The 112505-nt window shown below is 71.6% G+C and carries 109 protein-coding genes, 2 tRNA genes and 1 riboswitch (1 of these 112 only partly in view); of the genes, 67 read left to right on the top strand and 44 right to left on the bottom strand.

The window, feature by feature from the left end; all coding sequences use genetic code 11:
* The 3 genes from IE272_RS06815 to nudC all read left to right on the top strand — a co-directional run.
* Window positions 1-936, top strand: partial view of an ATP-dependent helicase gene (locus IE272_RS06815; protein ID WP_190006454.1) — the end only. Its footprint begins 2688 nt before the window's first position; only the last 936 of its 3624 coding nucleotides appear in the window; its start codon lies off the left edge, out of view; the stop codon is at window positions 934-936.
* Between the two features lie 10 nt (window positions 937-946).
* Entirely contained in the window at window positions 947-2341 is a 1395-nt protein-coding gene (locus IE272_RS06810; protein ID WP_190006453.1) for a dipeptidase, read from the top strand.
* 101 nt (window positions 2342-2442) lie between these two features.
* Window positions 2443-3399, top strand: coding sequence for an NAD(+) diphosphatase (gene nudC / locus IE272_RS06805; RefSeq protein WP_050360531.1), 957 nt, complete (start codon window positions 2443-2445; stop codon window positions 3397-3399).
* 119 nt (window positions 3400-3518) lie between these two features.
* Here the strand turns inward: nudC and IE272_RS06800 are convergent, their stop codons facing one another.
* Window positions 3519-3773 (bottom strand): glutaredoxin domain-containing protein, encoded by a 255-nt coding sequence (locus IE272_RS06800; protein ID WP_006127421.1) that lies wholly within the window; start codon window positions 3771-3773, stop codon window positions 3519-3521.
* Between the two features lie 263 nt (window positions 3774-4036).
* Between IE272_RS06800 and IE272_RS06795 the strand changes: the two genes are divergently transcribed.
* The 5 genes from IE272_RS06795 (at window position 4037) to IE272_RS06775 (ending at window position 7956) form a co-directional block, all read left to right on the top strand.
* Complete coding sequence (locus tag IE272_RS06795) at window positions 4037-6256, top strand: ATP-dependent DNA helicase UvrD2 (RefSeq protein ID WP_050360530.1); 2220 nt, start codon at window positions 4037-4039, stop codon at window positions 6254-6256.
* A 167-nt stretch (window positions 6257-6423) separates the two neighbouring features.
* On the top strand, window positions 6424-6753 hold the full coding sequence (locus tag IE272_RS06790) for a hypothetical protein (RefSeq protein WP_056700704.1): 330 nt from the start codon (window positions 6424-6426) through the stop codon (window positions 6751-6753).
* Between the two features lie 176 nt (window positions 6754-6929).
* Window positions 6930-7298, top strand: coding sequence for a WhiB family transcriptional regulator (locus tag IE272_RS06785; protein WP_007460056.1), 369 nt, complete (start codon window positions 6930-6932; stop codon window positions 7296-7298).
* Complete coding sequence (locus IE272_RS06780) at window positions 7295-7654, top strand: putative WhiB-interacting protein (RefSeq protein WP_176739540.1); 360 nt, start codon at window positions 7295-7297, stop codon at window positions 7652-7654. Before IE272_RS06785 ends, IE272_RS06780 begins: the two co-directional genes overlap by 4 nt.
* Before the next feature lie 98 nt (window positions 7655-7752).
* Entirely contained in the window at window positions 7753-7956 is a 204-nt protein-coding gene (locus tag IE272_RS06775; protein ID WP_073740062.1) for a hypothetical protein, read from the top strand.
* A gap of 19 nt (window positions 7957-7975) precedes the next feature.
* On the opposite strand, the gene IE272_RS06770 is transcribed toward IE272_RS06775, so the two are convergent.
* Together IE272_RS06770 and IE272_RS06765 are read right to left on the bottom strand one after the other, a co-directional pair.
* The gene (locus tag IE272_RS06770) at window positions 7976-9445 is read right to left on the bottom strand and encodes an ABC1 kinase family protein (protein ID WP_190006452.1); all 1470 of its coding nucleotides are present in this window, start codon (window positions 9443-9445) and stop codon (window positions 7976-7978) included.
* A gap of 64 nt (window positions 9446-9509) precedes the next feature.
* A complete protein-coding gene (locus IE272_RS06765; protein ID WP_190006451.1) occupies window positions 9510-10670 on the bottom strand; it encodes a ThiF family adenylyltransferase in 1161 nt (386 codons plus the stop codon).
* 246 nt (window positions 10671-10916) lie between these two features.
* On the opposite strand from IE272_RS06765, the gene IE272_RS06760 reads away from it, so the two are divergent.
* From IE272_RS06760 to IE272_RS06745, 4 genes are all read left to right on the top strand, one after another.
* A complete protein-coding gene (locus IE272_RS06760; protein WP_050360525.1) occupies window positions 10917-11540 on the top strand; it encodes a M48 metallopeptidase family protein in 624 nt (207 codons plus the stop codon).
* Between the two features lie 120 nt (window positions 11541-11660).
* Window positions 11661-13292, top strand: a complete 1632-nt coding sequence (locus tag IE272_RS06755) for a TerD family protein (protein WP_190006450.1) — start codon at window positions 11661-11663, stop codon at window positions 13290-13292.
* An 11-nt stretch (window positions 13293-13303) separates the two neighbouring features.
* Window positions 13304-13984, top strand: coding sequence for an AIM24 family protein (locus IE272_RS06750; protein ID WP_007460071.1), 681 nt, complete (start codon window positions 13304-13306; stop codon window positions 13982-13984).
* A 19-nt stretch (window positions 13985-14003) separates the two neighbouring features.
* Entirely contained in the window at window positions 14004-14759 is a 756-nt protein-coding gene (locus IE272_RS06745; RefSeq protein ID WP_050360523.1) for an AIM24 family protein, read from the top strand.
* 77 nt (window positions 14760-14836) lie between these two features.
* Here IE272_RS06745 and IE272_RS06740 read toward each other — a convergent pair whose 3' ends face one another.
* A complete protein-coding gene (locus tag IE272_RS06740) occupies window positions 14837-15376 on the bottom strand; it encodes an NUDIX hydrolase (RefSeq protein WP_050360522.1) in 540 nt (179 codons plus the stop codon).
* A complete protein-coding gene (locus IE272_RS06735) occupies window positions 15373-16797 on the bottom strand; it encodes a zinc-dependent metalloprotease (protein WP_050360521.1) in 1425 nt (474 codons plus the stop codon). Before IE272_RS06735 ends, IE272_RS06740 begins: the two co-directional genes overlap by 4 nt.
* Before the next feature lie 190 nt (window positions 16798-16987).
* On the opposite strand from IE272_RS06735, the gene IE272_RS06730 reads away from it, so the two are divergent.
* The 3 genes from IE272_RS06730 to IE272_RS06720 all read left to right on the top strand — a co-directional run bounded on the left by IE272_RS06730 (window position 16988) and on the right by IE272_RS06720 (window position 20220).
* Window positions 16988-18139, top strand: coding sequence for an SDR family oxidoreductase (locus tag IE272_RS06730; RefSeq protein WP_032794687.1), 1152 nt, complete (start codon window positions 16988-16990; stop codon window positions 18137-18139).
* A 104-nt stretch (window positions 18140-18243) separates the two neighbouring features.
* Complete coding sequence (locus IE272_RS06725; RefSeq protein ID WP_007460082.1) at window positions 18244-18705, top strand: molybdenum cofactor biosynthesis protein MoaE; 462 nt, start codon at window positions 18244-18246, stop codon at window positions 18703-18705.
* Window positions 18706-19104: 399 nt separating this feature from the next.
* Window positions 19105-20220, top strand: coding sequence for a YlbL family protein (locus IE272_RS06720; protein WP_050360519.1), 1116 nt, complete (start codon window positions 19105-19107; stop codon window positions 20218-20220).
* Between the two features lie 48 nt (window positions 20221-20268).
* On the opposite strand, the gene IE272_RS06715 is transcribed toward IE272_RS06720, so the two are convergent.
* Window positions 20269-20829 carry a PPA1309 family protein gene (locus tag IE272_RS06715; RefSeq protein ID WP_032794690.1) on the bottom strand — a complete coding sequence of 187 codons (561 nt, stop codon included), beginning with the start codon at window positions 20827-20829 and terminating at the stop codon, window positions 20269-20271.
* 135 nt (window positions 20830-20964) lie between these two features.
* Here IE272_RS06715 and IE272_RS06710 point away from each other — a divergent pair, with 135 nt between their 5' ends.
* From IE272_RS06710 to IE272_RS06695, 4 genes are all read left to right on the top strand, one after another.
* On the top strand, window positions 20965-24000 hold the full coding sequence (locus tag IE272_RS06710; RefSeq protein WP_050360518.1) for a UPF0182 family protein: 3036 nt from the start codon (window positions 20965-20967) through the stop codon (window positions 23998-24000).
* Window positions 24001-24042: 42 nt separating this feature from the next.
* A tRNA-Met gene (locus IE272_RS06705) sits at window positions 24043-24116 on the top strand.
* A gap of 225 nt (window positions 24117-24341) precedes the next feature.
* Window positions 24342-26414, top strand: a complete 2073-nt coding sequence (locus tag IE272_RS06700; protein WP_056700685.1) for a tetratricopeptide repeat protein — start codon at window positions 24342-24344, stop codon at window positions 26412-26414.
* A gap of 73 nt (window positions 26415-26487) precedes the next feature.
* Window positions 26488-26561 (top strand) — tRNA-Met (locus tag IE272_RS06695).
* A gap of 102 nt (window positions 26562-26663) precedes the next feature.
* Here the strand turns inward: IE272_RS06695 and IE272_RS06690 are convergent.
* Window positions 26664-27083 (bottom strand): Fur family transcriptional regulator, encoded by a 420-nt coding sequence (locus IE272_RS06690; protein WP_073740051.1) that lies wholly within the window; start codon window positions 27081-27083, stop codon window positions 26664-26666.
* Window positions 27084-27270: 187 nt separating this feature from the next.
* On the opposite strand from IE272_RS06690, the gene IE272_RS06685 reads away from it, so the two are divergent.
* Window positions 27271-28740 carry a catalase gene (locus IE272_RS06685; RefSeq protein ID WP_190006449.1) on the top strand — a complete coding sequence of 490 codons (1470 nt, stop codon included), beginning with the start codon at window positions 27271-27273 and terminating at the stop codon, window positions 28738-28740.
* Between the two features lie 78 nt (window positions 28741-28818).
* Here IE272_RS06685 and IE272_RS06680 read toward each other — a convergent pair whose 3' ends face one another.
* Window positions 28819-29217, bottom strand: a complete 399-nt coding sequence (locus IE272_RS06680; protein WP_032794084.1) for a CBS domain-containing protein — start codon at window positions 29215-29217, stop codon at window positions 28819-28821.
* Between the two features lie 200 nt (window positions 29218-29417).
* The gene (hisN, locus tag IE272_RS06675) at window positions 29418-30218 is read right to left on the bottom strand and encodes a histidinol-phosphatase (protein WP_050360514.1); all 801 of its coding nucleotides are present in this window, start codon (window positions 30216-30218) and stop codon (window positions 29418-29420) included.
* 123 nt (window positions 30219-30341) lie between these two features.
* Here hisN and IE272_RS06670 point away from each other — a divergent pair, with 123 nt between their 5' ends.
* On the top strand, window positions 30342-30995 hold the full coding sequence (locus tag IE272_RS06670) for a TetR/AcrR family transcriptional regulator (RefSeq protein WP_190006448.1): 654 nt from the start codon (window positions 30342-30344) through the stop codon (window positions 30993-30995).
* On the opposite strand, the gene IE272_RS06665 is transcribed toward IE272_RS06670, so the two are convergent.
* The 4 genes from IE272_RS06665 to IE272_RS06650 form a co-directional block, all read right to left on the bottom strand.
* The gene (locus IE272_RS06665; RefSeq protein WP_030087230.1) at window positions 30952-31275 is read right to left on the bottom strand and encodes a DMT family transporter; all 324 of its coding nucleotides are present in this window, start codon (window positions 31273-31275) and stop codon (window positions 30952-30954) included. The genes IE272_RS06670 and IE272_RS06665 overlap by 44 nt on opposite strands.
* A 121-nt stretch (window positions 31276-31396) precedes the next feature.
* Window positions 31397-32413: a ribosome small subunit-dependent GTPase A gene (gene rsgA, locus IE272_RS06660; protein WP_007458143.1), complete on the bottom strand. Its 1017-nt coding sequence runs from the start codon at window positions 32411-32413 to the stop codon at window positions 31397-31399.
* A 3-nt stretch (window positions 32414-32416) separates the two neighbouring features.
* Window positions 32417-33769 carry a 3-phosphoshikimate 1-carboxyvinyltransferase gene (aroA, locus tag IE272_RS06655; protein WP_050360512.1) on the bottom strand — a complete coding sequence of 451 codons (1353 nt, stop codon included), beginning with the start codon at window positions 33767-33769 and terminating at the stop codon, window positions 32417-32419.
* A gap of 104 nt (window positions 33770-33873) precedes the next feature.
* Window positions 33874-34587: a M50 family metallopeptidase gene (locus tag IE272_RS06650; protein ID WP_057665688.1), complete on the bottom strand. Its 714-nt coding sequence runs from the start codon at window positions 34585-34587 to the stop codon at window positions 33874-33876.
* A gap of 53 nt (window positions 34588-34640) precedes the next feature.
* Here IE272_RS06650 and IE272_RS06645 point away from each other — a divergent pair, with 53 nt between their 5' ends.
* The 7 genes from IE272_RS06645 (at window position 34641) to IE272_RS06615 (ending at window position 40390) form a co-directional block, all read left to right on the top strand.
* A complete protein-coding gene (locus IE272_RS06645) occupies window positions 34641-35456 on the top strand; it encodes an SOS response-associated peptidase (protein ID WP_050360510.1) in 816 nt (271 codons plus the stop codon).
* Between the two features lie 43 nt (window positions 35457-35499).
* Complete coding sequence (locus IE272_RS06640) at window positions 35500-36141, top strand: alpha/beta hydrolase family protein (protein ID WP_056700679.1); 642 nt, start codon at window positions 35500-35502, stop codon at window positions 36139-36141.
* A gap of 323 nt (window positions 36142-36464) precedes the next feature.
* Window positions 36465-37121 (top strand): sigma-70 family RNA polymerase sigma factor, encoded by a 657-nt coding sequence (locus IE272_RS06635; protein ID WP_007458152.1) that lies wholly within the window; start codon window positions 36465-36467, stop codon window positions 37119-37121.
* Window positions 37118-37438 (top strand): mycothiol system anti-sigma-R factor, encoded by a 321-nt coding sequence (gene rsrA, locus IE272_RS06630; RefSeq protein WP_007458154.1) that lies wholly within the window; start codon window positions 37118-37120, stop codon window positions 37436-37438. Before IE272_RS06635 ends, rsrA begins: the two co-directional genes overlap by 4 nt.
* Window positions 37439-37735: 297 nt before the next feature.
* Window positions 37736-38731 (top strand): tetratricopeptide repeat protein, encoded by a 996-nt coding sequence (locus IE272_RS06625; RefSeq protein WP_018959149.1) that lies wholly within the window; start codon window positions 37736-37738, stop codon window positions 38729-38731.
* Between the two features lie 115 nt (window positions 38732-38846).
* The gene (gene def, locus IE272_RS06620; protein WP_018959148.1) at window positions 38847-39485 is read left to right on the top strand and encodes a peptide deformylase; all 639 of its coding nucleotides are present in this window, start codon (window positions 38847-38849) and stop codon (window positions 39483-39485) included.
* A gap of 167 nt (window positions 39486-39652) precedes the next feature.
* The gene (locus IE272_RS06615) at window positions 39653-40390 is read left to right on the top strand and encodes a D-Ala-D-Ala carboxypeptidase family metallohydrolase (protein WP_190006447.1); all 738 of its coding nucleotides are present in this window, start codon (window positions 39653-39655) and stop codon (window positions 40388-40390) included.
* Between the two features lie 78 nt (window positions 40391-40468).
* Here the strand turns inward: IE272_RS06615 and IE272_RS06610 are convergent, their stop codons facing one another.
* Complete coding sequence (locus IE272_RS06610; RefSeq protein WP_190006446.1) at window positions 40469-41449, bottom strand: GlxA family transcriptional regulator; 981 nt, start codon at window positions 41447-41449, stop codon at window positions 40469-40471.
* 81 nt (window positions 41450-41530) lie between these two features.
* Between IE272_RS06610 and IE272_RS06605 the strand changes: the two genes are divergently transcribed.
* The gene (locus tag IE272_RS06605) at window positions 41531-41746 is read left to right on the top strand and encodes a hypothetical protein (RefSeq protein ID WP_098892480.1); all 216 of its coding nucleotides are present in this window, start codon (window positions 41531-41533) and stop codon (window positions 41744-41746) included.
* A 23-nt stretch (window positions 41747-41769) separates the two neighbouring features.
* Here IE272_RS06605 and IE272_RS06600 read toward each other — a convergent pair whose 3' ends face one another.
* The 7 genes from IE272_RS06600 to IE272_RS06570 all read right to left on the bottom strand — a co-directional run bounded on the left by IE272_RS06600 (window position 41770) and on the right by IE272_RS06570 (window position 50512).
* Complete coding sequence (locus IE272_RS06600; RefSeq protein WP_056700676.1) at window positions 41770-42786, bottom strand: ribonucleotide-diphosphate reductase subunit beta; 1017 nt, start codon at window positions 42784-42786, stop codon at window positions 41770-41772.
* The gene (locus IE272_RS06595; RefSeq protein WP_056700674.1) at window positions 42786-45200 is read right to left on the bottom strand and encodes a ribonucleoside-diphosphate reductase subunit alpha; all 2415 of its coding nucleotides are present in this window, start codon (window positions 45198-45200) and stop codon (window positions 42786-42788) included. Before IE272_RS06595 ends, IE272_RS06600 begins: the two co-directional genes overlap by 1 nt.
* Before the next feature lie 136 nt (window positions 45201-45336).
* A riboswitch (cobalamin riboswitch) is annotated at window positions 45337-45460 on the bottom strand.
* 64 nt (window positions 45461-45524) lie between these two features.
* Complete coding sequence (locus IE272_RS06590; protein WP_050360505.1) at window positions 45525-46034, bottom strand: GNAT family N-acetyltransferase; 510 nt, start codon at window positions 46032-46034, stop codon at window positions 45525-45527.
* Window positions 46034-46711, bottom strand: a complete 678-nt coding sequence (locus IE272_RS06585) for a hypothetical protein (RefSeq protein WP_190006445.1) — start codon at window positions 46709-46711, stop codon at window positions 46034-46036. Before IE272_RS06585 ends, IE272_RS06590 begins: the two co-directional genes overlap by 1 nt.
* Window positions 46712-46848: 137 nt before the next feature.
* A complete protein-coding gene (locus tag IE272_RS06580; protein WP_190006444.1) occupies window positions 46849-47052 on the bottom strand; it encodes a YbdD/YjiX family protein in 204 nt (67 codons plus the stop codon).
* Window positions 47049-49274 (bottom strand): carbon starvation CstA family protein, encoded by a 2226-nt coding sequence (locus IE272_RS06575; protein WP_274535439.1) that lies wholly within the window; start codon window positions 49272-49274, stop codon window positions 47049-47051. The genes IE272_RS06580 and IE272_RS06575 overlap by 4 nt, the downstream gene beginning before the upstream one ends.
* Before the next feature lie 245 nt (window positions 49275-49519).
* Complete coding sequence (locus IE272_RS06570; RefSeq protein ID WP_050360501.1) at window positions 49520-50512, bottom strand: helix-turn-helix transcriptional regulator; 993 nt, start codon at window positions 50510-50512, stop codon at window positions 49520-49522.
* 531 nt (window positions 50513-51043) lie between these two features.
* Here IE272_RS06570 and IE272_RS06565 point away from each other — a divergent pair.
* The 11 genes from IE272_RS06565 (at window position 51044) to IE272_RS06515 (ending at window position 62803) form a co-directional block, all read left to right on the top strand.
* Window positions 51044-51439, top strand: a complete 396-nt coding sequence (locus tag IE272_RS06565; RefSeq protein WP_073957709.1) for a hypothetical protein — start codon at window positions 51044-51046, stop codon at window positions 51437-51439.
* On the top strand, window positions 51436-52437 hold the full coding sequence (locus tag IE272_RS06560) for a glycosyltransferase family A protein (protein WP_007458196.1): 1002 nt from the start codon (window positions 51436-51438) through the stop codon (window positions 52435-52437). Before IE272_RS06565 ends, IE272_RS06560 begins: the two co-directional genes overlap by 4 nt.
* A gap of 209 nt (window positions 52438-52646) precedes the next feature.
* Window positions 52647-53621: a lysylphosphatidylglycerol synthase domain-containing protein gene (locus IE272_RS06555; RefSeq protein ID WP_229897222.1), complete on the top strand. Its 975-nt coding sequence runs from the start codon at window positions 52647-52649 to the stop codon at window positions 53619-53621.
* Complete coding sequence (locus IE272_RS06550) at window positions 53618-55066, top strand: aspartate aminotransferase family protein (RefSeq protein ID WP_050360498.1); 1449 nt, start codon at window positions 53618-53620, stop codon at window positions 55064-55066. The genes IE272_RS06555 and IE272_RS06550 overlap by 4 nt, the downstream gene beginning before the upstream one ends.
* A complete protein-coding gene (locus tag IE272_RS06545) occupies window positions 55054-56100 on the top strand; it encodes an NAD-dependent epimerase/dehydratase family protein (protein WP_190006442.1) in 1047 nt (348 codons plus the stop codon). Before IE272_RS06550 ends, IE272_RS06545 begins: the two co-directional genes overlap by 13 nt.
* Window positions 56101-56117: 17 nt before the next feature.
* Window positions 56118-57254: a UbiA prenyltransferase family protein gene (locus IE272_RS06540; protein WP_190006441.1), complete on the top strand. Its 1137-nt coding sequence runs from the start codon at window positions 56118-56120 to the stop codon at window positions 57252-57254.
* Window positions 57255-57279: 25 nt separating this feature from the next.
* Window positions 57280-58311: a glycosyltransferase family 2 protein gene (locus IE272_RS06535; protein ID WP_056700667.1), complete on the top strand. Its 1032-nt coding sequence runs from the start codon at window positions 57280-57282 to the stop codon at window positions 58309-58311.
* The gene (locus tag IE272_RS06530) at window positions 58308-59507 is read left to right on the top strand and encodes an endonuclease/exonuclease/phosphatase family protein (RefSeq protein ID WP_190006440.1); all 1200 of its coding nucleotides are present in this window, start codon (window positions 58308-58310) and stop codon (window positions 59505-59507) included. The genes IE272_RS06535 and IE272_RS06530 overlap by 4 nt, the downstream gene beginning before the upstream one ends.
* On the top strand, window positions 59504-60661 hold the full coding sequence (locus IE272_RS06525; RefSeq protein WP_190006439.1) for a glycosyltransferase family 4 protein: 1158 nt from the start codon (window positions 59504-59506) through the stop codon (window positions 60659-60661). Before IE272_RS06530 ends, IE272_RS06525 begins: the two co-directional genes overlap by 4 nt.
* Window positions 60658-61836: an endonuclease/exonuclease/phosphatase family protein gene (locus IE272_RS06520; protein ID WP_229897221.1), complete on the top strand. Its 1179-nt coding sequence runs from the start codon at window positions 60658-60660 to the stop codon at window positions 61834-61836. Before IE272_RS06525 ends, IE272_RS06520 begins: the two co-directional genes overlap by 4 nt.
* On the top strand, window positions 61793-62803 hold the full coding sequence (locus IE272_RS06515) for an aldo/keto reductase (protein ID WP_056700661.1): 1011 nt from the start codon (window positions 61793-61795) through the stop codon (window positions 62801-62803). The genes IE272_RS06520 and IE272_RS06515 overlap by 44 nt, the downstream gene beginning before the upstream one ends.
* A gap of 90 nt (window positions 62804-62893) precedes the next feature.
* On the opposite strand, the gene IE272_RS06510 is transcribed toward IE272_RS06515, so the two are convergent.
* Window positions 62894-63658: a GntR family transcriptional regulator gene (locus IE272_RS06510; protein ID WP_007458216.1), complete on the bottom strand. Its 765-nt coding sequence runs from the start codon at window positions 63656-63658 to the stop codon at window positions 62894-62896.
* Between the two features lie 279 nt (window positions 63659-63937).
* On the opposite strand from IE272_RS06510, the gene IE272_RS06505 reads away from it, so the two are divergent.
* From IE272_RS06505 to IE272_RS06490, 4 genes are all read left to right on the top strand, one after another.
* Window positions 63938-65236 carry a sugar ABC transporter substrate-binding protein gene (locus tag IE272_RS06505; protein WP_056712159.1) on the top strand — a complete coding sequence of 433 codons (1299 nt, stop codon included), beginning with the start codon at window positions 63938-63940 and terminating at the stop codon, window positions 65234-65236.
* A gap of 115 nt (window positions 65237-65351) precedes the next feature.
* Window positions 65352-66359 carry a carbohydrate ABC transporter permease gene (locus IE272_RS06500; RefSeq protein ID WP_050360489.1) on the top strand — a complete coding sequence of 336 codons (1008 nt, stop codon included), beginning with the start codon at window positions 65352-65354 and terminating at the stop codon, window positions 66357-66359.
* Window positions 66356-67216 carry a carbohydrate ABC transporter permease gene (locus IE272_RS06495; protein WP_032794097.1) on the top strand — a complete coding sequence of 287 codons (861 nt, stop codon included), beginning with the start codon at window positions 66356-66358 and terminating at the stop codon, window positions 67214-67216. Before IE272_RS06500 ends, IE272_RS06495 begins: the two co-directional genes overlap by 4 nt.
* Window positions 67217-67225: 9 nt before the next feature.
* Complete coding sequence (locus IE272_RS06490) at window positions 67226-68755, top strand: glycoside hydrolase family 3 protein (protein WP_056700659.1); 1530 nt, start codon at window positions 67226-67228, stop codon at window positions 68753-68755.
* A 411-nt stretch (window positions 68756-69166) separates the two neighbouring features.
* Here the strand turns inward: IE272_RS06490 and nagB are convergent, their stop codons facing one another.
* Window positions 69167-69952, bottom strand: a complete 786-nt coding sequence (gene nagB, locus IE272_RS06485) for a glucosamine-6-phosphate deaminase (protein WP_050360487.1) — start codon at window positions 69950-69952, stop codon at window positions 69167-69169.
* Between the two features lie 229 nt (window positions 69953-70181).
* On the opposite strand from nagB, the gene IE272_RS06480 reads away from it, so the two are divergent.
* Both IE272_RS06480 and IE272_RS06475 read left to right on the top strand, forming a co-directional pair.
* Window positions 70182-71264: an SIS domain-containing protein gene (locus IE272_RS06480; RefSeq protein ID WP_190006438.1), complete on the top strand. Its 1083-nt coding sequence runs from the start codon at window positions 70182-70184 to the stop codon at window positions 71262-71264.
* Window positions 71265-71651: 387 nt separating this feature from the next.
* The gene (locus tag IE272_RS06475; RefSeq protein ID WP_050360485.1) at window positions 71652-73118 is read left to right on the top strand and encodes a sensor histidine kinase; all 1467 of its coding nucleotides are present in this window, start codon (window positions 71652-71654) and stop codon (window positions 73116-73118) included.
* Window positions 73119-73289: 171 nt separating this feature from the next.
* Here IE272_RS06475 and IE272_RS06470 read toward each other — a convergent pair whose 3' ends face one another.
* Window positions 73290-73547, bottom strand: coding sequence for a WhiB family transcriptional regulator (locus tag IE272_RS06470; RefSeq protein ID WP_003953983.1), 258 nt, complete (start codon window positions 73545-73547; stop codon window positions 73290-73292).
* Window positions 73548-73866: 319 nt separating this feature from the next.
* Entirely contained in the window at window positions 73867-74835 is a 969-nt protein-coding gene (locus IE272_RS06465; protein ID WP_050360482.1) for a diacylglycerol/lipid kinase family protein, read from the bottom strand.
* A gap of 164 nt (window positions 74836-74999) precedes the next feature.
* On the opposite strand from IE272_RS06465, the gene IE272_RS06460 reads away from it, so the two are divergent.
* Window positions 75000-75449: a hypothetical protein gene (locus IE272_RS06460; RefSeq protein WP_190006437.1), complete on the top strand. Its 450-nt coding sequence runs from the start codon at window positions 75000-75002 to the stop codon at window positions 75447-75449.
* 45 nt (window positions 75450-75494) lie between these two features.
* Here IE272_RS06460 and IE272_RS06455 read toward each other — a convergent pair whose 3' ends face one another.
* From IE272_RS06455 to IE272_RS06445, 3 genes are all read right to left on the bottom strand, one after another.
* A complete protein-coding gene (locus IE272_RS06455) occupies window positions 75495-76424 on the bottom strand; it encodes an RNA polymerase sigma factor SigF (protein ID WP_026290743.1) in 930 nt (309 codons plus the stop codon).
* Window positions 76425-76447: 23 nt separating this feature from the next.
* Window positions 76448-76861, bottom strand: coding sequence for an ATP-binding protein (locus IE272_RS06450; protein ID WP_003966375.1), 414 nt, complete (start codon window positions 76859-76861; stop codon window positions 76448-76450).
* 232 nt (window positions 76862-77093) lie between these two features.
* On the bottom strand, window positions 77094-77354 hold the full coding sequence (locus IE272_RS06445; protein ID WP_032794099.1) for a UBP-type zinc finger domain-containing protein: 261 nt from the start codon (window positions 77352-77354) through the stop codon (window positions 77094-77096).
* 35 nt (window positions 77355-77389) lie between these two features.
* Here IE272_RS06445 and IE272_RS06440 point away from each other — a divergent pair, with 35 nt between their 5' ends.
* The gene (locus tag IE272_RS06440; protein WP_056700653.1) at window positions 77390-78991 is read left to right on the top strand and encodes a Na+/H+ antiporter; all 1602 of its coding nucleotides are present in this window, start codon (window positions 77390-77392) and stop codon (window positions 78989-78991) included.
* Here the strand turns inward: IE272_RS06440 and IE272_RS06435 are convergent.
* The 3 genes from IE272_RS06435 to IE272_RS06425 form a co-directional block, all read right to left on the bottom strand.
* Entirely contained in the window at window positions 78967-79896 is a 930-nt protein-coding gene (locus IE272_RS06435) for a 1-aminocyclopropane-1-carboxylate deaminase/D-cysteine desulfhydrase (protein WP_056700650.1), read from the bottom strand. The two genes, IE272_RS06440 and IE272_RS06435, sit on opposite strands and share 25 nt — an antisense overlap.
* Before the next feature lie 26 nt (window positions 79897-79922).
* A complete protein-coding gene (locus IE272_RS06430) occupies window positions 79923-81119 on the bottom strand; it encodes a globin domain-containing protein (protein ID WP_050360478.1) in 1197 nt (398 codons plus the stop codon).
* A 93-nt stretch (window positions 81120-81212) separates the two neighbouring features.
* A complete protein-coding gene (locus tag IE272_RS06425; RefSeq protein WP_050360476.1) occupies window positions 81213-81659 on the bottom strand; it encodes an RrF2 family transcriptional regulator in 447 nt (148 codons plus the stop codon).
* A gap of 176 nt (window positions 81660-81835) precedes the next feature.
* Here IE272_RS06425 and IE272_RS06420 point away from each other — a divergent pair, with 176 nt between their 5' ends.
* The 6 genes from IE272_RS06420 to IE272_RS06395 all read left to right on the top strand — a co-directional run bounded on the left by IE272_RS06420 (window position 81836) and on the right by IE272_RS06395 (window position 87269).
* Entirely contained in the window at window positions 81836-83242 is a 1407-nt protein-coding gene (locus tag IE272_RS06420; RefSeq protein WP_050360475.1) for a family 2B encapsulin nanocompartment shell protein, read from the top strand.
* 91 nt (window positions 83243-83333) lie between these two features.
* Window positions 83334-84377, top strand: a complete 1044-nt coding sequence (locus IE272_RS06415) for a family 2 encapsulin nanocompartment cargo protein polyprenyl transferase (RefSeq protein ID WP_050360474.1) — start codon at window positions 83334-83336, stop codon at window positions 84375-84377.
* 89 nt (window positions 84378-84466) lie between these two features.
* On the top strand, window positions 84467-85063 hold the full coding sequence (locus IE272_RS06410) for a GNAT family N-acetyltransferase (protein WP_190006560.1): 597 nt from the start codon (window positions 84467-84469) through the stop codon (window positions 85061-85063).
* Window positions 85064-85119: 56 nt separating this feature from the next.
* On the top strand, window positions 85120-85788 hold the full coding sequence (locus IE272_RS06405; RefSeq protein WP_050360473.1) for a DUF6304 family protein: 669 nt from the start codon (window positions 85120-85122) through the stop codon (window positions 85786-85788).
* Between the two features lie 153 nt (window positions 85789-85941).
* Window positions 85942-86910 carry an SdpI family protein gene (locus IE272_RS06400; protein WP_190006436.1) on the top strand — a complete coding sequence of 323 codons (969 nt, stop codon included), beginning with the start codon at window positions 85942-85944 and terminating at the stop codon, window positions 86908-86910.
* Between the two features lie 2 nt (window positions 86911-86912).
* Window positions 86913-87269, top strand: a complete 357-nt coding sequence (locus tag IE272_RS06395; RefSeq protein ID WP_050360471.1) for a GntR family transcriptional regulator — start codon at window positions 86913-86915, stop codon at window positions 87267-87269.
* A 130-nt stretch (window positions 87270-87399) separates the two neighbouring features.
* On the opposite strand, the gene snpA is transcribed toward IE272_RS06395, so the two are convergent.
* Entirely contained in the window at window positions 87400-88053 is a 654-nt protein-coding gene (snpA, locus tag IE272_RS06390) for a snapalysin (RefSeq protein ID WP_007458280.1), read from the bottom strand.
* Between the two features lie 315 nt (window positions 88054-88368).
* Between snpA and IE272_RS06385 the strand changes: the two genes are divergently transcribed.
* From IE272_RS06385 to IE272_RS06365, 5 genes are all read left to right on the top strand, one after another.
* Window positions 88369-89322 carry a LysR family transcriptional regulator gene (locus IE272_RS06385; RefSeq protein ID WP_190006435.1) on the top strand — a complete coding sequence of 318 codons (954 nt, stop codon included), beginning with the start codon at window positions 88369-88371 and terminating at the stop codon, window positions 89320-89322.
* 116 nt (window positions 89323-89438) lie between these two features.
* On the top strand, window positions 89439-90437 hold the full coding sequence (locus IE272_RS06380; protein WP_229897220.1) for an NAD-dependent epimerase/dehydratase family protein: 999 nt from the start codon (window positions 89439-89441) through the stop codon (window positions 90435-90437).
* A gap of 115 nt (window positions 90438-90552) precedes the next feature.
* Window positions 90553-92118 (top strand): choice-of-anchor A family protein, encoded by a 1566-nt coding sequence (locus IE272_RS06375; protein WP_229897219.1) that lies wholly within the window; start codon window positions 90553-90555, stop codon window positions 92116-92118.
* A gap of 34 nt (window positions 92119-92152) precedes the next feature.
* The gene (locus IE272_RS06370) at window positions 92153-92503 is read left to right on the top strand and encodes a DUF952 domain-containing protein (protein ID WP_190006434.1); all 351 of its coding nucleotides are present in this window, start codon (window positions 92153-92155) and stop codon (window positions 92501-92503) included.
* Window positions 92500-93381 carry an SDR family oxidoreductase gene (locus IE272_RS06365; protein ID WP_190006433.1) on the top strand — a complete coding sequence of 294 codons (882 nt, stop codon included), beginning with the start codon at window positions 92500-92502 and terminating at the stop codon, window positions 93379-93381. The genes IE272_RS06370 and IE272_RS06365 overlap by 4 nt, the downstream gene beginning before the upstream one ends.
* A gap of 32 nt (window positions 93382-93413) precedes the next feature.
* Here the strand turns inward: IE272_RS06365 and IE272_RS06360 are convergent, their stop codons facing one another.
* The 7 genes from IE272_RS06360 to IE272_RS06330 form a co-directional block, all read right to left on the bottom strand.
* Window positions 93414-94598 carry a DUF1266 domain-containing protein gene (locus IE272_RS06360; protein ID WP_190006432.1) on the bottom strand — a complete coding sequence of 395 codons (1185 nt, stop codon included), beginning with the start codon at window positions 94596-94598 and terminating at the stop codon, window positions 93414-93416.
* Window positions 94595-95773 carry a DUF1266 domain-containing protein gene (locus IE272_RS06355; RefSeq protein ID WP_190006431.1) on the bottom strand — a complete coding sequence of 393 codons (1179 nt, stop codon included), beginning with the start codon at window positions 95771-95773 and terminating at the stop codon, window positions 94595-94597. The genes IE272_RS06360 and IE272_RS06355 overlap by 4 nt, the downstream gene beginning before the upstream one ends.
* A gap of 43 nt (window positions 95774-95816) precedes the next feature.
* Window positions 95817-96491, bottom strand: coding sequence for a response regulator (locus tag IE272_RS06350; RefSeq protein WP_050360462.1), 675 nt, complete (start codon window positions 96489-96491; stop codon window positions 95817-95819).
* A complete protein-coding gene (locus IE272_RS06345; protein ID WP_190006558.1) occupies window positions 96488-97816 on the bottom strand; it encodes a sensor histidine kinase in 1329 nt (442 codons plus the stop codon). The genes IE272_RS06350 and IE272_RS06345 overlap by 4 nt, the downstream gene beginning before the upstream one ends.
* Before the next feature lie 28 nt (window positions 97817-97844).
* Window positions 97845-99017, bottom strand: a complete 1173-nt coding sequence (locus tag IE272_RS06340; protein ID WP_190006430.1) for an acyltransferase family protein — start codon at window positions 99015-99017, stop codon at window positions 97845-97847.
* A complete protein-coding gene (locus IE272_RS06335) occupies window positions 99014-99979 on the bottom strand; it encodes an alpha/beta hydrolase (protein ID WP_190006429.1) in 966 nt (321 codons plus the stop codon). Before IE272_RS06335 ends, IE272_RS06340 begins: the two co-directional genes overlap by 4 nt.
* A gap of 213 nt (window positions 99980-100192) precedes the next feature.
* Window positions 100193-101065, bottom strand: a complete 873-nt coding sequence (locus tag IE272_RS06330) for an alpha/beta fold hydrolase (RefSeq protein WP_190006428.1) — start codon at window positions 101063-101065, stop codon at window positions 100193-100195.
* Window positions 101066-101324: 259 nt separating this feature from the next.
* Between IE272_RS06330 and IE272_RS06325 the strand changes: the two genes are divergently transcribed.
* From IE272_RS06325 to IE272_RS06315, 3 genes are all read left to right on the top strand, one after another.
* Window positions 101325-101666 carry a PadR family transcriptional regulator gene (locus tag IE272_RS06325; RefSeq protein WP_056700628.1) on the top strand — a complete coding sequence of 114 codons (342 nt, stop codon included), beginning with the start codon at window positions 101325-101327 and terminating at the stop codon, window positions 101664-101666.
* Window positions 101663-102619, top strand: a complete 957-nt coding sequence (locus IE272_RS06320; protein WP_190006427.1) for a hypothetical protein — start codon at window positions 101663-101665, stop codon at window positions 102617-102619. Before IE272_RS06325 ends, IE272_RS06320 begins: the two co-directional genes overlap by 4 nt.
* 97 nt (window positions 102620-102716) lie before the next feature.
* On the top strand, window positions 102717-103616 hold the full coding sequence (locus IE272_RS06315; RefSeq protein ID WP_190006426.1) for a phosphatase PAP2 family protein: 900 nt from the start codon (window positions 102717-102719) through the stop codon (window positions 103614-103616).
* 195 nt (window positions 103617-103811) lie between these two features.
* Here the strand turns inward: IE272_RS06315 and sodN are convergent, their stop codons facing one another.
* Complete coding sequence (gene sodN, locus IE272_RS06310; RefSeq protein WP_032794992.1) at window positions 103812-104207, bottom strand: superoxide dismutase, Ni; 396 nt, start codon at window positions 104205-104207, stop codon at window positions 103812-103814.
* A gap of 188 nt (window positions 104208-104395) precedes the next feature.
* Between sodN and sodX the strand changes: the two genes are divergently transcribed.
* Window positions 104396-104824: a nickel-type superoxide dismutase maturation protease gene (gene sodX, locus IE272_RS06305; protein ID WP_003966341.1), complete on the top strand. Its 429-nt coding sequence runs from the start codon at window positions 104396-104398 to the stop codon at window positions 104822-104824.
* Here the strand turns inward: sodX and IE272_RS06300 are convergent.
* The gene (locus IE272_RS06300) at window positions 104737-105357 is read right to left on the bottom strand and encodes a CGNR zinc finger domain-containing protein (RefSeq protein WP_056700620.1); all 621 of its coding nucleotides are present in this window, start codon (window positions 105355-105357) and stop codon (window positions 104737-104739) included. The two genes, sodX and IE272_RS06300, sit on opposite strands and share 88 nt — an antisense overlap.
* 88 nt (window positions 105358-105445) lie before the next feature.
* On the opposite strand from IE272_RS06300, the gene IE272_RS06295 reads away from it, so the two are divergent.
* From IE272_RS06295 to IE272_RS06285, 3 genes are all read left to right on the top strand, one after another.
* Window positions 105446-106207, top strand: coding sequence for a class I SAM-dependent methyltransferase (locus IE272_RS06295; protein WP_050360456.1), 762 nt, complete (start codon window positions 105446-105448; stop codon window positions 106205-106207).
* 200 nt (window positions 106208-106407) lie between these two features.
* Window positions 106408-106896, top strand: a complete 489-nt coding sequence (locus IE272_RS06290) for a SigE family RNA polymerase sigma factor (RefSeq protein ID WP_007460846.1) — start codon at window positions 106408-106410, stop codon at window positions 106894-106896.
* A complete protein-coding gene (locus tag IE272_RS06285) occupies window positions 106893-107693 on the top strand; it encodes a hypothetical protein (protein ID WP_190006425.1) in 801 nt (266 codons plus the stop codon). Before IE272_RS06290 ends, IE272_RS06285 begins: the two co-directional genes overlap by 4 nt.
* An 85-nt stretch (window positions 107694-107778) precedes the next feature.
* Here the strand turns inward: IE272_RS06285 and IE272_RS06280 are convergent, their stop codons facing one another.
* Genes IE272_RS06280 through IE272_RS06270 form a run of 3 tightly spaced genes read right to left on the bottom strand, consistent with a single transcriptional unit; the run spans window position 107779 to window position 110499 of the window.
* Complete coding sequence (locus IE272_RS06280; RefSeq protein WP_079044261.1) at window positions 107779-108543, bottom strand: amino acid ABC transporter ATP-binding protein; 765 nt, start codon at window positions 108541-108543, stop codon at window positions 107779-107781.
* Window positions 108540-109508 (bottom strand): amino acid ABC transporter permease, encoded by a 969-nt coding sequence (locus IE272_RS06275; protein ID WP_050360452.1) that lies wholly within the window; start codon window positions 109506-109508, stop codon window positions 108540-108542. Before IE272_RS06275 ends, IE272_RS06280 begins: the two co-directional genes overlap by 4 nt.
* Window positions 109509-109536: 28 nt before the next feature.
* Window positions 109537-110499 (bottom strand): ABC transporter substrate-binding protein, encoded by a 963-nt coding sequence (locus IE272_RS06270; RefSeq protein ID WP_056700615.1) that lies wholly within the window; start codon window positions 110497-110499, stop codon window positions 109537-109539.
* A 524-nt stretch (window positions 110500-111023) separates the two neighbouring features.
* Between IE272_RS06270 and IE272_RS06265 the strand changes: the two genes are divergently transcribed.
* Window positions 111024-112265, top strand: a complete 1242-nt coding sequence (locus tag IE272_RS06265; protein WP_050360450.1) for an NAD(P)-dependent malic enzyme — start codon at window positions 111024-111026, stop codon at window positions 112263-112265.
* The last annotated feature ends 240 nt before the right edge of the window (window positions 112266-112505 follow it).

The raw sequence follows: 112505 nt of genomic DNA, 5'->3' as shown, positions 1-112505 counted from the left end.
CGCCCCCCGGGCGCACCGGACACGGCACCGGGAACCGCACCGGACACGGCACCGGGAACCGCACCGGACACGGCCCCGGACACCGTGCCGGACACGGCACCGGACACCGCACCGCCCCCGTCCCCGCACATCCCGGCCGCACGTCAGCCGGAGGAGGAACCGGCCGCACGTCACCCGCAGGAGGACCAGGCCGACCAGGCCGCCCGTCCTCCGCGGGAAGACCCGGCGGAAAGGCTGACCCCCGAGGAGGCCCGCACCCTCGCCTCCTGGGACCGGGACCTGGACTCCCTGGCCGGGGAGCTGCGGCGTGCCCGTGCCACCGTGCGCGAGGTCCTCGTGCCCGCCGCGCTCTCCGCCACCCAGCTGCTGCGCCTGGCCGAGGACCCCGACGCCTTCGCCCGGGAGCTGGCCCGGCCCATGCCCCGCCCGCCCCAGCCCGCCGCCCGCCGGGGCACCCGGTTCCACGCCTGGGTGGAGTCGCGGTACGAGGAACTGCCGCTGCCCATGCTCGGCCCCGACGAACTGCCCGGGGGAGACGGGAGCGACGCGGAGATCGCCGACGAGCGGGACCTCGCCGAACTGAAGGAGGCGTTCGAGCGCACCGCGTACGCCCGGCGCACGCCGTACCGGGTGGAGACCCCGTTCCAGATCACCCTGGCGGGCCGGGTGATCCGGGGACGTATCGACGCCGTCTACCGCACCGGCGACCGGTACGAGATCGTCGACTGGAAGACCACCCGCCACCGCACCGCCGACCCGCTCCAGCTCGCCGTCTACCGGCTGGCCTGGGCCGAACTGCACGATCTGCCGCCCGAAGAGGTCACCGCCACCTTCCTCTACGTACGCAGCGGGGAGACCGTCCAACCGCGGGGACTGCCCGGCCGGGCCGAGCTGGAGCGGATCCTGCTGGACGAGCCGGCCCCCGAGGACGGATAGGCTCAAGAGCATGAGCGAGACCCCGGACAGCGCCGTCCGTACGTACACCGAACAGCACCGCGCAGCCTTCCTCGACGACCTCGCGGAGTGGCTGCGCATCCCGTCCGTGTCCGCGCAGCCGGAGCACGACGGGGACGTACGGCGCAGCGCGGAGTGGCTGAGCGCCAAGCTCGGGGAGACCGGGTTCCCGGTCACCGAGGTCTGGGAGACCCCCGGAGCCCCGGCGGTGTTCGCCGAGTGGCCCAGCGAGGACCCGGACGCCCCGACGGTCCTGGTCTACGGCCACCACGACGTGCAGCCCGCCGCCCGCGAGGACGGCTGGGCGACCGACCCGTTCGAGCCGGTGATCCGGGACGGCCGGATGTACGGCCGCGGCGCGGCCGACGACAAGGGCCAGGTGTTCTTCCACACCCTCGGGGTCCGCGCCCACCTCGCCGCGACCGGCCGCACCACCCCCGCCGTCCACCTCAAACTGCTGATCGAGGGCGAGGAGGAGTCGGGCTCCCCGAACTTCCGCGCCCTCGCCGAGAAGCACGCGGACCGGCTCGCCGCCGACGCGGTGATCGTCTCGGACACCGGCATGTGGGACGAGGACACCCCGACCGTCTGCACCGGCATGCGCGGCCTCGCGGAGTGCGAGATCGAGCTGTACGGCCCCGCCCAGGACATCCACTCCGGATCGTTCGGCGGTGCCGTCCCCAACCCGGCCACCGAGATCGCCCGCCTCGTCGCCGCCCTCCACGACGAGGACGGCCGGGTCGCGATCCCCGGCTTCTACGACGGGGTCACCGACCTCACCGACACCGAGCGGGCCCTCTTCGCCGAGCTGCCCTTCGACGAGGCCACCTGGCTGCGCACCGCGAAGTCGGGGGCCGCCACCGGAGAGACCGGGTACTCCACGCTGGAGCGCGTCTGGGCCCGCCCCACCGCCGAGGTCAACGGCATCGGCGGCGGCTACCAGGGCGCCGGCAGCAAGACGATCATCCCCTCCTCCGCCCTGGTGAAGATCAGCTTCCGGCTGGTCGACGGCCAGGACCCCGACCGCGTGCAGCAGGCCGTTCAGGCCTGGGCCGAGTCCCGCGTACCGGCGGGCGTCCGTCACCGGATCGCCTTCCAGCCCGCCACCCGCCCCTGTCTGACCCCGCTGGACCACCCCGCCCTCCAGGCGGTGGCCCGCGCGATGGGCCGGGCCTTCGGAAGGAAGATCCTCTTCACCCGGGAAGGAGGCTCGGGCCCCGCCGCCGACCTCAGGGACGTGCTCGGCGCCCCCGTCCTCTTCCTCGGCATCTCCGTACCCTCCGACGGCTGGCACGCCCCCGACGAGAAGGTCGAGCTGGACCTGCTGCTCAAGGGCGTGGAGACGACCGCCCACCTGTGGGGCGAGCTGGCCACGGCACTCCGCTGAACGCCCACCACTCCGCTGAGCGCCCGGACTCCGCTGAATCCTCTGCGCACTTCCACGTACCTGTGCACACCCGATCCACCCAGGGGGAGTAGGAAGCACCTGTGAGCACCTTCGACAACGCCACCGCAGACCGCCCGATCGGCCTCACCGCGCCGAGCGGCATCGACCGCGCGGCACACCACCGCCTCGACGAGGCCTGGCTGGCCGTGGCGTGGAGCCACCCGACGACCCGCGTCTTCGTCGTCTCCGGCGGGCAGGTGCTGATCGACGACACCCCCGACGGGGGCACCGAGATCGTCATGACCCAGGCCTTCGAGGCCCCGGTCACCGAGACCCACCGGTATTTCCTCGGCACCGACGAGGACGGCGTCAGCTACTTCGCGCTCCAGAAGGACTCGCTGCCCGGCCGCATGGACCAGTCGGCCCGGCCCGCGGGACTCCGCGAAGCGGGGCTCCTCCTCGGCCCCCGCGACGCGGGTCTGATGGTGCACGCGGTCGCCCTGGAGAACTGGCAGCGGCTGCACCGCTTCTGCTCCCGCTGCGGCGAGCGCACCGTCATCGCGGCGGCCGGCCACATCCGCCGCTGCCAGGCCTGCGGCGCCGAGCACTACCCGCGTACCGACCCTGCGGTCATCATGCTGGTCACCGACGACCAGGACCGGGCCCTGCTGGGCCGCCAGGTGCACTGGCCGGAGGGCCGCTTCTCCACGCTCGCCGGGTTCGTCGAGCCGGGGGAGTCGATCGAGCAGTCCGTGGCCCGAGAGGTCTACGAGGAGGCCGGGGTCACCGTCGGCGAGGTCGAGTACATCGCCAGCCAGCCCTGGCCGTTCCCCTCCAGCCTGATGCTCGGCTTCATGGCGCGGGCGACCTCCTTCGACATCAACGTCGACGGCGAGGAGATCGAGGAGGCCCGCTGGTTCTCCCGCGAGGACCTCACCGCCGCCTTCGAGTCCGGCGAGGTCATGCCCCCGTTCGGCATCTCGATCGCGGCCCGTCTGATCGAACTCTGGTACGGCAAGCCGCTCCCGAAGCCGGGCGCCGTGAAGCGGACCGGCTGACGTCTGCCCCGGACAGACGACTGCCCCCGGCGGTGCCGGGGGCAGTGGTACGCGCGACGGGCAGTGGTACGCACAACGGGCAAGCAGTACGCACGACGGGCAGTCGTCGATCGGCCGGATCAGGCGGCGAGCGCCTGCTTCACCTGGGCGAGAGACGGGTTCGTCATGACCGACTCGGTGCCCGAGGGGGCCACGATCAGCAGGGTGGGGACCGTCTGGTTTCCGCCATTCGCCTTCTCGACGAACGCGGCCGACTCCGGGTCGTGCTCGATGTTGACCTCGTTGTACGCGATGCCCTCGCGGTCCATCTGGCTCTTCAGCCGACGGCAGTAGCCGCACCAGGTGGTGCTGTACATCGTCACAGTGCCCGCCATGTCGCTGGCGCTCCTTCGTCTCGTCCGAACGCTGCGCGGCCGGCAGCGTCACTCGCGGTCCGGCCGCTGTCCGCGGCCGTCCCACAATCTTGAGGAACGTACGGGACACGGTCACCATTCCCACCACGCCCCGTGTACCCGGCCCGACCACGCCCCGTACCTAGTCCCGCACCGGTCCCGCGCCGCACGGGCCGGTACGACGAATACCTCACCCCTGTGGACAACCGCCGCATCCGCCCCTTGGGACCTGGCAGCATGGCGGGGTGACAGCAGCAACGCACTCCACCCTCTTCCCCCAGGTTCCCGAGACCCCGGACGCCGTGCTCGACGGGCTCGACCCCGAGCAGCGCGAGGTGGCTCTGGCCCTGCACGGACCGGTGTGCGTGCTGGCCGGAGCCGGTACGGGCAAGACCCGCGCGATCACCCACCGCATCGCGTACGGGGTGCGGGCGGGCATCCTCCAGCCGGCCACCGTGCTCGCCGTCACCTTCACCAACCGGGCCGCCGGAGAGATGCGCGGCCGCCTGAGGCAGCTCGGCGCGACCGGCGTCCAGGCGCGGACCTTCCACTCCGCCGCCCTCCGACAGCTCCAGTACTTCTGGCCGAAAGCAGTCGGTGGCGAGCTGCCCCGGCTGCTGGAGCGGAAGGTGCAGCTGGTCGCCGAGGCCGCCGCCCGCTGCGAGCTCCGGCTCGACCGCAACGAGCTGCGGGACGTCACCAGCGAGATCGAGTGGGCCAAGGTCACCCAGACCGTCCCCGCCGACTACCCGGCCGCCGTCGCCAAGACCCAGCGGGACGCCCCCCGCGATCCGGCGGTCCTCTCCCAGATCTACTCCACGTACGAACAGCTCAAGCGCGACCGCTCGGTGATCGACTTCGAGGACGTCCTGCTGCTCACGGTCGGCATCCTCCAGGACCGGAGCGACATCGCGGAGCACGTGCGCGGCCAGTACCAGCACTTCGTCGTCGACGAGTACCAGGACGTGAGCCCGCTCCAGCAGCGGCTGCTCGACCTCTGGGTCGGGGACCGGGACGATCTCTGCGTCGTCGGCGACGCCAGCCAGACGATCTACTCCTTCACCGGGGCCACCCCCGACCATCTGCTGAACTTCCGCACCCGCCACCCCGGGGCGACCGTGGTCAAGCTGGTGCGGGACTACCGCTCCACCCCCCAGGTCGTCCACCTCGCCAACGGCCTGCTGAGCCAGGCCCACGGCAAGGCCGCCGACCACCGGCTGGAGCTGGTCTCGCAGCGCGAGAAGGGCCCCGAGCCGGTCTACACGGAGTATTCCGACGAGCCCACCGAGGCCGAGTCCACCGCCCGGCGCATCCGCGATCTCATCGCCGCCGGCGTGCCGGCCGGCGAGATCGCCGTGCTCTACCGCGTCAACTCCCAGTCCGAGGTCTACGAGCAGGCCCTCGCGGACGCCGGGGTGCCCTACCAGCTGCGCGGCGCCGAGCGGTTCTTCGAGCGGGCCGAGGTCCGCGAGGCGGGCACCGCCCTGCGCGGCGCGGCCCGCGCCGGGCGCAACGACTCCCTGCTCGACGAGGCGGAGGGGCTGCCGTCCCAGGTGAGGGCGGTGCTCTCCACCAAGGGCTGGACCAGCAGGCCGCCCGCCGGGTCGGGGGCCGTGCGCGACCGCTGGGAGTCGCTGGCCGCGCTGGTGCGCCTCGCGGAGGACTTCGAGACGGCGAAACCCGGGGCGACCCTGACCGACCTGGTCCGCGAGCTGGACGAGCGGGCGGCCGCCCAGCACGCCCCGACGGTCCAGGGGGTGACGCTGGCCTCGCTGCACTCGGCGAAGGGCCTGGAATGGGACGCCGTGTTCCTGGTCGGCCTGACCGAGGGCATGATGCCGATCGCCTACGCCAAGACCGACGAGCAGGTCGAGGAGGAGAGGCGCCTGATGTACGTCGGGATCACCCGCGCCCGCGTCCACCTCTCGCTCTCCTGGGCCCTGTCCCGGTCGCCGGGCGGCCGGGCGAGCCGGAGGCCGACCCGCTTCCTGAACGGGCTGCGGCCGGGCTCGGCGTCCTCGGGCGCGCGGAGCGGGGCCGGCGGCGGCGGAGGCATCGACCGGGGCACCGGCCGGGCAGCGGCGGCGAGCCGGACCCCGGCGGTCGAGCGGAAGCACCGGGGACCGGTGCGGTGCCGGGTCTGCGGACGCACGCTCACCGACGCGGGCGAGATGAAGCTGATGCGCTGCGAGGAGTGCCCCTCGGACATGGACGAGGCGCTGTACGGGCGGCTGTACGACTGGCGTGCCGCCCAGGCGACGCTGCTGGGCCAGCCGGACTTCTGCGTGTTCACCGAGAAGACCCTCATGGCGATCGCCGAGGCCGTGCCGTCGACCGAGGGCGAGCTGGTTGTCATCGCCGGCGTCGGCAACCGGAAGTTGAGCCGCTTCGGCACCGATGTTCTGGCTATCTGCGCAGGTGAGGCCGTTGATGGCGAGCCCGAGGGCGGCGTCGACGAGACCTGAGGAAAACTCGTCCAGAAAATAGTTTGCGCCCGCCCCAGTCGTCACCATAGGTTCTTAACCACGGGAACAGCGACTTCTCTGAAGCCCTGATTCCGTGCTGTACTTATCCGAATACGCAGGATCGGCCCCGGCCGGTCCCCCTGAGACGCCGAGAGGAGGCGATTGAAGTGATCAGCATCATCGAAACCCAGAAAATGACCGATCTCTCGGTCGTCTCCGCCTGCTCGCTCGGCCTCACCCGCTCCTCGGTTGCCTCGCTTCGCGCCACCGGTCTGTCCGGCATCTCTGCCGTCCGTCCGCTGTCCCTGGTGAGCCTCCCCGTGACGCGGGAGCGCAATGAGCGACCGATCGAGGCACCGGCAGCAGCAGTAGCGAAGGCAGCACAGGCTCAGGCCTATGCCTTTGCGGCAGCCGGTGCCGGAGCCAAGAAGCAGACGCAGCAGCACCACACGATGTGGGCCTTCCGTGGGCCTGAACCCTGGAGCGATCCAGCCTGATCCAGCATCAGGCCGGCGCCTTCAGGGCCGCGGAACCCCACTCGGGATCCGCGGCCCTTTTGTTTTGTCCGAACGGACGAGACGGAACGAAGGAGCCTCGGGACAAGCAGGACCTGGTACCAGCAGCCGCCAACCGGCCAACAGGCCGGCACGACCAGACGAGGACACCACCCACCGTGCACATCGAAACGCACGCCCCGTCAGTACCGCTTTCCACCCCGATCTCGCCGCCCGGCTCCACGGAGGACTCCGCCTTGACCCCGCTCACCACGCTCACCGCGCTCGACGACGCCATCGAGAACCTCGGCGTACCCGTCCCCTGCCGTTCCTACGACCCGGAGGTCTTCTTCGCCGAGTCGCCCGCCGACGTCGAGTACGCCAAGTCCCTCTGCCGCACCTGCCCGCTCGTCGAGGCCTGCCTCGCCGGCGCGAAGGACCGCCGCGAGCCGTGGGGTGTCTGGGGCGGCGAGCTCTTCGTCCAGGGCGTCGTCGTGGCCCGCAAGCGTCCGCGTGGCCGTCCGCGCAAGAACCCGGTCGCAGCGTGACCGCGACCTGTGGGGTCCCCGCCCCCACACGCAGGCTCCGCCTCGGAACGATCGACCGTCCCCAGACCCATGACCCCCGGAATCAGGCACCAATGATCACCCCCACGAAGGAGCCCGTCGGCTCCGCCACCCCCGACGTCACCATCATCGGCGCGAACGACTCGCGTCAGAACAGGACCCGCGAAATGCAACTCATCCCAGAAGCCCTGGCGCGTGCGCATATGCACGACCGCCTGCGGGAGGCCCAGGAGGACCGACAGTCGGCCCGCCTGATCACCGCCCGCCGGATGCAGCGCCGAGCGGAGCGCGCCTCGCTGCGCGCCCGCCGCGCGCTGGCCATGGCGGTCATGCACTGACCGTGCACCCATCACCTCACCGCGGGGCCGTCCGGACACGGACGGCCCCGCGGTGCGTTGTGCCGTCGGCCGTCCGGTCACGGGGATATCGTCAGGAGGTGGACGAGGAGACCCATTCCCCCGAGCAGTCCGCCGACGGAAGCGTGGTGTGCGCCCGCTGCGGCACCGCCGCCGAAGGCGGGACAGCCCCTCCGACCTGGCTCTGCTCCGTGGAGGACGGGCGCCGTCTCCTGTTCTGCGAGAGCTGCGCCCGCCTCCATATCCGCGCGATCGAGAGCCGCCTCGACTCACTCTGGTGGTGACCGCGGCCCCGGGTCCTTCCTACGCCTGGACGGGCTCCCCTTCCGGCTCGCCCTCCTCCTCGGCGTACTCCGTGCCCTCGGCTTCCGCGTCCACCGTCTCCGTGTCCTCCGTCTCCGGGTCCTCCGCGAGGAACCCCGGCAGCCACGCTTCCAACTCGTCGCGCAGCCGGACCGTCGCGCCGAGCTGGCACAACACCCCGATGGTGCTGAGCGTGACCCGGTGTATCAGGACGTAGGACGGGGGGAGATTCAGCTGCCTGCCGAGCTGATGGGCGGGGGAACGCGGATCGGCTATCCGGGCCGCCTGTTCACGGATCCAGCCCCGGCTGAAGGTGAACTCCTCCACCTGGGTGGGCTCGATGATCGGGAGCAGGTAGTCGAGCACCGCGTCCGGGTCCAGATCTATCGACTCCTTCACGAAGCCCTCTTCGCGCAGCAGCCCGTACACCCCCGCCGCGTCGCCCTCCAGCGCCAGCCGCAGCGAGTCGCCGATGTTCCGCGGCAGCCCGCCCGGGAGCCGGTCGACCGTGCCGAAGTCCAACACCCCCAGCCGCCACGACCCGACCGGACCGCCGTCCTCCTCCGTCTGCCCCGCCTCCTTCTCCGCCGCCGCCGGGGGCAGCAGCCGGAAGTTGCCCGGATGCGGGTCGGCGTGCAGCAGGCCGGTGCGCGCCGGACCGGAGAAGAGGAAGCGGGCCAGCAACTGCCCCGCACGGTCCCGCTGCTCCGCCGTCCCCTCCGCGATGACCTCGGACAGCGGGATCCCGTCGATCCACTCCGTCACCAGCACCTGGTCGGACTGGTGCACCACCTGAGGGATCACCACATCCGGGTCGTCCTCGAACTCCGCCGCGTGCTCCTGTTGCGCCTGCGCCTCCAGCTCGTAGTCCAGCTCCTCCGAGACCCGGTCCCGCAACTCCTTGATCAGCGGCTTGATGTCCATCCCCGGAACCAGCGGGCCGAGCAGCCGCGCGAAACGGCTGAGCTGGGCGAGGTCGGAGAGCAGCGCCTCGCCCGCCCCGGGATACTGCACCTTCACGGCGACCTCGCGGCCGTCGTGCCACACCGCGCGGTGCACCTGCCCGATCGAGGCGGCAGCCGCCGGCGTGTCCTCGAACTCCAGGAAATACTCCCGCCAGTCCTCCCCGATGCGTTCGGTGAGGACCCCGTGGACCGTGCGCGCGGGCAGCGGCGGCGCGGCCTCCTGGAGCTTGGTCAGCGCGGCCCGATAGGGGCCGGCGATCTCCTCGGGCAGCGCCGACTCGAAGACCGAGAGGGCCTGGCCCAGCTTCATGGCCCCGCCCTTCAGCTCGCCCAGGGTCTTGAACAACTGGTCCGCCGTGCGCTGCTGCACCTCACGGGCGACCAGCTCGGCCGACTTTCCGCCGATCCGCTTGCCCAGACCCCATGTGGCACGGCCGGCGAAGCCGAGCGGAAGCGCGGCCAGCTTGGCCGTACGCGTAACCGCCTTCCGGGGAAGATCAGACATGTGCCCCTCCAGTTCCCAGACTGCCGTGCCGCTCGTGCCTCCGGTGTCTCTCCGGCGTCGGCGGTCACCCCGCCATTGTGTCCTGCGCCGGAAGACCACCGGAGGCCCGATCCCTCATAGCGCCCCCGGCCGCCCCGCAGGAGCAGTCCGCATGCGGGCCGATCGGCTCGGAACGCCAGTCCAGCAACGGGAGAGCGGCCTCCCAGCGAGCTCCGGTACAGGCAGGGAGGTCCCCGTCCAGGAACGCCAGGGCATGCGCCGAGGCGAGACCGGCGACCGCCGTCGCGAGCCCCAGGTCGCAGGCGGGCACCGCTCCCCGCCGCCCGGAACGCCACTGCGCCAGCATCCGGGGCCACTGCGGATCCTGGTCCGCACGGTGCAGTTCCAGGCAGCCCGCACAGCCGGTGCCCCCGGGCAGGACGAGAGGCCCGACCACCCCTGTGGCCTCGATCACTCCCGCATAGAGATGAGGAGTGCCCGACGCGATCCAGGGACCGGCCGTGTCCGCGACGGGTGCGTACACCGCGAGGCCGTCCCGGGGAGCGACGACGATCAGGGACAGGCCGGGTTGTCCGGCGCTCCCCGGCAGGTCGGCCCCGGCTCCGTCCGTCCTCGCCCGCCGGGGAGCGGGCCCGGGTGCGGACCGGCGGACGAGCCGGCGGGCCGCCACGTCGCGCCGTTCCCCGACGGATGCCGGGGCGAGACCCGCGGGCGCCACGTCCCAGGGCTCGACCCGGCCCCCGTCGAGCACTTCCACATGCCCCACCCCCGCACCCGACAGCACCGAGGCGATGGACGCCCCGACCCTGCCCGCTCCCCGCACCTGGACCCGCATCGCTCGCCGGGCCGCCATCCGCCGCGTACTGCCGCCCGGCTCGGGACGGACGACCGACAGGGATGCCACATCGGGACGCTGGCGGTCCATCATCTCGGCCCGGCGGCACAGGACATCGGCTCCCGGACCCGCCGACCTCGGGTCGTCCAGGAGCCCGGCCTCCGCCAACCGTGCCAGAAGGGTGTCCACATGACGTTCCGACAGGTCCAGAGCGCGTGCCTCCTCGTGCAGGAGCGGCAGCCCGCGCGTGCCGTCGAGCAGCTCCAGGAAGCTCCCCGTGGCGAGGTCCACAGGTCCGAGCGTCACGGCATGAGCGGGTGTCACACCGAATTGCACGGTGTTCCGGCCGCGCCATGCGCGACGCAGTGCGGGCTTCAGCATCGGATGCATGATTTCTCCCCCCGAGCGGTGTCGCGGGCACGGGTGTGCTCGCAGACCGGTGGATCCACGGGTCTTTCCGCAGGACCTCCGCCAGAATGCGGGCCCGCGCCGAACCGTGCGCGGAGTTGTCCACAGGCACGGGGTATTAGTCGTTCAAGCCCTTAGTCGTTCAAATGGTGCACGCGGTGGCGCGGATCGCCGCGGAACCGTTCCCGGGGCGGGACTTCCCCCACGGACAGCGGGTAACGTCGTGGCGTGCCCGCCGACCCGTCGTCCGGCTTCGCCGGGGAGACCCCCGCGCCCAGCGCCGGAAGCCATCAGCGCAGCGCGGCAGCCCATCCGGCCCGCGCTTCGGCGACGAGCGCGGTCGAGGTCCGCAGGAGCACCCGGCGCAGGAGAACGGTCTCCGCCTACCGCGAGGGCGACCGCACGATCGTGCTCATCCCCGCCCGGATGTCGGAGGCGGAGGAGCGGCGCTGGGTGGGCGTGATGCTGGACAAGCTCGCCGCCCAGGAGAACAAGCGCGTCCTGGGCGACACCGAACTCGCTGAGCGTGCCGTGCGGCTGTCCGCCCAGTATTTCGACGGTCGCGCCAGGCCCGTCTCGGTGCGCTGGGTGACCAACCAGAACACCCGCTGGGGCTCGTGCACCCCTGCCGAGGGCAGCATCAGGCTCTCGCACCGCCTGCAGGGCATGCCGGAGTACGTGGTCGACTACGTACTCCTCCACGAGCTGGCACATCTGCTCGTTCCCGGACACGGTCCGGGGTTCTGGCGGCTGCTGGAGGCCTACCCCCGCACCGAGCGCGCCCGTGGGTATCTGGAGGGCGTGGTGGCGGCCGACCGGCTGCCCCACCTGCCCGCCGCCCGCGAGGAGTGACCGGGGCCGGTCACGTTCGCCGATTCTGTACCGGGTCTGTACCGGCTTGGTCCGATGTCGTCGTTTGCGGTTAGCCTGACGCGACGCATTTACCTTCTGGATGGGGGACGGTCGTTACGCATGGCCAGGGAATTCCAACGCGGCCACAAGGCCAAGATCAGTGATCTCACGCCAGGGACGGATCTGTACGTAGGCGTGCAGATCGCGGCCCCGGGGCTGACTTTCGACATCAGCTGCTTCGGTCTCGACGCCCATGAGCAGCTCTCCGACGACCGGTACTTCATCTTCTTCAATCAGCCGAAATCGCCCGAGGAGTCCATTCAGCTCCTCGGCGCGCAGTCCGGTGACACCGAGTCCTTCCGCGTCACGCTCGACCGCATTCCGGCAGCCATCCAGAAGCTCTCCTTCACCGCGACGCTCGACGGTTCCGGGCAGATGTCCCAGATCGGTCCGGGGTACATCCGGATCGTCGCGGGCGGCGAGGAAGTGGTGCGGTACGCCTTCACCGGATCGGAGTTCACCACCGAGCGCGCGGTGATGCTCGGCGACTTCTATCTGAAGGACGTCTGGCGCTTCGCCGCCGTCGGCCAGGGTTTCGACGGCGGTCTCGACGCGCTTCTGAAGAACTTCGGCGGCGAGGTCGCCGAGGAGGAGGCGCCTCCCGCAGCCGCACCGGCCGCCGCCCCGGGCTTCGCCCCGCTGGCCCAGGCAGCCGCGCCCCCCGCCTTCGGCGCCCCGCCCGCAGCCCAGGCCCCGCAGCCCGCACCGTCCTTCGGAGCCCCGCCCGCGCCCACGCCGTCGCCCGCACCGCAGCAGCCGATGCACGCGGCGCCGACGATCGCGGCCCCGCTGGCTCCCCAGACGCCGCAGGCGCCCCAGGCTCCGTCCCCGTACGGCCAGCCCCAGCAGCCCCAGTTCGGCCAGGTCCCGGGCCAGGGCGCTCCGCCCGCCCCTCCCTTCGGCCAGCAGGCGCCCGCTCCCTACGGTCAGCCCGTGCCGGCCCCGTACGGTCAGCAGCCCCCCATGGGCATGCCGCCGGGTGTCCCGCAGGGCATGCCCCAGGGAGTGCCTCAAGGAGTGCCGGCCACCGGCGCGGGTCTCCAGGCGGCCCTGCAGCCGTACAAGGAGACCGCCACCGGACAGCGCTGGACCCCGCAGAACCAGCAGCTCATGCGGGTCGACCTGACCATGGGCGGATCCGGGGTCCTGGCCCGCCAGGGCAGCATGGTGATGTATCAGGGCAAGGTGGACTTCGGCTACAAGAGTGCCGGGTTCGTCGGCCGTGCCGTGGGCAACGCCACCGGCCAGGAGATGCAGCTGATGCGCTGTACCGGCCGCGGCCAGGTCTTCCTCGCCGAGGAGGGCTCGCATCTGCACCCGATCGAACTGCAGGGCGACGCCATCTGCGTCTCCGCCGAGAGCGTCCTCGCCTTCGACGAGTCCCTCCAGTACGAGGTCCGCAGGGTCGAAGGGCACGGCATCCCCGGCGGCGCACTGTTCACCATGCAGTTCCAGGGCACCGGCACCGTGATCGTGAAGACCCACGGCACCCCGGTCGTCCTGCCGGTCACGCCCACCACGTTCGCCGACTGCAACGCCGTCGTCGCCTGGTCGGCCGCCTCCCAGGTGATCGTCTCCACCCAGGTCCGGCTGCGCCGCAACGCGTACCCCGGACACAGCGGAGAGACCGTGAACCTCCAGTTCCGGGGCGCCCCCGGCAACTTCATCGTCGTCCAGCCCTACGAGGTCTGAGGGAGCCCGTCATGAACCAGCAACTCGCGGGCTTCGCCCCGACCCCTGTCACGGCCCGTATGGAGAACCACGGCAAGACCATGCTCAAGGTCGCCATGGCCTCCGGGCAGGACCTCTTCGCGCGCACCGGCTCGATGGTGGCGTACGAGGGCTTCATCCAGTACGAGCCCAACCCGCCCGCGGTCCGGCAGATCGCCTCCCAGTGGATCACCGGCGAGGGCGCACCCGTCATGAAGTGCTCCGGCGACGGACTGCTCTACCTCGCCGACTACGGCGCCGACGTGGTCGTCATCAACCTCAACAACGACTCCATCTCGGTCAACGGCACCAACCTCCTCGCCTTCGACGCCCACCTCACCTGGGGCGTCGAGAAGGTCAAGGGGCTTGCCAAGTTCGCCGGACAGGGTCTGTGGAACGTCGTCGTCCAGGGCACCGGATGGGTCGCCATCACCTCGCGGGGCACCCCGATCGTCGTCGACTGCGGACGCGGCGAGGACGAGACGTACGTCGACCCGGACGCACTCGTCGCCTGGTCCCCGAACCTCAAGGTGAAGGGCAAGCGGAGCTTCAAGGCCGGCTCGCTGATCGGACGGGGCAGCGGCGAGGCGTACCAGATGGGCTTCTCCGGCCAGGGCATCGTCGTCGTCCAGCCCAGCGAGGACAGCACGGACCGTCTGCGGATCCGGAACTGACGGGGAGGGAGAACACATCATGCAGAGTCCGCTTTTCAGCCACACCGAGCAGCAGACCCAGGACCGCTACGCGATCCAGAACCCGCAGCTCCTGCGGGTCTCGCTGACCGGCCACGACGACATCCTCGCCCGCAAGGGCGCCATGGTCGCCTACCAGGGCCTGATGGACTTCGACGGGGAGTACCAGTCCCAGGGCCAGCGCCGCGCCCGCGCGAACACCGGGGAGGGCCTCGACCTGATGCGCGTGTCCGGCCAGGGCACCGTCTACCTCGCCAACCTCGCGCAGTACATCCACGTCGTGGACGTCGACCGCGAGGGGATGACCGTGGACAGCGCCTACGTCCTCGCGCTCGACTCCTCGCTGCACACCGAGGTCATCGCGGTGGACAGCCAGTACGGGATCTCCGGCAGCGGCAAGTACCAGCTCAACATCTCCGGCTCGGGCAAGGTCGCCCTCATGACCTCGGGCCAGCCCCTGATGATGCAGGTCACGCCCGAGAAGTACGTCAACGCCGACGCCGACGCGATCGTCGCCTGGTCCAGCTCCCTGCGTGTGCAGATGCAGGCCCAGACACACTCCTCGGGTGTCTTCAGGCGCCGCGGCAACACCGGGGAGGGCTGGGAGCTGAGCTTCCTCGGCCAGGGCTTCGCGCTGGTCCAGCCGAGCGAGGTCATGCCTCCGCAGAACGCCCAGATCGGCCAGGGCGCCCGCGCCCAGTTCGGCATGGGCCAGCAGGGCTCCCACGGCCAGAACCAGAACAACGCCTGGAACTGACCGGCGCCCGCAGGGCACAGCGGTAAGGGGCGGCTCCCGGGAGGCCGCCCCTTACGCATATCCGATGCCGCCCGCCGCTACAGCCGGGACCGCGTCGCCTCCAGCAGCCGGACGACGGAAGCGTCGGCCACACCGGGCACGTCCTCGTAACCGAACCAGCGCAGCTCCAGGGACTCCTCGCTGATCCGCTCCGCCGCTCCGGCCGGGGCCAGCGCGGCGTACTGCACATCGAGGTGCCAGTTGCAGGGAGACGGGATCGGGTGCCGGTCCAGCCGGACCGGTCCGCCGGGCAGCAGGGTGAGCCCCGTGATGCCGGACTCCTCCGTCGCCTCACGGAGCGCCGCCGCCTCCAGGCCGACGTCCTGCGGTTCGCAGTGGCCGCCCATCTGGAGCCACATCCGGAGCTTCCGGTGCAGAGTCAGCAGCACCTTCCCGCGCTCCGGGTCGATCACCAGGGCGCTGGCCGTCACATGCCCGGCGCCGCACGCCTTCCACATGCCGTCGTCGTGGCGTGCCAGGTGGTCCAGGTAGGCCTGACGCAGCTCGGCCTGGTCACCGTGCGCGGCCTCGGGGGCGTACCCCTTCAGTACGAGAACGGCGTCGTCGTGCAGGCTCACTGCTCGGGGCCGCCCTTGCCGTCTTCCTTGCCCTCATCGCTCTCGGAGGGCTTCTGCGGGCCCTTCGCCGCCTCGCCGAGCATCTTGTCCAGCTCGGAGAAGTCGGCCTGCTCGTGGTGCACGAAGCCGTCCGGGTCGTCCAGGTCGTGGGCCGTCGGCAGCATGTCCGGGTGGGCCCAGAGCGCGTCCCGGCCCTCCAGACCCCGGGCGTCCGTGAGCGAGGCCCACAGGCGCGAGGCGTCCCTGAGCCGGCGCGGGCGCAGCTGGAGACCGATGAGCGTGGCGAACGTCTGCTCGGCCGGTCCACCGGAGGCACGGCGCCTGCGCATCGTCTCGCGCAGCGCGTCGGACGAGGTCAGCCGGGACTTCGCGGCCTCGTGGACCACCGCGTCCACCCAGCCCTCCACCAGCGCGAGAGCCGTCTCCAGACGGGCCAGGGACGCCTTCTGCTCGGGCGTGTCCTCCGGCTGGAACATGCCCTGCTGAAGGGCGTCCTGCAGCTGCTCCGGCTGTGAGGGGTCGAACTGGCCGACGACGTCCTCCAGCTTGCTGGTGTCGACCTTGATGCCGCGGGCATACGCCTCGACAGCACCGAACAGATGCGACCGCAGCCACGGCACATGGGCGAAGAGCCGCTGGTGAGCGGCCTCGCGCAGAGCCAGATACAGCCGGACCTCGTCCTGCGGGACGCTGAGGTCCTTGCCGAACCTCTCCACGTTCAGCGGGAGCAGCGCGGCCTTGCCCGCCGGGCCCAGCGGCAGCCCGATGTCGGTGGAACCGACCACCTCACCGGCCAGCACGCCCACGGCCTGTCCGATCTGCTGGCCGAACATGGCGCCGCCCATCGACCGCATCATGCCGATCAGCGGGCCCGCCATGGCCTGCATCTCCTCGGGCAGCACATCGCCCATCGCCAGGCCCACCCGCTCGGCCACCGGGTCGACCAGCTGCTGCCAGGCCGGCAGCGAGGCCTCAACCCACTCCGCGCGGCTCCACGCCACGGTGGAGACCGAACCGGACGGCATCGACGTCACACCGTCCAGCCAGAGGTCCGCCAGCCGCAGCGCCTCGTCGACCGCCGTGCGCTCGGACGGGCCGACGCTGGCGTCCTTGGAGCCGTCCGGGGCGCCCTGCGAGACCGTCTGGCGGGCGATCTGCTTGGCCATGTCCCAGTTCACGGGACCGCCCTCGTAGCTCAGCATCTGACCGAGCTGCTGGAAGGCCGCGCCGAGATCGTTCGGATTCATCGAGCCGAACATTGCGGCGAACGGGTTGTCCCCGCCCGCCCCCGGCCCGAATCCGAACGGGCCTCCGGGCCCGCCCGCGCTCTGCCCACCTTCGGTGGGGTCCTTCTTCTTGCCCTCGTCGCCGTTCTCCGGCTCCTCCGGCGGAAGGCCGAATCCGAATGGGGTGTCACTCACGGGTTTCCTCGGCTCGTAGGGCCGCCGGCTCGAACCGACGGCGACTGCCCGACATCACCATCCAGCGTAGACACCACGCCCGCTTCGGGCCTCAGTGCTCCGCCGACTCCCGGCCTGCGGCAGGATGGACGCCACCTGGTACGTACGCGTCATTCGGGTACGTACTGAAGACAACCGCTGGAGACGCCCGGTGAGTTCCCCAGATCCGCAGGTTCGCGCAGCGCGAAACCTGACCGACCCCTCGCCCGAGAGCACACCCGAAACGAAACGCCCCAGGACCCCCAGAAACCGGGGCCCCGTCGTCGCGGTCACCGGCGCCGCCACCGGCATCGGCGAACTGCTGACCGCCCACCTTGCCGCATCCGACGCGATCAAGCAGGTCATCGCGATCGACGAGCGCCGGGGAGAGGTCTCCGAGGCGACCTGGCACATCCTGGACGTACGGGATCCGGCGATCGCCGAGAAGCTGCGCGGCGCGGACGTCGTCGTCCACCTGGCCCTCGATCTCGACCTGGAGACCGACCCCGCCGCACGCACCGCGTACAACGTACGCGGCACCCAGACCGTGCTCACCGCCGCGGCCGCCGTAGGGGTCCACCGCGTCGTGCTCTGCACCTCGGCGATGGTCTACGGGGCGCTCGCCGACAACGATGTGCCGCTCTCCGAGGACGCCGAACTGCGCGCCACCGCCGAGGCCACCGGCGTCGGCGACCTCCTGGAGATCGAGCGGCTGGGCCGCCGGGCCCCGCGCGCCCACCCCGGACTCAACGTCACCGTCGTACGCCCCACCGTCCTGGTCGGCGGCACCGACACCGCCCTGACCCGCTATTTCGAGTCCCCGCGCCTCCTGGTCGTCGCCGGATCGCGTCCCACCTGGCAGTTCTGCCACGTCGAGGACCTGGTGACGGCGCTGGAGTACGCCGCCCTGGAGAAGATCGACGGAGAGTTCGCGGTCGGCTGCGACGGCTGGCTGGAGCAGGAGGAGGTCGAGGAGCTCAGCGGCGTACGCCGGATGGAGCTGCCCTCCGCCGTCGCGCTCGGGGCCGCCGCCCGGCTGCACCGGATCGGCCTCACCCCGTCCCCGGCGGGCGACCTGGCGTACACGATGCACCCCTGGGTGGTCAGCGTCAGCCGGCTGCACGATGTGGGATGGCGGCCGAAGTGGACGAACGAGGAGGTTCTCGGAGCCCTCCTCGAAGAAGTCGAGGGCCGCCACACGCTCGCCGGACGTCGCCTCGGCCGCAAGGACGCCACCGCCGCCGGAGCCGCCGGAGCGACGGTCGCCCTGCTCGGCGCGGCCGCCGTGGTGCGCCGCGCCCGCAAGGCCCGCCGCCGCATCTGACCGCCGACCGCGCCCAGCCCCTGTAGGAGGCTCCAAACCGGCCGGCCGGCCGCCGGAAGATCAGGCAATTCCGGGATGTCGGAGCCGTACGGCACGATGGGAGCATGGCACCCACCCACGACCATCCCGGCGAGCACGCGGCGGCCGACCCCATCCGGCTGCTGGCGATCCGGGACGCCCCGCTCTCCGTCGACGAGGTCTTCCGCGCCGTCGGCGACGACGCGGCGGGCGGTATCGCGCTCTTCGTCGGCACCGTGCGTAACCACGACGCGGGACAGGACGTCGGCGCGCTCGGCTATTCCTGTCACCCCTCGGCCGAGGACGAGCTGCGCCGAGTGGCGGAGAAGGTCGTCGCCGACTTCCCGGTCCGCGCACTGGCGGCCGTCCACCGAGTGGGTGAACTGGAGGTGGGCGATCTGGCCGTGGTCGTCGCCGTCGCCTGTCCGCACCGCGCCGAGGCGTTCGAGGCCTGCCGCAAGCTCATCGACGACCTCAAGCACGAGGTTCCGATCTGGAAACACCAGCGCTTCTCGGACGGCACGGAGGAGTGGGTCGGAGCCTGCTGAGCGCAAACCGGACCGGGGCGCATCAGCCCCGATTTGCGTAACCGCACCCCCGCCACGAGCGTTGGTCTTCCGGATCGTTAATCTGCTGATCGGGCATCCGGTCGCTCATGGGGTAGGGAGGTCGTGATGGCGGCACTCGCTTGGCTGTTGATTCCACTTTTCGCTGCTGTCGGTGGTGCGATATGGGCGAGCTGGGCTGCCCGCAATCGCACGACCGGCGATGTCACCGAACTCGCCGGCTACGCCAGGTTCCGTGACGCGATGGAGAAATCGCACTCCGGTTCCGGGGCTCTCTGAAGACCGACGCACGCCGCGTGACCACCTTCCGCCGCGTTCCGGCCTCCTCGTACGGACCGGCCCCGGCGGTGCACTGACAGGCCCTTCCCGTACTGTCGTTCCATGCCACGCCGCACCGCGACGATGCTCGCCTCCGCCCTCGTCCTCATCGCGCTGCTCTGCGCAGGCGTGCTGATCAAAGTGCCGTACTCGGAGATGTCCCCCGGGCCGACGGTGAACACGCTGGGTGACGCGCGTGGCGAGCCCGTCCTGCAGATCTCCGGTCGCAAGACGTACCCGGCATCCGGCCATCTCAACATGACGACGGTCCGCGTCACCGGTGCGGACTACCGGATGAACATCGCCGAGGCCGTCTACGGCTGGCTGGCCCACGACAGCGTCGTGGTGCCGCACGACACGCTCTACCCGGACGGCAAGACCGAGGAGCAGTCCACCCAGGAGAACGCCGAGGAGTTCAGCCAGTCCCAGGAGAGCGCCAAGGTGGCCGCCCTGAAGGAGCTGGACATCCCGGTCGCCACGCAGGTCGTGGTCTCCACGGTGGTCAAGGGCAGCCCCTCCGAGGGCAAGCTGCACGCGGGCGACGTGATCAAGGCCGTCGACGGCACCGTGGTCAAGGAGCCCGGCGACGTGGCGAAGCTCGTCACCAAGCACCAGCCGGGCGAGGACGTCACCTTCACCATCGTCCCGGCGAAGACCGCCGCCGCGGCCGAGAAGGCCGGGCGTGCCCCCGAGGGCGGCGAGAAGATCACCATCACGACCGCGAAGGCTCCCGCCGCCGAGGGTGACGGCGAGGAGGGCGGGAAGGACCGGGCGATCGTCGGGATCAGGGCCGGGACGGACCACACGTTCCCGTTCGAGATCGACATCAAGCTCGCGGACGTCGGCGGGCCGAGCGCCGGCCTGATGTTCTCCCTCGGCATCATCGACAAGCTCACCCCGGGTGACCTGACCGGCGGCAAGTTCGTCGCGGGCACCGGCACCATCGACGACGCGGGCAAGGTCGGCCCGATCGGCGGCATCAACATGAAGCTGGTCGGCGCCCGGGACGCGGGCGCCCGCTACTTCCTCACGCCCGACGACAACTGCGCGTCGGCCGCTGCCGACACGCCGGACGGGCTCACCCTGGTGCGGGTCAAGACCATCGAGGACGCCACGAAGTCGATGGAGCAGATCCGTACGGGGAAGACCGCCGGCCTGCCGAGCTGCTCGACCGGCTGACGGCCGCGCCGCCCGGGAACCGTACGACGGCCCCGGGCAGCGGCCGGATCAGGACTCGAACGTCGCCGCGAGCGCCTCGGCGAGGCCGGGCACCAGACCGGCGCCGGTCAGCACCTCGGTGGGGGAGTCCTTCTCGCGCAGCCGTACGGCGGACTCGCGGGCCCCGTCCCGCAGGACGGCCACGGTCATCCGCACCTCCTGCCGGTCGGGGTGCTTGGCGACCCACTGGGTCAGCTGCTTGTCGTTCAGACCGTCCGGCACGGACGCCTCGGCGGACGGCGGCAGCATCAGCCGCTCCACCGTCATGGCGCAGCCGACCACGGCGTCGGGCCAGGCGATCGTGCCGAGGAAGTCGTCGAGCGCGGTGCCCGGGGGAAGTTCGTCCTGCTCGATCGGGGTGAGCGCGGCGACCGAGGAGCTGGGGTCCTCAAGGCCCAGCTGAGCGGCGAGACCGGGCTCCTGGACCCGCAGCTGTGCGGTGTCGACCAGGGCGAACAGCCGGGCGGGCTGGTCCCAGCCGAGGTTGGAGGCATAGGCGTCGATTTCGAGGACGGCGACGGTGAGCGGACTCGCGGCCATCGGAGGTCCTGCGGGGGAAACGTTGGGCATGGGCAATATCCTGCCTCCTTCCGCCCCGGGAACGGGAACTAGGTAAAGCCTCAGTAAGTTGCATAGGTGGGCTCTAGGATCGCTGGGCCTGTTCACACGACCGCGAACTACGAGGTGCGCACGTTGGCTTTCCAGATGCCGGACCGCGGCGGAGGCCCGACCGGGCCACGGATCAGAGTCGGCCGCCCGTCCCGGCGCGCCCGTACCCTGCTCATGACTTTGGGTGTCCTGGCGGTTCTCGCCATGGCCTTCGTCATGTTCGCCGGGTTCTGGACGGACTGGCTCTGGTACAGGTCGGTCGCGTATTCATCCGTCTTCACCACCACCCTGTGGACCAAGATCGGGCTGTTCCTCGTCTTCGGACTGCTGATGGCGATCGCCATCGGTGTGAACATCTGGCTCGCGCACCGGCTCAGGCCGCCGCTGAGCGCGATGTCGCTGGAGCAGCAGAGCCTGGACCGCTACCGGATGAGCATCGCCCCCTACAAGAAGTGGGTGCTGCTCGCCGTCACGGCTCTCGTCGCACTGATCGGCGGAGCTTCCGCCTCCGGCCAGTGGCGCACATGGCTGCTGTACGTCAACGGCGTGCCGTTCGGCCAGAAGGACCCCCAGTTCCAGCTGGACGTCGCCTTCTTCGCCTTCGACCTGCCGTGGTACCGCTTCCTGCTGGGCTTCGGCTTCGCGGCGACCGTGCTCTCGCTGATCGCCGCCGCGCTGACCCACTATCTGTACGGCGGGCTGCGCATCACCAGCCCCGGCGCCCGTGCCACCGGGGCGGCCACCGGCCACCTCTCGGTGCTGCTCGGCATCTTCGTCTCCCTGAAGGCCGTGGCGTACTGGCTCGACCGGTACGGGCTGGCGGTGAAGTCCAGTGACTTCAAGGCCGCGGACAACTGGACGGGCCTGCGGTACGTCGACGCCAACGCCTACCTCCCGGCGAAGACGATCCTGTTCTGCATCGCGGCCATCTGCGCCGTGCTGTTCTTCGCGACGCTGTGGCGCCGCACCTGGCAGCTCCCGGTCATCGGCTTCGGCCTGATGGTGCTCTCGGCGATCCTGATCGGCGGGCTCTACCCGGCGATCGTGCAGAAGTTCCAGGTCCAGCCGAACGAGCAGGCCAAGGAAGCCGAGTTCATCCAGAAGAACATCAATGCCACGCGCGACGCGTACGACATCGATGACGCCCAGGTGGACGACTACGAGGGCCAGGCGACGACGGAGGACGACAGCAAGCTGCGGGCGGCGGCCAACACGGCCGCCAGTTACCGGGTGATGGACCCCAACGTCGTCTCCCCGGCCTTCCAGCAGCTCCAGCAGCGGAGGAACTACTACCAGTTCCCCAAGACGCTGGACGTCGACCGCTACAAGGACGAGGACGGCAAGGAGCAGGACACCGTCATCGGTCTGCGTGAGCTGAACATCCAGGGCCTGCCCAAGCGGAACTGGATCAACGACCACTTCACGTACACCCACGGCTACGGCGCCATCGCGGCCCGGGGCACGACCACCGGGACGAACCCGACGGGGTCCCCGGACTTCACCGAGTCGGGGCTGCCCTCCACCGGTGAGTTCGGCAAGTACGAGCAGCGGATCTACTACGGCGAGAAGACCGAGCAGTACTCCATCGTCGGCGGGCCCCAGAAGGAGCTCGACTACGAGGAGGACGGCGAGAAGACCACCAGCTACAAGGGCGACAGCGGGGTCAGTCTCTCCAACACCTTCAACCGTGCCGCGTACGCGGTCTCCTTCAGCGAGCCGCAGATCATGTACTCGGGAGCCATCGGTGAGGGCTCGCGGATCCTGTACAACCGCACGCCCAAGGAGCGCGTCGAGGCGGTCGCCCCGTGGCTGACCATCGACGGCGACGCCTACCCGGCGGTCGTCGACGGCCGGATCCAGTGGATCGTCGACGCGTACACCACGAGCAACGGCTACCCGTACGCGTCCCGGACCACGCTCGGTGACACCACGGCCGACTCGCTGACCACCAACCAGCGCGCGGTCGTCGCCCAGCAGAACCAGGTCAACTACATCCGCAACTCGGTGAAGGCCACCGTCGACGCCTATGACGGCAAGGTCAAGCTCTACGAGTGGGACACCAAGGACCCGGTCCTCAAGACCTGGCGCAAGGCGTTCCCGGGGACGGTCGAGTCCCGCGGTGAGATCCCGCAGGAGCTCATGGACCACCTGCGGTATCCGCAGGACCTCTTCAAGGTCCAGCGCGAGCTGCTCACCCGCTATCACGTCGAGGACCCCGCGCAGTTCTACAGCGGCAGTGACGCGTGGCAGGTGCCGGACGACCCGACCAACAAGGAGCCGGGTTCCGTTCCGCCGTACTACCTGAGCATGAAGATGCCGGGCCAGGAAGCGCAGCAGTTCTCGCTGACCACCACGTTCACTCCCAGAGGACGCCCCAACCTGGGTGCCTTCATGGCGGTGAACGCGGACGCGGCCAGCAAGGACTACGGCGAGATGCGGCTGTTGCGGGTCACCTCCACGGTGAAGGGCCCCGGCCAGGTACAGAGTGAGCTCAACGGCAACGACGACGTCGCCGAGTTCGTGAGAAACCTCAAGGGCACCGACTCGGACATCGAGTACGGAAACCTGCTGACGGTTCCGCTGGAGGGCGGCTTCCTCTACATCGAGCCGGTCTACACACGCGGTGGCAACCAGAACTACCCGCTGCTGCGCAAGGTGGCCGCTTCGTACGGTTCGAAGATCGTCTTCGAGAACAGCCTCGGGGAGGCGCTCAACGCCGTCTTCGGGGTCGAGGACGACGGGGCCACGACGCCGCCCGATCCCAGTGAGCCGCCGGGCGAGACCGATGAGCCCCCGGCCACCGGCAGCGCAGCGCTCAAGAAGGCCATCGCGGACGCCCAGAAGGCGTACTCCGACGGTGAGAAGGCGCTGCAGGAGCAGGACTGGCCGGCCTACGGCAAGGCCCAGGAGGCTCTTCAGGACGCTCTGGAGCGAGCCGCCGCCGCGCAGCCCAAGGCGGGCAGCGAGGGGGACAAGGCCGACGGAGCCGAGAAGCCGGCGGGCGACGCCAAGCCGGACAGCTCGGCCGAGCCCGCGAGCGCCGACAAACCGGCGGACGCGGACAAGGCGGATCCGGCGAGGAAGCCGGATGCGGCCGAAGGGGCCGAGAAGGGCTCCGACCAGGGCAGCTGAGAAGAGTCCACCCCGCGTCGTGGTACGGTTTGAACACAACGACGCGGGGTGGAGCAGCTCGGTAGCTCGCTGGGCTCATAACCCAGAGGTCGCAGGTTCAAATCCTGTCCCCGCTACTGAAAAGACGAAGGCCCGGATCCCAAGGGATCCGGGCCTTCGTCGTGCCTGTTGGCGTGCAGGCCGTGTCGGTCCCAAGCTGTGGGCGTGAAGTGCGGTTCGCTGGGCAGCAGTTGCTTCCGGACGTGTTTGACTTGTCTCCCTGTGGGCATGTCGACAAAACGCTGTAGTGACCTCACTGGCCGCGATATACCAGGTGTACGCGGGTTACAGGTGGTGCGACGATGGTATTTATGGGGGACAGGGCAACTCTGTTGGAGACAGGGCGGTTTGTGCAGCAGCGCGGCCAAGATGCTGAAAGCGCGGTAGACGCGGCTTTCGCCGCTGCCATCGCCGGGACGGGCGCACCGGTCCAGCGGACCGGCGCCATCGACGCGAGCGCCGCGGTGAGCACGTCCGACGAGGACACCACGGACGCGGTCGACGCCGCGGACAGCGCCGAGAGCGAGGCGCGTCACCGGCGCGCCGCCGACGCGGGGGACACCGCGTCCATGAGCGTCCTGGGCGCGCTGCTGCTGCGCCGGGGGGAGCTGGACGGCGCCGAGCGGTATCTGCGCGCCGCCACCGCCGACGGGGACCGGGCCGCCGCGAACAACCTGGGCGTCCTGCTGCACCAGCGCGGCTACCCGGACGAGGCCGCCGGCTGGTGGCGCATCGCCGCCGTGGCCGGCTCCGCCGCCGCCGCGCACGCGCTCGGCCGGCACTTCCGCGAGCGCGGCGACGAGCCCGGCGCGGAGTACTGGCTGCGCCAGTCCGCCGAGCAGGGCCACGCGCTGGGCGCGTACGCGCTGGCCGACCTGCTGGAGCACCGCAGCGACGTCGGCGCCGAGCGCTGGCTGCGCGCCGCCGCCGAACAGGGGCACCGTGAGGCCGCCTACCGGCTGGCCCGCGCCCTGGAGCGGAAGACCGTCGAGGACCCGCACGACGCCTTCGGCCTGGGCCGGGGCGCCGGTTCCGGGCGAACCGGAACGGGCCTCGGCCTTCCCGGCGGCCCGCCCGCACCCGCCCAGGACGTACGCGCGACGGGTCCCGCGGGAGCCAGGAGCGCGGCCGACGGCGACAGCCCCGTGGCGGGACCCGCCGCCGGCCGGGTCGGCGAGGCCGAGCAGTGGTACCGCCAGGCCGCCGCCCGGGGCCACCGGCGTGCCGCCCTGCACCTCGGCGCGATCCTGGAGCAGCGCGGCGAGCTCAAGGAGGCCGGACGCTGGTACCTCACGTCCGCCAAGGACGGCGAGCCGCGCGCCGCCTGCGCGCTGGGCTTCCTGCTGCGCGACGCGGGCGACGAGGAGAGCGCCGCCGTGTGGTGGCTGCGCGCCGCCCAGGACGGCGACGGCAACGCCGCCAACGCGCTCGGCGCGCTGCATGCCGCACGCGGTGAGCAGCAGACCGCCGAGCGCTGGTACCGGGCCGCCATGGACGCGGGCGACGTCAACGGGGCGTACAACCTCGGGCTGCTCTGCGCCGCCCAGGACCGCACTCCGCAGGCCGAGCAGTGGTACCGCCGCGCCGCGTACGCCGGACACCGCGAGGCCGCCAACGCGCTCGCGGTGCTGCTCCTCCAGGCGGGCGACCACACCGGGGCCGAGCCCTGGTTCTCCAAGGCCGCCGAGGCGGGCAGCGTCGACGCGGCCTTCAACCTCGGCATCCTGCACGCCGGACGCGACGAGGACCGTACGGCGCTGGGCTGGTACGAGCGCGCCGCGGCGGCCGGGCACACCGACGCCGCGCTCCAGGTCGGCATGGCCCTGCTGCGCGACGGCGAGGACCGGGAGGCCGAGCGGCACCTGCGCTGCGCCGCGGGCGGCGGCAGCGCCGAGGCCGCGTTCCGGCTGGCCGGGGTGCTGGACGCACGCCAGCCGCCGCCGGGACCGCCCGCGCTGGGCGAGCCGATGCCGGAGAAGACCGAGTGCGAGGAGTGGTACGAGCGGGCCGCCCAGCAGGGCCACCGCCGCGCCCAGGTCCGGGTCGGCATGCTCGCCGCCGCCCGCGGGGACGTGGAGAGCGCCGCCCACTGGTACCGGGAGGCCGCCGAGGCGGGCAGCCGCAACGGGGCCTTCAACCTCGGGCTGCTGCTGGCCCGCGAGGGCAGCGAGCGCGAGGCCGCCCTGTGGTGGAGCCGTGCGGCCGCCGCCGGACACGGCCGTGCCGCACTGCGCCTGGCGCTCCTCGCCGCGCGTCGGGGCGAGCTGACCGAGGGGCAGCGCTGGTGCGCGCGAGCGGTGGAGCTGGGCCCGGCCGAGGTGGCCGAGCGGGCTGCGCGGCTGCGCGAGGCGCTGCACCAGGAGCTGACCGCGTAACCCTGCCGGGCCCACGGGCGGCGTGAATGAATTTGCGCCGCCCGACCCGCTGACGTAATGTTGCATTCACCGACGCGGGGTGGAGCAGCTCGGTAGCTCGCTGGGCTCATAACCCAGAGGTCGCAGGTTCAAATCCTGTCCCCGCTACTGAAAAGACGAAGGCCCGGATCCCTTGGGATCCGGGCCTTCGTCATGTCCGCGGACGCGACGGCCGCGAGCCCGCCCGGAGGCGGGCCCGACGTGGCCGGGTCAGGCGGTGGCGGCGCAGTTCGGGCAGATGCCCCGGTACGTCACCTCGACGCCGGAGACCATGAAGCCGTAGCGCTCGTCCGCCGGCAGGTCCGCCAGCGGGTTGCCCGCGGGATGCACGTCCCTGATGGCACCGCACCGGGCGCACACCAGGTGGTGGTGCGGGTGGTGCGCGTTCGGGTCGTAGCGCTTGGCCCGGCGGTCGGTGGAGACCTCCAGCACCTCACCGAGGGACACCATCTCGCCGAGGGTGTTGTAGACGGTGGCGCGCGAGATCTCGGGCAGCCGGGAAACGGCCCTCGCGTGGACCTCGTCCGCCGTCAGGTGTACGTGGTCCCCGTCGAGGACCTCGGCCACGACACGCCGCTGCGCCGTCATGCGCCAGCCGCGTCCACGAAGTCGTTCCAGCAGGTCGCTCATGAAGCCCAGCCTAACAGTGGGGGAACCGAGTCCCGATCGGGTGTGACTTTGGATGCTCAGTGACTTTGGATGCCTGCTTGACTTGGACAATGTCCATTGTAGGATCGAGACCGGCATACGCCAAGGGACAGGCTGTGCGGAACATCGGACCGGCGACCGAAGCCGGCCGATCACCGAAGTGCAGGACATGACGCAGGAGGCGCACGTGACGCAGGGACCGCTCACCACGGAGGCCGGCGCGCCGGCCGCCGACAACCAGAACAGCGAGACCGCTGGCGTCGGCGGTCCGGTTCTCGTCCAGGACCAGGCGCTGCTGGAGAAGCTCGCCCACTTCAACCGCGAGCGCATCCCGGAGCGGATCGTGCACGCCCGCGGCGCCGGTGCGTACGGCACCTTCACGCTGACCCGCGACGTCTCGCAGTGGACCCGGGCGAAGTTCCTCTCCGAGGTCGGCAAGCAGACCGAGACCTTCCTGCGCTTCTCCACCGTCGCGGGCAACCTCGGCTCCGCCGACGCCGTGCGCGACCCCCGCGGCTTCGCGCTGAAGTTCTACACCGAAGAGGGCAACTACGACCTCGTCGGCAACAACACCCCGGTGTTCTTCATCAAGGACGCCATCAAGTTCCCCGACTTCATCCACACCCAGAAGCGCGACCCGTACACCGGCTCGCAGGAGGCGGACAACGTCTGGGACTTCTGGGGTCTGTCGCCCGAGTCGACGCACCAGGTGACCTGGCTCTTCGGCGACCGCGGTATTCCGGCCACGCTGCGCCACATGAACGGGTACGGCTCGCACACCTACCAGTGGAACAACGAGGCCGGCGAGGTCTTCTGGGTCAAGTACCACTTCAAGACCGACCAGGGCATCAAGAACCTCACCCAGGACGAGGCCAACAAGCTCGCCGGTGAGGACCCCGACAGCCACCAGCGCGATCTGCGCGAGTCGATCGAGCGCGGCGACTTCCCGTCCTGGACGGTGCAGGTCCAGATCATGCCCGCGGCGGACGCGGCCGGCTACCGCTTCAACCCGTTCGACCTCACCAAGGTGTGGCCGCACGCGGACTACCCGCCGATCGAGATCGGCAAGCTGGAGCTCAACCGCAACCCGGAGAACATCTTCGCCGAGGTCGAGCAGTCGATCTTCAGCCCCGCGCACTTCGTGCCGGGCATCGGCCCGTCCCCGGACAAGATGCTCCAGGGCCGCCTCTTCGCGTACGGCGACGCCCACCGCTACCGCGTCGGCATCAACGCCGACCACCTGCCGGTGAACCGCCCGCACGCCACCGAGGCGCGGACCAACAGCCGGGACGGCTTCCTCTACGACGGTCGTCACAAGGGCGCCAAGAACTACGAGCCGAACAGCTTCGGCGGCCCGTTCCAGACGGACCGCCCGCTGTGGCAGCCCCTGCCCGTCACCGGCCCCACCGGGAACCACGAGGCCCCCGGCCACGCCGAGGACAGCGACTTCGTGCAGGCGGGCGACCTCTACCGGCTCTTCTCCGAGGACGAGAAGGTCCGGCTGATCGAGAATCTCGCCGGGTTCATCGCCAAGGTCTCGCGCGACGACATCGCCGAGCGCGCGATCAACAACTTCCGCCAGGCGGACGGCGACTTCGGCAAGCGGCTGGAAGCCGCGGTCCAGGCCCTTCGCGGCTGACCGGACGCCTGCCGTCGACGGTGGGCCGGATCCCCTCGCGGGGTCCGGCCCATCGGTCTGTCCGGCGTCCGCCGGGCGTCAGCCGGCGGCCGCGACTGTACGCCGTGCGGGTGCCCAGCAACGGATGATGTCGCGCACTGACACGATGCCCACCGGGCCGTCGCCGTCCAGCACGATCAGATGCCGGAACCCTCCGTGCGTCATGGCTTCCGCGGCCTCCTCCAGGGTCCAGACCGGAGCGGCGAACACCACGTCGGTGGTGGTGTGGGCGGACGCGGTCTCCCGGTCGGGGTCGAGCCCCGATCCGACCGCGTCCAGGATGTCGCGCTCGGTGATGATGCCGAGCCCGCAGGTGTCCGGATCATGGACGACAGCTGCCCCGATACGGCGGGCCGACATCAGTCGGGCCGCCTGGCGGAGCGTATGGGTGGGGCCGATGGTGAGGACCACCGTGCTCATGGCGTCACGGACGAGCATGAAACGAGCCACCTCCTCGGCGAGCCGACTCTGTGAGTCGATTCACAAGTTCACAAGTGGGGGGACTCTCAGAGTTGCACCCTTGGGGCGGGTCGACAAGGGGTGGGTGAAGCGCGCCGGAGGGCGCGCGAAAAGCACACAACACGCCCCCGGCACGCCTCGCGGACCGTACGGTTTCGGACAGGCCCGCCAGGGGAGGGTCAGTAGCGCTGGTTGAGATAGCCCAGCAGCTCGTCGTGGAGCGGCCCGTTGGAGGCCGCCGCGTTTCCGCCGCCCGGACCGTCCACCCCGTCCAGCGAGGTGAACCGGCCGCCCGCCTCCTGCACGATGATCGCGGTCGCCGCCATGTCCCACAGCGACAGCTCCGGCTCCGCGCAGATGTCCACGGAACCCTCGGCGACCATCATGTACGGCCAGAAATCCCCGTACCCCCGCGTCCGCCAGCAGGCCCGGGTGAGGTCCAGGAGGCCGTCGAGTCGGCCCTGCTCCTCCCAGCCGGACAGCGAGGAGAACGCGAACGAAGCGTCGGCGATCCGCTCCACCTTGGACACGTGCATCCGGGTCGCGGAGGTGAGGCTGCGGCCGGTGAACGCGCCCGCGCCCTTCGCCGCCCACCAGCGCCGGTTCAGCGCGGGCGCGGAGACCACGCCCATCACCGGCTGGAAGCCGTCCTCCCCGGCCTCCATCAGCGAGATCAGCGTGGCCCACACGGGCACGCCACGCACATAGTTCTTGGTGCCGTCGATCGGGTCGATCACCCAGCGCCTCGGTCCGCTGCCCTCGATCCCGTACTCCTCGCCCAGGATCGCGTCCCTCGGGCGGGCCCGCTGCAGGTGGCCCCGGATCAGCTCCTCGGCGGCCTTGTCGGCCTCGCTCACCGGTGTCATGTCCGGCTTGGTCTCCACCTTCAGGTCGAGAGCCTTGAACCGGTCCATCGTCACCGCGTCGGCGGCGTCCGCCAGTACGTGGGCCAGGCGCAGATCATCGTGGTAGTCGGGCATGCCGTCACAGTATCCAGCGCCGCCGGGCCCGGGCTACAGCGCCCCCGCGCCGCCCGGAACCCTTGACAGCCCCCGGGAGCACGTCAACTCTGAACCGCAGGGACCGGGGCGGGGGAGGCGACGATGCCGACAGCGCGGCAGGCACTGCTGGACGCCGCCCTCCGGGCACTGGACGACGGGCCCTGGCGCACGGTGCGCATGGTCGACGTCGCGACCCTGGCCGGCGTCTCGCGGCAGACCCTCTACAACGAGTTCGGTACCAAGGGCGGACTGGCCGGGGCCCTGCTGCGACGGGCCGCCGACGGCTATCTCGCCGGGGTGGACCGTGCGCTGTCCGCCCCCGCGCCCGACCGCCCGGCCGCCGTCGCGCTCTGGACCGTGCGGGCCGCCCGCCAGGACGCTCTGGTCAAGGCGCTGCTCACGGGGCACTGGGCGGAGGGGCTGCCCCGTCCGGACCGTCGGCCGGACTCCCGGGGGCGTACGGGCGGGAGACCGCCGCCGGCCCCCGGGGAACTGCTCGCTCTCGTACGGGACCGGATGGCGGCCGTGTCGCCCGAGGAGACCGCCGGGCGCTGCGAGATCGCGTTACGCCTCGCGCTGTCCTGTGTGATCGTTCCGGTGCCGGGCGACGACGCCACGGACAGCCGTGCGCTTCACCTCGTCCGGGAGGCGTCACGGACGGCGGGTACGCGACAGGCGGGTGCGGGACAGGCGGGTACGGGGCGGGCGGGTCTCAGTGGGCCGAGCCGGACAGCTGGAGGCCGATCACCCCGATGATCACCAGCGAGATCGACACCAGCTTCAGCGTGGAGACCACGTCACCGAGGAAGATCATGCCGTAGATCGCCGTTCCGGCCGCCCCGATCCCGGTCCACACCGCGTACGCCGGACCGACGTCCAGTTTCCGCAGCGCCAGGGTCAGCAGACCGAAGCTGCCGAGCGCGAACGCTGCGAACGCGATCGTCGGCCAGAGCCGGGTGAATCCGTGCGAGAGCTTCAGACACACGGCGAAGCCGGTCTCCAGCAGTCCTGCGACCACGACCAGCAGCCACGCCATCGTCAGTTGCCTCCCGCATAGGTGACGGCTTCGTCCCGCTCGGTGCGATTATGCCTTTACCAGTCGTTGAAGCCCGCAAACATGCCCGCGCCGCCCCGGCCGATTCCGGCCGGATCCGCCGTCAGTCGCCCTCGCGCCGTTCCCGGGTCGCGAGCAGTCGGTGCAGGGAGTCCAGCCGTGCCGGGTCGGCGTGTCCCTCCGCCACCCAGGCGTTCAGCGCGCACTCGGGCTGGTTCGCGTCGTGGGTGCAGCCGCGCGGGCAGTTCTCGGTGCCCGGCTCCAGGTCCGGGAAGGCGTGGATGACGCGCGACGGGTCGACGTGGTGCAGACCGAAGGACCGCACGCCCGGGGTGTCGACCACCCAGCCCCGGTCGCCGGGCAGCGGCAGCGCGAGGGCCGAGGTGGTGGTGTGCCGCCCCCGGCCGGTGACCGCGTTGACGATGCCCGTGGTCCGCCGTCTGTCCTTCGGCACCAGGGCGTTGACCAGCGTCGTCTTGCCGACCCCGGAGTGCCCGACGAAGGCGGTGACCCGGTCGTTGAGGAACGCGCGCACCCGGTCCGCCGCGTCCCCGCTCTCCAGCTCCTCACGGCTGGTCACGATGTACGGGACGCCGAGCGGGGTGTACGCCTCCAGTAGCTTGTCCGCGGACGCGAGGTCGGACTTGGTCAGCACCAGGAGCGGGGTGAGCCCGCCGTCGTACGCCGCCACCAGACAGCGGTCGATCATGCGCGGGCGGGGCTCCGGGTCGGCCAGGGCGGTGACGATCGCCAGCTGGTCCGCGTTGGCCACGACCACGCGCTCGTACGGGTCGTCGTCGTCCGCCGTACGGCGCAGCACCGTGCGGCGCGGGGCGATGCGCACGATCCGGGCCAGGGTGTCCTTCTCGCCGGAGAGATCGCCGACGATGGAGACGGTGTCGCCCACCACGGCGGCCTTGCGGCCCAGCTCGCGGGCCTTCATCGCCACCACGGTCCGGCCCTCGACGAGGCAGGTGAGCCGGCCCCGGTCGACGGTGAGGACCATGCCGTCCTCGGCGTCCTCGTGCTTGGGCCGGATGTGCGTACGCGGCCGGTTGCCCTTGCGGTTGGGGCGGACGCGGATGTCGTCCTCGTCGGGGTTCTTCCCGTAACGGCGCATCGTCTAGGCCCCGAGCATTCCGGTCCACATGTCCGGGAAGTCCGGCAGGGTCTTGGCGGTCGTGCCCACGTTCTCGATCTCCACGCCCTTCACCGCCAGGCCGATGATCGCCCCGGCGGTGGCCATGCGGTGGTCGTCGTACGTGTGGAAGACGCCGCCGTGCAGCGGGCGCGGGCGGATGTGCAGCCCGTCGGCCGTCTCGGTGACATCGCCGCCCAGTTCGTTGATCTCCTTGGTCAGCGCGGCCAGCCGGTCCGTCTCGTGCAGCCGCAGATGGGCGACGCCGCTCAGCGTGGAGGGGGAGTCGGCCAGCGCCGCGACCGCCGCGATGCCCGGGGTCAGCTCGCCGACCTCGCCGAGGTCCACGTCGATGCCGTGGACACGTCCCGTGCCGGTGAAGGTCAGCCCGCGCTCGGTCAGCTCGCAGCTGCCGCCCATCGCGGTGAAGATCTCGCGCAGCGCGTCGCCCGGCTGGGTGGTGCGCTCGGGCCAGTCGGGGATCGTGACCCGGCCGCCGGTCACCAGGGCGGCGGCCAGGAACGGCTGGGCGTTGGACAGGTCCGGCTCGATCGTCAGGTCCCGGCCGAGCAGGGCGGAGGGGGAGACCCGCCAGACGTTCCGCTCGCCGCCCGTCTCCGGCTCGTCCACCTGGGCGCCGACGGCCCGCAGCATGTCGACGGTCATCCGGATGTGCGGCATCGAGGGGAGCGTGGACCCGGTGTGCCGGACCTCCACGCCCTGGTTGAACCGCGGTCCCGACAGCAGCAGCGCCGAGACGAACTGCGAGGAGGACGAGGCGTCGATCGCCACCGGTCCGCCCTCCAGCGCCCCGCCGCCGTGCACGGTCAGCGGCAGCGCCCCGCGCCCGTCGTCGTCGATCCGTGCGCCGAGCGCCCGCAGCCCCTCGATCACGCCGGTCAGTGGGCGCTCGTAGGAGCGGGGGTCGCCGTCGAAGCGGATCGGGCCGTCGGCGAGCGTGGCGACGGGCGGCAGGAAGCGCATGACCGTGCCGGCGTTGCCGACGTCGACCGAGGCCGGGCCGTGGAGCCCCGCCGGGATGACCCGCCATGCCTCGCCCGAGCTGTCCGGGGAGGCCGCGGCGGACGGGCTGGTGGCGGACGAGGAGGAGACGGTCTCCTCGATCCGGACGCCCATGGCGCGCAGCGCGTCGGCCATGAGCAGGGTGTCGCGGGAGCGCAGCGGGCGGCGCAGCCAGCCCGGCTCGGCGGCCAGCGAGGCCAGCACGAGCGCGCGGTTGGTGACCGATTTGGATCCGGGCACGGTGACGGTCGCGTCGACGGCGCCGCTCGCGTGGGGGGCGGGCCAGAGGGCGGGGTGCACGGAACTCTCGGTCATGGCCCTTACTTTAGTGGCTCCACGCCGACCCGGATCCTGATCAAAAGGGCGGAAACCGGACCGTAGTGAAGGAGTGGCACGGACCGCGGCGGTCCGACCCGCCCTCACCACCCCAGCAGCCACCGCCCGCCGCCGATCAGCGAGCACAGCGACACCGCGTGGAAGAGGAACAGCCACAGCACCGCCGGGGCGTGGGTCAGCCGGGCCAGCTGGTCCGCGTCGGAGTCCGGGGCGCCTCCGTAGCGCCGCTTGGACTGGAGCTCGAACGGCGGCCGCACCCCGCCCAGCAGCAGGAACCACACCACCGCGTACGCGAACGCCGCCTGGACGTCCGAGGAGGCCAGCCAGGACACCAGCAGGAAGGCGGTGCCGGTCAGGATGACGGTGAGGGCACCGTACACATTGCGGATCATCACCAGCATCACCGCGAGCAGGGCCGTCGCCACCCACAGGAGGAGGGTGATCCTGCCGTTGGTCAGGAGCCAGGCGCCGCCCAGGCCCAGCAGCGAGGGGGCCGTGTAGCCCGCCGCCGCCGTGAGGATCATGCCGATCCCCGTCGGCTTGCCGCGGCTCACGGTCAGGCCGCTGGTGTCCGAGTGCAGCCGGATGCCGGAGAGCTGTCGCCCGGTGAGCAGCGCCACCAGGCCGTGGCCGCCCTCGTGCGCGATGGTGATGGTGTTGCGCGCGAGCCGCCATATCGGATTGGGCACGACGGCGATGAGCGCCAGGGTGGCCGTCACCACCACCAGCCACTGCTCGGGAGCGGACTGGGTTCCGGTGACGCGATCCCACAGATCGCCCAATTCGGTGCTGTTCATCGGCCGGGCGACTCCTTGCGGTCGGGGCGGGCGGTCGTGGCAGTCTGGCACTTATGTGCGGACGGTTTGCAGCGAGTCGGAAGCCCGAGGACCTGACCGGACTCTTCGGCGTCGAGAAGTGGGAACCCACCGAGGCCCTGGAGCCGGACTGGAACGTGGCGCCGACCAAAGAGGTCTACGCGATTCTGGAGCGTCCTGTTAAGGACGCCGACGACCGGCGTCCGGTTCGCCAGCTGCGTGCCCTGAAGTGGGGACTCGTACCGTCCTGGTCGAAGACGCCCGAGGGCGCCGCCCGGATGATCAACGCCCGCGCGGAGACCGTGCACGAGAAGCCCTCCTTCCGCCGCGCCTTCGCCCAGCGCCGTTGCATCCTGCCCGCCGACGGCTACTACGAGTGGGTCACCGGCTCGGAGGAACGGCAGCTGGAGGAGAAGAAGGGCAAGAAGCGGGCCCGCAAGCAGCCGTACTTCGTGACCCCCGCCGACGGGTCGGTCTTCGCGATGGCCGGACTGTACGAGTTCTGGCGCGACGCGACACTGCCCGGCGACCACGAGAACGCCTGGTGGGTGACGTGCTCGGTGATCACCACCGAAGCGGAGACCACCCCGCTGGCCGTCGCCCCCGCCGAGGGGCCCGGCGCGCTCGCCGACATCCACCCCCGGATGCCGCTGATGCTCACCCCCGACCGCTGGGACACCTGGCTGGACCCCACGCACACGGGCCTCGACGAGCTCCGCGCGCTGCTGGAGCCGCCGCCCGGCGGGCTGATGCGCGCCTACCCGGTCGCCACCGCCGTCAGCAACGTCCGCAACAACGGTCCCGAACTGCTGGAGGAGCTGGCCGCGCCGGAGGAGTCCACGCTGTTCTGAGCGGCGCACGGGATCCGGGCGGCGCGCGGGGGAGGATGGAGCGGTGAGCCGTCAACCACGTACGCAGAACGTCACCACCGACGCCGGTGAGGCCAGGATCACCTGGGTCGCCTCGCCCGCGCCCCGCCTCGTGCTGGCCGTCGGCCACGGAGCGGGCGGCGGCATCGAGGCCCGCGATCTGAAGGCCCTGGCCGCGGCCCTGCCCGGACACGGCGTCACCGTCGCCCTGGTGGAGCAGCCCTGGCGGGTGGCCGGAAAGAAGGTCGCCCCCGCCCCGAAGACCCTGGACACCGGCTGGCGCGGGCTGTGGCCCGCCCTGGCCGCCCCCGGGCTTCCCGTCGTCTCCGGGGGCCGCAGCGCCGGGGCCCGGGTCGCCTGCCGTACGGCGACGGAGCTGGGCGCGGCCGCCGTCCTCGCGCTCAGCTTCCCGCTGCACCCGCCGGGCAAGCCCGAGAAGTCCCGCGCCGGTGAACTGCTCGGCGCCGGGGTGCCCACCCTGGTGGTGCAGGGCGGCAACGACCCCTTCGGCCGGCCCGACGAGTTTCCGCCCGGTCCGTACGCGCTGGCTGAAGTGCCCCACGGCGACCACGGGTTCGCGGTGCCGAAGAGGTCCGGGGCGACCGAGGAGCAGACGATGCGCGTCGTCACCGACGCGGTGGCCGGGTGGATCGCGTCACTCGGATGACCGGATCCGCCTCGGGGTGACCCGGGCCTCACGCCCGTGGCACAGGCCACGGGAATGCTCCGCCCGGGGGCGCTGTTGTTCGGGACGTCGGTACAGACACGTGGTACCCGGAACAACGTCGAGAGGGAGTCCGTCGCATGGGTTCGACCATCTGCCCCAGCCGCTCGAACGCCGCTGACCTGGAGTGGACCGTGCTGCCTGCGGCGAGGACCAGCCACGAGCGGCCGCAGGGCGGTGCTGATCGACAGCCCGTCTCGAAGCAAGGTCGACTATTCTCCGATGCGAGCGGGTCCGGTTTCGGCTCCGCCACATCGTTGGAGGAGGTGGGTCCGGTCACTGGGACCGACACAGGGACCGACGACGGCCGTGCACCGGAGACGTCCGCCGAGCGCAACGCGCGCTTCGAGCGGGACGCCCTCGGCTTTCTCGACCAGATGTACTCGGCCGCGCTGCGCATGACGCGTAACCCGGCCGATGCCGAGGACCTGGTCCAGGAGACCTACGCCAAGGCGTACGGCTCCTTCCACCAGTTCCGTGAGGGCACCAACCTCAAGGCGTGGATGTACCGCATTCTCACCAACACCTTCATCAACTCGTACCGCAAGAAGCAGCGGGAGCCCCAGCGCAGCGCCGCCGAGGAGATCGAGGACTGGCAGCTGGCACGGGCCGAGTCGCACATGTCGACCGGTCTGCGCTCGGCGGAGTCCCAGGCGCTCGACCATCTCCCGGACTCCGACGTGAAGTCGGCGCTCCAGGCGATTCCCGAGGAGTTCCGCATCGCCGTGTATCTCGCCGATGTCGAGGGCTTTGCCTACAAGGAGATCGCGGACATCATGGGGACTCCCATCGGTACGGTGATGTCCCGGCTGCACCGCGGCCGCCGCCAGCTGCGCGGAATGCTGGAGGACTACGCCCGTGAGCGCGGGCTCGTCGCGGCCGGCGCCGGTGACTCGGACGATCGGAAGGGCTCGGCCTCATGAGCTGCGGAGAGCCGCACGAGACGGATTGCTCGGAGGTCCTCGACCATCTCTACGAGTTTCTCGACCGGGAGATGCCCGAGGGCGACTGCACCAAGTTCGAGGTGCACTTCGAGGAGTGCTCCCCGTGCCTGGAGAAGTACGGCCTCGAACAGGCCGTGAAGAAACTGGTCAAGCGCTGCTGCGGACAGGACGACGTCCCGACCGACCTGCGCTCCAAGGTGATGGGCCGGATCGACCTGATCCGGGCCGGCGAGGCCGTGCCCGAGCAGGATCTGACCGTGCAGGACACCGACCGGTCGGCGACCGCCGCCGAATAGTCACCCGCAGATGCTCTGTCGGATCCCTGGGATCCGGTGGGACGGCCGCTGTGCCCCGATCGACCGGGCGCAGCGGCCCACGCATGTCGGGGGCGCGCTGGAGCCGCACGGGCCCGGCACCGGTCGGGGCCACCGGCCACCGGGGGTGGCGGCGCTGGGACGCGTCCTCGCGCGGGGCGGTCTGACCCCGGCCGGAGCTGGGTAACCCATGGGTAATGAGCGGGCGTCCGGCCGGGCATGGTTGGATGCGAAAGCAGAGCGGATGACGAGGGTGTCCAGTCGGGACAGGCGGGAATCGTGAGGATCTTCGGGAAGGTACGGCATCGGCCGTCCGCCTCTTGGCGGCAGGCCACGGACCGCGCGTTCACGCTGATCGGCGACGGCCGGTACGAGGACGCGGGGGCGCTGCTGACGCGCGCGGCGGATCTGGAGCCCTGGCTCTCGGAGTCCTGGTTCAATCTGGCGCTGCTGCACAAGTTCCGGCACGACTGGGAGCAGGCGAGGGCGGCGGGCCTGCGGGCCGTCGCGCTGCTCGACCGGGAGTCGGGCGCCCCGGACTGGTGGAATGTCGGGATCGCGGCCACCGCCCTCCAGGACTGGCCGCTGGCGCGGCGGGCCTGGCAGGCGTACGGACTGAAGGTTCCCGGCGGCGGGCAGCACAGCGCGGCCACCACCGAGCCGACCGGTATGGAGCTGGGCAGCGCAGCCGTGCGGCTCTCGCCGGAGGGCGAGGCCGAGGTGGTCTGGGGCCGTCGGCTCGACCCGGCCCGGATCGAGGTGCTCTCGATCCCGCTGCCGTCCTCCGGGCGGCGCTGGGGCGAGGTCGTGCTGCACGACGGGGTGCCCAACGGCGAGCGGGTCACCGCGGCCGGGCCCTCGTATCCGGTGTTCGACGAGATCGAGCTGTGGGCCCCCTCGCCGGTGCCGACCTGGGTGGTGCTGCTGGAGGCGGCGACCGAGGACGACCGGGACGCGCTGGAGAAGCTGGCATCGGACGCCGGGTTCGCGGCCGAGGACTGGTCCTCCTCCGTACGGCTGCTGTGCCGGGCGTGCTCGGAGAGCCGGATGGAGAGCGACGAGGGCGACGGGGAGCACCTGGACCCGCACGATCACAGTGAGCCGGGCCACCCCGGGCCGCTGGGCCACCGCACCGCGGGCGCCGGGGACCTGTGGGTCCCGGAGCGCGAATGCGGTCTCGCGGCCCCCGCCGGACTGGTGCGCGGGCTGCTGGACGGCTGGGTCGCCGACAGTCCCGACAGCCGCGAGTGGCGGGATCTCGAAGAAGTCTGCTGACCTGTGCCCGTAGGCTGTACGCGCACCGATCGCGGTGCTGTTCTTCCGAGCGCCCGGGCACCGGGGGCTCTCGGGTCACCGAGTCTGAGGTTTTGCAGGAAGGCGTACGGCGGACATGTCGCAGCAGGAGACGGACGGGCGGATCGGCGTGGACGACGAGGGGTTCCTCGTCGACACGGAGGACTGCGAGGAGCGTGAGGCGGCCTACCGCGAGCGCGGCACCTCCCGTCCGATCACGGTCGTGGGCAACCCGGTGCTGCACAAGGAGTGCAAGGACGTCACCGCGTTCGACGACGAGCTGGCACGGCTGATCGACGACATGTTCGCCAGCCAGAAGACGGCCGAGGGCGTCGGCCTGGCCGCCAACCAGATCGGCGTGGACCTGAAGGTCTTCGTCTACGACTGCCCCGACGACGACGGGGTGCGCCACACCGGCGTCATCTGCAACCCGGTCCTGGAGGAGCTGGCCCCCGAGGCGCGGGTGCTGGACGACTCCAACGAGGGCTGCCTCTCGGTCCCGACCGCGTACGCCTCGCTCGCCCGCCCCGACTACGCGGTGGTGCGCGGGCAGGACGCGCAGGGCAATCCGGTAAAGGTGCGGGGCAGCGGCTACTTCGCGCGGTGCCTCCAGCACGAGACGGACCACCTGTACGGCTACCTGTACATCGACCGGCTCTCCAAGCGGGAGCGCAAGGACGCGCTGCGGCAGATGGACGAGGGCACTCCGCGCTACGAGGTCGTCCCGAACGCCTGAGGACGCCGCCGCAGGGACCCGGTACCGGTTCGCCGGTGTCGGGTCCCTGCCGGTTTTCGCTCCGCCCCTGGCAGATAACTGCAGTTTCCCCAGGGGTAGTTGACGCGCGTAGCTGACTCGGCCAGGCTCGCGAGCACATCGACCGTGACGTTCAGAGGGAGGCCCCTGTGCTGAGACGCACCGCACGCGTTCTGCTCGGACTTGTCATGACCATTTCGTTCGCTTGGGGTGGTGCGGTGCTGACCGCCGGCACCGCGCAGGCGGACGGCTGCTACACCTGGACCCGTACCCTGAAGGCCGGCGCCACCGGCAACGATGTCACCCAGCTCCAGATCCGGGTTGCCGGATACCCGGGCTACAACGCGGTGCTCGCCATCGACGGCTCCTACGGCCCCGCCACCACCGCCGCCGTCAAGCGGTTCCAGGCGGCCTACGGCCTGGCCGCCGACGGGGTCGCCGGCCCCGCCACCCAGTCCAAGCTCTACGCGCTCCAGGACAACGACTGCACCCCGGCCCACTTCACGTACCCCGAGCTGAACAAGTGCAACAGCACCTGGGCCGGCGGGAAGGTCGCGGCGGGCACGGCCAAGGCCAGCGCGCTGAGCAGCATGTGGAAGCTGGAGGCGCTGCGCCACGCGCTGGGCGACCAGTCCATCCGCGTCACCAGCGGCTTCCGCTCCGTCTCCTGCAACGCGGCCGTGGGCGGAGCCTCCAACAGCCGCCATATGTACGGCGACGCGGTCGACCTCGGCGCCTCCCCGCACTCGCTGTGCACGCTGGCCAAGCAGGCCCGCTACCACGGCTTCCGGGGAATCCTCGGCCCCGGCTATGCCGGCCACAACGACCACGTGCACGTCAACCAGGGCCCCAGCCGCTTCTGGTCGGCGCCCAGCTGCGGTATCTGACCTCCCCGCGCCTTCCGTACCTCCCGCACCTTCCTTACCTCCCGTACCTCTCCGTAGAACCCCCGTGCCCGGCGGCGCTCAGGCGACGTCGGGCACGGCCGTGGCCGCCGGGCCCCGGAAGGTGCGGCGGTAGGCGTTCGGCGTGGTGCCCAGTGACCGCACGAACTGGTGTCGCAGGGTCGCCGCCGTACCGAAGCCCGTCCGCCCCGCGATCGTGTCGACCGTCAGATCGGACGTCTCCAGCAGATGCTGGGCCAGCAGCACCCGCTGCCGCAGCAGCCAGCGGTAGGGCGTGGTCCCGGTCTCCTGCTGGAACCGCCGGGCGAAGGTGCGCGGCGACATGTGCGCCAGCGCCGCCAGCTGCTCCACGCTCATCTCCTCGTCGAGGTGCTGCTCCATCCAGGCCAGGGTCGAGCCGACCGTGTCGCAGGAGTCCCGGGGCAGCGGGCGGCTGATGTACTGCGCCTGCCCGCCGTCCCGGTGCGGCGGCACCACCATGCGCCGGGCGAGGGTGTTGGCCGCCTCCTGGCCGTACTCCTGCCGGATCAGATGCAGACACGCGTCGATCCCGGCGGCGGTGCCCGCCGAACTGATGACCGCGCCCTCGTCCACGTACAGCACGTCCGGCTCGACGATCGCCTCGGGGAAGCGCCGGGACAGCTCCTCCGCGTGCCGCCAGTGCGTGGTGCAGCGGCGGCCGTCCAGCAGCCCGGCCGCGCCCAGGACGTACGCTCCCGAGCAGACGCTCAGCACCCGTGAGCCGCGCGCGACGGCCCGGCGCAGGGCGTCGAGGACCTCCTCGGGATACTCCCGCCGCATGAAGTGGCTGCCCGCCGGCACGGCGATGAGGTCGGCCTCCTCCAGCCGCTCCAGGCCGTGCGGCGTGGAGATGGTGAAGCCCGCGTGGGTGTTCAGGACGGGGCCCTCGGCGGAGACCACCGCGAAATCGTGCACCGGCAGGCCCTCGTCACTGCGGTCCAGGCCGAACACCTCGCACAGGACACCGAGTTCGAAGGGGTGGACCTCGTCGAGGAGGAGGGCGGCGACATTGGTCAGCATGCGTCGAGTGTGGCAGCTATTTGATGTCTCATGGCAGTCCTGCCACTGATGATTTTCGTTCCGGCGGTCCAGAGTAGAGGCATGAACACATTCCTGAACTACCTGGTCGTAGCAGCACTTTTCGCCCTCGTCCTCGCGCCCGTGGCCCTCGGCCTCGCCCGCGAACGCCGTATAGACCGCCAGCTCCGGGAGGCGGAACGCGGGCGGCGGGCGGCCGGACCCCCGGAAACGCGGAGCGCCGCTCAGCCGGTGACGGCTGAGCGGCGCCCCTACCTCAGAAGCTGGGCGAGGGTCTGAGAGACCCCTCGGGCCCGGAGGGTCTAGAAGTCGTCGTCGAACCCGACCGAGCCCTCCACGGCCACCTGGTAGGCGGACGGGCGGCGCTCGAAGAAGTTCGTCAGCTCCTGGACGCCCTGCAGCTCCATGAAGGAGAACGGGTTCTCCGAGCCGTACACCGTCGGGAAGCCGAGGCGGGCGAGCCGCTGGTCGGCGACGCACTCCAGGTACTGGCGCATCGACTCGGTGTTCATGCCCGGCAGGCCCTCGCCGCACAGGTCGCGGCCGAACTGCAACTCCGCCTCGACCGCTTCCCTCAGCATGTCGGTGACCTGCTGCTCCAGCGCGTCGTCGAAGAGCTCCGGCTCCTCCTTGCGGACGGTGTCCACGACCTCGAACGCGAAGTTCATGTGCATCGTCTCGTCACGGAACACCCAGTTGGTGCCCGTGGCGAGACCGTGCAGCAGACCGCGCGAGCGGAACCAGTACACGTACGCGAAGGCGCCGTAGAAGAACAGCCCCTCGATGCAGGCCGCGAAGCAGATCAGGTTCAGCAGGAAACGGCGGCGGTCGGCCTTCGTCTCCAGCCGGTCGATCTTCTCGACCGAGTCCATCCACTTGAAGCAGAACTGGGCCTTCTCGCGGATCGAGGGGATCTCCTCGACCGCGTCGAACGCCGCCGCCCGGTCGTCCGGGTCGGGCAGATAGGTGTCCAGCAGCGTCAGATAGAACTGGACGTGCACGGCCTCCTCGAACAGCTGCCGCGACAGGTACAGCCGCGCCTCGGGGGAGTTGATGTGCTTGTACAGCGTCAGCACGAGGTTGTTGGAGACGATCGAGTCACCGGTCGCGAAGAACGCCACCAGCCGGCCGATCATGTGCTGCTCACCCGGCGACAGCTTGGCGAGGTCGGAGACGTCCGAGTGGAGGTCGACCTCCTCGACGGTCCAGGTGTTCTTGATCGCGTCCCGGTAGCGCTCGTAGAAGTCCGGGTAGCGCATGGGACGCAGGGTCAGCTCGAAGCCCGGGTCGAGCAGATTCTTGTCGTCGTTCGTGCTCATTACTGGCAGGCCTCGCAGGACTCGGGGTTTTCGAGGGAGCAGGCGATGGCGTCCGCGTCGGGAGCCGACGCCTGCTGTACGGGAATGGGGGCGGCGGCCGACGCCTGGCCGGACGCGGCACGGGCGATCCGGGTCGCCGGGCGCGAACGCAGGTAGTACGTCGTCTTCAGCCCCTGCTTCCAGGCGTACGCGTACATCGAGGAGAGCTTGCCGATCGTCGGCGTCTCCAGGAACAGGTTGAGCGACTGGCTCTGGTCGAGGAACGGCGTACGGGCCGCCGCCATGTCGATCAGGCCGCGCTGCGGGATCTCCCACGCGGTGCGGTACAGCGCCCGCACGTCCTCGGGGATCCAGGCGAAGCCCTGCACGGAGCCGCTCGCCTCGCGCAGCGCCTCACGGGTGCGGGCGTCCCACACGCCGAGCTGCTTCAGTTCGTCCACCAGATAGGCGTTGACCTGGAGGAACTCACCGCTGAGCGTCTCGCGCTTGAACAGGTTGGAGACCTGCGGCTCGATGCACTCGTACACCCCGGCGATCGAGGCGATCGTGGCGGTCGGCGCGATGGCCAGCAGCAGCGAGTTGCGCATCCCGGTCTTCGCGATCCGGGCGCGCAGGGCGTCCCAGCGCTCCGGCCAGTTCAGCTCGGTGGCGTAGTGGTCGGGGTGCAGCACCCCGCGCGCCGCCCGGGTCTCGGACCAGGCGGGCAGCGGACCCGAGCGCTCGGCGAGGTCGCAGGACGCCTCGTACGCGGCGAGCATGATCCGCTCGGAGATCCGCGTGGAGAGCGCGCGGGCCTCGGGGGAGTCGAAGGGCAGCCGCAGCTGGAAGAAGACGTCCTGGAGGCCCATCGCGCCCAGGCCCACCGGCCGCCAGCGGGAGTTGGAGCGCCCGGCCTGCTCGGTCGGGTAGAAGTTGATGTCGACGACCCGGTCCAGGAAGGTCACGGCGGTCCGCACGGTGGCGTCCAGCCGGTCCCAGTCGATCGAGCCGTCCGCCACGAACGCGCCGAGGTTGACCGAGCCCAGGTTGCAGACGGCCGTCTCGCCGTCGTCGGTGACTTCGAGGATCTCGGTGCACAGGTTCGAGGAGTGCACGACCCGGCCCGGCTCGGCGGTCTGGTTCGCGGTCCGGTTGGAGGCGTCCTTGAACGTCATCCAGCCCTGGCCGGTCTGCGCGAGGGTCCGCATCATCCGGCCGTACAGCTCACGCGCCGGAATCGTCCTGCGGGCCAGCCCCTTGGCCTCGGCCGCCCGGTAGGCCGCGTCGAACGCGTCGCCCCACAGGTCGACCAGCTCGGGCACGTCGGCGGGGGAGAACAGCGACCACTCGGTGTCCGCGTCGACCCGGCGCATGAACTCGTCCGGGATCCAGTGCGCCAGGTTCAGGTTGTGCGTACGCCGCTGGTCCTCGCCCGTGTTGTCGCGGAGCTCCAGGAACTCCTCGATGTCCGCGTGCCAGGTCTCCAGGTAGACCGCCGCCGCGCCCTTGCGCCGGCCTCCCTGGTTCACCGCCGCGACGGAGGCGTCCAGCGTCTTCAGGAACGGCACGATGCCGTTGGAGTGCCCGTTGGTGCCCCGGATCAGCGAACCCCGGGCGCGGATGCGGGAGTACGACAGACCGATGCCGCCCGCGTGCTTGGAGAGCCGCGCCACCTGGTGGTAGCGGTCGTAGATCGAGTCCAGCTCGTCCTTCGGCGAGTCCAGCAGATAGCAGGAGGACATCTGCGGGTGCCGGGTGCCGGAGTTGAAGAGCGTGGGGGAGGAGGGGAGGTAGTCCAGCCGGCTCATCAGCCCGTACAGCGCGGCGACCTCGTCCAGCGCCCGCACCGACTCGTCCTCGGCGAGGCCCGCGGCCACGCGCAGCATGAAGTGCTGCGGGGTCTCGATGACCTGCCGGGTGAGCGGGTGGCGCAGCAGGTAGCGGCTGTGCAGCGTACGCAGACCGAAGTAGCCGAAGCGGTCGTCGGCGCCGTCCGCCATGGCCTGCTCGACGAGCCGGTCGAGCGCGGCCGAGTGGAGCGTGACGAACGCGGCGGTGCGGTCGGCGATCAGACCCTCGCGGTGGCCCACGGCGACCGAGGCGGAGAAGGACGTCGCGCCCTGGCCCGCGGCCTCGTCCGCGATCGTGCGGGTCAGCAGCCGGGCGGCCAGCCGGGAGTACGCCGGGTCCTCGGAGATGAGCCCCGCGGCGGCCTCGGTGGCCAGCGAGCGCAACTCGGCCTCGTCGGAGCGGGCGTTGCGTCCGCGCAGCGCGGCGGCGGCGACCCGTCCGGGGTCGGTGTCGGGAAGATCGACGGTGAGGTCGGTCAGGGTCCGCAGCAAAGCGGTCCCGGGTCCGTCGTTCGTGCCTGCTCCGGACGTGGTGGAGGCAGCGGATTCGGTGGCTGAAACCGGATCGGCGGGCGCGATGGTCACTGGGCTTTCCCTCGCTCGGCAGGGGCCGGCGGAAGGCGGGGAAGCCGGGCAGCGCGAAACCCGGGGCAGGGCAGCACAGCTGACGGCGTCCACCGGCCTATCCGCGAGGCCCGGACGTCTGGCGTCCGGTTCGGTCGAGCCGGACGCGCTGTCGACAGGTCTTCGGACTTGCGGGTGTGCAAAAGCACACTGATCACACCGTTGCGGGACAGTTCCGGATTCGCACCGGATTCCCCTGCGGCGACAGCGAGGTCGAGCATACATGTGGGGGCCGCTGGATGAAGCGGCCCCCACATGTTGTGTCGCGACGATTTAACACGCCTCTCAGGAGGGCGCCCCCAGCTCCAGCCGGAAGGTCATGAGCCGTAGTCCCGGCACCGGTTCCCAGTCGCGTTCGGGGGTCCGCAGAAAGCCGAGCCGACGGTAGATCCTATGGGCTGCGAGCATGGCCGGCTGCGTCGACAGCACCAGCGCCCGCACGCCGTCGGCGGACCGGGCGCGCTCGACGCACGCCCGCACGAGGGCCTCTCCCACACCCCGTCCGCGCCCCTCGCGGGCCACGGCCAGCATCCGGAATTCGGCCTCGTCCGGACCGGCGATGTCGCGCCACGGGGTGCCGGGTGCGGCATACGTCACACCGCCGAGCACCGCCCCGTGCGCGTCGAGCGCGACGAGGACCTCGGCCTCGGCCGCGCGCTGTCCGACCGCCCGGAGCTTGAGCAGATACGGGTCCTGCGGGCCGTCCAGCAGACTCTCGCCGAGATACGCCTCGGCGATGATCTCGCCGAGGACGGCGTACTCGCCGGGCTCCGCCGCCCTGATCGTCAGATCCATCAGCCACTCGCTCCCACATCGTTGTTCGGGGCGCCGTCGCCCACCGGCGGCAGGTCCCCCCGCTCGACCGGCTGCCTACCGGAGGCCTCGCCGGCCGGCGGCAGCACCCGGTCCAGCTCGTGGTCGTCGGCGCGGTGGGCGGCCCGCGCCGCCGCCCGCAGGGCCGCCCGGCCCACCTCTTCGCGCGCCCCGCTCACGGTGACCACGAGGTCTCCTTGCTCCTGGGCGTACGCGTGGCCCGACTCCGTGGCCCGGTACCACTGTTCGCCGTCCCGCTCGCACGTCACCACGGGATCCTGGGCGCTGCCGGCCGCGGGCCCGTCCGTACAGTCGGCGTCGGCATGGGGGAGGCGCTCCACCCGCAGCTGGATCTGCCCGCCCTCGGACGTGGTGTAGACGCTGCCGAACCCGTCGTCGCCGACCACTCCGACCGACTGGCGGGCCAGGGTGTACCCCGGGGCCTCGGTCACCCACACATGCTCCGCGACGGTCTGCACGGCCCGCGCCCGCGCCTCCAGCTCCGCCCGGTCGGGCGCCGGCGCGGCCGACGTGCTCCGCGCCGCCTCCGCGTCGGACGCCACCTCGGTGCCGCAGCCCGTGGCCGCCGCCAGGGTCAGCGTCAGCGCCAAGGCGGTGAGTACGGGCCGGAGTCGGCGCGGCCGACTATGCGATGTCATGGGCACATCCTTTCGTACGGTGAGGTCGCCGCGCACCGGGAAATCGAACGGTTCCCGGACCCGTGCGAGGGCGCGAGAAGGGGCCGCCGCGTCCCCCTGGAAGGGGTGCGGCGGCCCCGATCGGCCGGTGGTGGTGCTCAGCAGCAGCGGAAACCCTCGCGGGGGTCCGCCTCGCGGGCGTCCATGCGGCTGCGTTCGAAGGCGCGGCGGGTCATGACGGGCGTGTCCGGATCGTGGGCCCGGGCGTGCGCCACGTACCGCTCGTACACCGATTCGCCGGTCAGCTCACGCACGTACCAGCGGATCCGTCCCGCCACCCGCCGGACGTCCGCGACCGTCATGTCCGGACCTCCGTCTCCGCCGCCTCCTTGCGGATGCCGCCCTCGGGGCCGACGCCGGCGGCGACCAGTTCGGCCTTCTCCTCCTTGGTCGCGATGAGCGAGGCCGGGGCCACGAGCTTGGACTCGACGTACGGCGTCTCGTGGAGCTTCACGCTCTCCGGGTCGCGGATGGCCTTGTAGCAGACCCGGCCGGCGTCCACGAGCACCACGATGATGAGGAGCGCGAAGAGCGCGCTCAGCACCCCGTCGACGGTGGAGTTGGTGACGACGGTCCGCATGTCGTCCATGCTCTTCGCGGGCGCCAGCACCTCGCCCGCGTCGATGCCCGCCTGGTACTTGTCGCGCTGGGCGAAGAAGCCGACCTTCACGTCCTCGGAGAAGATCTTCTGCCAGCTCGCGGTGAGCGTGACCGCCACGTCCCACGCGAGCGGGACCGCGGTGACCCACGCCCACTTCAGACGGCCGGACTTGACGAGCAGGGTGGTGCAGACGGCCAGCGCGACCGCTGCCAGCAACTGGTTGGCGATGCCGAAGAGCGGGAAGAGCTGGTTGATGCCGCCCAGCGGGTCGTGCACGCCGACCCAGAGGAAGTAGCCCCAGCCGCCGACGACGACGGCGCTGGCGAACCAGACGCCCGGCTTCCAGCTGACCTCGCGGAACGGCTTGTAGGCGTTGCCCAGCATGTCCTGGAGCATGAAGCGCCCGACCCGGGTGCCGGCGTCCACGGTGGTGAGGATGAAGAGCGCCTCGAACATGATGGCGAAGTGGTACCAGAACGCCTTCATCGCGGTCCCGCCGACCACCGCGGAGAAGATCTCCGCCATGCCGAGCGCGAACGTGGGCGCGCCACCGGTCCGTGAGAGCAGGCTCGCCTCCTCGACGTCCTTGGCGGCCTGGGCCAGGGCGTCCGGGCTGATGGTGAAGCCGAAGTTGGCCACGGCCTGGGAGGCGGACTGGACGCTGTCGCCGATCACGCCGACGGGCGCGTTGATGGCGAAGTAGAGGCCGGGGTCGATGATGCAGGCGGCGATCATCGCCATGATCGCCACGAACGACTCGACCAGCATGGCGCCGTAGCCGATCACCCGGATCTGCGTCTCCTTCTGGACCATCTTCGGCGTGGTGCCGGAGGAGACCAGGGAGTGGAAGCCGGAGAGCGCGCCGCAGGCGATGGTGATGAAGACGAACGGGAACATCGAGCCGGCGAAGACCGGGCCCGAGCCGCTGGAGGCGAAGTCGGTGACCGCGGGCATCTTCAGGGTCGGCAGGGCGACGACCACGCCCAGGGCCAGGAGCCCGATCGTGCCGACCTTCATGAAGGTGGAGAGGTAGTCGCGCGGGGCCAGCAGCAGCCACACGGGGAGCACGGAGGCGAAGAACCCGTACACGATCATCCAGATGACCAGCGTGCCCGGCTCCAGCGTGAAGAAGTCCGCCCACGACGATTCGGCGACCCAGCCGCCCGAGACGATCGCGAGGAGCAGCAGCGCGACGCCTATGAGGGAGACCTCACTGACCTTGCCGGGCCGCAGGGTGCGCAGATAGACGCCCATGAAGAGGGCGATCGGGATGGTCATGCCGATGGAGAAGACACCCCACGGCGAGTGCGCGAGCGCGTTCACGATGACCAGCGCGAGGACCGCGAGCAGGATGATCATGATGATGAAGACCGCGACCAGGGCGGCGATCCCGCCGACCGGGCCTATCTCGTCGCGCGCCATCTGGCCGAGCGAGCGGCCGTTGCGGCGGGTGGAGAAGAACAGCGTCACCATGTCCTGGACGGCACCGGCGAAGATGACGCCGACGACGAGCCAGATCGTGCCCGGCAGGTATCCCATCTGCGCCGCGAGCACGGGCCCGACCAGGGGTCCCGCCCCCGCGATGGCGGCGAAGTGGTGGCCGAACAGGACGCGGCGGTCGGTGGGATGGAAGTCGACGCCGTTGTCGAGCCGTTCGGCGGGGGTGGCGCGGTTCTTGTCGGCCTTCAGAACCCGGTTCGCGATGAACCGGGAGTAGAAGCGGTACGCGATGGCGTACGAGCCGAGGGCCGCCGCGAGCATCCAGGCGGCGGACACCTCCTCACCACGCGAGAGCGCGAGGGTGGCCCAGCCGATGGCGCCGGCCAGGGCGACCAGGCTCCAGACCACGATGGATTTGGGGGTCATGCCCCGTTTCCCCGGCGCCTGCGGTGCCGATGGTGCTGGTGCGGGCGTTTCCGCCATGTGGTGACTCCGTCCCCTCGCTGATCACCGGTGCAATGGGCAGGAAATCTAGGGGACGCGTCCGCCCAGCGTCACCCCCTGTCCGCATTGCGGTCCGGCAACGGTGATGTTTCGCAACGGGACACGGGCACGGCGCCGATTCGGTTCATCCGGTACGGACCGGACCCGCGGCCGGTCGGACCAGGCGGTACGGGACGCTCCTGCGGCCGGTCGGATCAGCCGGTAGGGGGCGCTCCCGCGCCCGGTCAGATCCAGCCCCGGCGTGCCGCCTCGGCGCCCGCCTGGAACCTGCTGCGGGCCTGCATCCGGGCCGTCAGTTCCGCGTTCATCCGACGCACCGTGCGCAGGGACACCCCCAGCCGGCGGGCGGCGGTCGCATCGGTGTGCCCCTTCGCCAGCAGGGACAGCAACTCGTCCTCCTGCGGGGTCAGCCCGTTGCCGTCGCGCCGGGGTGCGGAGCCGAGCGGGGTGGCGGCGGCCCACAGCTGCTCGAACAGGAGCCGGGCCACCGCGACGGCCCCCTTGCTGCGCAGCTCCAGCGCGCCCGCCCGGCCGTCGTCGGGGTCCAGCGGCACCAGGGCCACCTCCCCGTCGACCACGACCATGACCAGTGGCAGCGTGGGCAGCGTACGGCTCTCCGCGCCGAGCACGCCCAGCCGGTTCACATAGCGCAGGGTCGACGGATCGTTGCGGAAGCTGTCCTGATAGATGCTGCGGATCCGCACCCCGCGCTCCAACGCCCGCCGGTCCAAAGGCCCGCTGGCCTCCAGCGTGTCCGGGGACTGCGCGCCGCCGGGCAGCAGCGAGAGGCACTCCGTCCTGGCCAGCTCGGCCAGTTCGGTCAGCCGCTCGCGCACCGCGTCGAGCCCCTCCAGCCGCTTGATGACGTCGAAGCCCCCGCCCGCCCGCCGCCCCCGGTCCGTCGTGAGGGCCGACATCGCGTCCCGCGCGACCTCAAGTCCACGCTGCTGCCTGGCCAGTTCGGCTTCCCGGCGGGAGAGGAGGAACGGCAGGCTGGCGGCCGGGTCCAGCGCGCGGAAGACCGGCGGGCCCTGCTCCGTACCGCGAGGGCCGTCGTCCAGCAGACACAGCTCGGCCAACTGGTCCAGAGCGCGGCGCACATCCTCCTCGCTCCGGCCGAGCCGCGCCACGATCTCGTCCAGCCGCAGCTCCGGCTCCTCCAGAACGAGCCGGTACACCAGCTCCGTCCGCGCGTCCAGCCCCAGTACCTCTAACATCTCTGGCTCCCCCGCAGATGTCACGCCGTCCCCGCACGCCAGTACGGGACGCCACTTGAGCACCGGGCGCGAGTGTAGGGCGACGAGGTTGTGAAGGTATAGACCAGGTCCACGGGATGGATGGGCCCCGCGAGGCCGCGCATGGCCAAAAAGGCCGAGGCGGGCGGCGGCCGGGACGGACACCCGACGGTGGCACGGATGGCCGCAAGGTGTCTGGCAGTTGCCTGCCACCCCCGCATCGTCCCAGGCCGTGGCCCCGTACAGCCGCCCCCGAGGCTGGCACCCTGCTGCCCCGCAACTCCCGGCCACCCGGAGACCGTGGCCCCCGGGACGGCGATGGCGACAGGATCAGGCCGTCACACGGCATTCACACACCGCTACGTTCCGAGGAGTTCCGCATGCGGGCGTTCCGTATTCCTGCCCTTCGCCTCTCGCCGGCCGTCGCCGTAGCCACGGGGACGGCGACCGCGTTCGCCGCCTCGGGCCGGGACGGCTTCTCCTGGGGGTGACCCGGGGCGACGGGACGCCTCCGTGTTCCTGGTGACCGCGCTCCTCGTGCGCACCGAACCCCCGCGCCCCGGCCGGTGGACAGCCCGGGAGCTGGCCCGGTCGCTGCGCTCCCGCCACGTCCGCGCGGGCCCCCGGAGCGCCGGCCCGCACCCCCAGGGCCCGGTCCATGTGTACGTCGCCGAGAGCCCGGACGGCTCGGTCCGCGCCGCGCTCTACATGGAGAGCCCCGATCTCGTGCACGCCGAACTGGCCGCGCTGGACTACCTCCTGGCCACCCTGAGCGCCGCCCGGCCCGCCTCGCTCGACTGGCGGCCGGCGGCGCTGGGGGGCGTCTCGGGCCGCCCCGAACAGCACCGACCACCCGAACCGAAAGGACCGGACCCGCCATGCCACGGGAGCGCCCCACCGTGTCAGTGATCATCCCCAACCACAACTACGAGAAGACCCTGCGGGCCTGCCTGGAATCCGTCTACGCCCAGACCCTGCGCCCGCTGGACGTGGTCGTCGTGGACGACGCCAGCACCGACCGCTCGCGCGACATCGCCCGCGCGTTCCCCTGCGTACTCGTCGCCCGCCCGGACAACGGAGGCGTCTCCGCCGCCCGCAACCTCGGCGTCGCCGCGTCCGCGGGACAGGTGCTGTTCTTCCTCGACTCCGACATCGCGCTGGCTCCCGACGCGATCGAGAACGCCGTCGACCTGCTCATGGACGACCCGGAGACCGGCTGCGTCCACGGCGTCCTGGACCCCGAACCGCTCTACGACGACGGCCCGGTGGAGGTCTACCACTGCCTGCACGCGCACTTCTGGCGACACCGCAGCGCCGGAATCGTCGGCACCGCCTTCTTCGCCCTGGCCGCGATCGAGCGCCACGTCTTCGAGGCGACCGGGCCCTTCGACGAGAACCTCCGCGACTCCGAGGACGTCGAGTACAGCGACCGCCTCGCCGCCACCCACCGCATCCGCCTCAGCGAGCGGGTGACCGGCCGTCACGACGACGTGGACCGGCTGCTGCCGATGCTCACCGAGCAGTACCGCCGCTCCCAACTGCTCGTCCCCGTCGCCGCCGTCGAGCGCCGTCGCGGTGGCGGACTGCGCGCCAACCGCACCGGCGGCGTCCTGGCCGCCGGCCTGGTCCCGCTCACCCTCCCGCTCGCGCTGCTCACCCCCTGGCTGCTCGCCGCGCCCCTGGCCTGCGCCCTCGCCTTCGCGCTGGCCGACCCGGGCCTGAGCCGCTTCGTGGCCCGCCGCAAGGGGCGGCTCTTCCTGCTCCGCTTCACCGCGCTGCACTTCGCGGTGCACCTGGCTCTCGTCCTCGGCGCGGTGACGGGCGGCGTGCGCTGGCTGGTGGACCCCCGCTTCGGCCCCTCGGTCCGGGGCCGCCGCGACCGGCCGGCCCCGGTGGCCGCCCCGTGAGCGCCGACGTGGACCAGGAGCGCGAGACCGCCGGGCCGGGAGAGGCGGCGGAGGCGGCGGCGGACGCGCGTCGTGGCCGCGGCGCGCAACCGGAAGCCGGGCCGGGGACATCCGAGGCCGGACCCGTGGCGCCCGAGGCCGGGCCCGGTACCTCCGAAGCCGGGCCCGCGACGCCCGCAGCCGGCCCCGGGACGCCGGAGGCTGGACCCGTGGCGCCCGAAGCCGACGCACGCCCCTCCCGGCGGGCCCGGCTGCTGCGCACGGCCGCCGCCCTCGTGCTCATCGCGGCCACCTGCTTCGCCGTGGGCGGTTCGCTGCGCGGCGCCGGTACGGAGATGGCCGAGGCCGCCGGCCGGCCCGGGGGAGTGCTCCTGCTGATCGCCGCCCTCCTCGCCAACGCGGCCGGACTGGTCCTGTCGATGCTGTCCTGGCGGGTCCTCGTCGTGGACGGCGGCTCCACCGCCCGCACCAGCGACACCGCCCGGATCTTCTTCATCGGCGTCATCAGCAAATTCGTCCCCGGCCGCATCTGGGGCGTCCTCGCCCACATCCAGCTCGGCAAGGCCGTCGGCATCGCCCCCGAGCGGATGATCGCCGCCTTCGGCCTCGGCCTCGTCATCGGGATGACCACCGGGGCCGCCGCCGGACTCCTCGTCGCACCGGCCGTGTTCGGTGCGGGCGCCTGGGTCTTCGCCCCGCTCGTGCTGCTCGCCGCCGCCGCCGTGGCCCGGCCCGGCTGGGTGGGCCGCCTCGTCGCCTGGACGATGCGGCTGGCCCGCCGCCCCGACGGGGCCGCCGAGGGTTCGCCCCGGGCCCTGCGGCTCTCCATCGGCTGGGCCTGCGCCTCCTGGGCGGTCTCCGGACTCCACCTGTGGGCGATCGTCGTGCTCCTCGGCGCCCCGCCGCTGCTCTCCCTGCCGGTCTGCGTCGGCGGCTTCGCCCTGGCGACCGTCGCCGGAAGCCTCGCCTTCGTCCTGCCCGACGGCTGGGGCGCCCGCGAACTCGTCCTCCTCGCGCCCCTCGGCGCGGTCATGCCGCTGTCCGCAGCCACCGCGGCCGTCATCGCCAGCCGGCTGGTCTGCGTGCTCAGCGAGGTGGCCGCCACCGGCGCCGCACTCGCGTGGGCCCGCGCCGCCGGACCCCTGCCCACCCCCCGACCCGCGCTCCAGGAAGGAGCCGCATGACCTCCGACGCCACCCCCCTGCTCACCGTGGACGACTGCGAACAACTGTCGACGAGCCAGGTGCACGAGCTGTACCGGTCCCACGTCAACAAGAGCCAGGTCTCCCTGATGACCTCCTTCGGCTTCGGCCGGGAACTCGTCGACCACGCCGAGGGGTCCTGGATCCACACCCGCGACGGCCGCCGCATCCTCGACTTCACCGGCGGCGTCGGCGTCCTCAACCACGGCCACAACCACCCGCGGATCCTCGCCGCCCGCCGCCGCTTCCAGGAACAGCGCCGGATGGAGGTCCACAAGACCTACTTCTCGCCCTACGTCGCCGCCCTCGGCCACAACCTCGCCCAGCTCCTCCCCGGCGACCTGAACCTGTCGTTCTTCCCCAACTCGGGGGCCGAGGCCGTCGAGGGCGCGGTGAAACTCGCGTACAAGTACCACGGCGGCCGCCGGCAGCAGATCCTGCACGCCGACATCAGCTTCCACGGCAAGCTGCTGGGCTCCGGCAGCCTCACCGGCAGCGCCCAGAACGCCTTCGCCTTCCCCGGCATCCCCGGCGTCTCCGCCTTCCGCTACGGCGACCTCGACTCCGTGCGGGAAGCGGTCGCCGGAGCCCGGGACGCCAAGGGCCGCTGCGACGTCTACGCGATCCTCATCGAGCCCTTCTCCGCCTCCACGATGACGGAGTGCTCCGAGGAATTCCTGCGCGGCCTGCGGGAGTTGTGCACCGAGGAGAAGATCGTGCTGATCTTCGACGAGATCTACACCGGCTGGGGCAAGACCGGCAGCCTCTTCCACTTCATGCGCTACCCCGGACTCGTCCCGGACGTGGTGACCACCTCGAAGTCCTTCGGCGGCGGCAAGTCCTCGGTCTCCGCCTTCGTCGCCCGCGAACCCGTCTTCCGCAAGGCCTACGACAGCCTCGGCGACGCCATGCTCCAGTCCACCAGCACCACCTACTACGGCTTCGGCGAGGAGACCGCCACCGCGCTGGAGGCCGTCAACATCGCGGTCGAGGACGACTATCCGGCCCGCGCCCGCGCCATCGAACGCGTCCTCGCCCCGGGCCTGGAGCGGCTGCGCAAGCAGTACCCCGACATCATCGCGGACGTCCGGGGAGCCGGAGCGCTGTACGGGATCTTCCTCGACGGCGGCCCCCGCATCCTCGACCTCGCCGCGAAGATCGCCCCCGGCGGACTGGCCCGTGACCCGCTGCTGCGCACCAAGGTGATCACCTGCGCGGTCGTCAACGCGATGTACCACGACCACGACGTGTACATGTACTACACGCTCAACGGCCGCAGCCCCCTGGTGGCCGCCCCCTCGCTGGTCGCCGGACCCGACGAGGTGGAGATCTTCCTCGACGCCTTCGACCGGACCCTGGCCAAGGGCATGAACCGGCTCCTCACCGCCTTCTTCAAGGACAAGGCGGTGTCGCGATGGGCGGCCTGACCATCGCCGTGACCGGCGCCGCCGGGATGCTCGGCTCCCACCTGGTGGCCCGGCTCGCCGCCGACGGCCACGACGTCGTCGGCGTCGACCTGCGCGACGACCCCCACCCGCCCGCCGGCGCCCGGCACATCGTCGCCGACATCCGCGACGGGGCGGCGCTGGCCCGCGCCTTCGACGGGGCCCACGCCCTGGTGCACTGCGCGGCCGCCCTGCCCAGCTACCCCGTCGACCAGATCCGCTCCATCACCGTCGACGGCACCCGCACCGTCCTGACCGCCGCGCACCGGGCCCGCGTCGAGCGGGTCGTGCACATCTCCTCCACCGCCGTCTACGGACTGCCCGAGCGGGTGCCGACCCCGGAGGAGCACCCCCGCGAGCCCGTCGACCCGTACAGCAGGGCCAAGGCGGAGGCCGAGGAGGTCTGCGAGGAGTTCCGGGCGCGCGGGATGTGCCTGCCGGTGCTGCGCCCCAAGACGTTCCTCGGGCCCGGCCGGATGGGCCTCTTCTCGATGCTCTTCGAATGGGCCGAGGAGCGCCGCAACTTCCCCGTCCTCGGCCGGGGCGACGTCCGCATCCAGATGTTCGGCATGGCCGACCTCGTCGACGCCGTGGTGCTCGCCCTCAACGCCCCGCCCGAGATCGCGAACGACGTCTACAACCTGGGCGCCGCCGAATTCGGCACCCTGCGCGAGGACTTCCAGGCCGTGCTGGACGCGGCCGGACACGGCAAACGCGTGGTCCCGCTGCCGGCAGCACCGGCACTCGCGGTCCTGCGCCTGCTGGAGAGCACCAAGCTCTCCCCGGTCTACGGGCGGCTGCTCTTCAAGCTCCTCGACGACAGTTACGTGGACATCGGCCGGGCCACCGAACGGCTCGGCTTCCGTCCCGCGCTCTCCAACCGGGACGCCATCCTCGGCACCTACGCGTGGTGGCGCACCCAGCGGGGGGCCGGCACACCCGCTCCCGGAGCCGGCCGGACCAGCCGGGACCCGTGGCGCCAAGGGGCGCTCGGCCTGGCCAAGGTCTTCTTCTGATCCCCTGGAGCCCTGCCGTGGACATCACCCGGTCCTCACCCGCGCCCGTGCGCGTGGTGGCAGTCCCGCCGGAACCCGAACCCGCCGACCTCACCGCCCTGCCCGAACCCATCGCCGTAGAGCCACTTCAACCACTTCAACCACTTCCGGCCACGGCCACGGCCACGACCGCAACCACGAGCGCGATCACCACGGCCGCAACCACGAGCGCGATCACCACCACCACCGCGACCACGAGCACGACCGCGACCGATGTACGGGGCCGGCGCGGCCGCCCCCGGCCCCGCGACCTCCTCGCGCTCCTGCGTCCCGGCCAGTGGGTGAAGAACCTGGCCGTCGTCCCGCTCGCCCTGCTCGACACCCACCCCTGGGGGGCCGCCGCTTTTCTGCGCACCGGCTGGGCCGTCCTCGGCTTCACCCTCGCCTCCGCGCTCGTCTACGTCGTCAACGACCTCGCCGACCGGGAGCGGGACCGGCTGCACCCGGTCAAACGCCACCGCCCGATCGCCTCGGGCCGGGTCTCCACCTTCGCCGCCTTCGTCCTGACCGGTGCTCTCGCCCTGGCGCTGACCGGCTGGGCGGTGGCCGGGCCCGCCTGGCAGTGGTGGCCGACCGCCCTCTACCTGGCGCTGAGCCTCGCCTACTCCCAGGGGCTCAAACACGTACCGCTGGTGGACGCGTTCATCGTGGCGACCGGCTTCGTGCTGCGGCTCGTCCAGGGGGCGCTGCTCATCGGCGCCCAGATGTCCGAGTGGCTGGCGCTGTGCGTCTTCTCGCTCTGCCTGATGCTGGCGCTCGGCAAACGACGGCACGAGATGACGGCGGCGGGCCGCGCCCACCGCCCGGCCCTGCGCGGTTACACGCTCGCCTTCCTCGACCATCTCGTCGTCCTGGTCGCCGTGCTGACCGCCGTCAGTTACGTGCTCTACCTGCGCGACGACGCGTCCCTCGCCGCCGGGGCCTCCCTCGTCACCCTGCTCTCCGCCCCCTGCGCCGTCTTCGGCCTCGCCCGCTACCTCCAGCTCCTCCTCGTCGAGGAGGGCGGCGGCAACCCCGTCCACGTCCTCTTCCGGGACCGCGCCACGCTCGTCAACGCGGCGCTGTGGGCGGTGCTCGTCGCCCTCGCCCTCCTCCTCCCGCAATCGCCCGCATGACCCTCCGACCGCCCGAAGGCGCCCCATGAACCGGAAGCAACCCCTCGTCTCCGTCGTCATCCCCAACTACAACTACGGCCGCGCCCTGGAGCTCTGCCTGCGCGCCGCACTCGCCCAGACCTACGAGCCCCTGGAGGTGCTGCTGATCGACGACTGCTCCACCGACGACTCGGTCGCCGTCGCCGAGGCCTGCGGCGTCCGGGTGATCAGCACCGGCGTCAACAGCGGGGTGGCCACCACCCGCAACACCGGGGCCGCCCACGCCCGGGGCGAGATCATCGTGTTCGTCGACTCCGACGTCGCGATGGAACAGGACGCCATCGCCAACGCCGTCGCCCTGCTCGACTCCGACCCCCGCATCGGCGCGGTCTGCGGCACCTACGACGCCGAACCCCTCATCCGGGACAGCCTGATCGAGGAGTACCGCTGCCTCCACCAGTTCTACTGGCTCGCCGAGACCGAGGGCCGCATCGGCACCCTGCACACCGCGATCTGCGCCATGCCCGCCCGGATCTTCGCCGAGATCGGCCCGTTCAACCCCCGGCTGCGGCACACCGAGGACGGCGACTACGCGGCCCGGATCTGCCGGAGTTACGAGGTCCACAGCTCCACCACCGTCCGGGGCCGGCACGACCACGACGACACCTGGCGGGTCGTGCTGCGCAAGGTCTTCCACCGCACCCGGCTGCACATCCCGCTCTACGTCCGCCGCGGCGACCTCCCCGGCGGCATCGCCACCGGGCCGCGTGCCGGAGCCAGCGTCGCGGCCCTGCTCGCCCTGCTGACCCTGCCGCTCGGCCTGATCGCCCTGCCCTGGCTGCTCGCCCCGGCCGCCCTGCTGGCCTTCACCCTGCTCGCGGACACCGCCCTCCACCGGTTCGTCCTGCGCCGACGGGGCCCCCTGTTCGCCGCCTACTTCGCCTTCGTCCACACCGTGGTCAACGCGGTCATCGCGGCGGGCGCGGGCGTCGGCGTCCTCCAGTGGCTGACCTCCCGCCGCTTCCGCCGGCTGTACGAGCCGGGGGAGCACCTCGCGCCGGTGCGGGCCGCCACATGACCGGGACCCTGACGGCGGGCGGCTCGGCGGACCGCCCCGGCGCCGTGGACCCGGACGTCCCCGACGCCGTACCGGACCCAGCCGCGGGGACACCGGAGGAGACCGCGGGGCCGTCCCGCCGGTGGCCCGGCCGGCTGCTGCTCGCCGTCGCCGTCCTGTGGGCCCTGTTCGTCGCCGCCCGCGCCCTTCTCAGCGGCCGGTGGTGGGCGTGGAACGGCCTCGGCCTCGCCCCGCCCGTCCTCCATCTGCTGGTCCCGCTCGCCCTGTTGATCCCGGCCGCCCTGATCCGGCACGGCAGGCGGGCGGCGGTCGGCGTCGTCCTGCTCGCGCTGCTGCTCGGCTCCTGGCAGACCGGACTGCACCCCGGGGCGCTCCTGCGCGGGCGGCCCGCCGTGCCCGCCGACGCCCTGAAGGTGGTCAGCTGGAACACCTTCTTCTGGGACCAGGACAGCGACACCGACGCGTTCTACGCCTATCTCAGGTCCCGCTCCGCCGACGTCTACCTCCTCCAGGAGTACCAGAACGCCCGGGGCGACGAGCCCGCGCCGATCGACGACCTCGCCCGGCTCCGCAAGGAGTTCCCCGGCTTCCACATCGCCACCGAGGGCGAGTTCCTCACCCTGTCCCGCTTCCCCATCACCTCGGTGCGGGCGCTGCGCCCGGACGGCCTCGCCCCGCCCGACACCTCCTGGGCCGACTACTGGAACATCCGCGTCCTGCGCACCGACATCGACGTCGACGGCCGGACCCTGTCCCTCTACAACACCCACCTGCCCGACCTGCTGAACGTCGACCGCAATCCGCTGACCCCCGCCTACCACCGCTCCGTACGGCAGCTGTCCGAGCGCCGCGACAGGCACTTCGAGGCGCTGCGCGAGGACCTCGACGCCAACGGCCACCCGGTGGTGCTCGCCGGTGACCTCAACGTGCTGCCGGGCACCGGGGACCTGCGCTGGTTCGACGGACTGAGGGACGCCGCCGACGCGGGGGACTCGGTGTACCCGGCGACCTTCCCGGTGAGCGGCCCGGCGCTCTGGCGGCTCGACTGGGCGTTCGTCTCGCCCCGGATCGACCTGCACCGGCAGTCCGTCCAGGACCCGCCCGCCGCGCTCTCCACCCACCGGCTGATCGATCTGCGCCTCTCCCTGCCCGCCCCCGGGGCGTCCGCCCCGGCCACCGAGAAGGACCGGTCATGACCCGGCGCTCCGCGCGCTCGCCGCGTTTCGACGTGACGATCGTGCTCACCTACTACCTCCCGTACACCAGCGGGCTCACCGAAGTGGCCCGTACGGTCGCCGAGGGGCTGGCCGCACGGGGCCGCCGGGTCGCCGTCGTCGCCTGCCGGCACGATCCGGACCGCCCCGCACGGGAGACCGTGAACGGCGTCGAGGTGTTCCGGGCCCCGGTCGCCGCCCGGCTCGGGCGCGGGGTGATCAGCCCCGGGTTCGCCCCGCTCGCCGGGCGGATCGCCCGCTCCTCCCGGGTCGTCAACATCCATCTGCCGATGCTGGAGGCGGGGCTCGTCGCCCGCCTCGCCGGGGACACCCCGGTGGTCGCCACCCACCACGACGACGTCTGGCTCGCCGGGGGCGCGCTCGCCCCGCTCCAGGTGAAGGTCGTCGACGCCTCGGTGGCCGGGGCCCTGCGCCGCTCGGCCGCCGTGGTCGTCAACAACGTGGACCACGCGGAGCATTCGCGCCACTGGCCCCTGATGCGCGGGCGCCGGCTGCTGGCCATCGCCCCGCCCTGCCGCGAACGCGAGCCCGCCCCCGCCGCCTTCCGCGAGACGGCGGGCCCGCACATCGGCTTCCTCGGCCGGATCGCCCCGGAGAAGGGGCTGCACCACCTGGTCGACGCCTTCCGGACGATCCCGGACCCCGAGGCCCGGCTGCTGATCGCCGGCGACTACTCCAAGGTCGCGGGCGGCAGCGTCGTCGGGGCCCTGCGCGCACGGGCCGGGGACGACACCCGTATCCGGTTCACCGGCTTCCTCGCCGACGACCGGGTGGCGGGCTTCTACGCCTCGCTGGACGCCTTCGCCCTGCCGTCCGTCGCCGAGGAGTCCTTCGGCATCTCCCAGGCCGAGGCGATGATGCTCGGCGTCCCCTCGGTCGCGAGCGACGCGCCGGGCATGCGCGTGCCGGTGTCCGAGACCGGCTTCGGCCGCCTCTTCCCGCCCGGCGACGTCCGCGCCCTGGCCGGGGCCCTCCTGGAGGTGGCCGCCTACACCCCGGAGCGCCGTGCCGAGGGAGGCCGCGACGCCCGCGCCCGGTACGGGACGGACAGCTGCCTGGACGCCTACGACGCGCTGTTCCAGGAGGCCGGGGCCGTACAGGGAGCCCCCGCGTGACGACGGCCGGAGCACTGGGTGACGTCCTGGCGTCGGCCGGCGTCCTGGCGGCGGGCGACGGGGCGAACGCCGCCTGGCCGGGCGGCGGATGGGCGCTGTGGGCGGCCGGGGCCTGGGCGGTGTTCCTGGCCGCACACCTCGTCCTCAACGGCCGCTGGTGGTTCTGGCTGCTGCCCTCGCTGCTGCCGCCGCCGGTGTTCGCCGCCCTGCCGGCCCTGCTCCTGGTGCTCTCCTGCGCGACGGGGGACCTCACGGCCGCAGTCGTGGCGGGCGCGGCCCTGCTGACCGGGGCCCGGCAGTCCGGCCTCGTGCCCGGCGCGCTCGTACGGAGGAAGCGCCTCCCGCCGCCGCCGGACGGGGCCGTGCGCATCGTGTCCTGGAACACCCAGCACTGGTGCCAGTCCACCGACCCCGAGCCCTTCTACGCCTTTCTGCGCGGGCTCGACGCCGACGTCTACCTCCTCCAGGAGTACCACCACGACGAGTTCGACGGCACCTACCGCCTCATCGACGACGAGCGGCGGCTGCGCGCCACCTTCCCCGGCCACCGCGCCGTCATCGCCCGGGGCCTGATCACCCTGTCCCGGCTGCCGGTCGCCGCGACCGTCGAGACGGCCGCCCGCCGGACCCTGCGGGTGGACCTGGAGATGCCGGGCGACGGTCGGATTCTCGCCACCTTCAACGTCCACATCCCGGTACAGCTGCGACTCGTCAGCCCGTTGCGCGCAGACTTCTACCGCGCGGTCCGCACCCGGGCCGCCGACCGGGCACGGGAGTACCGGGGACTCCTCGGGGACGTCGCCGGCTGCCCCCATCCGGCCCTGATCGCCGGGGACTTCAACACCACCGCCGCGATCGGGGACGCCCGCCGCATCGCCCGCCTGGGCGCCGACGCGGTAGCCCTGTCCGGACGCCTCTGCCCCACCTCGTGGCAGGCCCGTCCGGGCCTGCGCTGGTGGCGGCTGGACTGGGTGCTCACCACACCGGGCGCCCGGGTCCACAGCTACCGCTTCCGCGATCCGCGCGGCCTGTCCGACCACAGCGTCCAGGAGGTGTCCGTGTCGCTCGCCGAACCGGACCGCCCGGCGACCGCCGGCCTCCGTATCCGACACCACGACGAAGGAACTCGCCATGCGTTACCGCTACCTGGGAAAGACCGGCCTGAGGGTCAGTGAACTCTGCCTCGGCGCCATGACGTTCGGCCGCGAGGCCGACGAGACCACCAGCCACGTCCTGCTGGACCGCTTCACCGAGGCGGGCGGCACCTTCGTGGACACCGCCGACATCTACTCCGCCGGAGCCTCCGAGGAGATCCTCGGCCGCTGGCTGAAGAGACAGCGCCGCGACGACGTGGTGATCGCCACCAAGGTGCGGTACGGCACCGGGGAGGGCCCCAACGACCGGGGCCTGGGCCGCAACCACCTGATCGCCGGGGTCGAGTCGAGCCTGCGCCGGCTGGGCACCGACCACATCGACCTCTACCAGGTGCACGCCTGGGACCCGGGCACCCCGCTGGAGGAGACCCTCGCCACCCTGGACACGCTGGTCACCTCCGGCAAGGTGCGCTACATCGGGGCCAGCAACTTCTCCGGCTGGCAGCTCCAGAAGGCGATCGACCTGAGCCGGGGACACGGCTGGGAGCCCTTCACCGCCCTCCAGCCGCTCTACAACCTGCTGGACCGGTCCGCCGAGTGGGAGCTGATGGAGGTCAGCCGCAACGAGGGCCTGGGCGTCATCCCGTGGAGCCCGCTGCGCGGCGGCTGGCTGAGCGGCGCGATCCGGCGCGGTGCCCAGAGGCCGCCCACGGGCACCCGGGTGGAGACCGCCGAGAAGCTCGGCTGGGGCGAGTCGTGGAGCGCGTACGAGGGGGACGAGCGCACCTGGCGGGTGCTGGACGCCCTGCACGAGGTCGCCGGACGCACCGGCCTCGCGGTGCCGGTGCTGGCCCTCGCCTGGCTGCTCGGCCGGCCCGGGGTCACCGCTCCCATCGTGGGCGCCCGCACCCTTGAGCAGCTGGAGACCAACCTGGGCGCGGCGGACCTGGACCTCGACCCGGCCGACGCCGCCCTGCTGACCGCGGCGAGCGACCAGGCGCTCCCGTACCCGTACAGCGTCATCGAGACCGACCCCGAACTGCGCTGACGCACCCCGCGTGACCGAAAACGGGCGGTGGCCCGGGGATCTCGTCCCCGGGCCACCGCCCTGTGCGTACCGCGTCGTCCGTGGTGGTGATCAGTCCGTGGGCCGCTTCAGGCGGGCCACGAACTTGTAGCGGTCGCCCCGGTACACCGAGCGCACCCACTCCACCGGTTCGCCCTGGCCGTCCACCGAATGGCGGGACAGCATGAGCATCGGCAGCCCCACGTCGGTGCCCAGCAGCCCCGCCTCGCGCGGGGTGGCGAGCGAGGTCTCGATGGTCTCCTCCGCCTCGGCGAGGCGCACGTCGTACACCTCGGCGAGCGCGGTGTAGAGCGAGGTGTACTTCACCAGCGAACGGCGCAGCGCCGGGAAGCGTTTGGCCGAAAGATGCGTGGTCTCGATCGCCATCGGCTCCCCGCTGGCGAGCCGCAGCCGCTCGATGCGCAGCACCCGGCCGCCCGTCGAGATGTCCAGCAGACCGGCGAGCGTGTCGTCCGCCGTCACATAACCGATGTCCAGTAGTTGGGACGTCGGCTCCAGTCCCTGGGCACGCATGTCCTCGGTGTACGAGGTGAGCTGGAGGGCCTGGGAGACCTTCGGCTTGGCTACGAAGGTCCCCTTGCCCTGGATGCGCTCCAGCCGGCCCTCGACGACCAGCTCCTGGAGCGCCTGGCGCACGGTGGTGCGCGAGGTGTCGAATTCGGCCGCCAGGGTGCGTTCGGGCGGCACCGGGGTACCGGGCGGCAGGGTGTCCGTCATGTCGAGGAGATGCCGCTTGAGCCGGTAGTACTTCGGTACGCGCGCTGTGCGCGTACCGGCACCGGTCTCGCTCCCCGTACTGCCCCCGTCGGCGCCCATGGCCCGCCTTCCCGACTGCTGCGTTGCTGCCGTCACCGGCTCCTCCGTCTGTCGCGGCTCACATGGTGGCACGGTCCGGTCACGGGTCGTCGCCCTCCCTTAGGTGTCGGTCCTATAACGGACGCGAGTGCACTTCTTATACACCCTTGACACCCCTAAAGGTCTAGGCCAAGCTCCCGGTACTGGTCTAAACCATTAAAGACCAGGTCCAGCCCCAGCAGAACTCGTCGAATGACTTCGCGGTGGGTGGGGTTGCAGCATCCCTGAGGAGGGTTTGACGTGAAGCGCAAGCTCATCGCGGCTATTGGTGTCGCGGGCATGTTGGTTTCGATCGCGGCGTGTGGTTCGGGTGACAAGGAGTCGTCCGCGGACCCGAAGGACCGCAAGGAAGACCTGACCGTCTGGCTCATGGGTGAGGCCCAGTCCACCTGGCCGGAGCTGGTCAAGGACGTCAACGCCGAGTTCAACAAGAAGTACCCGGGCGTCAAGGTCAAGGTTCAGTACCAGCAGTGGGCCGACAAGGTCAAGAAGCTGGACACCTCCCTCGGTGGCGATAAATTCCCGGACGTCGTGGAACTCGGCAATACCGAGACCATGCAGTACATCCTCAATGGTGCGCTCGGAGAAATCGACCCCAAGAAGTACGAGAACTCGGACACCTGGATCAAGGGTCTGAAGGACACGTGCTCCTTCGAGGGCAAGACCTACTGCGTTCCTTACTACGCCAGCGCCCGCCTGGCCGTGTACAACAAGGACATGCTGAAGGCCGGCACCGGCAGCGACGCCCTCCCGCAGACCGAGACCGAGTTCCTCGCCGCGATGGACAAGGTCTCCGCCGAGCTGGGCAAGAAGGACAAGCGCGCCTCCTCCCTCTACTTCCCCGGCCGCTACTGGTACGCCGCGATGTCCTACGTCGCCGCCTACGGTGGCCAGATAGCCACGTACGACGAGGGCAGCAAGGAGTGGAAGGCCTCCCTGTCCACCCCGGAGGCCCAGAAGGGCATCCAGCACTTCGTCGACCTGGTCAAGAAGTACAACAAGGCCGACGTGACGAAGGACGAGCAGGACCACGCCAACGTCATGGCCAACGAGAAGGCCGCGGTCATCTACGGCCAGGCCTGGGAGGCCGGCAGCGTCACCACCGGCGAGAACGGCAACCCGAAGCTCGAGGGCAAGATCGCCACGGCCGGTATGCCCGGCCCCGAGGGCAAGGCCCTCCCGTCCTTCATCGGCGGCTCGGACCTCGCCACGATCTCCAAGTCCAAGGTCCAGGACCTCGGCGAGGAGTGGATCTCCCTCTTCACCAACGCGAAGTCCATGGAGGTCCTCGCGTCGAAGAACATCCTCCCCAACAACGAGAAGCAGCTCGAGCCGCTGAAGGCGAAGCCGGAGACCGCCGCCATCGCCAACGCGGTGCCGGACGCCTGGTTCACGCCGATCGCGCCGGGCTGGGCCTCCGTGGAGAAGGAAGAGATCCTCCAGAACATGCTCCTGGAGATCGTCAAGGGCGCCTCCGTCGCCGACGCCTCGAAGAAGGCCGACGACAAGATCAACGCTCTGATCAACAAGGAATCCTGACCTTCCGATCGCCAGGCAGGGGCCCGGCGCCAGCGCCGGGCCCCCGCTCCTTTCCCGCAAGTGAACGCCGTGAATTCCGGGGCCCGCCCCGGACCCGCGATGGAAGGTCAGCCACGTGTCTGCCGCTGATACCAAGGCCGCCGGGCCGCCGGTCCCCGTACCACCCGACCCGCAGGCGACCGGGAAGTCGTCCTCCCACGACGATGCGCCCCGGGTGCAGAAGAGGAAGCGGAAGAAGGGGGAACTGCTCCCCTATCTCCTGATCCTCCCGGCGATCGTGGCGATCGCCGCCGTCTACCTCTACCCGCTCGGCAAGACGGTCATCATGTCCTTCCAGGACATGGGCCGTCGTGAACTGTGGTCCGGAGAACCGGCGCCATGGGTCGGCCTCGAGCAGTTCACCAACATCCTCGGCGACTCCGAGTTCTGGTGGGTCACCTTCCGCACCGTCGTCTTCATGGTCATCTGCGTGACGCTGACCATGGGGCTCGGGCTGCTGGTCGCCCTGCTGATGCGCAAGCTCTCCACCTGGGTCCGGCTGGTGCTCACCGCCTGCCTCATCGCCGCCTGGTCGATGCCGCTGATGGTCGCCGCGTCGATCTTCCGGTTCATGGCCGACTCCGACTACGGCCTGATCAACACCCTGATCGCCAAGGTCGTCGGCGAGGACTGGCTCGGACACAACTGGTACCTCGACCCGATCCAGGGCTTCGGCATCATCACCCTGCTGGTCGTCTGGGGCGCCATCCCGTTCGTCGTCGTCACCCTGTACGCCGCCCTCACCCAGGTCCCCCAGGAACTGGAGGAGGCCGCCGCCCTCGACGGCGCCAGCGCCTACGGCATCTACAAGTTCGTCACCTGGCCGGTCATCAAGCCGGTCTTCACCATGGTCGCCACTCTCTCGGTGATCTGGGACTTCAACGTCTTCGGCCAGATCTGGCTGCTGCGCGGCAACAAGCCCGAGCCGGAGTACGAGACCCTCGGCCTCTACTCCTACTCCAAGGCGTTCGAGTCCACCTCCTTCAGCCAGGGCACCGCGATCGCCCTGATCACGGTGCTGCTGCTGTCCGGCGTGGCCGTGTACTACCTGCGCCAGCTCATGAAGACGGGAGAGGTCGAATGAGCAGCTCGACCCAAACACAGGTGCTGCGCCCCGACCGCAAGAAGAGCCGGCTGCACTTCGACCTCATCGGCCTCGGCATCGCCCTGGTCATGGTCTTCCCGGTCTACTGGCTGGTCATCAGCGCCCTGCGGCCCAACCGGGAGATCCGCAGCTACGACCAGACCCTGTGGCCCACGTCGATCACCTTCGACAACTTCGTCCGGGCCACCGAGCAGCCGAACTTCGGCACCGCCATCCAGTCCAGCCTGATCGTCGCGGTCACCGCGGTGGTCGGCGGCATGATCATCGCGACCCTGGCGGCCCTGGCGATCGGCCGGTTCCGGTTCTTCGGCCGCAAGGCCCTGGTCCTGATCATGATCCTGGTCCAGATGCTGCCGCCGACGGCGATGCTCATCCCGATCTACGCCCAGCTCAACGCGATGGGCGGGATCGACGAGTACTGGGGCCTGATCGTCGTCTACCTGGTCTCCACGCTGCCCTTCGCCACCATCATGATCCGCGGCTTCGTCGTGAACATCCCGGTGGAGCTGGAGGAGTCCGCGATGGTGGACGGGTGCACCCGCTTCCAGGCCTTCCGCCGGGTGATCTTCCCGCTGCTCGCCCCCGGGCTCGCCGCCGCGTCGATCTTCGCCCTGGTGAACGCGTGGAACGAATACCTCTTCGCGTACATCCTGATCAACGACAACTCCAAGTACACGCTGAACGTATGGCTGATGACGTTCACGACCGAGCGCGGAACGGACTACGGCGCCCTCATGGCGGCGTCGACCATGATCGCCATCCCCGTCGTCGTGTTCTTCATGATCATCCAGAAGAAGATGGCCGCAGGCCTCACTTCCGGCGCTGTGAAGGGATAGTGCGGGCCCATGACCACGCTCGTTTCCACCACGGACACCCTGACGCGTGACGCGCTCGCGGTGCTCCAGCCCGGGTTTACCGGCACCACCGCGCCGGACTGGCTGCTGCGCCGCGTCGGCGAGGGCCTCGCCTCCGTGGGGCTGTTCGGCCGCAACATCACCTCGCCGGAACAGCTCTCCGCCCTCACCGAGCGGCTGCGCTCCGAGCGGGAGGACGTCCTCGTCGCCATCGACGAGGAGGGCGGCGACGTGACCCGCCTGGAGGTCACGCACGGCTCTTCCTTCCCCGGCAACTTCGCCCTCGGCTCGGTGGACGACGTCCACCTCACCCGGGCGGTCGCCCAGGAGCTCGGCCGCCGGCTCGCCGAGTGCGGCGTCAACCTCAACTGGGCGCCGTCCGCCGACGTCAACAGCAACCCGGGCAACCCGGTCATCGGCGTGCGCTCCTTCGGCGCCGACACCCGCCTGGCCGCCCGGCACACCGCCGCGTACATCGAGGGGCTCCAGGCCGCCGGCGTCGCCGCCTGCACCAAGCACTTCCCCGGGCACGGCGACACCGCGGTCGACTCCCACCTGGCGCTGCCCCGTATCGACGTGGACCTCGACACCCTGCACGCCCGTGAACTGGTGCCCTTCCGGGCGGCCATCGCCGCGGGTTCCAAATCGGTGATGAGCGCGCATATCCTGCTTCCCGCACTCGACCCGGACCGCCCGGCGACCCTGAGCCCGCAGATTCTCACCGGTCTGCTGCGCCAGGAACTGGGCTACGACGGCCTGATCGTCACCGACGCCGTGGAGATGGACGCCATCGCCGGTACGTACGGCATCGAGCGCGGGTCCGTCCTCGCCCTCGCGGCGGGCGCCGACGCCATCTGTGTGGGCGGCGGCCTGGCCGACGAGGAGACGGTGCTGCGGCTGCGCGACGCCCTCGTCGCGGCCGTGCGCAGCGGGGAACTGACCGAGGAGCGGCTCGCCGACGCGGCCGCCCGTGTACGAGCCCTGGCGTCCTGGACGCAGAGGGCCCGGGGGGATGTCCCGGAGCCGGGCGCGGCAGTGCAGGAGGGGACCGCGCCCGGCACCGGAGTCAGCTCCGACATCGGCCTGGTCGCCGCCCGCCGCGCGGTCCGGGTGACCGGCTCCGGCGACCCGCTGACCGGGGCGGCGTACGTCGCCTCGTTCAGCGCGGTGGCGAACATCGCGGTCGGCGACGAGACCCCGTGGGGCATCGCCGCCGAGCTGGACAGGATCCTGCCCGGCACCGGCACGGACACCTACACGGACGGGACCGCCGCTCCGGCGGACGCGATCCTGACGGCGGCGGGGGAGCGGCGCATCGTCGCCGTGGTCCGCGACGAGCACCGGCACGCCTGGATGGGCGCCGCGCTCGACGCGCTGCTGGCGGCCCGCCCGGACACGATCGTGGTCGAGATGGGCCTGCCCCAGTCGGACCCGCGCGGCTCCCTGTACATCGCCACCCACGGCGCGGCCCGCGTCTGCGGCCTGGCAGCAGCGGAAGCGATCACCGGCACCACCGCCTGACACACAACAGGAGCCACTTCAGCCCGTCCGGCCCGCAGCTCAGGCCTCGGGCCGGCCATATCAAGCCCGTCCGGCGTTTGAGGACAAAGCCTCGCGCCGGACGGGCCCGCAGCTCAGGCCTCGGGCCGGCCACATCAAGCCCGTCCGGCGTTTGAGGACAATGCCTGACGCCGGACGGGCCCGCAGCTTAAGCCTCGGGCCGGCCACATCCATCAAGCCCGTCCGGCGTTTGAGGACAATGCCTGACGCCGGACGGGCCCGCAGCTTAAGCCTCGGGCCGGCCACATCCATCAAGCCCGTCCGGCGATTGAGGACAAAGCCTCGCGCCGGACGGACGGCAACCGAACACGCACGGCAAAGGGCCGGGACACCGACAGGCGTCCCGGCCCTCAGCCGTGCAAGGGGCGAGCCCTACAGCCCCTGCCACCCCGGCTTCGCCGCATACGTGGCACGGAAGTAGTCCGCCAGCTTCAGCTTCGACGCGGCCGCCTCGTCCACGACCACCGTCGCGTGCGGATGCAGCTGGAGCGCCGAGGCCGGCACGATCGAGGCGACGGGCCCCTCCACCGTCTGGGCGACGGCCTCCGCCTTGCCCTCACCGGTGGCCAGCAGGATCGGGTGCCGGGAGTCCAGGATCGTCCCGATGCCCTGCGTGATCACGTGGTGCGGCACCTGCTCGATGTCGTCGTCGAAGAAGCGCGCGTTGTCGACCCGGGTCTGCTGCGTCAGCGTCTTGATCCGGGTGCGCGAGGCGAGCGAGGAGCACGGCTCGTTGAAGCCGATGTGCCCGTCCGTGCCGATGCCCAGGAGCTGGAGGTCGACGCCGCCGGCCTCGGCCAGCGCCCGGTCGTACGCCTCGCAGGCCGCCTGGACGTCCTCGGCCGACCCGTCGGGGCCCATGAAGGAGGCCTCGGAGAGCCCGAGCGGCTCGATGACCTCGCGCAGCACCACGGACCGGTACGACTCCGGATGGCCCGCGGGCAGCCCGACGTACTCGTCGAGCTGGCAGATCCGGGCGCGCGACGCGTCGACCGCGCCGGAGGCGACCTTCGCCGCGAGCGCGCGGTAGATGGGCAGCGGGGTCGAGCCGGTGGCAACGCCGAGCAGGGCGTCGGGCTTGCGGGCGATCAGCGCGGCGATGGCCTCCGCGATCAGTTCGCCGCCTGCCGCGGCGTCCGGGACGATGACAACTTCCACGCTGTGCCTGCCGATCTGACTAGGGGAGCCGGTGGTATAGACCAATCAAGTTCCCAATTTAGCAGAATCGAGCAGCCGTACGGTGAACAGTCCGCCCATCGGCACGCACGCCCCGGCCCGCTGGCGGCCCGGGGCATTGCCTGCTCGACTGGGGGAGCCCGAACGGCGCGGATCGCGCACCCCCCGCGCACGCGCCGTCCCGTACGCCGACAGCGCAGGAGGCCCCCACATGTCCGCGACCCCTCCGGCCGACCCGGGCGGCCAGGGCGACGAGCCCGGCCGCATCATGTCCGGCGAGATGGCCGAGCAGCCCGCGATGCTGCGCCGCATCCTCGAAGAGGGCGCGCCCCGCATCCGTGAGGTCGCCGCCGAGATCGCCGCCCGGAAGCCCCGGTTCGTGCTGCTCACCGCCCGGGGTACGTCGGACAACGCGGCGCTGTACGCGAAGTACCTGCTGGAGATCCGCCTCGGACTGCCCTGCGGACTGGCCTCGATGTCCACCACGACGGCCTACGGCGCCCGGCCGGACCTGCGGGACGTCCTGGTGGTCACCGTCAGCCAGTCGGGCGGCTCGCCGGACCTGGTGGCCTCCACGAGGGCCGCCCGGGAGGCCGGGGCCGTCACCCTCGCCGTCACCAACAACCCGGACTCCGCGCTGGCGGCGGTCTCCGAGTACCACATCGACATCCTGGCGGGCCCGGAGAAGGCGCTCCCGGCCACCAAGACGTACACCGCCTCCCTCCTCTCCCTCTACCTCTTCGTGGAGGGGCTGGGAGGCACCGACGGGACGGCGGCCGCCGCCGGTCTGCCCGACCTCGCGGGCGCGATCCTGGGCCGCCGGGCCGAGGTCAGGGCGCTGGCCTCGCGCTACCGCTTCGCCGAGCGCATGGTGATCACCTCGCGCGGCTACGGCTACCCGACGGCCAAGGAGGCGGCCCTGAAGCTGATGGAGACCAGCTACATCCCGGCCCTCTCCTACTCCGGCGCCGATCTGCTGCACGGGCCGCTGGCGATGGTCGACAACATCTCCCCGGTGATCGCCGTGGTCACCGACGGCCGGGGCGGCGAGGCCCTCCAGCCGGTGCTGGACCGGCTGCGCGGACGCGGCGCGGATCTCTTCGTGGTCGGCCCCAAGGCCCAGGTGGAGGCGGCCTCGGCCGGCTTCTCGCTGCCCACGGCGGGCGTCCCGGAGGAGCTGCAGCCGATCCTGGAGATCCTGCCGCTGCAGATGCTGGCGTACGAGGTGACGATCGCCCGGGGACAGGACCCGGACGCGCCCCGCGCCCTGGCCAAGGTCACCGAGACCCGCTGAGGCCCCGGAGGCGGCGGTACGGCCCCCGGAAACACCCGCGGGCCGCGGCGCCAGAGCGGGACCCTCAGCCCACCCGGCACCGCAGCCCGGAGCTACCTGGCCGGCGGTGTGCGGTGCCCCCGGCCACTGGAGGCACCGGCGCAGTCAGGGCAGAGAGTGCCGGAGCCTCGGTCCGCTCTCCTGTGCGGGGAGAGCGGAGGTCGTGATGAACTCATTGTGGACTAGACCAATTGCCTGTGTCCATCCATGTGCACGACATTCTCCGGCCGGGCGCCTGCCCCGTCCACCGGTATGCGGCACCCGCGTGCTCTCCCATCAGCACGGCCCGGCGGGCCGATCGGTTCGAACGCCTCCAGTAACCCCAGGTACGCTCCACACGTGCCCTCCATGAACGACCTCGTCCACCAGCACACCGCTCTGAGCGACACCGACCTCGAGTGGCTCCATCTGCTGGTCTCGGAGTGGCAACTGCTCTCCGACCTGTCCTTCGCCGACCTCGTGCTGTGGGTCCCCACCCGCGACGGCACGCGGTACGTCTCCGTCGCCCAGATGCGCCCCAACACCGGGCCCACGTCCTACCAGGACGACATGGTCGGCCACCTGGTGCCGCGTGGCCGCCGCCCGCTGCTGGACGCGGCCCTGGACGAGGGCCGGATCGTGCGCGAGGGCGACCCGGAGTGGCGCGAGGAGGTGCCCGTACGGGTCGAGTCCATCCCCGTACGCCGCGAGGGCCGGGTGCTCGGCGTCATCGCCCGCAACACCAACCTGCTCACCGTGCGCACCCCCTCCCGGCTGGAGCTCACCTACCTCCAGTCCGCCTCCGACCTGGCCCAGATGATCGCCGCCGGGTCGTTCCCCTTCCCCGGCCAGCAGGTCGACATGGACGCCTCCCCGCGCGTGGGTGACGGCCTGATCCGGCTCGACGCCGACGGAGTCGTCCAGTACGCCAGCCCCAACGGCCTCTCCGCCTACCACCGCCTCGGCCTCGCCTCCGACCTGGTCGGCCACCACCTCGGCACCACCACCGCCGAACTGGCCCCGTCCAGGGGGCCGGTGGACGAGGCACTGGTCAAGGTGGCCAGCGGTTACGCGCCCCGCGAGTTCGAGGTCGAGTGCGCGGGCGGGGTGATCCAGCTGCGGGCGATCCCGCTCAAGCCCAAGGGTGTCCGCATCGGCTCCCTGGTCCTGCTCCGGGACGTCACCGAACTGCGCCGCCGCGAACGCGAGTTGATCACCAAGGACGCGACCATCCGGGAGATCCACCACCGGGTGAAGAACAACCTCCAGACGGTAGCGGCCCTGTTGCGCCTCCAGGCCCGCCGGATGGACTCCGAGCAGGGCCGCGAGGCGCTCAACGAGGCGGTCCGGCGCGTCGGTTCGATCGCCATCGTCCATGAGACGCTGTCCCAGAATCTGGACGAGCGGGTCGAGTTCGACGAGATCGCCGACCGGGTCATCGCGATGGTCTCGGAGATCTCCCCGGGCAAGGTGACCTGCCGGCGCACCGGACGTTTCGGCATCCTGGACGCCGAGGTCGCCACCCCGCTCTCCATGGTGCTGACCGAGGTTCTGCAGAACGCCCTGGAGCACGCCTTCGCCGTGGCCGACCGCGGGACGGTGGAGGTCTCCGCCGTGCGCGGCGGATCGCCCACCGACGGGCGGCTGCTGATCACCGTCACCGACGACGGGCGCGGTCTGCCCGAGGGGTTCGACCCGAAGCGGGCGGGCAACCTCGGGCTCCAGATCGTACGGACCCTGGTGGAGGGGGAGTTGGGCGGCACGTTCGGCATGGTCCCGGCGCCCGAACGCGGCACCCAGGTGGTGCTGGACCTCCCGGTCCGCGCCGACAAGTAAGAAGAACGGCGGCACACAGCAGAGTGGGCCCGGACCGTGGTAACGGTCCGGGCCCACTCCGTGATGCTCACGTTGCGATGCGCTTCGGGGTACTGCGCGCTGCGACTCGAAGGCGGGGCTGTGCGTACGCTCTGTACGCGCCGCCGGGCTGAGGCTTGGTGCGGTTCTCGCTCAGGCGCTTGCGTTGCGCGCCCGGTTGCGAGCGGCGCGGCGCTTCATCGCGCGGCGCTCGTCCTCGCTGAGGCCACCCCAGACGCCGGAGTCCTGGCCGGACTCGAGCGCCCACTGCAGGCACTGCTCCATGACGGGGCAGCGGCGGCAGACAGCCTTGGCTTCCTCGATCTGCAGCAGCGCAGGACCGGTGTTGCCGATGGGGAAGAAAAGCTCCGGGTCTTCCTCACGACAAACGGCGTTGTGACGCCAGTCCATGGCTGCTACCTCTCCTTGGTATTACACGCTTGTTGCTTGTGAATGTGAACGCTTTCACGAATCCCCCCGCAGATGACGGGCCGACTCCCAGATGTGCTGGGTGTGGTCTGTGTGGTGAGGAGGGGTTCTGGCTCTCAGTGGAGGCCGGTGTTGCGGGCCGTCCCGATCGCCATGTAGAGATTCGCAAACCTCGGCGGCGGATACAACCCCTTCTGGAAAGTTTTTTTTGATTCCTCGGTGTCGACTAGGTCACAGCCGCACTTCTTAGGGGTGGGGGCCAGTCCAAACGTTCGAGTTAAAGGACTTTGGGCCCTTCCACTCACACAATCACACGCAGTGCACGGCGTACGCCTGTGAACGTCACGCTCGTACGCAGTCCCAGGTGGTCGCCGTCCATCTGGAAGGGCAGTGGAACCTTTGAATGCAAGGTGAAGTCCGTGAGGTCATGCCGTGAAACGGCGTGCTTGCCGCGCGGCCCCTTCTCGGGGCTCGAAGTGAGCAGCTGGGTGCCGTAGAGGGCCACCGCCGGGGTGGACAGACGCTTCAGTCCGAGGACGTCCAGCGCGGTGTCGAAGGAGGCCTTCGGTGAGGCGTAGACCGGGCGATTGCCCAGGTAGGTCCAGGGGGCGGTGTTGCAGATTATGGAGAGCGCGAGGTCGGTCACCGGGTCCTGGCCGGGCACGTCGAGCGTGATCTGCCCGTGTCTGCGGTTGGCCTCGTTGAGGAACTGCCGCACCACCTGGCGCACATACAGGGCATGGGTCGAACGCTTCCCGTGCTCGCGTTTCTGTTCGACCCGGCCGACGACTCCGGCGTCGAATCCGAGACCGGCGCAGAAAGTGAACCAGCGTTCGGGGACGGATTCGTCCTCGGTCCCTGGGGTGCCGGCCGCCAGGCCGAGCCCGACCGTGCGTTCGGTCCGGTTCTCCAGCGCGTCCAAAATCGCGCCGGTCGCCTCCACCGCGTCGTTCGGCAGCCCCAGGGCGCGCGCGAAGACATTGGTGGACCCGCCGGGGACCACGGCGAGCTTCGGGAGGCCGTCCACGTCCGGGCCCCGGTGCAGCAGCCCGTTCACGACCTCGTTCACCGTGCCGTCGCCGCCGAGGGCGACCACCAGATCGATGTCGTCGCTGTCCGCGGCCCGCCGTCCCAGGTCCCGTGCGTGCCCCCGGTACTCGGTGGTCACCGCCTCCAGCTTCATCTCGCTGGCCAGCGCGTGGATGAGCACGTCACGGGTGCGGGCACTGGTGGTGGTAGCAGCTGGGTTGACCACGAGGAGTGCGCGCATGACGGCCAGCCTACCTACCGGGCGGTTCGGTGCTGTAGTCCCGGTTCGCTCCGCTCGGACCCGGTGACGGAGCGTGATGGCCGGTCCCGCCCTCCGCCGAACGGGGGAGGCTCCCGCGCACCCCGGCTTCACTTCCGGGCCCCGGGGATGCCAACCTGAAGGGCGTGAGTACTCAAGCGACCCCCTCCACGCCGTCGCCCTCCGCCGCGGAGCGCCCGGCCAGGATCACCGTCCTCGCCGGGGTCAACGCCCTCGAAGGCCTGGCGCTCGCCCTCGGCGGGATCTACATGCTGGTCATGGGGCTGCTCGGAAAGCTGGAGAGCACACAGCAGGCGGAGACGGTCGGGATCACGCTGGTCGCGCTCGGCGCGATCCCGCTGATCGCCGCCCGCGGACTGCTGCTGCTGCGCAGCTGGAGCCGGGGACCCGCGCTGATCACGCAGATCATGGCGCTGCCGGTGGCCTGGACGCTGCTGCGCTCGCAGGGTGCGCTGATCCCCGCCGGGATCGTGCTGGCGGCGGTCGCCGTCACCGGTCTCGTGCTCGTCCTCAAGCCGGCGACCACCCAGGACCTGGGCATCCGCCGGGGGCCGAGGACGACCCCCGAAGCCTGAGAGGCTGTCGGGCGACCTCGGCCCGGGCGGCCCTGCCCTCCTCGGCTACTCCTCGACGAGCAGCCGCTCGCGCAGCTGCGCCAGGGTGCGGGCCAGCAGCCGGGAGACGTGCATCTGCGAGATGCCGACCTCCTGGGCGATCTGCGACTGGGTCATGTTCCCGAAGAAGCGCAGCAGCAGAATGCGCTTCTCGCGCGGCGGCAGGTCCTCCAGGAGCGGCTTGAGCGACTCCCGGTACTCCACGCCCTCCAGCGCCTCGTCCTCCGAGCCCAGCGTGTCCGCGACCGCCGGCGACTCGTCGTCGGTGTCCGGCACGTCCAGCGAGAGCGTGCTGTAGGCATTGGCCGACTCCAGGCCCTCCAGCACCTCCTCCTCGGAGATGCCCAGCCGCTCGGCCAGCTCGTGCACCGTCGGCGAGCGGCCGTGCTGCTGGGAGAGCTCCGCGGTGGCCGTGGTCAGCGACAGGCGCAGTTCCTGGAGGCGGCGCGGCACCCGCACCGCCCAGCCCTTGTCCCGGAAGTGGCGCTTGATCTCGCCGACCACCGTGGGGGTGGCGTACGTCGAGAACTCCACGCCCCGGTCCGGGTCGAACCGGTCCACGGACTTGATCAGCCCGATCGTGGCCACCTGGGTCAGGTCGTCCAGCGGCTCCCCGCGGTTGCGGAAGCGGCGGGCCAGGTGCTCCACCAGTGGCAGATGCATCCGCACCAGCCTGTTGCGCAGCTCGGCCTTCTCCGCCGAACCGTCGGGCAGCTCCCGCAGCTCGAAGAACAGGGCCCGGGCCCCGCTGCGGTCATGTGGATCGTGGTGCCCGTGCTCGCTCATCTGGCCCGCCCGCCCTGCCTGCGACTGCTGCTCCACCGCGACGTCGATGCTCTCGGGCCCGTCCGCTCCGTCCACCGGATGCGGCCGGGCCTGTTGCTCCGGGATGCCTGCCGGCCGCACCACCCCGGATCGGATCGTCTCGTCCCGCACAGGACCGTCCCCGTTCCCGTCGCTCACGCCGGCCCGGGGCCCGCGCCGCGCTGTTTGTAGAGGCTGATGCTGACCGTACGGTCGTCGGCGACCGTGGAGTCGACCTTGCCGGCCAGTGCGGAGAGCACCGTCCAGGCGAAGGTGTCGCGCTCGGGCGCCCGGCCGTCCGTGGTGGGCGCCGACACCGTCACTTCGAGGGAGTCGTCGACGAGACGGAACACGCAGCTGAGGACGGAGCCCGGCACGGCCTGCTGAAGCAGGATCGCGCAGGCCTCGTCGACCGCGATGCGAAGATCCTCGATCTCGTCGAGAGTGAAGTCCAAACGCGCTGCGAGACCGGCCGTGGCCGTTCGCAGCACCGACAGGTAGGCACCCGCAGCGGGCAGCCGGACTTCTACGAAGTCCTGATTCCCGGGCTCGCCTGCGATCTGGGACACCCTCACCTCCAAGGTGGCACAAACTCTTTCGAGGCTCCGGGAAGGGTGGCCCGGGGCCATGCGGTCCGTCGACGGTTCTTCGGCTCGGCGACGTTATCGGATCCATGATGCCGTGTCGTACGGACCCCATACCCCGACCATCACTCATGGTAAGCCCACGCGTACGCACAGTGGCTAGGGGTCTGCGGCGTCCAATTGCGAAGAACCAGCGCCGCATTGACGTACCCAGGCGTCAGACGATCGAACCGTCCTCGAAGCACCAGCGCCAGCTCTCGCCCGCCTCGAAGCTCCGCATCACGGGGTGACCGGTCGCCCGGAAGTGTCCGGTGGCGTGCCGCAGCGGCGACGAATCGCAGCAGCCGACGTGCCCGCAGGTCAGGCAGAGCCGCAGCTGCACGGGGTGGCTGCCCGCCTCCAGGCACTCGGGGCACGTCTCGCCGAGCGGCACCGGCTCGGGGCGTGGCAGTTCGGCTACATGCGCACACTCGCTCATGATGGGCAGGTTACGACGGATCCGAGGACGGTGGGATGGACGCGCTGCCGCTGATTGCCCTGGTCGCGGTCAGTGCGGCGGTCGCCGGCGCGGCCCGCCGCACACCGGTGCCCGCCCCGCTCGTCCTGGTGGCCGTGGGGCTCGTGGCCGGCTATCTGCCGGGCGTCCCGACGTACCACCTGGACGCGCACGTGGTGCTCCCGCTGCTGCTTCCGCCGCTGCTCCACACGGCGGCCGTGGACAGCTCCTACCTGGATCTGCGGGCCAACATCCGGCCGGTCGCCCTGCTCTCCGTGGGGTACACCCTCTTCGCGACCGTCGCCGTGGGCTGGCTGGCCCACCTGATCATCCCGGACCTGCCGCTGACCGCCGCGCTGGTCCTGGGGGCGGTCATCGCCCCGCCGGACGCCGTGACGGCCGCCGCCATCGCCCGCCGCGTCGGGCTGCCCTCCCGGGTGACCACGATCCTCCAGGGCGAGTCCCTGGTGAACGACGCCACGGCGATCACCGCCTTCAAGGTGGCGCTGGCCGCCGCGGTGGGGGAGGGGATGAGCTGGGGCGCCGGGATCGGCGAGTTCCTGCTGGCCGCGGTCGGCGGGGTCGGCGTCGGGCTCCTGCTGATGGTGCCGCTCCACTGGCTGCGCACGCACCTGAAGGAAGCCCTCCTCCAGAACACGCTCTCCCTCCTGATCCCCTTCGTGGCGTACGCGGCGGCCGAACGGGTGCACGCCTCCGGCGTGCTCGCCGTGGTCGTCGTCGCCCTCTATCTGGGCCACCGCTCCTGGCAGGTCGACTTCGCCACCCGTCTCCAGGAGGCGGCCGTCTGGAAGATGGTGGCCTTCATCCTGGAGTCCTCGGTGTTCGCCCTGATCGGGCTCCAGCTGCCGTTCGTCCTGAAGGGGCTCGGCTCGTTCGGCGTGTGGGAGGCGCTCGGTTACGCGGCCATCGTGTTCCTGGCCGTCGTCGTGGTCCGCTTCGTCTGGGTCTATCCGGCCACCTATCTGCCCCGGTGGCTCTCGCGCCGTGTCCGGGAACGCGAACCGGGCACCGACTGGACCGCGCCGCTGATCGTGGGCTGGGCCGGGATGCGCGGGGTCGTCTCGCTCGCCGTCGCGTTCTCCATTCCGTTGGTCATGCACGACGGCGAACCCTTCCCGGCCCGCAGTCTGGTGCTGTTCCTGACCTTCACCACCGTCATCGGGACGCTGGTGATCCAGGGCCTGACGCTGCCCGTCCTCGTCCGCGTACTGAAGCTGCCGGGCCCCGACCCGCAGACCGTCACGCTCGTCGAGGCGCAGGCCCAGAGCGAGGCGTCCGAGGCGGCCGAGGCCCGCCTGGACCGGCTGCTCGCCGACCCGCACAGCAGCCTGCCGCCACCGCTGGCGGACCGGCTGCGCAGTGTGCTGGAACGCCGCCGCAACGCCGTGTGGGAGCGCCTGGGCGCCGCCGACCCGGTCACCGGGGAGTCGGCGGACGACACCTACCGAAGGCTGGCGAGGGAGATGATCGAGGCCGAGCGCGAGGTCTTCGTCCGGCTTCGGGACGAGCGGCGGATCGACGACGAGATGATGCGCACCCTGCTGCGCCGGCTGGACCTGGAGGAGGCGGCGGCCTACCGGGAGACGGACGAATCCTGAAGGGGCGGTGCGTCGGGGGTGCCGGTGACCACGGCGCTCACCCGGGCGCCCGGCGCGAACGCCCCCTCCTCGGCCAGCGCGGTCAGCGCGAACAGCAGCTTGGCGACGTACACGCGTTCCACGGGCAGCCCGTGCCGGTCCTCGAAGTCCGCGGCGAAGGCCTCCAGCTCCGGGGTGGAGCGGGCGTAGCCGCCGAAGGTGAAGCGCTCGTCCAGCGACCAGTTCCCGGACGGGCCGCCGAACGCCTCGCGCTGGAGCCGCTCCACGGCCGGTCCGAGGAAGCCGCCGCGCAGCACCGGGACGCCCAGCGCCCGCTGCCCGGGGCTCAGGCCGGCGGCGAGTCCCGCCAGGGTGCCGCCGGTCCCGCAGGCCACGGCCGCCACGTCGCACGCTCCGGCCAGCTCGCGCCCCAGCGCCGTACAGCCCTGTGCGGCCAGCGCGTTGCTGCCGCCCTCCGGTATGACCTCCACCTCCCCGAACAGGCTCAGCAGCCCCTCCAGGACCTCGGAGGAGGCCTTCGCCCGGTACGTCGTACGGTCCACGAAATGCAGGCGCATGCCGTCGGCCGCGCACCGGGCGAGCGACGGGTTGAGCGGCCGGTGCGCCAGTTCGTCGCCGCGGACCACGCCGACGGTGGGAAAACCCAGCAGCCGTCCGGCCGCCGCGGTGGCCCGGAGGTGGTTGGAGTACGCGCCGCCGAACGTCAGCACGGTGCGCCCGGCGGCGGCCTCCAGGTTGAGGGCGAGCTTGCGCCACTTGTTGCCCGGCAGGTCGGGATGGATCAGATCGTCCCGTTTGAGGAGCAGCCTCACGCCGTGGCGCGCGAAGCGTTCGTCGTGGACCTCCCGCAGCGGGGAGGGCACCCGGGGCCGCAGGAGGGCGTCGAGGCGGGGCGGGCTGTTCACCCGCCCATTGTCGCCTCTCCGGCGATTCAGGAAGAGGCCAGCCAGAGGTCCGGGCCGAACACCTCGTAGTGGACGTCGGCCGGCCGGACCCCCGCCTCCAGCAACTGGGCCCTGACGGCCCGCATGAAGGGGAGCGGGCCGCACAGATAGGCGTGCGTCCCCGGTCGTACGGTGATGCCGTCCAGGTCGACGAGGCCGGTGCGGTTCGCCGGCTGCCCGGCCTCCGGGGCCTCGTACCAGAAGTGCGCCTCGGCGTCCGGGAGCTTCTCCGTCAGCCGGACGTGGTCGGTGCGCAGGGCGTGGTCGGCCGGGGAGCGGTCGCCGTGCACGACGGTGACCGGGCCTCGGTGGCCCTCCTGGGCGAGGTGTTCCAGCATCGACAGCATGGGGGTGCAGCCGATGCCCGCCGAGGCCAGCAGCAGCGGCGCGTCCGGGTGGTCGAGCACCAGGTCCCCGTAGGGGACGGAGACGCGCAGCAGGTCGCCGGCGCGGGTGTGCTCGTGCAGGTGCCGGGAGACCTCGCCGTCGGGTGTGCCCTGGCCGCGCACGCGCTTCACGGTGATCGACCGCAGCCGGGAGCCGGGGGCGCTGGAGAGGCTGTACTGGCGTATCTGGCGGGCCCCGTCGGGGAGTTCGACCTGGACGGAGACGTACTGGCCGGGCCGGAAGGCGGGCGGGGGCGTGTCCTCGGCGGGGCGCAGCAGGAAGGTGGCGACGTCCTCGGTCTCCTCGACCCGGGCGGTCACCTCCCAGGTGTGCCACACATCGCCCGCCAGGACGCCCTGCTGTGCGTAGAGGCGCTCCTCGACGGCGATCAGGGAGCCCGCCATCAGCCAGTAGACCTCGTCCCAGGCGGCGGCGACCTCCGGGGTGACCGCGTCGCCCAGGACGTCGGCGATGGCCGCGAACAGATGGGTGTGCACCACCTCGTACTGCTCCGGGGTCACCCCGAGGGAGGCGTGTTTGTGGGCGATCCGGTCCAGCATCACGTCGGGCCGGGTGCCGGGCCGCTCGACCAGCTGGGTCGCGAAGGCCGCGATGGAGCCCGCGAGCGCCCGCCGCTGGTCGCCGGAGGCCTGGTTGCCCCGGTTGAACAGGTCCCGCAGCAGCTCGGGGTGGGCGGCGAAGAGCTTCTCGTAGAAGAGGTCGGCGATGTCCCCGATGGCCGCGCCGACGGCGGGAAGGGTGGCGCGGACAGTGGCGGTGGACCGGTCGGAGAGCATGACGGAGCTCCTTATTGGAGTGTGAGATGCATATTTATTGGCAGAGGGTGGCCCCGTCCGCGCGTGGGTTCGTTCGCGCGTGCGGGGCGGGGTTCAGTCGGGCGGGGGGCGGCTGCCGATGCCCAGTAGCAGCGGGCCGGTGGGGGAGGTGACGAGGTCGGTGACGGTGATCGGGTCCAGCGTGGCGTAGAAGGCGTTCTGGGCCTCGCGCAGGGCGCCCCGCAGCCGGCAGGCGGAGCGGAGCGGGCAGGGGGTGTCGCCCTCGCACTCGACGACCTCCTCCGGGCCCTCCAGCTCCCGCACCAGCGAGCCGATCGACGCGGAGCGGCCGGCCGGGGTCAGGGTGAGCCCGCCGCCCCGGCCGCGACGGGCGTCGAGGAGGCCGAGGTGCTGAAGCCTGGCGACGACCTTCGCGGTGTGCGTGTACGGGACCCGCATGGTGGCCGCCACCTCGCGGGTGGTCGGCGGCTCCCGGTCCTCGGCGACCGCCAGTCGCATGAGGACGCGGAGTGCCACGTCGGTGAATCTCGTCAACCGCATGGGTCAACCGTAGATAAGTTGCATGAGGGATGCAAGTTAAGCGGTCCGCCGGGCGACGAGGGGCAACGTGCCCCGACCGAAGGCGGATTAGTCGCACTCTTTTGTGTAATGGCGACCCGGTCCTCCTGCTGAAAGGCTTTTGCACGCAGGTCAGCCCAAGATCGAAAGGACGTCAGATGTCCGTTGGTGAAGAGGTTCGCGACACGCAGGCGCCGCCGCAGCAGAGTCTGGGGACGGCAGCTGCGCGGAACCTCGCGACGACCACCAAATCCGCGCCGCAGATGCAGGAGATCACCTCGCGGTGGCTGCTGAAGATGCTGCCGTGGGTGCAGGTACAGGGCGGTACGTACCGGGTGAACCGTCGGCTCAGCTATGCGGTCGGCGACGGCCGGGTGACCTTCGTCCAGACCGGGGACCGGGTGTCCGTGATCCCCGCGGAGCTGGGGGAGCTGCCCGCCCTGCGGGAGTTCGGGGACGAGGAGGTGCTCGCCGAGCTCGCCCGCAGGTGCGAGCAGCGGGACGTGGCCGCGGGGGAGGTGCTCGCCGCCTCGGGGGAAGCGGCGGACCGGGTCTTCCTGCTGGCGCACGGCAAGGTGGCGAAGATCGGATCGGGCCCCTACGGGGACGAGACGGAGCTCGGGGTCCTCGCCGACGGCGCGTACTTCGGCGACCGGAGCCTGATCGACGGCGACGCCGTCTGGGAGTACACCGCCCGCGCGGTCACCTCGTGCACGCTGCTCACCCTGAGCCGCGCCGACGTGTACAACCTCGCGGAGCGCGCCGCTCCCCTGCAGGACCATCTCGCCGGTCTGCTCTCCATCCCGCAACAGCGGACCAACCGCTACGGCGAGGCGGCGATCGACCTCTCCGCCGGCCACGTGGGGGAGGCGGTCGTCCCGCACACCTTCGTCGACTACGACGCGGCGCCGCGCGAATACGAACTGAGCGTCGCCCAGACGGTGCTGAAGGTGCACAGCAGGGTCGCCGATCTCTACAACCAGCCGATGAACCAGACCGAGCAGCAGTTGCGGCTCACGGTCGAGGCGCTGCGCGAGCGCCAGGAGCACGAGCTGATCAACAACAGGGAGTTCGGGCTGCTCAACAACTGCGACTACGGGCAGCGGCTCCAGCCGCACGACGGGGCGCCCGGCCCGGACGACATGGACGAGCTGCTCTCGCGCCGCCGCGGATCCAAACTCTTCCTCGCCCACCCGAAGGCCATCGCCGCCTTCGGCCGCGAGTGCAGCAGGCGCGGACTCGTCCCGGAGAGCGTCGACATCGGCGGCCACCACGTGCCCTCCTGGCGGGGAGTGCCGATCTTCCCGTCCAACAAGATCCCCGTCTCCGACGCCCGCACCACCTCCATCATCTGCATGAGGACCGGCGAGGCGGAGCAGGGCGTCATCGGCCTCCAGCAGACCGGAATCCCCGACGAGATCGAGCCGAGCCTCTCGGTCCGCTTCATGGGGATCGACGAGAAGGCGATCATCTCCTACCTCGTGACGGCGTACTACTCCGCCGCCATCCTGGTGCCGGACGCCCTCGGGGTGCTGGAGAACGTCGAGGTCGGCCGCTGGCACTGACCCCGGTTCACCCCGGGGGCCCGGGCGGCAGCCGCCGCCCGGGCCCCCGCATTCCGCACCCATCGCCTCGCCCCAGGGAGTGACCGTGACCATGACCAGTACGGACGCAGCGACGGAAGGGCACGAGGCGGCCGCGCTCCTGGAGCGCACCCGTGCCGTCGTCGACCCGCATCTGCGATCGGCCGTGGAGTCGCTGCCCGGCGGCATACGCCGCGTCGCGATGTACCACTTCGGCTGGGAGAACGCCGACGGAACCCCTGCCACCGGCCAGGCGGGCAAGGCCATCAGGCCGGCCCTCGTGCTGGCCGCCGCCCGTGCGCTGGGCGGCGATCCGGAACGCGCCGTCAGGGCCGCCGTCGCCGTCGAACTCGCCCACAACTTCACCCTGCTCCACGACGACGTCATCGACGAGGACACCACCCGGAGGCACCGGCCCACCGCCTGGGCGGTCTTCGGCATCCCGGACGCCGTCATCACCGGCGACGCCATGCTCGCCCTGGCCCAACGGCTGCTGGCCGAGGACGCCCACCCGGCCGCCGCGCCCGCCGTCGCCCGTCTCTCCTCCTGCATCATCGAGCTGTGCGCGGGCCAGCAGGCGGACTGCGCCTTCGAGGAGCGCGGCCCCGACGAGGTCACGCTCGACGAGTGCCTCGCCATGGCCACCGCCAAGACCGGCGCGCTGCTCGGCTGCGCCTGTGCCCTCGGGGCGCTCTACGCCGGGGCGGAGGACCGGGCGGTGCGCGCGATGGACGGGTTCGGGCGGGAGGCGGGCCTCTCGTTCCAGCTCATCGACGACCTGATCGGCATCTGGGGCGACCCGGACCGCACCGGCAAGCCGGTCGGGGCCGACCTGTCCGCCCACAAGAAGTCCCTGCCCGTGGTCGCCGCCCTCACCTCGGGCACCCCGGCCGCCGCCGAGCTCGCCGCGCTCTACCGGGGGCCCATGACCACCTCCGGCGAGGTGAACCGGGCGGCCGACGCGGTGGACCGGGCCGGCGGCCGGGACTGGGCCCAGGTCTGCGCGGCCGACCGGATGGCCCGTGCGGTCCACCACCTCTCCCGGGCGGTCCCCGACCCGGGCGCGGCCGGAGACCTGCTGGCGTTGGCCGAATTCGTCACCCGCAGGACCAGCTGAACCACCTCGTGTGACCGGCACCGCCCCATCAACTCTAGGATTCCGGAGGTTGGTTGAGCGAAAGCAGCGCGGAAGGGCGGCAGCCGGTCATGGGCATACGGATTCAGCAGGCGGAGCAGCGCGACCGGGAGCTGGTCGTCGCGGTCATGGAAGAGGCGTTCCACCACGACCCGGTCAGCAGCTGGGTGTTCCCCGACGAGGCGCACCGGCGCGCGGTCCACGGCAGGTTCCTCGGCGTCTTCGTCGACGTCGCCCTCGCCGAGGGACGTATCGACATCGCCGAGGACGGGGCCGCGGTGGCCCTCTGGCTGCCGGTGCCCGCCGGGGCCCCCGAGGAGGAGGACCCCACGCCCGCCCTGATGCGACGGACCGCCGACCCCGACAACGAGCGCTGCGAACTGGTGGGCAGGCTCACCGGGGCCGTGCACCCGCACGACCGTGCGCACGCCTATCTGCTGATGATCGGCGTCTCCCCCGGCCGTCAGGGAGAGGGCATCGGGGCGGAGCTGATCGGAGCGGAGCTGGAGCGCTGCGACCGGGAGGGGCTGCCGGCCTATCTGGAGGCGAGCAGCGCCCGGAGCCGGGTGCTGTACGAGCGGCTCGGATTCCGCTTCCTCGGCCGCGCCGTCGAGTTGCCGGACGGCCCGCTGATGTACCCCATGTGGCGGGAACCCCAAGCAGGTTGAATTCCCATGGAGGGTGGTACGGAAGCCGTCCGGGGCAGGGGCTACAGTCCCTGCTCATGACAGATGAGTCGTGGGCCGGCTGGTACCGGGACACCAAGGGTTCCGACGCCGTCGTTCTCACCACGGACGGGCGGCAGCTCCGGATCCGGATCAGAGGGGTCGACTTCGAGGGCGAGAGCTTCGACGACCTGGGGCCGGTCGCCGGCCTGCCGCCGGAGAGCGGGATGTTCGCTCTCGCGGACGGCGCGCTCACCGACTGCGTACTGGAGTGGGATCTGCCGCTGCCCGTCCTCGTCGCGGGCACGCTCCGCCACGCCACGCTCAGTTGCCTGCTCTCCCTGCGCCGGGTCGACCCGGATCTCCACCTCGCCCTCCACCTGGACGGCGCGGTGTACGAATCGGCCCGCGCCGAGCGCGACTTCAACGCCGCCCTGGCCGCCGTCCAGCGGATCCTCCCCGACGGCGTCCGGATCCAGACCTGTATCGCCTGCGCCTTCTCCGACTACTTCCCGGCCCCCGGCCGGGGCCTCTCCGGCGGTCTTGCCTGCTTCCGGGGGGCCAAGGACGCCTACCGGGGCTCGGCGGGCGAGGACGACGTGCTGGATCTGTGGGACCAGAGGTCCGGGTTCGTCCAGGAGGTCTGGAGCTGCCGCGAGTTCGAGGTGCGCCCGGCCGACGGCGCGGGCACCGGCCATCGGGGAGCCTTCCCGCTGGAACTCGCCTGACCCGACCCCGGGGGCGCCCCCCGCCGAGATCGCCCGCCGCCAACAGGATCACCCGCGTCCGCCCCGTACCGCGTCCCGGTACGGGGCGGACGCGCGTCATGCCGTTGCCCCGGCCTCATTGTTCTACTAGCATGCGAACAACGGAGGTTTTCCATGACAAGTAAGAACCTTGGCCGCGCAACGCTCGCAGCCCTGCCCTTTGTGCTCGCTCTCCTCGTCGACCTCGTCCTCCACCTCACCGTCAAGGACCGTCTGCCCGCCAGGCTGGCCGTCCACTTCGACGCCGGCGGCTCCGCCGACGGCTACATGGGCATCACCGCCCACCTCCTCTACACGGTCACGTCGCTGCTCGTGCTCGGCGCGCTGTGGGCCTTCATCGCGGCCGACGGCAAGCTCTACGGCCGTGCCCACCGGTGGTTCATCGGCGGAGGCTTCGCCGTCGCGGCGTTCCTCGGATACCTGATGATCGCCGTCCTGTTCGTCAACGTGGACGCTCCCGAGAGCGGCCCGGACGGCGGCTTCCCGCTCCGGCACATCGCCGTGGCCCTCGGGGCGGCCGTCCTCGCCGGGGTCCTCGGCCTGCTGTGCTCCCGGCTCGTCCCGGCGGTCGAGGACCCCCGCGACGCGGATCCGGCGAACCGGGAGAGGATCGCGCTCGCCGACGGCGAAGTGGCCGGCTGGGCGCGCGGGATCGGCGTGTGGTGGGCGCCGGTCGCCGTGCTGGTGCTCCTGGCGACCGGTGTCACCGTCGGCCTGGAGGTGAACTGGTTCATCGGGGCGCCGCTGTTCGTCCTCGCCCTGGTGGTGGCCACCTTCTGCCGCCCCCACGTCACCGTGGACCGGCGGGGCCTCACCGTCTCCGGTCTGCTGCCCCGGCCCCGGGTGCGGGTGCCGCTGGAGCGGATGGCGGGGGCCGACAGTCGTCGCGTCAACGCACTCGCGGAGTACGGCGGTTGGGGCTACCGCATCCGTCCCGAGCGCAGCGGGGTCATCACCCGCTCGGGCGAGGCCATCGTCGTCAGCCTGTCGAGCGGTCGCGAGTTCGCCGTCACCGTCGACGACTCGGCCACCGGTGCGGCCCTGCTCAACACGCTGCTCGACCGGCAGCGGACGGGGCGCTGACCATGCTCTTCCGGGTCGATCCGACCTCCACCGTCCCGCTCGGCGACCAGATCGCCGCCTCGGTCCGGCGTGCGGTCGCCGAGGGTGCGGTGGTCCCGGGCGAGCGGCTGCCCGCCGCCCGGGTGCTCGCCGAATCCCTCGGCGTGAACGTCCACACGGTGCTGCGCGGCTACCAGCGGCTGCGCGAGGAAGGGCTCATCGAGCTGCGCCGCGGCCGGGGCGCGGCGATCACCGCAGGCGCGTCGCCGCAGCGGGCCCGGCTGCTGGAGCGGGTCCGCGAAGCCGTCGCGGACGCCCGGGACCTCGGGATGACCGAGGACGAGCTGCTGGCCCTCGTCCGCAGCGAGCTCGACGCCTGACCGGCACCTGCGCGCACCGCGCAGAGGACCGTTCCGCGAGCGGAACGGTCCTCTGTCGTGTGGGGGGTTCCGGCCGGTCCCGGGACACGGGACCGGCCGTCCTCCGCCTGACCGCCGGTGTGTCCCGGTGTCAGGAAGCGGAGCGGGCGAGCGCGGCCAGGCCGTTCTGCCACAGCTGGTTCACCCGGGCCCGCTCGTTGGCGTCCGGGTTGGCGTTGGTGCAGGACGGGCCGGGGCCGCCGCCGGACATCAACTGGCTGCACGGACCGGAGTAGGTGTCCGGCAGGCCGAGGACGTGCCCGGTCTCGTGCGTGGTGACGCGGGTCGAGTCGTACTGCTGGTTCTGGGCGTAGTCCAGGAAGATGTACCCGCGACCGTGCCCGTCGGTGCTCGCGTAGGAGCCCCGGGGGTCGTTGCCCTCGCGGTAGGTGAAGTCCGCGTTGGAGCCTTCCTGCAGCCGGACGTTGGAGACCGAGCTGTTCCAGATCTGCGTGCTGTTGGCTATCTCGCCGCGGAAGGACGGCGCGCTCGACGCGTTGTAGGTGACCGTGACGGCCTTGATGCCCGGGTTGGCGGCACGCTTCTCGGCGACGGACTTCATGACGGCGTCGAGGAAGGCGCGGTTGGCGGCGGCGTTCTCGCCCGAGCCGTTGTACGCGGCGATGGTGGTGGAGGAGGGAGCGGCCGGGGCCGGAGCGGCGGCGACGACGGGTGCGGTGCCCAGCGCGGCGACGAGGCCGAGCCCGGCGGCGGCGGTGGCGACGGCAGTCCTGAGGTGTCTCATGGGGGGATTTCTCCTACCTGTCCGATCGAACCCGCGCCGTGGGGGTGTCCGCTGGGCGGACAAGGCGTGGGGCGGTACGGGGAAGAGTGTGGGGCAGCACACAGTCGCCGGGGATGATGCCGAACGGTGATAGCACCGCCCTATCGCCATCCCGGCCCCCTGTCCGTGCACGTCAGCCGCCCACGGACATGCCGTGCTCACGTCACGCGCACGGCATCGTCACATGTCCCGGGGCCCAACACTCCCTGAATTGCCGTCGTTTGGTGGGGTTGCGACGTCTGGTGCGCGGCGTGCGGCGGTCATAGTCTCCGCTGCATGGAGCTGGAGGTGAGGCACCTCAGGGCGCTGTGCGCCATCGCCGACGCGGGCAGTCTGCATCAGGCGGCCCGACGCCTCGGCGTGAGCCAGCCCTCCCTGACCACCCAGCTGCGGCGGATCGAGAACGTGCTCGGCGCCGAGCTGTTCCGCCGCGAACGGACCGGCTGCCGGCCGACCTCCCTGGGGCGGGCCGTCCTGAGCCGGGCCCGGCCCCTGGTGGACGGCATGAGCGACCTGGTCGCCGAGGCGCTGGCGGAGGCCGAGGCCGCCCGGCCGCGTGGATCCCGGCTGCGTATCGGCTCCACCGCGAGCCGGGTCATCGGCGGCTGGCTGCGCCGGCTGCGGGTCGCCCTGCCCGGCACCGACATCTCGCTGCGGGTCGACGTCTCCGCCCACGCGCTGCTGCGCTCGGTCGAGGAGGGCCGCCTGGACGTCGCCTTCGTTCACGAGGTGGAGGGCTCCCCGCTCGCCGTGCCGGAGGGCCTGGAGCAGCGCGTGCTCGTGGACCGGGAGCCGCAGTTCATCTCGCTCTCCCGCGACCACCCCGCCGCCCGCCGCCGCGTGGTGGAGCTCGGGGACCTGGCGGGCGACCCGTGGATGGTCGACCCGACGGTGGACGGCGAGTGGGACGGGGTGCGCCGGGTGCTCGGCGCCGCCGGGCTCAACCCGCCTGTCCTGCACGGCGACTACCTCACCGCCGCCTCCCTCGTCGTGCTCGGCGAGGCGGTCGCCCCCTGCCAGCCGACGTCGGGCCCGCGCGACGACATGGTGATCCGCCCGCTGCTGGGCGACCCCCTCGCGGTACGGCTCCTCCTGGTCTCCCGGCCCGGGACGGACATCGCGGTGGTGTACGCGCAGTTGGAGGACGCCTACCGGGACGCGGCGCGACGGGCGAGCGGCTACCACGAGTGGCTGCTGCGCCACCGCTCCCCGCTGGCCTGCGCGCCCTGACCCTCCGCCGTTCCGCTCGCGCCACGGAGGTCTCCGCCCCCGCGACGCCGGGTTCCCCGTTCTGCTGACAGCGTGCACGGGTTCCCCCGCCGCCCTCCGGTGGGCAGAGTCGTCCCATGAGGCTTCTGATGCTGGGCGGTACGGAGTTCGTCGGACGGGCCGTCACCGACGCCGCGCTGGAGCGGGACTGGGACGTCACGGTGTTCCACCGGGGCCGCCACGCGCCCCCGCCCGGCGTGCGCGCGCTGACCGGGGACCGGACCGCGGGCCCGCACGGACTCGCGGCCCTGGCGGAGAGCGGGCAGGACTGGGACCTGGTCGTCGACACCTGGAGCGGCGCGCCCGCCGCCGTCCGCGACGCCGCCCGTCTGCTGTCCGGCCGGGCCGGGCACTTCGCTTACGTCTCCAGCCGCTCGGTGTACGCACACCCGGCCGCCCCGGGACTCGACGAGAACGGCCCGCTGGTGGCCGGGGCATCGCCCGACGACGGCGGGGACGTGCCGTACGACCGGGCCAAGCGCGGCGGTGAGCTGGCCGCCCTCGACGCCTTCGGCGACCGGGCCCTGCTGGCGAGGGCCGGGCTGATCATCGGCCCCGGGGAGAACATCGGACGGCTGCCCTGGTGGCTGACGCGGATCGCGCGGGGCGGCCCGGTGATCGCCCCCGGCCGGCCCGGGGCGGAGCTCCAGTACATCGACGCCCGGGACCTGGCGGACTGGATCCTGGACGCGGCGGCGGGCGGGCTGCACGGCGCGTACAACACCGTCAGCCGCCCCGGCCACACGACCATGGGCGAGCTGCTGGAGGCCTGCGTGCGCGTCACCGGGTCCGACGCAGAGCTGCGCTGGACCGATCCGGAGGTCCTGCTGGCCGCCGGGGTCGAGCCCTGGAGCGACCTGCCGATCTGGCTGCCGCCGGGCGAGCTGTACGACACGCTGCACCGGGGCGACCACACCAGGGCGTACGCCGCCGGGCTGCGCTGCCGCCCGGTCGAGGAGACCGTCGCGGACACCTGGACCTGGCTGCGCGCCCTCGGCGGCGCGGCGCCCCAGCGCCCCGACCGCCCGGCCGTCGGCCTCGACCCCCTGCTGGAGGCGAAGCTGCTGGCTCTCTGACGGGCCGCCTTGGTGTGCGTGTCGCAGCGAAGAAACCTCCTATAGGCCTACACAAAGGGGCAAGAGCGGCGTGTCATACAAAATGACTAAGTGTTAACCATGCATATTGCGCGGCATGGAACAGAAGGCGCGCAGGCGCGGCAACGCAATCCGGGCAGCAGTGACAGTGGCCACGGCCGCGGCGATGGTGGGCGTGCTGGCCCCGGCGGCGGGTGCCGATCCGCTGCCGGGCGGACTGGGACCCTGCCTCGGCAGCTCCTGCCCGCCCAGCTGGAACGACCCCAACAACGGCCCGGTCGAGTACTTCGACAGCAATATCAATGTCTACGTCGGCGGTGACTTCCTGGTCCGGGAGGCGGCGGCCGAGGCGGAGGGGAAGGTCGTCACCCTCGGCCGGTTCGACATGGACAAGCGGGACGGGGTCTCGCAGATCTACAACGTCGGCATCGCGGGCGTCGGTTCGCGGGTGCCGCCGCCGGACGGCTCCGACTATCTGACGGCGGGCGGGGACGTGACCATCGCCGACGGCGAGCGCCTGCTCGCCGAGGAGGGCACGCACTCCGGCCGTGTCGCGTACGCGGGTGACCTCACCGGCACGGTGAACCCCACCACCGCCCCGCGCTTCGACGAGGACGCGGCCGCCCCGTACACCGGGCTGCGCCCGCAGCTCACCGAGGCGAGCCGCTGCTACGCGTACGACGGCGACGAGCACCGCGAGGCGACGGGCACGTGGGTGAAGACCGGTGACCTCATGACGTTCACCGGTGACGGCTCGTCCGCGATCCAGATCTTCGACGTGGACGCGGACCTGGAGTCGGAGGCGGGCGGCAACACGGGGTTCGTGTTCAACGGCATCCCCGAGGGCGCGACGGTCCTGGTCAACGTCTACGGCTCCACCCGCAGCGTCGCCACGTTCATGGGCTCGTTCCCCAACGAGGGCCTCCGCGAGAACCTGCTGTGGAACTTCCCGGACGCCACCGACCTGTCCATGAGCGGCCCGGCCCAGTTCGAGGGCAGCGTGCTGGTGGGCCAGCCGACGAGCACCACCGTGCTCAGCATGAGCGGCACCAACGGCCGTTTCTACACAGCGGGTTCGCTCACCCACACCTCTTCGGGCACGTCGGGCGGCCAGGAGATCCACGCGTACCCCTTCGACGGCGACCTGCCGACCTGCACGCCCGACCCGACGCCCACGCCGACGGATCCGACGCCGACCCCGACGGACCCGACGCCCACGCCGACGGATCCGACGCCGACGCCGACGGACCCGACGCCGACGCCGACGGACCCGACGCCGACGCCGACGGATCCCACGCCGACTCCGACGGACCCGACGCCCACGCCGACGGACCCGACGCCGACTCCGACGGACCCGACGCCCACGCCGACGGACCCGACGCCGAGCCCCACGGATCCCACCCCGACGCCCACGGACCCGACGCCGAGCCCCACCGAGCCCACGCCCACCCCCACCGACCCCACCCCGACCCCGACCCAGCCCACCCCCACGCCCACCGGCCACACGCCGCACCCCACGCACTCGCCGAGCCACCCGGGTGAGCTGCCCGACACCGGCTCCCGGGGCGGTGAATGGATCATCGGGTCCATCGCGGCAGCGCTGGTCGCCGCCGGCGGCACGGTTCTCGTGGCCACGCGCAGGGCGCGTCGCCGCACCTTCTAGCAGGCCCCCGGGCGAGGAGAGTTAGCGTGGTCCGATGGCCGAACCGCTGCTCCACCTCGCCGAAGCACCTCTGTGGGAGGCGGCCCGCGGGACAGGGACGTACGAGATGTCCACCCGCGGCCGCACCCTCCAGGAGGAGGGCTTCATCCACCTCTCGCTGCCCCACCAACTCCCCGGTGTGGCCCGGATGCTGTACGGGGACGACGACCGGGACCTCGTGGTCCTGGTAGTCGACCCCACCCGCCTCGCCGACCCCGTCCGGTACGAGGCGATGAAGCCAGGCGGCGAGGAGTTCCCGCACCTGTACGGACCGCTCCCGGTGGGCGCGGTCGTGGAGGTGCGGCCCTGGGACGGAGGACGACGAGAGGAAGACGAACCCCAGTGATCGGCCCCCTCATCGCGGTGACCGGAGTGACCGGAGCGGTCGGCGGCCGGGTCGCCCGACGACTGGCCCGGACCGGCGTGCCCGTACGGCTCCTCGGCCGCGACCCCGCCCGGCTGCCCGACCTGCCCGGCGCCGACCACGCGCCGGCCGCCCGTTACGGCGACGCGGAGGCCATGCGCCGGGCCCTCGACGGGGCCCACACCCTGTTCCTGGTCTCCGCCCACGAAAGCCCCTACCGGGTCCGCGAGCACACCACGGCGATCGACGCCGCCGTGGCGGTGGGCGTGGAGCGGATCGTGTACGTGTCCTTCCAAGGGGCCGCGCCCGACGCCACGTTCACCTTCGCCCGTGACCACTGGGACACCGAGGCCCACATCCGTACGGCCGAGATCCGCCACACGTTCCTGCGGGACAACTGGTATCTGGCGGGGCTGCCCGCGATGACCGGGACCGACGGGGTGCTGCGCGGGCCGGGCGGCGACGGACGGGTGGCGGCCGTCGCCCACGAGGACATCGCCGACGCGGCGGCGGCCGTGCTGCTGGACGAGGGCACGGACCACGACGACCGGGTCTACGACCTCACCGGACCCGAGGCGTTCACCCTCGCCGAGGCGGCCGGTGAACTGAGCCGGGTCACCGGGCGTCCCGTCGTCTACGTCCCCGAGACCCGCGAGGAGGCCTACGCCTCCCGGGCCGGCTACGGGGCGGAGGACTGGGAGGTGGCCGGCTGGGTCACCTCGTACGAGGCCATCGCGGGCGGGGAGCTGGCCGCCGTCTCCGACGCGGTGCCCATGCTCACCGGGCACCCGGCCAAGAGCTTCGCGCAGTTCCTGGTGGAGAACCCGGACAGCTACCGGCACCTGCTGCCGGGCGGCTGACCGGCGGCAGGCCCCCGCGGGTCACGTCGCGCTCAGCGCCACGGGATATGACGCCACGGACTGCCCTCGCTCTCCGCCAGCAGACGGTGGGCGAGGACGTTCTTCTCGTAGAACGGCCCGTACTCCTCCTCGTCGAACCGCAGCACCCGCCCCAGCGAGTAGCCCGCCGAGAACTCCTCCCAGGAGCGGTGGGCCGACTTGCTCAGCGCCCCGGCGTAGACGATCGCCTGCTCCGCGTCGGCCGGGGCGCAGTAACGCGCCGCCAGCCCCCAGCGCGCCAGGTTCACCGCCCGCCCGTAGTCGTACGCCACCGTCGTGCGGACCCGGCCGTCCGGCGGCAGCAGCCCGTCCGCGCGGAACCGGGCCTCGTAGCGCATGATCCGGCGCACCAGCTCCTCGATGCCCTTCACCGTGCCGGAGTCCGCCCCCAGGTCCTGGGCGTGGCCCGCCGCGGTCTCCCGCCACAGGTCGGCCGAGGGCAACTCGCCCAGCGCGGACGCCAGCTGGTCGCGGGTGCGCAGCACGAAGTCCGGTTCCGGCGGGCTGTTGCGGGCCTCCAGCAGGACGTCCAGCTGCTTGCGCCACTCCGCGTGGCCGGTGATGCCCCAGGACTCGCGGAGCAGATCGCGCTCGGTGGTGTACTCGCGGTAGACCGTGCCGACCTCGTTCCACGGCACCGCGTTCCCGATCGCCAGATGCGCCCCGCAGGCCAGCCCGTACGCCAGCGGCCCGTGCAGCGCGCCGTGGCGCAGCGCGAGCAGCCGGTTCTCCGGGAGGCGGTCGTTCTCCGCGTAGGCGCGCTGCCACAGCGCCAGGTCCATCGGGCCGGTGGGCAGCAGCAACTGCCCGGGCGTCCCCACGTTCACGCCGAGGAACACGTGCGGGTCGGACCAGCCGAACTCGGCGGCCCAGCGCAGCGTGACCCCGTGGAAGACCCAGTCCGGATGCCAGGCCGGCAGCATGCCCCGGGTGAGCACCGGCCGGCAGACGAAGCCGGCCGGGTCGTGGTGCGCGCGCCAGGTGATGGTGTCCGGCTTCGCGTCCACCTCGGCGCGCGGGGCCGGGATGTACAGCTCGGCCCCGGCGAGCGCCGCCAGTTGGGCCCGGGCATCGCCGCGCAGCGCCGCATCGTGGAGGAGCTGCTCGGTCTCGGACGGCGGGACCCAGGCGGCGGGCGGCCAGGGGGCCGGGGGCGAGGTGGGGGGATTCGGGTTCATGACCAGGGGATGTTCCGGTAGGGGCTGGTGGGGTCCTGGGTCAGAAGGCGGTGTTCGGTGAGCGACTGCCGGTACGTGGGCTCCGCCGCCTCCGGGCCGTCGTCCTCGGCCCGGTGGACCACCCGGGCCATGAGGTAGCCGAGGGAGAAGTCCGCCCATGAGGAGTAGGCCGCCCGGGCGAGTCCGCCGACCCGCAGCACGTCCTGCTCGGCCTCGTGCGGATCGCCGTACCGGGCGCCGAGCGCGAGCCGTACGACGTTGACCGCCCGGCCGAGGTCGAAGGCGGCCAGGGTGTCGACGCGACCCTCCGGGGCGAGCACGCCGTCGGCCCGGAACCTCTCCTCGTACAGGGTGACGTGACGCAGCGCGCGGTCCGCGACCGCCCGGTCGTCGGCGTCGCGCGCGGCGAAGGCACGGGCCACCGCATCGGACCACTCCTCGCGCGTCGGCGTGCGCCCCAGCCGGTGCGCCAGGGTGTGCCGGGTCCGCAGGACGCCTTCCTGGACGCGTCCGACCAGCTGGTTCTTCATCAGGGACGCGAGGCGGTCGCGGTACTCGGCGCGGTGCGGGATGCCCCACGGGCTCCGCAGCCGGGCCCGGTCGCTCGCGTAGTTCTCGTAGGCTGCGCCGAGCCTGTTCCAGATCAGGCCGTTGGTGACGGCCAGATGGGCGCCGAGCGCCAGCCCGTGGGCGAGCGGCCCGTGCAGCGGACCGCCGGCGTCGGTGAGCAGGACGCCCTGCTGCGCCCCGCCGGAAAGTTCGTCGGCCCGAACCCAGGCCTTCAGACGCTTGGGCCGGGCGTCGACCATCGCCGCGTACGGGGTGCCGTGGTTCACCGCGAGCCGGCGCACGTCGTACGGCCAGATCCGGGCCAGCTCACCGATGCTCACCTCGCGGAAGACCCACTCCGGGTGCCAGGGCGGCAGCATCCCCTGGGTCAGGACCGGGACGCACGTCCGCCCGGAGACCTCGTCGCGGATCGCGGGCAGGGGGGCCGTCCAGCCGGGGATGTCCGCGTGCAGCCGGGCGACGAGCACGTACAGCCGGGTGCGCGCGAGCAGTTCCACGACCGCGTCGGCGCCGCCGCCCGCGACGGCCGCGGACAGTGCGCGCTCGATCTCGGTGGGCGCCGCCGCTGTGCCGCCCGCTGTTCCCGCCCCGTTCCCCGTTCTCACGGAGCCGATCCTACGAAACGGGCCCCGCGCCGGGCGCGGGAGGTCAGAGCCCGGCCGGGCGCACCAGCCCCGACTCGTACGCGAACACCGCCGCCTGGGTCCGGTCGCGTACGCCCAACTTGACCAGGATCCGGCCCACATGGGTCTTCACCGTCTGCTCCGCCACGATGAGCTGCCGGGAGATCTCCGCGTTCGACAGACCGCCCGCGATCAGCGTCAGCACCTCCGTCTCGCGCTCCGTCAGATCCCCGACCCGCGCCTTGAGCGGCGGGCGCGGGGCCCCGGCCGTCCGGGAGAACTCCACGATCAGCCGCTTGGTGATGTTCGGGGAGAGCAGCGCGTCGCCCGCCGCCACCACCCGTACCGCGTGGGCGAGTTCATCGGCGGACGCGTCCTTCAGCAGGAAGCCCGAGGCGCCCGCCCGCAGCGCCTCGTAGACGTACTCGTCGAGATCGAAGGTGGTCAGCACGAGCACCTTCACCGTCGAGCCCTCGGGGGACGTGATCCGCCGGGTCGCCTCGATGCCGCCCAGCTCCGGCATCCGGATGTCCATCAGGACGACGTCCGGGGCCAGTTCGGCGACCTTGGCGACCGCGTCGAGCCCGTTGACGGCCTGCCCGACGACCTCGATGTCCGGCTCGGCGTTCAGCAGGACCGTGAAGCCCTGCCGGACCATCATCTGGTCGTCGGCGATCACGGCGCGGATGGGCGGTGTCATGGGGCTTCCTCGGTCGTCTCGGTGCCGGTGGGCAGGATCGCGGTGACTTCCCAGCCGCCGTCGGGCGTGGGCCCGGTGGCGAGTTCGCCGCCGAGCATCGCGGTGCGTTCACGCATCCCGAGCAGACCGTGACGCGCCCCGGGGGAGGGGACGGCCGGCCGGTCCGGCGGGGAGTTGACGACCCGGACGGTCACCCCGGAGGGCCGGTGGCCGATCGTCACCCCGGCGCTCGCACCGGGCGCGTGGCGCATCACATTGCTCAGCGCCTCCTGCACGATGCGGTACGCCGACAGCTCGACGCCCGGCGACAGCGGGCGGGGTGCGCCGGTGGTGGAGACGGTGACGGCGAGACCGGCGGAGCGCACGGTGGCGACCAGCTCGTCGAGCCGGTCGAGGCCGGGCTGCGGGGCATGCCGCGCACTCTGCGCGGGGGCGTCCTCCGAGCGCAGGACGCCCAGCACCCTGCGCAGCTCGGCGAGGGCTTCCAGGGCGTTCTCGCGGATGCCGGTCAGATTCTCCCGCAGCTCCTCGGTGGGGTGCTCCACCAGATGCGGGGCGACCTGGGCCTGGATGGAGATCACCGACATGTGATGGGCGACCACGTCGTGCAACTCGCGGGCGATCCGGCCGCGTTCCTCCAGCAGGGTGCGCCGGGCCCGCTCCTCGGCCGTCAGCTCCGCCTGGACGACGAGGTCTTTACGGGCCAGGCGCAGGCTGCGCAGCGCGGCGCCCAGGGCCAGCGCGGTGACGAGCACGAGTACCGCCACGGCCGGGCTCACATGCGGCAGCGGCGGCGTGCGCAGGGCGACGAACAGCGCCGGCGCCATCGAGACCGCCAGCGCGGCCACCGCGCGGCGCGGCCGGACCCGCAGCGCCAGCAGGAACAACGCACCGCCCTGCAGCGCCACCCCCGCGAAGGGGGTGGGATACGCGGCCACCGGGCCCGGGTACGTGGGGTGGACCGGGGGAACGGAGGCCACGGTGACGAGCGCAGCGATGAACGCCAGCACGGTCGCCGCCCACCAGGCGCCCACCGGACGGATCATCCCGGCCACCAGCGCCGCGGACTGCGCGACGGCCACCAGCACCGCCAAGCCGCTGACCGCGGCGCCGTACGGGGTGAGTTCGACGGTACGGATCACCGTGACGCCGACCGCGACGAGCACCAGCAGCACCAGGAACACCGGGCGCCACACCGGCGCGTTCGGCTCTCCCATGCGGGGCACCCGGTCGACCGGCGCCGCCCACAACTCCTCGTACAACGCACGCGGCGCACGGCGCACCGCCGCCCGCAGACGTACCGCCCTCGACGTCACCGCCCCCACCGCCCCCTCGGCTCCACTCCTGCTCAGACTAGGCACGACGCGCGTGTCCCTTCCGCTCGGGGGAGGACTCCCGTACGACGAGGGAGCCCCCGTCCGGACTCCGCCCGCCCTGCTCGTAACCCCGGAACGCGGCCCAGCACACCAGCAGGGCCAGCGCGAACACCGGTAGCCAGAGCAGCCTGGCGAGCACCCAGCCGACCCCGTCGGGCACGGTGTGCAGCCCCGGCAGCGGGCCGTCCGCGATCAGCGACGCACTCGTCGTGACGATGATCATCGCGGTCTGGTGCCACAGGAACACGGTCATCGCCGACAGGTTCACCACCGCCACCACCGCCCAGACCGCAGGCCTCCGCAGCACCCGGCGCAGGGGCCCGAGCAGCAGCAGCGCCGCCCCGCACTGCGCCAGGCCGAACGCCACGGCGGCCAGGCTCGGCGGATCCAGATTGGAGATCCGGCCGCCCGGGATGCCGACCATGGCGGCCGGATAACCGGCCCACAGCACGAGCGCGACGGCCGCCGAGGCCCCGCCGAGCAGCAGCGCCCAGCGGCCCGTCCGGCCGCGCATCCCGCCCCGGGCCACCAGCGCCCCCAGGCAGTAGGGCACCAGCCAGCCCGCGACCACGTTGATCCATCCCAGCTCGCGAGGACCGCCGAGCCCCAGGCGTACGAGGTCGACGTGCAGCACCACCACGAGCGGCCACAGCGGGTGCAGCCGTGCCACCAGCGGAGTCAGCGCGGTCAGCGCGGCGAAGACCAGCAGGAACCACAGCGGGGACCAGACCAGCTTGACCAGCGCACGGACCGTGGACTCGCCCACCCCGGCCACCAGCATCGCGGCCGCCGCGAGCGCCCACACCACGAGCACCGCCGCCACCGGCCGGAACAGGCGCCCCAGTCGGCCGCCCACCCACCGCCCGTACGGCACGCCGCGCTGCCGGGCCGAGGCCCAGCTCCCCGCCGCCACCTGCCCGCCCACCAGGAAGAACACCGCGAGGGTCTGGAACACCCAGGAGGCCGGTTCGAGTCGCGGCAGATACGTCAGCGGGCTCGCCCCGCGCACCGTGCCGCTGTCGGTGACCAGCGCGGTCACCAGCCAGTGCCCGCCCACCACGCCGAGGATCGCCAGGGCCCGCAGGGCGTCGACGGCCCGGTCCCGGCCGGGCGGGGTGGCGGCCTCGATCCGTGCGACGAGACCGGTCATCGGGTGGCTCCCAGGGGTTCGGCGCCCGCCGCGATCCGGGCCAGGTTCGTCAAGGAACGCGAACCGGGCAGCAGATAGTCGCTGTGGCCGCCGTCGCCCGCGTCGAACACCTCGGCCCCGAACCGGTCCGCCACCGGATCGGTCCCGAAGCCGACCGTCGCGACGAACGGCACGCGCACCCGGACATGGGGCACCCGGGCGATCCAGTCCCCGCCGCTCCGGGCCGCCCACACCCGGGCCCCGGTGCGCAGCGCGGCGGCGTCCGGGACTCCGGCCCCGGGGCTGCCGTAGAGGACGAGGGCATCGGCCGTCGTGCCCGGCGCGGACCGGGCGCAGATCACCGAACCGTAGGAGTGGCAGAGCAGACTGATCCGGGCGGCGGGGAGCACCGCGCGCAGCCCGTCCACCAGCGTGCGCAGCTCCGGCGCGGCCCCGTCGGCCCGCCCGGTGGTCAGCACGGCCGGACTCACGGTGGCGGGCGTGCGGTAGCCGAGCCAGGCGACGACGGCCGCGCCCTCGCCCAACTCCCGGTGCAGGGACCTGGCATCACGCCGCAGCCGCCAGTACGTGTCCAGGCCGACGCCCGCCCCGGGCACCAGCACCGCGATCCGCCGGGCCGTGGACAGCTCTCCGACGACCTCCGTGCTCCGGCCCCCGTCCCGCCCGTCGAACGCGAGGAACTGCCGCCCGGGCCCGGCCATCCCGCGCAGCGAGTCCGCCCGCCGGAGGTCCCCGTGCTCCGCCGCCGCCCGCGCGGCCGCCCGGATGTCGTGCCGGCTCACCGCGTACCGCCGGGCGAGCGCCGCCTGCCCCGCGTCCCGCAGCGGCCCGAGAGCGGTCGGCGCGGGTGCGGGTACGGCGGCGGGCCGGGCCGCCCCGGACACCGGCACGGCCACCGCGAAGGTGACGAGCGCGGCGAGCAGGGCGCGGCGCAGACGGGGTCTGCGCGGGCGGTCGGGCATGGGGTGAGGTCCTTCCGTACCAGGGGCTTCGTGTGCTTCCGGTACAGAAGTTATGGACGGGGCGCGGTAGTCGGCGTCCCGCTGGAGGGGGCACCTGCGGGGTGGCTCTCAGGTATGACGCGGGGGACGAGGGCGGGTGGCAGGCTCCGGCCGCGTGAGGAACGTGTCCGCAGCCGCAGCCGCAGCCGCAGCCGCAGCCGGTCCGGCACGGCGTCAGACTCGGCCCGTGTGCTCCAGGATCGCGGCGGCGAGCGGGGCGTGGACCTCGCGGGGGAGGGCGTGGCCCATGCCGGGGATCTCGACGAGCCGCGCGCCGCGGATCGCCTGGGCGAGGTGCTCGGAGTGCGGGGGCGGGAAGACGGGTTCGGCGAGGGCGGAGACGATCAGGGAGGGCACGAGGGTCCCCGCGAGCTGCTCGGTGCGGTCCATGCCGGAGTAGTCGGCGCGGGCGTGCGCGGAGCCGGGGTCGTGGTGCCCGGTGTGCTCGATGATCCGGCGCTCCAGGGCGCGGGTGCGGTCGGCGTCGAAGGGGATCACTCCGCCGCCGAGCGCCCGCCAGTGCTCCACGCGCCGCTCCAACTCGGCCTCGGGTCCCCGGTCCTCGACCGGCCGGGACCACATCTCCAGCAGGGCGGGCGCGACGCCGGGAAGTTGCTCGGGCGGGATGCGGGCGCCGTCCGGGGCGGTGTACGGGACGGAGCTGAGCGCCCTCGTCCCGAACACCGTGGCGCTCAGCAGCCGTTCGGGGTGGTCGGCGATCAGCAACTGGGTGAGCATGCCGCCCAGCGACATCCCCACGACGTGCGCGCGCTCCACGCCGAACGCGTCGAGCACGGCCACGGCGTCCTCGGCCAGCGCGGTGAGCGGGTAGGGCCGCTCGTCGAAGGCCCAGGTGGACCGGCCGGTGTCCCGGTGGTCGTAGCGGATCACGCGATGCCGGGCGGCGAGCAGCTCCACCAGCTCGTCGGGCCAGGCGAGCCCGGACGCCTGCGCGCCCATGACCAGCAGCAGGGCGGGGGCGTCGGGAGCGCCGTGGTCCTCCGCCCAAAGGTGTACGTCGGGGGCGACTTCGACGAAGCGTTCCATGGTGGACCTCGCAGATCTGGGGAGTCAGCAAGTGAGACGAGACGGATCGTCTCGCTCTGAGACTAGCGCATCGCTGAGGGCGGGGCCAGTGAGTTCGGGGGCGGTTCCGGTCCGCGCTTTCAGCGAGGACGCGCAAGCCCGCATCGTCGATGGGGCATGGCGGACGGCCGCAGGTGGCGCTCGCGGTGGGTGTGCAGGCGCTGCGGGTGATCACCGGAGGGTGGCCGATATATGTCGTAGCTCGATATATGCTCGATGTATGACACGTCGGAACTCGTCCTTGACGGAACCGCAGTACTTCATCCTCGCCGCGCTCATGGATGGGCCGTTGCACGGTTACGGCATCATCAAGGCTGCCGAGCAGGCCACCGACGGGCGGCTCCGGATCGCTGTCGGCACGCTCTACGGCGCGCTGGAACGGTTGGAGCGGGCCGGGCTGACGGTGGCCGACCATGAGGAGATCGTGGACGGACGGGCGCGACGCTACTACCGGCTCACCGAGGACGGCACCGAGGCGCTGAGCCGCGAGGCGCTGCGGATGCAGCAGGCGGCGGCCGTCGTCATCGGAGGCTCGCGGAATGCCGGAGCGGCCCCGGCATGAACCGTCTGCTGCTTGCGGCCTATCCCGAGCCCTACCGTTCCCGGCAGGGGGATGAGTTGCTGGCCTGCCTGGCCGAGGCGTATCCCGGCCGATCCTGGCCCCCGCCGAGGGAGGCTGCGGCCCTGGTGCGTGCCGGAGTGCAGGCCCGCGCCCGTGCTGTCGTCGACGACACGGGCCGGCCGTGGTGGCTGGACGGCATCCATCTGGCCGCCCTGGCCCTCGCCGCACTGGCGCTCGTTCCGTACCTGCAGGACATCTGGCACTGGGCACTGCGCATCGACCCCGGACAGCACGCCATCGCCTTCCGCTTCTCCGGCTGGTACCCGTGGGCCGAAGGGCCCACACAGATACGGCTGCTGCCCTACGGGCTGCTCCCGCTGGGCTGCCTGATCGCTTTGCTGCGTGGCAGACCGTGGATCGCGCTGCCGGCCGCGGCAGCCATGATCTGGGCCGGCGCCACGTCCCACGGCCGCATCCTCTTCGGCGACGAGGGCAAGGCGGGTCTGAGCTATTACGGGCTGGGGGCCCCGATCACGGCCCGTGATCTGGTGCTCTCGGGGACACTGTGCGCTGCGTGCGCCGTGCTGGCGCTCTGCCGCCCCAGCCGCCTGCGACGCCGCTCCTACGGCTGGCTGGCCCCCGTTGTGCTCGCCATGTTCATGGCCGGGAGCCTGCACATCATCTCCGTCAGTCCGGCTTTCCAGCGCGGCTTGTTCGTCCTCGAAGTCACCGCGCTGCTCGGCGCGTGGGTTGCGACGGCGGCCACCGGCGACCACCGGTGGCTGATCCCCGTCGCGGCGGTCGCGATCGTCCGCCCGCAGGCGATCGTCGTCCAGCCGGAAGGGTTCATGCGGTCCTTCCCGGACCTGGTCGTCCTCCTCCTGCTGATCGCACCCCTCCCCGCCCTGGCGTTGACCGCCCAGCGCCGACAGGGTCAGGCACTCGCCGAATAGGCGCGGACCCCCGCTGGGCCCGGCCGATCGCGGCGGCCCGCGCCGTGCCACCAGGCGTGCGTGGCCCCGAACCACCCCCGACAGAAGAAACAGAGCGATGACTCAGCACGATTCCCCGCCCCTGCCCACGCACCATCCGGGGGCCTCAGGACAGGCCCCCGAGAGCCCCGACAACCCCGGCCCGTCGCGTACGGGGCGGCCGTGGATGCCGGCTCTGCTGTACGGCCTGGGGTTCCTGACGGTCTATCTGCTCGCCATCTGCACCCCATGGGGGCAACGAGTCGAGAACGCCCTGTTCGACCTCGGTACGGACAACCGCGAAGAGGCATGGATCTACCCCCTGTCAGGAGCGGCCTACGGCTCGACGCCCCTGCCGCCGATGGAGTTGAGCGCCAAGCCCACCCTGATGGTGGGCCTGGCCGTCATCGTGGTCCTCACCCTGGTGCGGCGGTGCTGGTGGCAGGGGTGCGCGGCGCTCGGGGTCGTCATTCTCACCACAGGGGGCAAGGTCGTGCTCAATTCGACGCTGCCCCGCCCCGATCTGGTGGGCGCACCCGAGAATCTCCTTGATCAGGGTTTTCCCAGCGGGCACACGGCCATCCCCGCCGCGCTGACCCTCGCCGCCGTCCTCGTGGTCTCCCCCCGCATCCGGCCCTACGCCGTCACGGCCGGTGTGCTGTGGCTCGCCTGCATCGCCGCGTACAGCGCGACCATGGGCGGCCACCGGCCCAGCGAAGTGCTGGGGGCCGCACTGTTGGCCTGTGCCTGCTACCGCCTCGCGACCTGGCTGTCGCCGGCCGCCGCGCCGGACGCCACGCGGAGCCCCCGGGCGCTGCCCGTCATCACCCTGACGCTGGCACTGGCCGTCGCCCTCGCTTCCGCCGCACGGAACGACACCCTCACCGGGTCACTGGTCTCCGCGGCGGCGGCCTTCATGTGTGCGGCCCTGGTCTGGCACGCGGCAGTCGGGCGGCCGGCACACGCCGCACCGGGCTGACCATCAGTCGGGCTTCCCCGGCCACGCGTCCGCCGTCATCACTCTGCGGACTGCGGATCTACGGGCATCTGTGGCCGGGAGAACAAGACCGCACCCGGTCCGTCAGGGACGCCGTTATCGGCGGCCTGCGGGCCGGGTGCGGACCGGTAGGGAGTCTGACCAGCGAAACCGCAGGTCAGACCGCCCAGCCGGAGATCAGGCCTTCTTGGTCTCCCAGAAGATCCGGTCGACCTCGGCGATGAGGTCCAGAGCCTTCTGGCCCGTCTTCGGGTCGTTCGAGCCCTTGGCCGCGGAGAGCGCCTTCAGGGTGTCGTTGACCAGCTGGTGCAGCTCCGGGTACTTCTCGAAGTGCGGGGGCTTGAAGTAGTCGCTCCAGAGCACCGAGATGTGGTGCTTCGCGAGCTCGGCGCGCTGTTCCTTGATCAGGACGGCGCGGGTGCGGAAGTCCGCGTCCTCGTTGGCCTGGTACTTCTCCTGGACGGCCTTGACCGACTCGGCCTCGATGCGGGCCTGGGCCGGGTCGTACACGCCGCAGGGCAGGTCGCAGTGGGCGCTGACCTTCACCTTGGGGGCAAACAGGCGGGAAAGCATGGAGCTGTCCTCCTCGTGATCGTCTTCTCAGGTGGGACATTACTCCGTGGAGCGCCGCTTTCCGTGGCTGCCCCAGGGGCTTAGGTCAAAAGTCCGGTGTGAGAATCGGGCCGTCGGCCGAATGTACGGAGCGGTGCACGGGCGATGTACTGACGATGTGCTGGAGGATGGACCGGGAGGTGCCGGAGATGCCGGAGCGGCGACAGGTGTCCGGAGGCGGGCGGGTGACGCGGCGTCCGTTGCGGGTGGTGGAGGTGACGGGTCCCTCGATGGTGCCCACGCTCTACCACGGCGACCTGCTGCTCGTGCAGTACGGGGCGCCCGTGAGCCCCGGTGACGTGGTGATCCTGCGGCACCCCTTCCAGCAGGACCTGCTGGTGGTCAAACGGGCCACCGAGCGGCGGCCCGGCGGCTGGTGGGTGCGGGGCGACAACACCTTCGCGGGCGGGGACAGCACCGACTACGGGACCGTGCCGGAGGAGTTGGTGCTGGCCCGGGTGCGGGCCCGCTACCGGCCCCTGGCGAAGGGTCAGAGGTCGGTGACGGCGGTGCTGGGCTGGGCGGTCTCCGCGCTGCGGCCGGTGCGCTCGGCCTCCTCGCGCTTGCGGGCCCGGTAGGCGGCCACGTTCGCGCGGGTCGCGCAGCGGTCCGAGCAGTAGCGCCTGGAGCGGTTGGTGGAGGTGTCCAGGTAGGCGTTGCGGCACGGCGCCGCCTCGCACAGGCCGAGGCGGTCCACGCCGTGCTCGGTGAGGTGGAAGGCCAGGCCCATCGCCGCGATGGCCGCGTAGCCGGCGGTCGCGTTCGACGGGTGGTCGGCCAGGTGCATGTGCCAGTCCGGCCTGCCGTCCTGGTCGCGTACGTCGTGCCCCGAGATCTGCGGGCTCACCGGGAACTCCAGCAGCAGCGAGTTCAGCAGGTCGACCGCGAGCGTCTCGTCGTCGCCGTCCGCCGCGTCGAAGACCGCGCGCAGCCGTGCCCGTACGGAACGGAACCGGGTCACGTCCGCGTCCGTCGTCCGCCGCGCCGCCTGCTGATTCGCTCCGAACAGCTCCCGGACCGCCTCGACCGAGGTGAGGGCGTCCTTGTTGCGGGCCGGCTCCTCGGTGTTGACCAGGCGCACGGCGTAGTCCGAGTAATAGGCCAGTTCCACTTGTAGTCCTTACGGTGTCGGTCTAGAGTCGGGGCGTCGGCCAGTGTAATGGTCGATTGTCGTAAACGGGCATTACGTGGAGGTTGGCGTGACGGAGACGGCTACGGGTACCGACTGGCAGTCCTGGCAGGAGAGCTGGGACCGGCAGCAGGAGTGGTACATGCCCGACCGCGAGGAGCGGTTCCGGGTGATGCTGGACATGGTCGAGGCGGTCGTCGGACCGGAACCGCGGGTGCTCGACCTCGCGTGCGGTACGGGAAGTATTACGGACCGGCTCCTCAAGCGGTTCCCGAACGCCACGAGCACCGGGGTCGACCTCGACCCCGCGCTCCTGGCCATCGCCCGCGGCACCTTCGACGGCGACGACCGGGTCACCTTCGTCACCGCCGACCTGAAGGACCCCGACTGGACCGCCCGGCTGCCCCACACCTCGTACGACGCCGTCCTCACCGCCACCGCCCTGCACTGGCTGCACCGCGATCCGCTCACCACGCTCTACGGGCAGCTCGGCGGCCTCGTCCGGGACGGCGGGGTGTTCATGAACGCCGACCGCACGATCGACACGGGCACGCCCCGCATCAACGCCGCCGAACGCGCCCACCGGCACGCCGCGATGGACCGGGCCAAGGCCGCCGGGGCGCTGGACTGGGCGGACTGGTGGGCCGTCGCCGCGAAGGACCCGGTCCTTGCCGCGCCCACGGCCGAGCGGTTCGCGATCTACGGCGAGCACGCGGACGGCGACATGCCCTCCGCCGACTGGCACGCCCGCACCCTGCTGGCCTCCGGGTTCGGCGAGGCCCGCGCGGTCTGGGCGTCCCCCTCGGACACCTTGGTCCTCGCCGTGAAGTAACCGCCCGCGAAGGGCGGCAGCCGTACAGCGCCGAGAGGGGCGGTACGGGCGTGGAGCCCGTACCGCCCCTCTTTTTTCTGTCGCCGCCCGCAACCTGCCCCGGGCCCCGGCGCACTGGAAGGGTGAGACGGTCCGCCTCCGCGGGCCGGGGAGCGGGAAGAGGAGGGGGCGGGGCATGCGAATTCCGGAGAGGGGCCCGAATGCGGGCCGATGACGACGCGGCGCTGCACGACTTCGTGGAGGGCAGACGCACCGCGCTGTTCCGCAGCGCCTATCTGCTCTGCGGCGACCGGCACGAGGCCGAGGACCTCGTCCAGAGCACCCTGGTCAAGGTCGTCCTCGGTGGCCGGCGCCACGGGCGGCTCGACAACATCGAGGCGTACGCCCGTAAGACGCTGGTCAACACGTTCATCGCGAGCCGTCGGCGGTTCTGGCGGCGGGAGCGGGCCTACGGCGAACTGCCCGACCGCCCCGGGAACACGGCCGACACGGACACCGGCCTGGTCGTCAGGGAGGCGCTCGCCCGGCTCACGGCCAGGCAGCGGGCGGTGCTGGTGCTCCGCTACTGGGAGGACCTGAGCGTGGAGGCCACGGCCGAGGCGCTCGGGATGCGGACGAACACGGTCAAGAGCCACACGGCTCGGGGCCTGGCGGCGCTGCGCGCCGGGATGGCGGAGGAATTGGTATGAACGACGTCCGTGAACTGCTCGGCCGCGCCGTCGAGGGAGCGGGGAAGCCCGCGTTCTCCGCCGGGGCCGTGTACGCGAAGGCCGCCCGGATCCGCAGGCGCCGCCGGGTCGCCGCCTCCGCCGCCGTCCTCGTGGTGGTCGCCGCCGGGGCGTTCACCCTGCCCCGGACGGGCGGCGACGAGGACCCGGCACACACCTCGGTGGCGTCGGCAGGGCCGTCCGCCTCTCCGACCACATCGGCGCCCGCCCCCGCGTCGGCCAAGGCCGAACGGCTGGCCGCGCTGCTGCCGGCGGACGTGGGGGAGATCGAGGAGGTCTCGCTCCTCGCGCTCATCAAGAACGCGACCCCCGAACAGGCGCGAACCACCTACCTCGGTCCGCTGGACGGGCAGTACGCGTTCCGCAAGGACGGCGGCGTCGGCTACCTGCTGCTGACCCTGATGGACCGGGAGGCGTTGGAGAGGAAGATGGGCCGCCCGGCCGATCCGGCCGAGGACCTCTGCGCTCGCATCGGCCAGGAACCGGCCCGTGACGACTGCGTGCGTGAGGTGCTGCCCGACGGCCGCACGCTGACGACGTGGCACGACTCGATGGACTACTCGGGCGACGACAACGTCGGCTGGGGGCCCGAACTGGTCGGCCGGCTCGCGCAGTCGGACGGCTCGCAGTTCCTCGTACGCTCCAGTACCGGTTTCGAGGGCTCCGGCACCCTGGGGCCGCTGCTGCCGGAGCCCCCGCTCTCCCGGCAGCAGCTGAAGAAGCTGCTCACCGGCCCGGAGGTGCTGCCGAAGGGCTGAGGGCGCGGCCCGACGCGCGGGAGGGCGGTGCGGACCGTGGTCCGTACCGCCCTCCCGTATGCGACGGGGCCCTGCCCTACAAGCCCTACAGCACCTTCGACAGGAACGACTTCGTCCGGTCGTGCTGAGGGTTGGTCAGCACGTCGCGCGGGTGGCCCGACTCGACCACCACGCCGTCGTCCATGAAGACCAGCGCGTCGCCCACCTCGCGGGCGAAGCCCATCTCGTGGGTGACGACGATCATCGTCATGCCGTCCTCGGCCAGGCCGCGCATGACGTCCAGGACGTCGCCGACCAGCTCCGGGTCGAGCGCGGAGGTCGGCTCGTCGAAGAGCATCAGCTTCGGCTCCATCGCCAGCGCACGGGCGATGGCGACGCGCTGCTGCTGCCCACCGGAGAGCTGGGTGGGGTAGTTCCCGGCCTTGTCGGAGAGGCCCACCCGGTCCAGCAGCCTCTCGGCGCGGGCCCGGGCCACGGCCTTGGACTCGCCCTTGACCTGGACCGGGGCCTCCATGACGTTCTCGATGGCCGTCATGTGCGGGAACAGGTTGAAGCGCTGGAAGACCATGCCGATGTCGCGGCGCTGGAGGGCGACCTCGCTGTCCCTCAGCTCGTAGAGCTTGTCGCCCTTCTGCCGGTAGCCCACCAGCTGGCCGTCGACCGAGAGCCGGCCGGCGTTGACCTTCTCCAGGTGGTTGATGCACCGCAGGAAGGTCGACTTGCCGGAGCCGGACGGGCCGATCAGGCAGAACACCTCACGCGGGGCGACCTCCAGGTCGATGCCCTTGAGGATGTGGGCTGCGCCGAAGGACTTGTGGACGCCCTCGGCCTTCACCATGGGGATGGTCATGCGGAGACACCTCCGGAGGGCCGGTTGCTGAACGCGGCGAGGTTGACCTTGACGCGCTGCAGCGGAGTGAGCGGCAGCGACCGCAGCGAGCCGCGGGCGTAGCGGCGCTCCAGGTAGTACTGGCCGACGCTGAACACGCTGGTCATCACGATGTACCAGATGGACGCCACGAACAGCATCTCCATCACCGCGTACGACGTGGAGCCGATCTGCGAGGTGGAGCGGAGCAGTTCGTTGTACGTGACCGCGTACACCAGCGAGGAGGTCTTCAGCATGTTGATGAACTCGTTGCCGGTCGGCGGGATGATCACCCGCAGCGCCTGCGGGAGGACCACGCGGCGCATGGTCTTGCCCTGGGTCATGCCCAGCGCGTGCGAGGCCTCGGTCTGGCCCTCGTCGACCGACTGGATGCCGGCCCGGCAGATCTCCGCCATGTAGGCGGCCTCGTTCAGTGCGAGCCCCAGCAGGGCGCACATGAACGGGGTCATGACGTCCGTCATCTCGTCCTTGTAGATGAACGGGATGTTCAGGACCGGGAAGATCAGCGCCAGGTTGAACCAGAGCAGCAGCTGTACGTAGACCGGGGTGCCCCGGAAGAACCAGATGTACAGCCAGGCGACCCAGCTGGTGACCGGGTTCTTCGACAGGCGCATCACGGCCAGCACGACGCCGAGGATGACGCCGAGCACCATCGCGAGGACGCTGATCAGCAGGGTGCGGCCCGCACCGGCGACGACCGTGCTGTCGAACAGCTTGTCGCCCACGGCGTGCCACTGGATGTTGCCCTGCGAGAAGGCGTACCCGAGGGCGATGAGGAGGCCGATGACCACGACGCCGCTGATCCAGCGGCCGACATGGCGGACCGGGATGGCCTTGATGTTCTCCGGGGCCGGGGTGGCGCCCTTGGAGACGGACACCTGGCCGGCCGGTGAACCGGCGGGTGTCTTGTCGAACTTGTCAGTCATGGTGACTGCCCTTCAGTGGAGCGTCCGGTCACTTGCCGCCGTTGACGGCGGCCTTGTCGATCGCTCCCGTACCGGCGCCCCACTTGTCGAGCACCTTCTGGTACGAACCGTCGGCGATGATCGCGTCGACAGCCTCCTTCAGGGCGTCGCGCAGCCCCGTGTTGTCCTTCTTGACGGCGATGCCGAACGGGCCGGCGTCGATCTGCTCGCCCACGACCTCGAACGCCTTGCCGCCGTCGGCCTTGCGGGCCAGGTCGACCGCGACCGGGTAGTCGTTGACGCCCGCGACCGCACCGCCGGACTTGACGCGCGTCTGCGCCTCGGTGTCGTTCTCGAACGACTCGATCTTGACGGCCTTCTCGCCACCGTCCGTACAGGCCTTCGACTGCGCCTTGAGTGCCTTCTCGTACGTGGTGCCGCGCTGCACGGCCGCGGCCTTCCCGCAGAGGTCCTCGATGGACTTGATGTTCTGCGGGTTGCCCTTCTTCGTGTACACGGCGGTGCCGGCGAGGAAGTAGTCGACGAAGTCGACGCCCTCGCCCAGCTTCTTGCCCGACTCGTCCAGGCCCTCCTGGCGCTGCTTGTTGTCCGTGATCGACGACATCGCGATGTCGTGACGCCCGCTGTTCAGGGCGGTGATCAGACCGTCGAAGGAACCCGAGGTGAACTCGAACTTCACACCGAGCTGCTTGCCGAGAGCCTCGGCCAGATCGGGATCGACGCCCACGATCTTTCCGTTCTCGACGGACTCCATCGGGGCGTATTCGGCATTTGTGCCGACCTTGATCACACCGGACTTCTGGTACTTCTCCGGCAGCTTCGAGAAGAGCGGAGCACCGCTCTTGGTCTCCTTGCCGCTGCCTCCCTCCTGGGAGGAGCTGTCTGTCTGGTCACCACAGGCGGTGAGCAGCAGGGAGGCGGCGACCGCGATGGCGCCGATCGCCGCAATTCGGGACTTCGCGGTTGTGCGACGCGTGGTGCTTGCGGTCATGTCGGGATCCTCCGGCAGGTGAGGGTGGTGCTGGTGGGCGGCTTGGCACGCACCTTCGAGTGTCGCCACCATGTGTGATGACGGCATCCTGCCATTCGGACTGACCCATTCAGGGGTCTTGGCATGTCAAAATCGGATAACGGGCGACCCCCGATCATCAACGGCCGGTACACGAGGACCGGACCATCTGTGGGGATTCATTCCCCCCGCCGGAGAATCTTCGGCATGTCTTGACTGGTGGACGGCATTTATGCTGGTTTGCCGACTTGTCCAGATATTCGACTATGAGTCACGTCACCGCGTCGATATGGACTCGTCCGTAACCCCGTTCGTCCGGTAAGAAAGACGTTTACACCCCTCATCCGGGGCTCAGGGCGCGTGTGCGGCGCGCCCGCGCGTATGTACCTCAATCCCTGCCGGGGCGGGCCAACCGCCCGGTGCGGGGCACGTACGCGGTGCCCGCCCACCCCTCCTCAACCAGGAGTGGCCACCCTCAAACGATGAAGACTTAAGGGGTCAACACCATGGCAGCGGAGATCGTCAATCCTCGCAGCGACAGCACTACCGACAGCGGCATCCAGCGCACGAGCGCAGCGGACACCGGGGCCGACGAGCCCTTCGATCCGGCCTTCGCCCTCCACCGGGGCGGGAAGATGGCCGTGCAGGCCACCGTCCCGATCCGGGACAAGGACGACCTTTCCCTGGCGTACACGCCCGGTGTGGCGAAAGTGTGCAGCGCCATCGCCGACAACCCCGAGCTCGTCCACGACTACACCTGGAAGTCCCAGGTCGTGGCCGTCGTGACGGACGGCACCGCCGTGCTCGGCCTCGGCGACATCGGGCCCGAGGCGTCCCTCCCCGTCATGGAGGGCAAGGCCATCCTCTTCAAGCAGTTCGGCGGCGTCGACGCGGTGCCGATCGCGCTCGCGACCACCGACGCCGACGAGATCGTCGAGACCGTCGTCCGGCTCGCCCCCTCGTTCGGCGGGGTGAACCTGGAGGACATCTCGGCGCCCCGGTGCTTCGAGATCGAGCGCAAGCTCCAGGAACGCCTGGACATCCCGGTCTTCCACGACGACCAGCACGGCACCGCGGTCGTCACCCTCGCCGCCCTGCGCAACGCCGCGAAGCTCTCCGGGCGGACGCTCGGCGATCTGCGCGGCGTCATCTCCGGCGCCGGCGCAGCGGGCGTGGCCATCGCCAAGTTCCTGCTGGAGGCGGGGATCGGCGACATCGCGGTGGCCGACCGCAAGGGCATCGTCAGCCGCGACCGCGACGACCTCACCGAGGTCAAGCGCGAGCTGGCCGAACTGACCAACCGGGCCGGCCTCTCCGGTTCGCTGGAGCAGGCGCTCGCCGGTGCGGACGTCTTCATCGGTGTCTCCGGCGGTACGGTCCCGGAGGCGGCGGTGGCCTCGATGGCGCCCGGCGCGTACGTCTTCGCGATGGCCAACCCGAATCCGGAGGTCCACCCGGATGTCGCGCACAAGTACGCGGCGGTCGTGGCGACCGGGCGGTCCGACTTCCCGAACCAGATCAACAACGTGCTGGCGTTCCCGGGCATCTTCGCGGGCGCGCTCCAGGTCCGGGCCTCCCGGATCACCGAGGGCATGAAGATCGCCGCGGCCAACGCGTTGGCCGACGTGGTCGGCGACGAGCTGGCGGCGGACTACGTGATCCCGTCGCCGTTCGACGAGCGGGTCGCCCCGGCGGTCACCGCGGCGGTGGCCGCGGCGGCCCGTGCGGAGGGTGTGGCTCGGCGCTGAGGTCTTGAGCGGTTGTGCGGTGGGCGGGGCCCGTGGATCGGGCCCCGCCCACTTGCGTTTCCGCCCTCGCGGCGACTGAAGCGGCGCCCCCACCCCAGCCCCTCCGGGGCTTGAGTCGGTCACCCTCAGCCACTCCGGCGGGTGAGTCGGTCACTATTCCGCCTCTTTTGCGAGTGAGGCGCCCCACCCCAGCCTCTCCGGCGTTTGAGGAGCGGGGTCCGGGGCAGCGCCCCGGGAGCT

Origin of the sequence: Streptomyces anulatus (assembly GCF_014650675.1) — a bacterium.
Classification (GTDB): domain Bacteria; phylum Actinomycetota; class Actinomycetes; order Streptomycetales; family Streptomycetaceae; genus Streptomyces; species Streptomyces anulatus.
This window is presented reverse-complemented; position numbering and strand designations above follow the sequence as displayed.

Coding starts and splice junctions, on each gene's coding strand:
- IE272_RS06405 (WP_050360473.1), top strand. CDS start 85,120: ATGACAGATGAGTCGTGGGCCGGCTGGTACCGGGACACCAAGGGTTCC.
- IE272_RS06800 (WP_006127421.1), bottom strand. CDS start 3,773: ATGGCGGGCACTGTGACGATGTACAGCACCACCTGGTGCGGCTACTGC.
- IE272_RS06415 (WP_050360474.1), top strand. CDS start 83,334: ATGACCAGTACGGACGCAGCGACGGAAGGGCACGAGGCGGCCGCGCTC.
- IE272_RS06650 (WP_057665688.1), bottom strand. CDS start 34,587: ATGAACAGCACCGAATTGGGCGATCTGTGGGATCGCGTCACCGGAACC.
- IE272_RS06545 (WP_190006442.1), top strand. CDS start 55,054: ATGGGCGGCCTGACCATCGCCGTGACCGGCGCCGCCGGGATGCTCGGC.
- IE272_RS06410 (WP_190006560.1), top strand. CDS start 84,467: ATGGGCATACGGATTCAGCAGGCGGAGCAGCGCGACCGGGAGCTGGTC.
- IE272_RS06570 (WP_050360501.1), bottom strand. CDS start 50,512: ATGTTAGAGGTACTGGGGCTGGACGCGCGGACGGAGCTGGTGTACCGG.
- IE272_RS06645 (WP_050360510.1), top strand. CDS start 34,641: ATGTGCGGACGGTTTGCAGCGAGTCGGAAGCCCGAGGACCTGACCGGA.
- IE272_RS06515 (WP_056700661.1), top strand. CDS start 61,793: ATGCGTTACCGCTACCTGGGAAAGACCGGCCTGAGGGTCAGTGAACTC.
- IE272_RS06475 (WP_050360485.1), top strand. CDS start 71,652: ATGAACGACCTCGTCCACCAGCACACCGCTCTGAGCGACACCGACCTC.
- IE272_RS06510 (WP_007458216.1), bottom strand. CDS start 63,658: ATGGGCGCCGACGGGGGCAGTACGGGGAGCGAGACCGGTGCCGGTACG.
- IE272_RS06810 (WP_190006453.1), top strand. CDS start 947: ATGAGCGAGACCCCGGACAGCGCCGTCCGTACGTACACCGAACAGCAC.
- IE272_RS06610 (WP_190006446.1), bottom strand. CDS start 41,449: ATGCTGACCAATGTCGCCGCCCTCCTCCTCGACGAGGTCCACCCCTTC.
- IE272_RS06320 (WP_190006427.1), top strand. CDS start 101,663: ATGAACCGTCTGCTGCTTGCGGCCTATCCCGAGCCCTACCGTTCCCGG.
- sodX (WP_003966341.1), top strand. CDS start 104,396: ATGCCGGAGCGGCGACAGGTGTCCGGAGGCGGGCGGGTGACGCGGCGT.
- IE272_RS06535 (WP_056700667.1), top strand. CDS start 57,280: ATGAACCGGAAGCAACCCCTCGTCTCCGTCGTCATCCCCAACTACAAC.
- IE272_RS06330 (WP_190006428.1), bottom strand. CDS start 101,065: ATGGAACGCTTCGTCGAAGTCGCCCCCGACGTACACCTTTGGGCGGAG.
- IE272_RS06335 (WP_190006429.1), bottom strand. CDS start 99,979: ATGCCCGACCGCCCGCGCAGACCCCGTCTGCGCCGCGCCCTGCTCGCC.
- IE272_RS06715 (WP_032794690.1), bottom strand. CDS start 20,829: ATGCCCAACGTTTCCCCCGCAGGACCTCCGATGGCCGCGAGTCCGCTC.
- IE272_RS06445 (WP_032794099.1), bottom strand. CDS start 77,354: ATGAGCGAGTGTGCGCATGTAGCCGAACTGCCACGCCCCGAGCCGGTG.
- IE272_RS06575 (WP_274535439.1), bottom strand. CDS start 49,274: ATGGCGGAAACGCCCGCACCAGCACCATCGGCACCGCAGGCGCCGGGG.
- aroA (WP_050360512.1), bottom strand. CDS start 33,769: ATGACCGAGAGTTCCGTGCACCCCGCCCTCTGGCCCGCCCCCCACGCG.
- IE272_RS06400 (WP_190006436.1), top strand. CDS start 85,942: ATGACAAGTAAGAACCTTGGCCGCGCAACGCTCGCAGCCCTGCCCTTT.
- IE272_RS06440 (WP_056700653.1), top strand. CDS start 77,390: ATGGACGCGCTGCCGCTGATTGCCCTGGTCGCGGTCAGTGCGGCGGTC.
- def (WP_018959148.1), top strand. CDS start 38,847: ATGTCGCAGCAGGAGACGGACGGGCGGATCGGCGTGGACGACGAGGGG.
- IE272_RS06495 (WP_032794097.1), top strand. CDS start 66,356: ATGAGCAGCTCGACCCAAACACAGGTGCTGCGCCCCGACCGCAAGAAG.
- IE272_RS06725 (WP_007460082.1), top strand. CDS start 18,244: ATGGCACCCACCCACGACCATCCCGGCGAGCACGCGGCGGCCGACCCC.
- IE272_RS06385 (WP_190006435.1), top strand. CDS start 88,369: ATGGAGCTGGAGGTGAGGCACCTCAGGGCGCTGTGCGCCATCGCCGAC.
- IE272_RS06290 (WP_007460846.1), top strand. CDS start 106,408: ATGCGGGCCGATGACGACGCGGCGCTGCACGACTTCGTGGAGGGCAGA.
- sodN (WP_032794992.1), bottom strand. CDS start 104,207: ATGCTTTCCCGCCTGTTTGCCCCCAAGGTGAAGGTCAGCGCCCACTGC.
- IE272_RS06720 (WP_050360519.1), top strand. CDS start 19,105: ATGCCACGCCGCACCGCGACGATGCTCGCCTCCGCCCTCGTCCTCATC.
- IE272_RS06340 (WP_190006430.1), bottom strand. CDS start 99,017: ATGACCGGTCTCGTCGCACGGATCGAGGCCGCCACCCCGCCCGGCCGG.
- IE272_RS06765 (WP_190006451.1), bottom strand. CDS start 10,670: ATGCATCCGATGCTGAAGCCCGCACTGCGTCGCGCATGGCGCGGCCGG.
- IE272_RS06585 (WP_190006445.1), bottom strand. CDS start 46,711: ATGACATCGCATAGTCGGCCGCGCCGACTCCGGCCCGTACTCACCGCC.
- IE272_RS06665 (WP_030087230.1), bottom strand. CDS start 31,275: ATGGCGTGGCTGCTGGTCGTGGTCGCAGGACTGCTGGAGACCGGCTTC.
- IE272_RS06430 (WP_050360478.1), bottom strand. CDS start 81,119: ATGCTCTCCGACCGGTCCACCGCCACTGTCCGCGCCACCCTTCCCGCC.
- IE272_RS06525 (WP_190006439.1), top strand. CDS start 59,504: ATGACCCGGCGCTCCGCGCGCTCGCCGCGTTTCGACGTGACGATCGTG.
- IE272_RS06285 (WP_190006425.1), top strand. CDS start 106,893: ATGAACGACGTCCGTGAACTGCTCGGCCGCGCCGTCGAGGGAGCGGGG.
- IE272_RS06700 (WP_056700685.1), top strand. CDS start 24,342: ATGGTATTTATGGGGGACAGGGCAACTCTGTTGGAGACAGGGCGGTTT.
- IE272_RS06370 (WP_190006434.1), top strand. CDS start 92,153: ATGGCCGAACCGCTGCTCCACCTCGCCGAAGCACCTCTGTGGGAGGCG.
- IE272_RS06420 (WP_050360475.1), top strand. CDS start 81,836: ATGTCCGTTGGTGAAGAGGTTCGCGACACGCAGGCGCCGCCGCAGCAG.
- IE272_RS06550 (WP_050360498.1), top strand. CDS start 53,618: ATGACCTCCGACGCCACCCCCCTGCTCACCGTGGACGACTGCGAACAA.
- IE272_RS06530 (WP_190006440.1), top strand. CDS start 58,308: ATGACCGGGACCCTGACGGCGGGCGGCTCGGCGGACCGCCCCGGCGCC.
- IE272_RS06685 (WP_190006449.1), top strand. CDS start 27,271: ATGACGCAGGAGGCGCACGTGACGCAGGGACCGCTCACCACGGAGGCC.
- IE272_RS06315 (WP_190006426.1), top strand. CDS start 102,717: ATGACTCAGCACGATTCCCCGCCCCTGCCCACGCACCATCCGGGGGCC.
- IE272_RS06590 (WP_050360505.1), bottom strand. CDS start 46,034: ATGGATCTGACGATCAGGGCGGCGGAGCCCGGCGAGTACGCCGTCCTC.
- IE272_RS06490 (WP_056700659.1), top strand. CDS start 67,226: ATGACCACGCTCGTTTCCACCACGGACACCCTGACGCGTGACGCGCTC.
- IE272_RS06360 (WP_190006432.1), bottom strand. CDS start 94,598: ATGAACCCGAATCCCCCCACCTCGCCCCCGGCCCCCTGGCCGCCCGCC.
- IE272_RS06350 (WP_050360462.1), bottom strand. CDS start 96,491: ATGACACCGCCCATCCGCGCCGTGATCGCCGACGACCAGATGATGGTC.
- IE272_RS06600 (WP_056700676.1), bottom strand. CDS start 42,786: ATGAGCACGAACGACGACAAGAATCTGCTCGACCCGGGCTTCGAGCTG.
- IE272_RS06680 (WP_032794084.1), bottom strand. CDS start 29,217: ATGCTCGTCCGTGACGCCATGAGCACGGTGGTCCTCACCATCGGCCCC.
- IE272_RS06745 (WP_050360523.1), top strand. CDS start 14,004: ATGCAGAGTCCGCTTTTCAGCCACACCGAGCAGCAGACCCAGGACCGC.
- rsrA (WP_007458154.1), top strand. CDS start 37,118: ATGAGCTGCGGAGAGCCGCACGAGACGGATTGCTCGGAGGTCCTCGAC.
- IE272_RS06480 (WP_190006438.1), top strand. CDS start 70,182: ATGTCCGCGACCCCTCCGGCCGACCCGGGCGGCCAGGGCGACGAGCCC.
- IE272_RS06465 (WP_050360482.1), bottom strand. CDS start 74,835: ATGCGCGCACTCCTCGTGGTCAACCCAGCTGCTACCACCACCAGTGCC.
- IE272_RS06755 (WP_190006450.1), top strand. CDS start 11,661: ATGGCCAGGGAATTCCAACGCGGCCACAAGGCCAAGATCAGTGATCTC.
- hisN (WP_050360514.1), bottom strand. CDS start 30,218: ATGCCCGACTACCACGATGATCTGCGCCTGGCCCACGTACTGGCGGAC.
- IE272_RS06580 (WP_190006444.1), bottom strand. CDS start 47,052: ATGACGGTCGCGGACGTCCGGCGGGTGGCGGGACGGATCCGCTGGTAC.
- snpA (WP_007458280.1), bottom strand. CDS start 88,053: ATGAGACACCTCAGGACTGCCGTCGCCACCGCCGCCGCCGGGCTCGGC.
- IE272_RS06605 (WP_098892480.1), top strand. CDS start 41,531: ATGAACACATTCCTGAACTACCTGGTCGTAGCAGCACTTTTCGCCCTC.
- IE272_RS06325 (WP_056700628.1), top strand. CDS start 101,325: ATGACACGTCGGAACTCGTCCTTGACGGAACCGCAGTACTTCATCCTC.
- IE272_RS06425 (WP_050360476.1), bottom strand. CDS start 81,659: ATGCGGTTGACGAGATTCACCGACGTGGCACTCCGCGTCCTCATGCGA.
- IE272_RS06275 (WP_050360452.1), bottom strand. CDS start 109,508: ATGACTGACAAGTTCGACAAGACACCCGCCGGTTCACCGGCCGGCCAG.
- IE272_RS06750 (WP_007460071.1), top strand. CDS start 13,304: ATGAACCAGCAACTCGCGGGCTTCGCCCCGACCCCTGTCACGGCCCGT.
- IE272_RS06380 (WP_229897220.1), top strand. CDS start 89,439: ATGAGGCTTCTGATGCTGGGCGGTACGGAGTTCGTCGGACGGGCCGTC.
- IE272_RS06265 (WP_050360450.1), top strand. CDS start 111,024: ATGGCAGCGGAGATCGTCAATCCTCGCAGCGACAGCACTACCGACAGC.
- IE272_RS06470 (WP_003953983.1), bottom strand. CDS start 73,547: ATGGACTGGCGTCACAACGCCGTTTGTCGTGAGGAAGACCCGGAGCTT.
- IE272_RS06770 (WP_190006452.1), bottom strand. CDS start 9,445: ATGTCTGATCTTCCCCGGAAGGCGGTTACGCGTACGGCCAAGCTGGCC.
- IE272_RS06375 (WP_229897219.1), top strand. CDS start 90,553: ATGGAACAGAAGGCGCGCAGGCGCGGCAACGCAATCCGGGCAGCAGTG.
- rsgA (WP_007458143.1), bottom strand. CDS start 32,413: ATGCGCCGTTACGGGAAGAACCCCGACGAGGACGACATCCGCGTCCGC.
- IE272_RS06670 (WP_190006448.1), top strand. CDS start 30,342: ATGCCGACAGCGCGGCAGGCACTGCTGGACGCCGCCCTCCGGGCACTG.
- IE272_RS06280 (WP_079044261.1), bottom strand. CDS start 108,543: ATGACCATCCCCATGGTGAAGGCCGAGGGCGTCCACAAGTCCTTCGGC.
- IE272_RS06690 (WP_073740051.1), bottom strand. CDS start 27,083: ATGAGCGACCTGCTGGAACGACTTCGTGGACGCGGCTGGCGCATGACG.
- IE272_RS06395 (WP_050360471.1), top strand. CDS start 86,913: ATGCTCTTCCGGGTCGATCCGACCTCCACCGTCCCGCTCGGCGACCAG.
- IE272_RS06710 (WP_050360518.1), top strand. CDS start 20,965: ATGCCGGACCGCGGCGGAGGCCCGACCGGGCCACGGATCAGAGTCGGC.
- IE272_RS06270 (WP_056700615.1), bottom strand. CDS start 110,499: ATGACCGCAAGCACCACGCGTCGCACAACCGCGAAGTCCCGAATTGCG.